Annotated in this window: 99 protein-coding genes and 2 tRNA genes (2 of these 101 only partly in view); 62 read left to right on the top strand and 39 right to left on the bottom strand. The window is 65.0% G+C overall.

Annotation, left to right across the window (positions count from 1 at the left end):
• The 6 genes from FOC84_RS01775 to FOC84_RS01750 form a co-directional block, all read right to left on the bottom strand.
• A protein-coding gene (locus tag FOC84_RS01775) for a retention module-containing protein (RefSeq protein ID WP_173142919.1) crosses the window boundary here: on the bottom strand, positions 1-15223 show its 5' portion. Its footprint begins 1610 nt before the window's first position; the window shows 15223 of its 16833 coding nt (coding positions 1-15223); it begins with the start codon at positions 15221-15223; its stop codon lies off the left edge, out of view.
• Between the two features lie 83 nt (positions 15224-15306).
• Positions 15307-15960 (bottom strand): response regulator transcription factor, encoded by a 654-nt coding sequence (locus FOC84_RS01770; RefSeq protein WP_173142918.1) that lies wholly within the window; start codon positions 15958-15960, stop codon positions 15307-15309.
• A 7-nt stretch (positions 15961-15967) separates the two neighbouring features.
• Positions 15968-17389, bottom strand: a complete 1422-nt coding sequence (locus FOC84_RS01765) for an HlyD family type I secretion periplasmic adaptor subunit (protein ID WP_173142917.1) — start codon at positions 17387-17389, stop codon at positions 15968-15970.
• Positions 17390-17396: 7 nt separating this feature from the next.
• Positions 17397-19562: a type I secretion system permease/ATPase gene (locus FOC84_RS01760; protein WP_438800859.1), complete on the bottom strand. Its 2166-nt coding sequence runs from the start codon at positions 19560-19562 to the stop codon at positions 17397-17399.
• On the bottom strand, positions 19546-19758 hold the full coding sequence (locus tag FOC84_RS01755; protein WP_173142915.1) for a hypothetical protein: 213 nt from the start codon (positions 19756-19758) through the stop codon (positions 19546-19548). Before FOC84_RS01755 ends, FOC84_RS01760 begins: the two co-directional genes overlap by 17 nt.
• 24 nt (positions 19759-19782) lie before the next feature.
• Positions 19783-21273 (bottom strand): TolC family outer membrane protein, encoded by a 1491-nt coding sequence (locus FOC84_RS01750; protein ID WP_173142914.1) that lies wholly within the window; start codon positions 21271-21273, stop codon positions 19783-19785.
• Between the two features lie 527 nt (positions 21274-21800).
• Here FOC84_RS01750 and leuC point away from each other — a divergent pair.
• The 11 genes from leuC (at position 21801) to FOC84_RS01695 (ending at position 34031) form a co-directional block, all read left to right on the top strand.
• A complete protein-coding gene (gene leuC, locus FOC84_RS01745; RefSeq protein ID WP_173142913.1) occupies positions 21801-23204 on the top strand; it encodes a 3-isopropylmalate dehydratase large subunit in 1404 nt (467 codons plus the stop codon).
• A 25-nt stretch (positions 23205-23229) separates the two neighbouring features.
• Positions 23230-23880 (top strand): 3-isopropylmalate dehydratase small subunit, encoded by a 651-nt coding sequence (gene leuD / locus FOC84_RS01740; RefSeq protein WP_173142912.1) that lies wholly within the window; start codon positions 23230-23232, stop codon positions 23878-23880.
• Between the two features lie 35 nt (positions 23881-23915).
• Positions 23916-24992 carry a 3-isopropylmalate dehydrogenase gene (gene leuB / locus FOC84_RS01735; RefSeq protein WP_173142911.1) on the top strand — a complete coding sequence of 359 codons (1077 nt, stop codon included), beginning with the start codon at positions 23916-23918 and terminating at the stop codon, positions 24990-24992.
• 240 nt (positions 24993-25232) lie between these two features.
• Positions 25233-26363 carry an aspartate-semialdehyde dehydrogenase gene (gene asd / locus FOC84_RS01730; protein WP_173142910.1) on the top strand — a complete coding sequence of 377 codons (1131 nt, stop codon included), beginning with the start codon at positions 25233-25235 and terminating at the stop codon, positions 26361-26363.
• Positions 26364-26626: 263 nt separating this feature from the next.
• On the top strand, positions 26627-28492 hold the full coding sequence (locus FOC84_RS01725) for a type IV pilus assembly protein FimV (RefSeq protein ID WP_173142909.1): 1866 nt from the start codon (positions 26627-26629) through the stop codon (positions 28490-28492).
• Positions 28493-28495: 3 nt separating this feature from the next.
• Positions 28496-29305, top strand: coding sequence for a tRNA pseudouridine(38-40) synthase TruA (truA, locus tag FOC84_RS01720; protein WP_173142908.1), 810 nt, complete (start codon positions 28496-28498; stop codon positions 29303-29305).
• A 52-nt stretch (positions 29306-29357) separates the two neighbouring features.
• Complete coding sequence (locus FOC84_RS01715) at positions 29358-30578, top strand: TRAP transporter substrate-binding protein (RefSeq protein ID WP_173142907.1); 1221 nt, start codon at positions 29358-29360, stop codon at positions 30576-30578.
• A 68-nt stretch (positions 30579-30646) separates the two neighbouring features.
• Positions 30647-31312 (top strand): phosphoribosylanthranilate isomerase, encoded by a 666-nt coding sequence (locus FOC84_RS01710; protein WP_173142906.1) that lies wholly within the window; start codon positions 30647-30649, stop codon positions 31310-31312.
• A 224-nt stretch (positions 31313-31536) separates the two neighbouring features.
• Positions 31537-31613: transfer RNA gene (locus FOC84_RS01705), tRNA-Val, on the top strand.
• A 446-nt stretch (positions 31614-32059) separates the two neighbouring features.
• Positions 32060-33679: a sensor domain-containing diguanylate cyclase gene (locus FOC84_RS01700; protein ID WP_173142905.1), complete on the top strand. Its 1620-nt coding sequence runs from the start codon at positions 32060-32062 to the stop codon at positions 33677-33679.
• Positions 33680-33836: 157 nt separating this feature from the next.
• Positions 33837-34031 (top strand): hypothetical protein, encoded by a 195-nt coding sequence (locus tag FOC84_RS01695; RefSeq protein WP_173142904.1) that lies wholly within the window; start codon positions 33837-33839, stop codon positions 34029-34031.
• A 30-nt stretch (positions 34032-34061) separates the two neighbouring features.
• Here the strand turns inward: FOC84_RS01695 and FOC84_RS01690 are convergent, their stop codons facing one another.
• A complete protein-coding gene (locus tag FOC84_RS01690) occupies positions 34062-35558 on the bottom strand; it encodes a methyl-accepting chemotaxis protein (RefSeq protein ID WP_173142903.1) in 1497 nt (498 codons plus the stop codon).
• Between the two features lie 209 nt (positions 35559-35767).
• Between FOC84_RS01690 and FOC84_RS01685 the strand changes: the two genes are divergently transcribed.
• Positions 35768-36151 carry a YbaN family protein gene (locus tag FOC84_RS01685; protein ID WP_173142902.1) on the top strand — a complete coding sequence of 128 codons (384 nt, stop codon included), beginning with the start codon at positions 35768-35770 and terminating at the stop codon, positions 36149-36151.
• Positions 36152-36160: 9 nt separating this feature from the next.
• On the opposite strand, the gene FOC84_RS01680 is transcribed toward FOC84_RS01685, so the two are convergent.
• Genes FOC84_RS01680 through FOC84_RS01665 form a run of 4 tightly spaced genes read right to left on the bottom strand, consistent with a single transcriptional unit; the run spans position 36161 to position 40898 of the window.
• A complete protein-coding gene (locus FOC84_RS01680; RefSeq protein WP_173142901.1) occupies positions 36161-37942 on the bottom strand; it encodes an IlvD/Edd family dehydratase in 1782 nt (593 codons plus the stop codon).
• A gap of 57 nt (positions 37943-37999) precedes the next feature.
• A complete protein-coding gene (locus tag FOC84_RS01675; RefSeq protein WP_173142900.1) occupies positions 38000-39016 on the bottom strand; it encodes a TRAP transporter substrate-binding protein in 1017 nt (338 codons plus the stop codon).
• Positions 39017-39038: 22 nt separating this feature from the next.
• A complete protein-coding gene (locus FOC84_RS01670; protein ID WP_173142899.1) occupies positions 39039-40319 on the bottom strand; it encodes a TRAP transporter large permease in 1281 nt (426 codons plus the stop codon).
• 36 nt (positions 40320-40355) lie between these two features.
• Positions 40356-40898, bottom strand: coding sequence for a TRAP transporter small permease (locus FOC84_RS01665; protein WP_173142898.1), 543 nt, complete (start codon positions 40896-40898; stop codon positions 40356-40358).
• Positions 40899-41030: 132 nt separating this feature from the next.
• On the opposite strand from FOC84_RS01665, the gene FOC84_RS01660 reads away from it, so the two are divergent.
• Positions 41031-42056 carry a LacI family DNA-binding transcriptional regulator gene (locus tag FOC84_RS01660; RefSeq protein WP_173142897.1) on the top strand — a complete coding sequence of 342 codons (1026 nt, stop codon included), beginning with the start codon at positions 41031-41033 and terminating at the stop codon, positions 42054-42056.
• A gap of 9 nt (positions 42057-42065) precedes the next feature.
• Here the strand turns inward: FOC84_RS01660 and FOC84_RS01655 are convergent, their stop codons facing one another.
• From FOC84_RS01655 to FOC84_RS01620, 8 genes are all read right to left on the bottom strand, one after another.
• Positions 42066-42953 carry a DMT family transporter gene (locus FOC84_RS01655; RefSeq protein WP_173142896.1) on the bottom strand — a complete coding sequence of 296 codons (888 nt, stop codon included), beginning with the start codon at positions 42951-42953 and terminating at the stop codon, positions 42066-42068.
• A 14-nt stretch (positions 42954-42967) separates the two neighbouring features.
• The gene (locus tag FOC84_RS01650) at positions 42968-44032 is read right to left on the bottom strand and encodes a histone deacetylase family protein (RefSeq protein WP_173142895.1); all 1065 of its coding nucleotides are present in this window, start codon (positions 44030-44032) and stop codon (positions 42968-42970) included.
• A 17-nt stretch (positions 44033-44049) separates the two neighbouring features.
• The gene (locus FOC84_RS01645) at positions 44050-44340 is read right to left on the bottom strand and encodes a cupin domain-containing protein (protein ID WP_088139700.1); all 291 of its coding nucleotides are present in this window, start codon (positions 44338-44340) and stop codon (positions 44050-44052) included.
• Between the two features lie 38 nt (positions 44341-44378).
• Positions 44379-46010, bottom strand: coding sequence for an ABC transporter ATP-binding protein (locus tag FOC84_RS01640; protein ID WP_173142894.1), 1632 nt, complete (start codon positions 46008-46010; stop codon positions 44379-44381).
• A gap of 9 nt (positions 46011-46019) precedes the next feature.
• On the bottom strand, positions 46020-46859 hold the full coding sequence (locus FOC84_RS01635) for an ABC transporter permease (RefSeq protein WP_173142893.1): 840 nt from the start codon (positions 46857-46859) through the stop codon (positions 46020-46022).
• A complete protein-coding gene (locus FOC84_RS01630; RefSeq protein WP_173142892.1) occupies positions 46856-47863 on the bottom strand; it encodes an ABC transporter permease in 1008 nt (335 codons plus the stop codon). Before FOC84_RS01630 ends, FOC84_RS01635 begins: the two co-directional genes overlap by 4 nt.
• A gap of 102 nt (positions 47864-47965) precedes the next feature.
• On the bottom strand, positions 47966-49540 hold the full coding sequence (locus tag FOC84_RS01625) for an ABC transporter substrate-binding protein (protein ID WP_173142891.1): 1575 nt from the start codon (positions 49538-49540) through the stop codon (positions 47966-47968).
• 140 nt (positions 49541-49680) lie between these two features.
• Positions 49681-50418 (bottom strand): FadR/GntR family transcriptional regulator, encoded by a 738-nt coding sequence (locus FOC84_RS01620; RefSeq protein ID WP_173142890.1) that lies wholly within the window; start codon positions 50416-50418, stop codon positions 49681-49683.
• Between the two features lie 292 nt (positions 50419-50710).
• On the opposite strand from FOC84_RS01620, the gene FOC84_RS01615 reads away from it, so the two are divergent.
• Positions 50711-52198 (top strand): glycosyltransferase family 39 protein, encoded by a 1488-nt coding sequence (locus tag FOC84_RS01615; protein WP_254241879.1) that lies wholly within the window; start codon positions 50711-50713, stop codon positions 52196-52198.
• A 5-nt stretch (positions 52199-52203) separates the two neighbouring features.
• On the opposite strand, the gene FOC84_RS01610 is transcribed toward FOC84_RS01615, so the two are convergent.
• Positions 52204-52470, bottom strand: coding sequence for a hypothetical protein (locus FOC84_RS01610; protein ID WP_088139740.1), 267 nt, complete (start codon positions 52468-52470; stop codon positions 52204-52206).
• Between the two features lie 167 nt (positions 52471-52637).
• Here FOC84_RS01610 and hemN point away from each other — a divergent pair, with 167 nt between their 5' ends.
• Positions 52638-54068 (top strand): oxygen-independent coproporphyrinogen III oxidase, encoded by a 1431-nt coding sequence (hemN, locus tag FOC84_RS01605; RefSeq protein WP_173142889.1) that lies wholly within the window; start codon positions 52638-52640, stop codon positions 54066-54068.
• A gap of 36 nt (positions 54069-54104) precedes the next feature.
• Here hemN and FOC84_RS01600 read toward each other — a convergent pair whose 3' ends face one another.
• Positions 54105-54845 carry a response regulator transcription factor gene (locus FOC84_RS01600; protein ID WP_173142888.1) on the bottom strand — a complete coding sequence of 247 codons (741 nt, stop codon included), beginning with the start codon at positions 54843-54845 and terminating at the stop codon, positions 54105-54107.
• A 599-nt stretch (positions 54846-55444) separates the two neighbouring features.
• Between FOC84_RS01600 and thrS the strand changes: the two genes are divergently transcribed.
• From thrS to ptsP, 6 genes are all read left to right on the top strand, one after another.
• Positions 55445-57397 carry a threonine--tRNA ligase gene (gene thrS, locus FOC84_RS01595; RefSeq protein WP_173142887.1) on the top strand — a complete coding sequence of 651 codons (1953 nt, stop codon included), beginning with the start codon at positions 55445-55447 and terminating at the stop codon, positions 57395-57397.
• Positions 57398-57417: 20 nt separating this feature from the next.
• Positions 57418-57969: a translation initiation factor IF-3 gene (gene infC / locus FOC84_RS01590; protein ID WP_080551054.1), complete on the top strand. Its 552-nt coding sequence runs from the start codon at positions 57418-57420 to the stop codon at positions 57967-57969.
• A 159-nt stretch (positions 57970-58128) separates the two neighbouring features.
• A complete protein-coding gene (gene gshB, locus FOC84_RS01585) occupies positions 58129-59100 on the top strand; it encodes a glutathione synthase (protein ID WP_173142886.1) in 972 nt (323 codons plus the stop codon).
• Between the two features lie 18 nt (positions 59101-59118).
• On the top strand, positions 59119-59520 hold the full coding sequence (locus FOC84_RS01580; protein WP_088139710.1) for a PTS sugar transporter subunit IIA: 402 nt from the start codon (positions 59119-59121) through the stop codon (positions 59518-59520).
• Between the two features lie 109 nt (positions 59521-59629).
• The gene (locus FOC84_RS01575; protein ID WP_173142885.1) at positions 59630-59899 is read left to right on the top strand and encodes an HPr family phosphocarrier protein; all 270 of its coding nucleotides are present in this window, start codon (positions 59630-59632) and stop codon (positions 59897-59899) included.
• Between the two features lie 154 nt (positions 59900-60053).
• Complete coding sequence (ptsP, locus tag FOC84_RS01570) at positions 60054-61712, top strand: phosphoenolpyruvate--protein phosphotransferase (RefSeq protein ID WP_254242064.1); 1659 nt, start codon at positions 60054-60056, stop codon at positions 61710-61712.
• Positions 61713-61813: 101 nt separating this feature from the next.
• Here ptsP and amt read toward each other — a convergent pair whose 3' ends face one another.
• Together amt and FOC84_RS01560 are read right to left on the bottom strand one after the other, a co-directional pair.
• Positions 61814-63052 (bottom strand): ammonium transporter, encoded by a 1239-nt coding sequence (gene amt / locus FOC84_RS01565; RefSeq protein ID WP_173142884.1) that lies wholly within the window; start codon positions 63050-63052, stop codon positions 61814-61816.
• A gap of 28 nt (positions 63053-63080) precedes the next feature.
• Positions 63081-63419 (bottom strand): P-II family nitrogen regulator, encoded by a 339-nt coding sequence (locus FOC84_RS01560; protein ID WP_006218735.1) that lies wholly within the window; start codon positions 63417-63419, stop codon positions 63081-63083.
• Between the two features lie 544 nt (positions 63420-63963).
• Between FOC84_RS01560 and FOC84_RS01555 the strand changes: the two genes are divergently transcribed.
• From FOC84_RS01555 to FOC84_RS01510, 10 genes are all read left to right on the top strand, one after another.
• Positions 63964-64371, top strand: coding sequence for a DUF5339 family protein (locus tag FOC84_RS01555; protein ID WP_173142883.1), 408 nt, complete (start codon positions 63964-63966; stop codon positions 64369-64371).
• A 180-nt stretch (positions 64372-64551) separates the two neighbouring features.
• Positions 64552-64803 (top strand): accessory factor UbiK family protein, encoded by a 252-nt coding sequence (locus FOC84_RS01550; protein ID WP_173142882.1) that lies wholly within the window; start codon positions 64552-64554, stop codon positions 64801-64803.
• 184 nt (positions 64804-64987) lie between these two features.
• Positions 64988-66517: a YifB family Mg chelatase-like AAA ATPase gene (locus FOC84_RS01545; RefSeq protein ID WP_173142881.1), complete on the top strand. Its 1530-nt coding sequence runs from the start codon at positions 64988-64990 to the stop codon at positions 66515-66517.
• Between the two features lie 300 nt (positions 66518-66817).
• On the top strand, positions 66818-67015 hold the full coding sequence (gene rpmI, locus FOC84_RS01540; protein WP_006218740.1) for a 50S ribosomal protein L35: 198 nt from the start codon (positions 66818-66820) through the stop codon (positions 67013-67015).
• Between the two features lie 17 nt (positions 67016-67032).
• Positions 67033-67392: a 50S ribosomal protein L20 gene (gene rplT / locus FOC84_RS01535; protein ID WP_006218741.1), complete on the top strand. Its 360-nt coding sequence runs from the start codon at positions 67033-67035 to the stop codon at positions 67390-67392.
• A gap of 75 nt (positions 67393-67467) precedes the next feature.
• Positions 67468-68490 carry a phenylalanine--tRNA ligase subunit alpha gene (pheS, locus tag FOC84_RS01530; protein WP_173142880.1) on the top strand — a complete coding sequence of 341 codons (1023 nt, stop codon included), beginning with the start codon at positions 67468-67470 and terminating at the stop codon, positions 68488-68490.
• A gap of 13 nt (positions 68491-68503) precedes the next feature.
• Positions 68504-70921 (top strand): phenylalanine--tRNA ligase subunit beta, encoded by a 2418-nt coding sequence (gene pheT / locus FOC84_RS01525; RefSeq protein ID WP_173142879.1) that lies wholly within the window; start codon positions 68504-68506, stop codon positions 70919-70921.
• Positions 70922-70924: 3 nt separating this feature from the next.
• Positions 70925-71266 (top strand): integration host factor subunit alpha, encoded by a 342-nt coding sequence (locus tag FOC84_RS01520; RefSeq protein ID WP_042792972.1) that lies wholly within the window; start codon positions 70925-70927, stop codon positions 71264-71266.
• Positions 71267-71323: 57 nt separating this feature from the next.
• Entirely contained in the window at positions 71324-71755 is a 432-nt protein-coding gene (locus tag FOC84_RS01515) for a MerR family transcriptional regulator (protein WP_173142878.1), read from the top strand.
• A 219-nt stretch (positions 71756-71974) separates the two neighbouring features.
• Positions 71975-72051, top strand: a tRNA-Pro gene (locus tag FOC84_RS01510).
• 187 nt (positions 72052-72238) lie between these two features.
• Here FOC84_RS01510 and FOC84_RS01505 read toward each other — a convergent pair.
• A complete protein-coding gene (locus FOC84_RS01505) occupies positions 72239-72676 on the bottom strand; it encodes an acetyltransferase (protein ID WP_173149907.1) in 438 nt (145 codons plus the stop codon).
• A 131-nt stretch (positions 72677-72807) separates the two neighbouring features.
• Between FOC84_RS01505 and FOC84_RS01500 the strand changes: the two genes are divergently transcribed.
• Together FOC84_RS01500 and FOC84_RS01495 are read left to right on the top strand one after the other, a co-directional pair.
• Entirely contained in the window at positions 72808-73263 is a 456-nt protein-coding gene (locus FOC84_RS01500) for a hypothetical protein (protein WP_173142877.1), read from the top strand.
• A 160-nt stretch (positions 73264-73423) separates the two neighbouring features.
• On the top strand, positions 73424-74635 hold the full coding sequence (locus FOC84_RS01495) for a rhomboid family intramembrane serine protease (protein ID WP_173142876.1): 1212 nt from the start codon (positions 73424-73426) through the stop codon (positions 74633-74635).
• Between the two features lie 13 nt (positions 74636-74648).
• Here the strand turns inward: FOC84_RS01495 and FOC84_RS01490 are convergent, their stop codons facing one another.
• Positions 74649-75557 carry a LysR family transcriptional regulator gene (locus FOC84_RS01490; protein WP_173142875.1) on the bottom strand — a complete coding sequence of 303 codons (909 nt, stop codon included), beginning with the start codon at positions 75555-75557 and terminating at the stop codon, positions 74649-74651.
• Positions 75558-75685: 128 nt separating this feature from the next.
• Between FOC84_RS01490 and FOC84_RS01485 the strand changes: the two genes are divergently transcribed.
• The 3 genes from FOC84_RS01485 to FOC84_RS01475 all read left to right on the top strand — a co-directional run bounded on the left by FOC84_RS01485 (position 75686) and on the right by FOC84_RS01475 (position 79078).
• Complete coding sequence (locus FOC84_RS01485; protein ID WP_173142874.1) at positions 75686-76885, top strand: amidohydrolase; 1200 nt, start codon at positions 75686-75688, stop codon at positions 76883-76885.
• Positions 76886-76909: 24 nt separating this feature from the next.
• Positions 76910-78235, top strand: a complete 1326-nt coding sequence (locus FOC84_RS01480; RefSeq protein ID WP_173142873.1) for an MFS transporter — start codon at positions 76910-76912, stop codon at positions 78233-78235.
• A 90-nt stretch (positions 78236-78325) separates the two neighbouring features.
• A complete protein-coding gene (locus tag FOC84_RS01475; RefSeq protein WP_173149904.1) occupies positions 78326-79078 on the top strand; it encodes an SDR family oxidoreductase in 753 nt (250 codons plus the stop codon).
• Between the two features lie 17 nt (positions 79079-79095).
• Here FOC84_RS01475 and FOC84_RS01470 read toward each other — a convergent pair whose 3' ends face one another.
• The gene (locus FOC84_RS01470) at positions 79096-80088 is read right to left on the bottom strand and encodes a spermidine synthase (protein WP_254241878.1); all 993 of its coding nucleotides are present in this window, start codon (positions 80086-80088) and stop codon (positions 79096-79098) included.
• A gap of 118 nt (positions 80089-80206) precedes the next feature.
• Between FOC84_RS01470 and FOC84_RS01465 the strand changes: the two genes are divergently transcribed.
• The 4 genes from FOC84_RS01465 to FOC84_RS01450 all read left to right on the top strand — a co-directional run bounded on the left by FOC84_RS01465 (position 80207) and on the right by FOC84_RS01450 (position 85944).
• Positions 80207-81145 carry an SMP-30/gluconolactonase/LRE family protein gene (locus FOC84_RS01465; RefSeq protein ID WP_173142872.1) on the top strand — a complete coding sequence of 313 codons (939 nt, stop codon included), beginning with the start codon at positions 80207-80209 and terminating at the stop codon, positions 81143-81145.
• A gap of 36 nt (positions 81146-81181) precedes the next feature.
• Positions 81182-82108 (top strand): 3-hydroxyacyl-CoA dehydrogenase family protein, encoded by a 927-nt coding sequence (locus FOC84_RS01460; RefSeq protein WP_173142871.1) that lies wholly within the window; start codon positions 81182-81184, stop codon positions 82106-82108.
• 1062 nt (positions 82109-83170) lie between these two features.
• Complete coding sequence (locus FOC84_RS01455) at positions 83171-84181, top strand: Bug family tripartite tricarboxylate transporter substrate binding protein (RefSeq protein WP_173142870.1); 1011 nt, start codon at positions 83171-83173, stop codon at positions 84179-84181.
• A 20-nt stretch (positions 84182-84201) separates the two neighbouring features.
• Positions 84202-85944: an IlvD/Edd family dehydratase gene (locus FOC84_RS01450; protein ID WP_173142869.1), complete on the top strand. Its 1743-nt coding sequence runs from the start codon at positions 84202-84204 to the stop codon at positions 85942-85944.
• On the opposite strand, the gene FOC84_RS01445 is transcribed toward FOC84_RS01450, so the two are convergent.
• Positions 85941-86834, bottom strand: a complete 894-nt coding sequence (locus FOC84_RS01445; protein ID WP_173142868.1) for a LysR family transcriptional regulator — start codon at positions 86832-86834, stop codon at positions 85941-85943. The two genes, FOC84_RS01450 and FOC84_RS01445, sit on opposite strands and share 4 nt — an antisense overlap.
• A 212-nt stretch (positions 86835-87046) precedes the next feature.
• Here FOC84_RS01445 and FOC84_RS01440 point away from each other — a divergent pair, with 212 nt between their 5' ends.
• Positions 87047-87958, top strand: coding sequence for a 2-hydroxyacid dehydrogenase (locus FOC84_RS01440; protein ID WP_367949480.1), 912 nt, complete (start codon positions 87047-87049; stop codon positions 87956-87958).
• Positions 87959-88011: 53 nt separating this feature from the next.
• Here FOC84_RS01440 and FOC84_RS01435 read toward each other — a convergent pair whose 3' ends face one another.
• Positions 88012-88779, bottom strand: a complete 768-nt coding sequence (locus FOC84_RS01435) for a pirin family protein (RefSeq protein WP_254241876.1) — start codon at positions 88777-88779, stop codon at positions 88012-88014.
• 150 nt (positions 88780-88929) lie between these two features.
• Positions 88930-89352 carry a DoxX family protein gene (locus FOC84_RS01430; RefSeq protein ID WP_173142865.1) on the bottom strand — a complete coding sequence of 141 codons (423 nt, stop codon included), beginning with the start codon at positions 89350-89352 and terminating at the stop codon, positions 88930-88932.
• Positions 89353-89447: 95 nt separating this feature from the next.
• Between FOC84_RS01430 and FOC84_RS01425 the strand changes: the two genes are divergently transcribed.
• Complete coding sequence (locus FOC84_RS01425; RefSeq protein ID WP_173142864.1) at positions 89448-89855, top strand: winged helix-turn-helix transcriptional regulator; 408 nt, start codon at positions 89448-89450, stop codon at positions 89853-89855.
• Positions 89856-89877: 22 nt separating this feature from the next.
• Here the strand turns inward: FOC84_RS01425 and FOC84_RS01420 are convergent, their stop codons facing one another.
• Both FOC84_RS01420 and FOC84_RS01415 read right to left on the bottom strand, forming a co-directional pair.
• Positions 89878-90516 carry a hypothetical protein gene (locus tag FOC84_RS01420; RefSeq protein WP_173142863.1) on the bottom strand — a complete coding sequence of 213 codons (639 nt, stop codon included), beginning with the start codon at positions 90514-90516 and terminating at the stop codon, positions 89878-89880.
• Between the two features lie 87 nt (positions 90517-90603).
• A complete protein-coding gene (locus tag FOC84_RS01415) occupies positions 90604-90975 on the bottom strand; it encodes a hypothetical protein (protein ID WP_173142862.1) in 372 nt (123 codons plus the stop codon).
• Positions 90976-91179: 204 nt separating this feature from the next.
• Here FOC84_RS01415 and FOC84_RS01410 point away from each other — a divergent pair, with 204 nt between their 5' ends.
• Together FOC84_RS01410 and FOC84_RS01405 are read left to right on the top strand one after the other, a co-directional pair.
• Positions 91180-92094 (top strand): PhzF family phenazine biosynthesis protein, encoded by a 915-nt coding sequence (locus tag FOC84_RS01410; RefSeq protein WP_173142861.1) that lies wholly within the window; start codon positions 91180-91182, stop codon positions 92092-92094.
• A 250-nt stretch (positions 92095-92344) separates the two neighbouring features.
• Positions 92345-92779, top strand: coding sequence for a GNAT family acetyltransferase (locus FOC84_RS01405; RefSeq protein WP_173142860.1), 435 nt, complete (start codon positions 92345-92347; stop codon positions 92777-92779).
• Between the two features lie 30 nt (positions 92780-92809).
• On the opposite strand, the gene FOC84_RS01400 is transcribed toward FOC84_RS01405, so the two are convergent.
• Entirely contained in the window at positions 92810-93763 is a 954-nt protein-coding gene (locus FOC84_RS01400; RefSeq protein ID WP_173142859.1) for a succinylglutamate desuccinylase/aspartoacylase domain-containing protein, read from the bottom strand.
• Positions 93764-93773: 10 nt separating this feature from the next.
• Positions 93774-94772 carry a Bug family tripartite tricarboxylate transporter substrate binding protein gene (locus FOC84_RS01395; protein WP_173142858.1) on the bottom strand — a complete coding sequence of 333 codons (999 nt, stop codon included), beginning with the start codon at positions 94770-94772 and terminating at the stop codon, positions 93774-93776.
• A gap of 117 nt (positions 94773-94889) precedes the next feature.
• Between FOC84_RS01395 and FOC84_RS01390 the strand changes: the two genes are divergently transcribed.
• The 3 genes from FOC84_RS01390 (at position 94890) to FOC84_RS01380 (ending at position 96918) form a co-directional block, all read left to right on the top strand.
• Positions 94890-95753: a MurR/RpiR family transcriptional regulator gene (locus FOC84_RS01390; protein ID WP_173142857.1), complete on the top strand. Its 864-nt coding sequence runs from the start codon at positions 94890-94892 to the stop codon at positions 95751-95753.
• A gap of 266 nt (positions 95754-96019) precedes the next feature.
• Positions 96020-96202, top strand: a complete 183-nt coding sequence (locus tag FOC84_RS01385) for a hypothetical protein (RefSeq protein WP_254241874.1) — start codon at positions 96020-96022, stop codon at positions 96200-96202.
• A gap of 122 nt (positions 96203-96324) precedes the next feature.
• Positions 96325-96918 carry a BPSL1445 family SYLF domain-containing lipoprotein gene (locus FOC84_RS01380; protein WP_173142855.1) on the top strand — a complete coding sequence of 198 codons (594 nt, stop codon included), beginning with the start codon at positions 96325-96327 and terminating at the stop codon, positions 96916-96918.
• A 68-nt stretch (positions 96919-96986) separates the two neighbouring features.
• Here the strand turns inward: FOC84_RS01380 and FOC84_RS01375 are convergent, their stop codons facing one another.
• Both FOC84_RS01375 and FOC84_RS01370 read right to left on the bottom strand, forming a co-directional pair.
• Entirely contained in the window at positions 96987-97220 is a 234-nt protein-coding gene (locus tag FOC84_RS01375; RefSeq protein WP_173142854.1) for a hypothetical protein, read from the bottom strand.
• Between the two features lie 101 nt (positions 97221-97321).
• Complete coding sequence (locus FOC84_RS01370; protein ID WP_006226939.1) at positions 97322-97792, bottom strand: Lrp/AsnC family transcriptional regulator; 471 nt, start codon at positions 97790-97792, stop codon at positions 97322-97324.
• 160 nt (positions 97793-97952) lie between these two features.
• Here FOC84_RS01370 and FOC84_RS01365 point away from each other — a divergent pair, with 160 nt between their 5' ends.
• From FOC84_RS01365 to FOC84_RS33510, 6 genes are all read left to right on the top strand, one after another.
• Positions 97953-98864 carry a DMT family transporter gene (locus FOC84_RS01365; RefSeq protein ID WP_173142853.1) on the top strand — a complete coding sequence of 304 codons (912 nt, stop codon included), beginning with the start codon at positions 97953-97955 and terminating at the stop codon, positions 98862-98864.
• A gap of 100 nt (positions 98865-98964) precedes the next feature.
• Entirely contained in the window at positions 98965-99711 is a 747-nt protein-coding gene (locus tag FOC84_RS01360) for a sulfite exporter TauE/SafE family protein (protein WP_173142852.1), read from the top strand.
• Between the two features lie 50 nt (positions 99712-99761).
• A complete protein-coding gene (locus tag FOC84_RS01355; protein WP_173142851.1) occupies positions 99762-99986 on the top strand; it encodes a hypothetical protein in 225 nt (74 codons plus the stop codon).
• Between the two features lie 330 nt (positions 99987-100316).
• Positions 100317-100529 carry a hypothetical protein gene (locus FOC84_RS01350; protein ID WP_008159938.1) on the top strand — a complete coding sequence of 71 codons (213 nt, stop codon included), beginning with the start codon at positions 100317-100319 and terminating at the stop codon, positions 100527-100529.
• Between the two features lie 148 nt (positions 100530-100677).
• The gene (locus FOC84_RS01345; RefSeq protein WP_173142850.1) at positions 100678-101784 is read left to right on the top strand and encodes an AGE family epimerase/isomerase; all 1107 of its coding nucleotides are present in this window, start codon (positions 100678-100680) and stop codon (positions 101782-101784) included.
• A 103-nt stretch (positions 101785-101887) separates the two neighbouring features.
• Positions 101888-102103: a hypothetical protein gene (locus tag FOC84_RS33510; RefSeq protein WP_013392952.1), complete on the top strand. Its 216-nt coding sequence runs from the start codon at positions 101888-101890 to the stop codon at positions 102101-102103.
• 103 nt (positions 102104-102206) lie between these two features.
• On the opposite strand, the gene FOC84_RS01340 is transcribed toward FOC84_RS33510, so the two are convergent.
• Entirely contained in the window at positions 102207-103139 is a 933-nt protein-coding gene (locus FOC84_RS01340; RefSeq protein WP_173142849.1) for a LysR substrate-binding domain-containing protein, read from the bottom strand.
• A 112-nt stretch (positions 103140-103251) separates the two neighbouring features.
• Here FOC84_RS01340 and FOC84_RS01335 point away from each other — a divergent pair, with 112 nt between their 5' ends.
• The 8 genes from FOC84_RS01335 to FOC84_RS01300 all read left to right on the top strand — a co-directional run bounded on the left by FOC84_RS01335 (position 103252) and on the right by FOC84_RS01300 (position 110229).
• On the top strand, positions 103252-104241 hold the full coding sequence (locus tag FOC84_RS01335; RefSeq protein ID WP_088139787.1) for a Bug family tripartite tricarboxylate transporter substrate binding protein: 990 nt from the start codon (positions 103252-103254) through the stop codon (positions 104239-104241).
• A gap of 2 nt (positions 104242-104243) precedes the next feature.
• On the top strand, positions 104244-105113 hold the full coding sequence (locus tag FOC84_RS01330; protein WP_173142848.1) for an N-formylglutamate amidohydrolase: 870 nt from the start codon (positions 104244-104246) through the stop codon (positions 105111-105113).
• A gap of 72 nt (positions 105114-105185) precedes the next feature.
• The gene (locus FOC84_RS01325; protein ID WP_173142847.1) at positions 105186-105527 is read left to right on the top strand and encodes a hypothetical protein; all 342 of its coding nucleotides are present in this window, start codon (positions 105186-105188) and stop codon (positions 105525-105527) included.
• Between the two features lie 130 nt (positions 105528-105657).
• Positions 105658-106689, top strand: a complete 1032-nt coding sequence (locus FOC84_RS01320) for an ABC transporter substrate-binding protein (protein ID WP_173142846.1) — start codon at positions 105658-105660, stop codon at positions 106687-106689.
• Complete coding sequence (locus FOC84_RS01315; RefSeq protein ID WP_173142845.1) at positions 106676-107692, top strand: ABC transporter permease; 1017 nt, start codon at positions 106676-106678, stop codon at positions 107690-107692. The genes FOC84_RS01320 and FOC84_RS01315 overlap by 14 nt, the downstream gene beginning before the upstream one ends.
• On the top strand, positions 107686-108477 hold the full coding sequence (locus FOC84_RS01310) for an ABC transporter ATP-binding protein (protein WP_173142844.1): 792 nt from the start codon (positions 107686-107688) through the stop codon (positions 108475-108477). The genes FOC84_RS01315 and FOC84_RS01310 overlap by 7 nt, the downstream gene beginning before the upstream one ends.
• The gene (locus FOC84_RS01305) at positions 108474-109646 is read left to right on the top strand and encodes a c-type cytochrome (protein WP_254241872.1); all 1173 of its coding nucleotides are present in this window, start codon (positions 108474-108476) and stop codon (positions 109644-109646) included. Before FOC84_RS01310 ends, FOC84_RS01305 begins: the two co-directional genes overlap by 4 nt.
• A gap of 49 nt (positions 109647-109695) precedes the next feature.
• Entirely contained in the window at positions 109696-110229 is a 534-nt protein-coding gene (locus FOC84_RS01300) for an OsmC family protein (RefSeq protein ID WP_173142843.1), read from the top strand.
• Between the two features lie 9 nt (positions 110230-110238).
• On the opposite strand, the gene FOC84_RS01295 is transcribed toward FOC84_RS01300, so the two are convergent.
• Positions 110239-111081 carry a LysR family transcriptional regulator gene (locus tag FOC84_RS01295; protein WP_173142842.1) on the bottom strand — a complete coding sequence of 281 codons (843 nt, stop codon included), beginning with the start codon at positions 111079-111081 and terminating at the stop codon, positions 110239-110241.
• Positions 111082-111188: 107 nt separating this feature from the next.
• Between FOC84_RS01295 and FOC84_RS01290 the strand changes: the two genes are divergently transcribed.
• A complete protein-coding gene (locus FOC84_RS01290) occupies positions 111189-112172 on the top strand; it encodes a bile acid:sodium symporter family protein (protein WP_173142841.1) in 984 nt (327 codons plus the stop codon).
• Positions 112173-112200: 28 nt separating this feature from the next.
• Here the strand turns inward: FOC84_RS01290 and FOC84_RS01285 are convergent, their stop codons facing one another.
• A complete protein-coding gene (locus FOC84_RS01285) occupies positions 112201-112596 on the bottom strand; it encodes a Rieske (2Fe-2S) protein (protein WP_173142840.1) in 396 nt (131 codons plus the stop codon).
• Positions 112597-112648: 52 nt separating this feature from the next.
• Positions 112649-114052: the 3' portion of an ABCB family ABC transporter ATP-binding protein/permease gene (locus tag FOC84_RS01280; protein WP_173142839.1), read on the bottom strand. Its footprint extends 402 nt past the window's final position; the window shows 1404 of its 1806 coding nt (coding positions 403-1806); its start codon lies beyond the right edge, outside the window — the gene reads right to left on this strand; it ends in the stop codon at positions 112649-112651.

Genomic DNA, 114052 nt, shown 5'->3' with positions numbered 1-114052 from the left:
AGGAGATCGGATCGATGTAGCCGCCGGTCGCGCCAGTACCCAGGCCGATGCCATAAGAGTTGATATGGTTGTCCGTGAGGAATTTTTCCCACGTCGTCTGCTGGGTGGAACTGACGGAACGGTTCGAATCGGGTTCTCCGTCGGTGAAGAAGTAGGAGATGTTCTGGACGTTGCCACCCTCCAGCTTGCCCGTGCCGGAGTTGTTCCAGGCATTCATGGCAGTGTCCAGCGCGGTCTGGTAGTTGGTGCCGCCGCCATAACCAAGGCCGCTCACCAGCGCCTTGGCTTCCGCCAGGGACATCCAACCGCCGCCCTTCTGCGAGGCAGAGGTATTGAATTCGACGATCATCACGCGCACGTCGCCGGCTTCGCCGTACTTGTCGAGCAGGTTGTTGACCGAGGACTTCAGTACCGCCAGGCGCGACAACTGCGTCCAACCGTTGTAGACACCGCTACCGTAATTCATGCTGCCAGACGTATCCAGCGTCAGCATGATGTTGGTGCCGTGCGAAGACAACGCCGAGCTTTCGGCGATCGGCTTGAGGCTGGGAGCCGTGTCGGTGATCAGCACACCCAGGTCGCCCGTCGCCTTGCCGCCGAACTTGTCTTCCACCGTAATCTGGAAGTGATCCTGCACGTTGGTGTCGTCACCGGTGTGCGACTGTTGGCCGCTGCTCTGGTATGTGTAGCTGACCTTGCCGGTCGACGGGTCGTAGCCGGTCAGCGTCAGCGTGCCCTTGCTGGTCGGCAGGGTAAGCGGGTTGTTCGCCAGGTCGGCCAGACGGTCCAGCGTCAGGGTGGCGTCGGCGTTACCCGGGCCATCGAGCGTCAGCGACTTCAGACCAGCGCCCGCCGTGATCGTGAATGTTCCGCCGTTGGATGCCAAGGCTTCCGACACGCTGATCGCGCCCGGCGCATCGAGGTTGTAGTCGTCGATGCTGAGGCTGGGGCCAGGAGGCTCCACGCCCGCCACTTCGAAGTGGCCATTGGTGTAGTCGCCGTCGGCATCCGTCACCTTGTAGGTGAAGTCGAGCTTGCCATCCGCGGTGCCTTGCATGGGCTGGTACTGATAGAACTCCCACTTGCCGGTGGCCGGCGTCAGGCGCATCTCGAAGACGAGGTTGCCCGACGGGTCGCGGCCTTCGATCAGGTTGCCATTGCTCAGCTTGACCGTAATGTTTGCGCCGTCGCGCGTCTTCAGGCCGCCTTCCGCGCCCGTCAGCTCCAGACGGCCTGCACCGTCGGCGCCGTAGCCGTAGTTCAGCGTGCCTTCGCCGTAGGCGATGGCCTGGACCGAATCGCTGCCCAGGAAGGTGATGCCGGTGACGGTGAAGTCGCTGTTGTCGCTGGACGAGTTCTTGTGGTTGTCCGTGGCCGAAATCACAATCGTGTCGAAGCCACCTTCCTCGACGCGGAAGTTTGCCGCATAGTCGCCGCCATTCTGGTCGGAGGTGAAGGTGCGTTCTGCAATCAGCACGCCATTGCGGTAGAACTTCGCAACACCGCTTTCCAGCTCGCCGCCATACATCGCACCGAAGTCGATGGTGGCGCCGTAGGCGACCTTGCCGCCGGTCAGGTGGATGGTCAGTTCTTCGGACGCACCCTTGCCGTCGGACGTCTTGCGATAGTCGATTTCATTGGCGATGTTGTGGTACGGCGCGTCCGTGCTTGCGACGCCCAGGCCAGACTTGCTCTGGTTGACCATGGCATCGATCAGCGTGACGTCGGATTTGGACGTGAAGCCCTTGGCCGTGACTTCAATCGCGCCATTGCCGAAGGTCATCTTCATCTGGCTGTCGCTGGTCTGGGTGCCAGCGAAGCTCACCTTGCCCGTGTAGACATCAGGGATGTTGGTGGTTTGCACCGAGACGGGGGCGTTCGGCTGCACCACCGGCGAGTCGTCCTCGATCGTGATGTTGATGTTGGTAGACACCGTCGGATTGACGCCATCCGACACCTTGACGCCGATCGACAGGCCCAGCGTGTCTTCACGCGAGGTGTCGGGGTGGTCAACCGGAGCCAGCAGCTTCACGTTGTAGGCGCCGTTATCGTCGATCTTGATGACGATGGCGTCCGTGCCGCCCGCGCGGCCCGTCAGCGTGTGGCCATTGTCGGACAGCGTCCAGACTATGGGCGTGCCGTGGGACGTCAGGGCGCCATTGGCGGGCGCAACCAGCGTAATGTTGTAGGCGGCGTTGTTGTCGTCGGTGATCGACAGTTGGCCGTTCGCCTGGGGCGAATCGGTCGTATCCGATGTGCCGTTGCTGTCTTTGATGCCACCAGCCAGGCCTTCTTCGGAGACGGCAGTGTTTCCACCTCCCACGACAGGCGGCTTGTTGATGTCGACGATTGCAGCATTGCCGCTGTCGGTGATGCCCGGGGGCAGCGCGGTGCCGCTGGCGGTGGCGCCGGTCAGCGTCGCCGTCAAGGTCATGCTCTCACGGCCTTCGTAAACGCCATCGGGCGTGGTCGGAACCGTGACGACGATGCCGCCGGTGGTGCCCGCGGGCACCTTGAAGCTGTAGGTGCCGTCGGCGTTGGCAGTGACGGTGACGGACTGGCCGCCGATGCTGACAGTGGGGACGCCATGGTCAGCCGCGGTGATCTCGCCGCCGAGCTTGAAGGTCAGCGTGGTTTCGGCATCAACCGCCTTGTCCAGGCTGACGTTGAAGTTCGCTGCGTTGCCTTCGATGACGTCGCCCGCGTCCTTGACATCCAGCTTGGGTACGTCAGCGCCCGGACCTTGGGTGTCGACGATGGCGGCGTTGCCGGTGTCGGTGATGCCCGGGGGCAGCGCGGTTCCGCTGGCGGTGGTGCCGGTCAGCGTGGCTTGCAGGGTCAGCTTCTCGCTGCCTTCGAAGACGGCGTCATTGTTGGTCGGGACCGTGACGACGATGCCGCCAGTGGTGCCGGCCGGAACGGTGACGCTGAAGGTGCCGTCGGCGTTGGCGGTGACGGTGACAGGATTGCCACCGATGGTGACCTTGACGGTACCGATGTCGTTGGCCTCGATCTCGCCGCCGAGCTTGAAGGTCAGCGTGGTGTTGGCGTCAACCGCCTTGCCCAGCGTGACGTTGAAGACGGCGTCGGAACCTTCGTTGACATTGCCCGGATCAGAGACGTCCAGGGTCGGGACATCGGCGCCCGGACCTTGGGTGTCGACGATGGCGGCATTGCCGGTGTCGGTGATGCCCGGGGGCAGCGCGGTGCCGCTGGCGGTGGTGCCGGTCAGCGTGGCTTCGAGGGTCAGCTTCTCGCTGCCTTCGAAGACGGCGTCGTTGTTGGTCGGAACGGTGACGACGATGCCGCCAGTGGTGCCGGCCGGAACGGTGACGCTGAAGGTGCCGTCGGCGTTGGCGGTGACGGTGACAGGATTGCCACCGATGGTGACCTTGACGGTACCGATGTCGTTGGCCTCGATCTCGCCGCCGAGCTTGAAGGTCAGCGTGGTGTTGGCGTCAACCGCCTTGCCCAGCGTGACGTTGAAGACGGCGTCGGAACCTTCGTTGACATTGCCCGGATCAGAGACGTCCAGGGTCGGGACATCCGCGCCCGGACCTTGGGTGTCGACGATGGCGGCATTGCCGGTGTCGGTGATGCCCGGGGGCAGCGCGGTGCCGCTGGCGGTGGTGCCGGTCAGCGTGGCTTCGAGGGTCAGCTTCTCGCTGCCTTCGAAGACGGCGTCGTTGTTGGTCGGGACCGTGACGACAATGCCGCCAGTGGTGCCAGCCGGAACGGTGACGCTGAAGGTGCCGTCGGCGTTGGCCGTGACGGTTACCGGTTGGCCGCCGATGGTGACCTTGACGGTACCGATGTCGTTGGCTTCGATCTCGCCGCCGAGCTTGAAGGTCAGCGTGGTGTTGGCGTCAACCGCCTTGCCCAGCGTGACATTGAAGACGGCGTCGGAACCTTCGTTGACATTGCCCGGATCAGAGACGTCCAGGGTCGGGACATCGGCGCCCGGACCTTGGGTGTCGACGATGGCGGCATTGCCGGTGTCGGTGATGCCCGGGGGCAGCGCGGTGCCGCTGGCGGTGGTGCCGGTCAGCGTGGCTTCGAGGGTCAGCTTCTCGCTGCCTTCGAAGACGGCGTCGTTGTTGGTCGGAACGGTGACGACGATGCCGCCAGTGGTGCCGGCCGGAACGGTGACGCTGAAGGTGCCGTCGGCGTTGGCGGTGACGGTGACAGGATTGCCACCGATGGTGACCTTGACGGTACCGATGTCGTTGGCCTCGATCTCGCCGCCGAGCTTGAAGGTCAGCGTGGTGTTGGCGTCAACCGCCTTGCCCAGCGTGACGTTGAAGACGGCGTCGGAACCTTCGTTGACATTGCCCGGATCAGAGACGTCCAGGGTCGGGACATCCGCGCCCGGACCTTGGGTGTCGACGATGGCGGCATTGCCGGTGTCGGTGATGCCCGGGGGCAGCGCGGTGCCGCTGGCGGTGGTGCCGGTCAGCGTGGCTTCGAGGGTCAGCTTCTCGCTGCCTTCGAAGACGGCGTCGTTGTTGGTCGGGACCGTGACGACAATGCCGCCAGTGGTGCCAGCCGGAACGGTGACGCTGAAGGTGCCGTCGGCGTTGGCCGTGACGGTTACCGGTTGGCCGCCGATGGTGACCTTGACGGTACCGATGTCGTTGGCTTCGATCTCGCCGCCGAGCTTGAAGGTCAGCGTGGTGTTGGCGTCAACCGCCTTGCCCAGCGTGACATTGAAGACGGCGTCGGAACCTTCGTTGACATTGCCCGGATCAGAGACGTCCAGGGTCGGGACATCCGCGCCCGGACCTTGGGTGTCGACGATGGCGGCATTGCCGGTGTCGGTGATGCCCGGGGGCAGCGCGGTGCCGCTGGCGGTGGTGCCGGTCAGCGTGGCTTGCAGGGTCAGCTTCTCGCTGCCTTCGAAGACGGCGTCGTTGTTGGTCGGGACCGTGACGACAATGCCGCCAGTGGTGCCAGCCGGAACGGTGACGCTGAAGGTGCCGTCGGCGTTGGCCGTGACGGTTACCGGTTGGCCGCCGATGGTGACCTTGACGGTACCGATGTCGTTGGCTTCGATCTCGCCGCCGAGCTTGAAGGTCAGCGTGGTGTTGGCGTCAACCGCCTTGCCCAGCGTGACATTGAAGACGGCGTCGGAACCTTCGTTGACATTGCCCGGATCAGAGACGTCCAGGGTCGGGACATCGGCGCCCGGACCTTGGGTGTCGACGATGGCGGCGTTGCCGGTGTCGGTGATGCCTGCGGGCAGGTCCACGCCACTGGCGGTCTTGCCGGTCAGCGTGGCTTCGAGGGTCAGCTTCTCGCTGCCTTCGAAGACGGCGTCGTTGTTGGTCGGGACCGTGACGACAATGCCGCCAGTGGTGCCAGCCGGGACGGTGACGCTGAAGGTGCCATCGGCGTTGGCGGTGACGGTGACCGGATTGCCGCCGATGGTGACCTTGACGGTACCGATGTCGTTGGCCTCGATCTCGCCGCCGAGCTTGAAGGTCAGCGTGGTGTTGGCGTCAACCGCCTTGCCGAGCGTGACATTGAAGACGGCGTCGGAACCTTCGTTGACATTGCCCGGATCGGAGACGTCCAGGGTCGGGACGTCAGCGCCCGGACCTTGGGTGTCGACGATGGCGGCGTTGCCGGTGTCGGTGATGCCTGCGGGCAGATCAACACCGCTGGCGGTCTTGCCGGTCAGGGTGGCTTCGAGGGTCAGCTTCTCGCTGCCTTCGAAGACGGCGTCGTTGTTGGTCGGGACCGTGACGACGATGCCGCCAGTGGTGCCAGCCGGAACGGTGACGCTGAAGGTGCCATCGGCGTTGGCGGTGACGGTGACCGGATTGCCGCCGATGGTGACCTTGACGGTACCGATGTCGTTGGCCTCGATCTCGCCGCCGAGCTTGAAGGTCAGCGTGGTGTTGGCGTCAACCGCCTTGCCCAGCGTGACATTGAAGACGGCGTCGGAACCTTCGTTGACATTGCCCGGATCGGAGACGTCCAGGGTCGGGACATCGGCGCCCGGACCTTGGGTGTCGACGATGGCGGCGTTGCCGGTGTCGGTGATGCCTGCGGGCAGATCCACGCCACTGGCGGTCTTGCCGGTCAGCGTGGCTTCGAGGGTCAGCTTCTCGCTGCCTTCGAAGACGGCGTCGTTGTTGGTCGGGACCGTGACGACAATGCCGCCAGTGGTGCCAGCCGGAACGGTGACGCTGAAGGTGCCATCGGCGTTGGCGGTGACGGTGACCGGATTGCCGCCGATGGTGACCTTGACGGTACCGATGTCGTTGGCCTCGATCTCGCCGCCGAGCTTGAAGGTCAGCGTGGTGTTGGCGTCAACCGCCTTGCCCAGCGTGACATTGAAGACGGCGTCGGAACCTTCGTTGACATTGCCCGGATCGGAGACGTCCAGGGTCGGGACATCGGCGCCCGGACCTTGGGTGTCGACGATGGCGGCGTTGCCGGTGTCGGTGATGCCTGCGGGCAGATCCACGCCACTGGCGGTCTTGCCGGTCAGGGTGGCTTCGAGGGTCAGCTTCTCGCTGCCTTCGAAGACGGCGTCATTGTTGGTCGGAACCGTGACGACGATGCCGCCAGTGGTGCCAGCCGGGACGGTGACGCTGAAGGTGCCATCGGCGTTGGCCGTGACGGTTACCGGTTGGCCGCCGATGGTGACCTTGACGGTACCGATGTCGTTGGCCTCGATCTCGCCGCCGAGCTTGAAGGTCAGCGTAGTGTTGGCGTCAACGGCCTTGCCCAGCGTGACGTTGAAGACCGCGTCGGAACCTTCGTTGACGTTGCCCGGATCAGAGACGTCCAGCGTCGGGACATCGGCGCCCGGACCTTGGGTGTCGACGATGGCGGCGTTGCCGGTGTCGGTGATGCCTGCGGGCAGATCAACACCGCTGGCGGTCTTGCCGGTCAGGGTGGCTTCGAGGGTCAGCTTCTCGCTGCCTTCGAAGACGGCGTCGTTGTTGGTCGGAACCGTGACCACGATGCCGCCAGTGGTGCCAGCCGGGACGGTGACGCTGAAGGTGCCATCGGCGTTGGCCGTGACGGTTACCGGTTGGCCGCCGATGGTGACCTTGACGGTACCGATGTCGTTGGCCTCGATCTCGCCGCCGAGCTTGAAGGTCAGCGTAGTGTTGGCGTCAACGGCCTTGCCCAGCGTGACGTTGAAGACCGCGTCGGAACCTTCGTTGACGTTGCCCGGATCAGAGACGTCCAGCGTCGGGACATCGGCGCCCGGACCTTGGGTGTCGACGATGGCGGCGTTGCCGGTGTCGGTGATGCCTGCGGGCAGGTCCACGCCACTGGCGGTCTTGCCGGTCAGGGTGGCTTCGAGGGTCAGCTTCTCGCTGCCTTCGAAGACGGCGTCGTTGTTGGTCGGAACCGTGACGACGATGCCGCCGGTGGTGCCAGCCGGGACCTGGAAGCTGTAGGTGCCGTTGCCGTTGTTCACCAGGGTGACCGGGTTGCCACCGATGGTGACCACGGGCGCGCCGATGTCATCGGACTCGATGTCACCACCCAACTTGAAGGTGATGGTGGTTTCCGCGTCGACGGCCTTGCCGAGCGTGACGTTGAAGACCGCGTCGGAACCTTCGTTGACATTGCCCGGATCAGAGACGTCCAGGGTCGGGACATCCGCGCCCGGACCTTGGGTGTCGACGATGGCGGCGTTGCCAGTGTCGGTGATGCCTGCGGGCAGGTCCACACCGCTGGCGGTCTTGCCGGTCAGGGTGGCTTCGAGGGTCAGCTTCTCGCTGCCTTCGAAGACGGCGTCGTTGTTGGTCGGAACCGTGACCACGATGCCGCCGGCGGTGCCAGCCGGGACCTGGAAGCTGTAGGTGCCGTTGCCGTTGTTCACCAGGGTGACCGTGGTGCCACCGATGGTGACCACGGGCGCGCCGATGTCATCGGACTCGATGTCACCACCCAACTTGAAGGTGATGGTGGTTTCCGCGTCGACGGCCTTGCCGAGCGTGACGTTGAAGACGGCGTCGGAACCTTCGTTGACATTGCCCGGATCGGAGACGTCCAGGGTCGGGACATCCGCGCCCGGACCTTGGGTGTCGACGATGGCGGCGTTGCCGGTGTCGGTGATGCCTGCGGGCAGATCAACACCGCTGGCGGTCTTGCCGGTCAGCGTGGCTTCGAGGGTCAGCTTCTCGCTGCCTTCGAAGACGGCGTCGTTGTTGGTCGGAACGGTGACGACAATGCCGCCGGCGGTGCCAGCCGGGACCTGGAAGCTGTAGGTGCCGTTGCCGTTGTTCACCAGGGTGACCGTGGTGCCACCGATGGTGACCACGGGCGCGCCGATGTCATCGGACTCGATGTCACCACCCAACTTGAAGGTGATGGTGGTTTCCGCGTCGACGGCCTTGCCGAGCGTGACGTTGAAGACGGCGTCGGAACCTTCGTTGACATTGCCCGGATCAGAGACGTCCAGGGTCGGGACATCGGCGCCCGGACCTTGGGTGTCGACGATGGCGGCGTTGCCGGTGTCGGTGATGCCTGCGGGCAGGTCCACACCGCTGGCGGTCTTGCCGGTCAGGGTGGCTTCGAGGGTCAGCTTCTCGCTGCCTTCGAAGACGGCGTCGTTGTTGGTCGGAACCGTGACGACGATGCCGCCGGTGGTGCCAGCCGGGACCTGGAAGCTGTAGGTGCCGTTGCCGTTGTTCACCAGGGTGACCGGGTTGCCACCGATGGTGACCACGGGCGCGCCGATGTCATCGGACTCGATGTCACCACCCAACTTGAAGGTGATGGTGGTTTCGGCGTTGACTGGCTTGCCCAGCGTGACGTTGAAGACAGCGTCGGAACCCTCGTTGACGTTGCCTGGATCGGAGACGTCCAACGTCGGAGCGTCGCCGCCCGGGCCCAGGATGTCGACGATGGCGGCGTTGCCGATATCGGTGATGCCGCCAGGCAAGGCGATGCCGCTGGCGGAGGCACCGGTCAGCGTGCCCGTCAAGGTCAACTTCTCGCTGCCTTCGAATACTCCATCCGCGGCGGTCGGGACGGTGACGACGATGCCGCCGGTGGTACCGGCCGGGACGGTGACGCTGAACGAACCGTCGGGGTTGCTGGTAATCGTGGCAGTCTGGCCGCCGATGGTGACCTTGACGGTACCAATGTCGCTGGCCTCGATTTCACCGCCGAGCTTGAAAGTGAGCGTGGTGTCGGCGTCGACCGCCTTGCCCAGGCTGACATTAAAGACGGCATCGGAGCCTTCATTGACGGTACCGGCGTCGTCCACATTCAGCGTTGGGACGTCGGCGCCCGTGCCGTGGTCGTCAACGATGACGGCAGTGCCGGTATCGGTGATGCCTGCGGGCAGGTCAATGCCGCTGGCGCTCTTGCCGCTGAGCGTGGCTTCGAGGGTGAGGTTTTCACGGCCTTCGAAGATGGCGTCATCGTTGGTCGGAACGGTGACCACGATGCCGCCGGTGGTGCCAGCCGGGACCTGGAAGCTGTAGGTGCCGTTGCCGTTGTTCACCAGAGTGACGGTCGTGCCGCCGATGGTGACCACGGGCGCGCCGATGTCGTCGCCCTCGATGTCGCCACCGAACTTGAAGGTGATCGTGGTTTCCGCGTCGACGGCCTTGTCCAGCGTGATGTTGAACGTGGCGTCGGTGCCTTCGTTGACGTCGCCCGGGTTGGACACGTCCAGCTTGGGCACGTCGGCGCCCGTGCCGTGGTCGTCAACGATGACGGCGGTGCCGGTATCGGTGATGCCTGCGGGCAGGTCAATGCCGCTGGCGCTCTTGCCGCTCAGCGTGGCTTCGAGGGTGAGGCTTTCACGGCCTTCGAAGACGGCGTCATCGTTGGTCGGAACCGTGACGACGATGCCGCCGGTGGTGCCGGCCGGAACCTGGAAGCTGTAGGTGCCGTTGCCGTTGTTCACCAGGGTGACGGTGGTGCCGCCGATGGTGACCACCGGTGCGCCGATGTCGTCGCCCTCGATGTCGCCACCGAACTTGAAGGTGATCATGGTTTCAGCGTCGACGGCCTTGTCCAGCGTGATGTTGAACGTGGCGTCGGTGCCTTCGTTGACGTCGCCCGGGTTGGACACGTCCAGCTTGGGCACGTCGGCGCCCGTGCCGTGGTCGTCAACGATGACGGCGGTGCCGGTGTCGGTGATGCCTGCGGGCAGGTCAATGCCGCTGGCGCTCTTGCCGCTCAGCGTGGCTTCGAGGGTGAGGCTTTCGCGGCCTTCGAAGACGGCGTCATCGGTGGTCGGAACGGTGACGACGATGCCGCCAGTGGTGCCGGCCGGAACCTGGAAGCTGTAGGTGCCGTTGCCGTTGTTCACCAGGGTGACGGTGGTGCCGCCGATGGTGACCACCGGTGCGCCGATGTCGTCGCCCTCGATGTCACCGCCGAACTTGAAGGTGATCGTGGTTTCAGCGTCGACGGCCTTGTCCAGCGTGATGTTGAACGTGGCGTCGGTGCCTTCGTTGACGTCGCCCGGATTGGACACGTCCAGCTTGGGCACGTCGGCGCCCGTGCCGTGGTCGTCAACGATGACGGCGGTGCCGGTATCGGTGATGCCTGCGGGCAGGTCAATGCCGCTGGCGCTCTTGCCGCTCAGCGTGGCTTCGAGGGTGAGGCTTTCGCGGCCTTCGAAGACGGCGTCGTCGTTGGTCGGAACGGTGACGACGATGCCGCCAGTGGTGCCGGCCGGAACCTGGAAGCTGTAGGTGCCGTTGCCATTGTTCACCAGGGTGACGGTGGTGCCGCCGATGGTGACCACCGGTGCGCCGATGTCGTCGCCCTCGATGTCACCGCCGAACTTGAAGGTGATCGTGGTTTCAGCGTCGACGGCCTTGTCCAGCGTGATGTTGAACGTGGCGTCGGTGCCTTCGTTGACGTCGCCCGGATTGGACACGTCCAGCTTGGGCACGTCGGCGCCCGTGCCGTGGTCGTCAACGATGACGGCGGTGCCGGTATCGGTGATGCCTGCGGGCAGGTCAATGCCGCTGGCGCTCTTGCCGCTCAGCGTGGCTTCGAGGGTGAGGCTTTCACGGCCTTCGAAGACGGCGTCGTCGTTGGTCGGAACGGTGACCACGATGCCGCCGGTGGTGCCAGCCGGGACCTGGAAGCTGTAGGTGCCGTTGCCGTTGTTCACCAGGGTGACGGTCGTGCCGCCGATGGTGACCACCGGTGCGCCGATGTCGTCGCCCTCGATGTCACCGCCGAACTTGAAGGTGATCGTGGTTTCAGCGTCGACGGCCTTGTCCAGCGTGATGTTGAACGTGGCGTCGGTGCCTTCGTTGACGTCGCCCGGATTGGACACGTCCAGCTTGGGCACGTCGGCGCCCGTGCCGTGGTCATCAACGATGACGGCGGTGCCGGTATCGGTGATGCCTGCGGGCAGGTCAATGCCGCTGGCGCTCTTGCCGCTCAGCGTGGCTTCGAGGGTGAGGCTTTCACGGCCTTCGAAGACGGCGTCATCGTTGGTCGGAACCGTGACGACGATGCCGCCGGTGGTGCCGGCCGGAACCTGGAAGCTGTAGGTGCCGTTGCCGTTGTTCACCAGGGTGACGGTGGTGCCGCCGATGGTGACCACCGGTGCGCCGATGTCGTCGCCCTCGATGTCACCGCCGAACTTGAAGGTGATCGTGGTTTCAGCGTCGACGGCCTTGTCCAGCGTGATGTTGAACGTGGCGTCGGTGCCTTCGTTGACGTCGCCCGGATTGGACACGTCCAGCTTGGGCACGTCGGCGCCCGTGCCGTGGTCGTCAACGATGACGGCGGTGCCGGTATCGGTGATGCCTGCGGGCAGGTCAATGCCGCTGGCGCTCTTGCCGCTCAGCGTGGCTTCGAGGGTGAGGCTTTCGCGGCCTTCGAAGACGGCGTCGTCGTTGGTCGGAACGGTGACCACGATGCCGCCGGTGGTGCCAGCCGGGACCTGGAAGCTGTAGGTGCCGTTGCCGTTGTTCACCAGGGTGACGGTCGTGCCGCCGATGGTGACCACCGGTGCGCCGATGTCGTCGCCCTCGATGTCACCGCCAAACTTGAAGGTGATCGTGGTTTCAGCGTCGACGGCCTTGTCCAGCGTGATGTTGAACGTGGCGTCGGTGCCTTCGTTGACGTCGCCTGGATTGGATACGTCCAGCGTCGGGACGTCGGCGCCCGGATTGGGGTTGCCCGGATCCGTGCTTTCGGTGTCGACGATGACGGCGGTGCCGGTATCGGTGATACCGGAGGGCAGGTCCGCGCCGCTGGCGGTCTTGCCGCTGAGCGTGGCTTCGAGGGTGAGGCTTTCGCGGCCTTCGAAGACGGCGTCGTCGTTGGTCGGAACCGTGACGACGATGCCGCCGGTGGTGCCAGCCGGAACCTGGAAGCTGTAGGTGCCGTTGCCGTTGTTCACCAGGGTGACGGTCGTGCCGCCGATGGTGACTACCGGTGCGCCGATGTCGTCGCCCTCGATGTCACCGCCGAACTTGAAGGTGATGGTGGTTTCCGCGTCGACGGCCTTGTCCAGCGTGATGTTGAACGTGGCGTCGGTGCCTTCGTTGACGTCGCCCGGATTGGATACGTCCAGCGTCGGAACGTCGGCGCCCGGATTGGGGTTGCCCGGATCCGTGCTTTCGGTGTCGACGATGACGGCGGTGCCGGTATCGGTGATGCCGGAGGGCAGATCGACGCCGCTGGCGCTCTTGCCGCTCAGCGTGGCTTCGAGGGTGAGGCTTTCGCGGCCTTCGAAGACGGCGTCGTCGTTGGTCGGAACCGTGACGACGATGCCGCCAGTGGTGCCGGCAGGCACCTGGAAGCTGTAGGTGCCGTTGCCGTTGTTCACCAGGGTGACGGTCGTGCCGCCGATGGTGACCACCGGTGCGCCGATGTCGTCGCCCTCGATCTCGCCGCCGAACTTGAAGGTGATCGTGGTTTCAGCGTCGACGGCCTTGTCCAGCGAGATGTTGAACGTGGCGTCGGTGCCTTCGTTGACGTCGCCCGGGTTGGACACGTCCAGCTTGGGCACGTCGGCGCCCGTGCCGTGGTCATCAACGATGACGGCGTTGCCGGTATCGGTGATGCCTGCGGGCAGGTCAATGCCGCTGGCGCTCTTGCCGCTCAGCGTGGCTTCGAGGGTGAGGCTTTCACGGCCTTCGAAGACGGCGTCATCGGTGGTCGGAACGGTGACCACGATGCCGCCGGTGGTGCCAGCCGGAACCTGGAAGCTGTAGGTGCCGTTGCCGTTGTTCACCAGGTTGACCGTGGTGCCGCCGATGGTGACCACGGGCGCGCCGATGTCGTCGGCCCCGATTTCGCCACCCAGCTTGAAGGTGATGGTGGTTTCGGCGTCGACGGCCTTGCCCAGCGTGATGTTGAACGTGGCATCGGAGCCTTCGTTGACATCGCCCGGGTTGGAAACGTCCAGCGTCGGGACGTCGGCGCCCGGATTGGGGTTGCCCGGATCCGTGCTTTCGGTGTCGACGATGACGGCATTACCCGAATCGGAGATGCCCGACGGCAGCGTGCCGCTAGACGTTTCTCCGGTCAAGGTGGCCGTGAGCGTCATTTGCTCACGGCCTTCGAAGACTGCGTCATCGTTGGTCGGAACCGTGACGACGATGCCTCCCGTGGTGCCGGCGGGAAGCGTGAAGCTGTAGGTGCCGTCGGCATTCGCGGTGACCTGGACGGTCTGGCCGCCGATGGTGACCGTCGGCGCGCCGTGGTCGGCGGTTTCGATCTGGCCGTCCAGCTTGAGCGTGACCGTGGTGTCCTTGTCGAGGTCGACCGTGTTCTGCAGGCTGATGTTGAACGTGGCCGAGGAACCTTCGTTCACGTCGCCAGCGTCGGAGACCGTAATCGTGGGTACGTCGAGGACCGGCGTGACGCCAATATTGATGGTCGAAGTGGCTTTGCCGCCTTTGCCGTCGTCGACGATGACCGTGAACTGGTCAGGACCGTTGTAATTCTCGTTCGGCGTGTAGGTATATTCACCCGTGGTCGGGTTGAACACCAGCGTGCCATTCTCCGGCTGCTTTTCGACCGTGTAGGTCAGGTTGTCGCCATCGACGTCGGTGCCGACGACCTTGCCGCTGACGGGCTGTTCCTCGGGCGTCGTATGCTCATAGTTGGGAACCAGCGGTGCGTCATTGACGGGGGTGACGCCTATCTCGATGACGGAAGTGGTCTTGCCGCCGTGGCCGTCATCGACGATGACCGTGAACTGATCGGGTCCGTTGTAGTTTTCGTTCGGCGTGTAGGTGTACTCGCCGGTGGTCGGATTGAATTCCAGCTTGCCGTGCTCGGGCTGCTTGTCGACCGTGTAGGTCAGCGTGTCGCCATCGGGATCGGTGCCGGTGACCTTGCCGCTGACGGGCTGGTCTTCCGGCGTGGTGTGCTGATAGTTGGGCGCCACGGGCAGATCGTTGGTGCCGGTGATCGTCACGGTGAGCGTGGCGGTCGAGGTGGCACCCGACGGATCGGTAATCGTGTACGAGACCGTGCTGGTGGCCGTTTGACCTTCGCCCAGCGACTTGTATTCACCACGCGGGTCGAACACATAGGAGCCGTCGGGAGCGATCGTGAATACGCCGCCATTGGAGCCCGGCACCGTCAGGCCGCCGCTGCCCATGGGACGGCCGTTGACGGACACAAGCGCCAGCGGGTCGCCATCGGGGTCGCTGTCGTTCGTGAGCATATTGCCGCGGACCAGGGCGTCTTGCAGGCCGCCGGCCGCATCGTCGCGCGCCTGGGGCGGGGTGTTGACGGCGCCAGTGCCAGTGTCTTCGTCCGAACCGGCGCCTGCGCCCGAAAGGCGAGGCAGCACGTCGTTGCCGCGGGCCGGGTTCGGATAGGCCAGGTCCAGGGGCGTGGTGACTTCAAGAATGCGGGCGAGGCGGACGAAACTGCTGCCGCCGTTGTCGCCGCCGCCTGCCACAACGGCAGCGGTCGGATCCAGTTCGTCGAACGGATCGCGACCCGCCTGCAGGGCAGCCAGCAGGCGTTCGGAGTCGGTGCCCGTCGGCGGGGCGACGGAAGCTTCGGACGGATCGGCCAAGGGGCCAGCCGCGTCCCCATTTAGCGCCACTTCACGGTTCTCGCCGATCATCAGCGGCATGCCGTTTTCGACTTGCAGCGCGACCGTTGCTCCGGAGGCGGTGACTACATCGCTGCCGGCGGGGACCTTGCTGCCTTCGTGCAGTTCGGTCAGGGAGCCGTCGCTATTGCGTATCCACGCGCGACCAGTGATTTCAGTGACGATAGCAGGGGAGGAGTTGGCCATTTTGGATCCATGAAAGGAATCATCCGAGATGACCAGATACTAGGCTGCTACGTGCTGGGCCGATATTGTCCTTGAGGACAGGTTCAGGAGGGGATTTTGCTGCGTGTTTCGTCTGGAACGGAAATGCCATGGACGAGCAAGGCCAGCTGCAGGCGGTCCGATACGCTCAGCTTCTCGAAAACGGCCGAGAGGTGGGCCTTGACCGTGCGCTCGGTAATGCCCAGGGCCGAGGCGATCTGTGCGTTCGCCTGGCCGCTCGCCGCGCGTCGCGCCACCACTTCCTCACGTTCTGTCAGGCTCCGGCTCCAGCCGGCGATGGGCTGGCTGCGTTCTTCCACCAGCTTGAGCAGGCGGCTCACCAGCGAACGTCCCATCCAGATTCCGCCGGTCGCCACGACCTCAAGCGCCTGCGACAGGGCCTTGGGCGGGGCATAGGCGTGGCAGTAACCGTGCGCGCCCGCCCCCAGGATCTGGGTGCCTTGTTCGTCATTGGGACTGGGGCTGGCCACCACGACGTCCAGCCCTGCCAGCGTAGCTGCCCAGATAGGGTCCTGCCAGGAGGGCAGGCGAGGCAGATCGCAGTCCAGCACGGCCAGCGTGCGTCCCTGCTCGCGCCAGCGCGTCAGGTCGGCAAGCGAGCGTCCTCGGGCAGGCAGCCACCGCTGCGTGTCCAGGTTGCGCCATTGCTGCCAGAGCAGGTCGTCGTGAGTGATCAGCAGGACGGGGGTGGGTTTCATAACTCCTTCAGCGCTCTGTGAATGCATTTGCCTTGGCGCGCAGCACGGGTTTGAGCAGATACTGCAGTACCGTGCGCTTGCCTGTCAGAATGTGCACCTCGGCCACCATCCCCGGGATGATGGGCAGTTGCTTGTCGCCTACGGTGCTTCGGTTCGTGCGAACTCGCACCACATAATAGGAATTGCCCTTGTCGTCGGTCACCGTGTCGGCGCCGATCTGTTCGATTTCACCTTCCAGCCCGCCATAGATCGAGAAATCGTAGGCGGTGAACTTCACCTCGGCTTTTTGCTTGGCATGCAGGAAACCGATGTCCTTTGGCAGGACACGCACTTCGAGCAGCAGCGTATCGTCGGTGGGGACGATTTCGATGATGTCCTTGCCAGGTTGCACCACGCCGCCGACGGTGTTGTTGAACAGGGTCTTGACCGTGCCACGCACCGGGGCGCGCACTTCGGCCAGTTTCACCCGGTCCACCAGCGCCGCCTTGCCCTCGCGCAGCGTGGCCAGCTTCGTATTGGTCTCGGAAAGCTCGTTGCGCGCCAGGTTGCGGATATTGAGCTCCGACTCCTGGACCTTGCTTTCGGCTTCCTTGATGGACGCCTGGAAACGGTCAATTTGCGCTTCCGCGCCTTTTTGTTCGCCGCAATAGCGCGCCACGTCACGTTGCAGGCGCAGCAGGTCGACTTCGGACACCGCGCCGCTCTTGAGCAGCGGCCGGGTGACCTGCAACTCCCGCGAAGTCAGGCTGCAGCTTGCGGCCGCCTGGTCGCGCTTGGCGATCGTTTCGCGTAAGTCTTCCTGGCGTTGCTTGAGTTGTTCCCTTGCCACATTGATCGTGGCGTTCAATTCCGTCGTCCGGGCTTGCCACGCGTTGCGCTCCATTTCTACCAGGCCCGGGGCCTGCTGCAGCACTTCTTCGGGCGCGACAAAGGGTTCGCCAGTGGCCAGCGCCTTCAGGCGCGCGGATTTTGCGAGCAGCGACAAGTATTCGGCGTTGTTTTCGCCGAGCGACGATGCGAAGCGCGTCGAATCGATCTTAAGCAGGATCTGGCCGGACTCGACTTCCTGGCCCGGGCGCACAAGGATCTCCTGGACGATGCCGCCGTCCAGGCTCTGGATGATTTGGACCTGGCGCGACGGCACGACTTTGCCCTCGCCGCGCACGACTTCGTCGATCGAGCCCGTGGCAGCCCATACCAGCAGCAGGGCAACCGCCAGCAGCGACACCCACAGCAGGATCCGCGAGCCGCGGGCCTGCGATTCATGGATGACCCACTCCGCATTGCCGACGTAGTCGGAACGCTTTTTGGGTTTGCCTTTTTCCGTGCCGTCCAGCAGCTTGTCGAAAAAGAATACGAATATGCCGCGCACCTTGCGCCACAACTTGCCGAACAGCGTGGGCTGGGCTTCGCCAGAAGTCATGTTCATGGTGCTCTCAGCTTCCGCGTCCGACGCGCCCTTGGCGCAGTGCTTCGACAACCTGTTCCTTCGGACCATCGGCCACGATATGGCCGTTGTCGATGACGATCAGGCGATCGACCAGCTCAAGCAGGGCCGTACGGTGCGTGACCAGCAGAATTGTCTTGTTGGCGCTGGCTTCGCCCAGCCGCTTGCGCAGTTGCGCCTCGCTCTGGTGGTCCATATTGCTACTGGGTTCGTCCAGCAGCAGAATCGGCGGATCGTTGATCAGGGCGCGGGCCACGGCGACCGATTGGCGTTGGCCGCCGGACAGCGATTCGCCGCGTTCGCCGATCACCATGTCGAAGCCATCGGGATGCAGATTGGCGAATTCGGTGACGCCAGCCAGGTTGGCGGCCGCCAGGATGCTGGCGTCGTCCGCGTGGGGTGCGCCCATGGCCAGGTTGTGTTTCAGGCTGCCATAGAACAGGGTGGGATCCTGCGGTACGTGCCCGATTGCGCGGCGCACGTCGGTGGGGTCTATCTGGCGCACGTCCACGCCATCCAGCAGCACCGCTCCCTCGGTAGGCTGATAGAGGGCCAGAGCCAGCTTTTCCAGCGTCGTCTTGCCGGAACCGATGCGCCCGATGATGCCGACTTTCTCGCCAGGATTGAGCTTGAATGAAATCTTCTTGAGTACCGGCTGCGACGTGCCGGGATAGGCGAACGTCACGTCGCGAAACTCGATGGCTCCGTGGAAGACGGGGCGGTGGAGAAATTCGGCCTCGGGCGGCCGCTCCACCGGCAGCTTCATATAGTTGTCGATGGAGGCCAGCGAGGTGCGGGCGTTCTGGTATTGCATCAACAGTCCGGCCACCTGACCGAGCGGAGCCAGGCAGCGTCCGGCGATCATGGACGCTGCGATGATGCCGCCCATGGACATCGCGGACTCTTGAACCTGGTAGACCCCGATGATGACCACCGCGATCGACACCAATTGCTGAGCCGTTTGTACAATGCCCACCGCGGACGAGGAAATCAGCTTGAGCTTGCCGCCGGTCTGGGCAATGTATTCGGTCGCGCGCTCCCAGTTGCGCTGGATGGAGCCCTGGGCATTAAGCGTCTTGACGGCTTCCAGACCAGTCAATGCCTCGACCAGTGTGGCGTTGCGCTGCGAGGACGCCTGGTACGACGACATCGTCAGCGATTCCATGCGGGCCTGGGCCGCCAGTGAAACCAGCAGAATGATGACGATGGCCACCAGCGGGGGCAGGATCATCCAGGGAGAAATCCAGACCAGCGCGGCCAGGAACAGCAGAATGAAGGGCAAGTCCACCAGAGTGGTGATGGTGGCCGACGCGATGAAATCGCGGATTGATTCGAAAGAGCGTAGATTCGCGGCGAACGATCCGACCGAGACGGGCCGGCCTTCGAGGCGCAGATCCAGCACGCGTTCCATGATCTGTGCCGACAGTCGCACGTCGACACGCTTGCTGGCGCTGTCCACGACGTGTGAGCGGGCAGTGCTCAATATCATGTTGAAGATGATGACCAGCGCGATGCCTATTGCCAGCACCCACAGCGTTTCGATCGCGTTGTTCGGCACGACGCGGTCGTAGACGTTCATCGTGAACAGCGGCATCGCCATGGCGAAGATGTTGATCAGCAGGGCCGCGATGAGGGCATCCCGGTACATCCGCCGGTTTTCCATGATGGCGGCCCAGAACCAGTGGCGCTCGCGGACCTTGGCCACTTCCGGAGCGCGCGCGTCGAAGCGGAACTGCGGGCGTACGAAGCAGACCAGGCCGGTGTATTGCTCGGCCAGCGCCTCGGCGGTCATTTCGACGGAACTGCCGCCCAGCTCGGGATGGCTGATCAGGTACTTGTCCCCGTCCGTGCTGAGCAGCAGGCAGGCCCGTTCGCCGCGTAGCAGCAGGATGGCTGGCAGCAGATCTTGGGGGATGTCTTCCAGTTTGCGCTTGACGACCCGCGCGGACAATTGGGCGCGGGCAGCTGCCCGTGGCAGCAGCGCGGGAGTCAGGCGGTGTTTTTCCAGCGGCAGTCCGGCAGAGAGAGCCTGGCTGGTCGCCGTTACGCCATGCAGCCGGGTGATTTCGACCAGGCAATCCAGCAGCGGATCGTCGTGCGCCGCGCGCGCGTCAGCGCGCCACTCCCGGGCCGCCGTTTCAGATAACTTGTCCATCTTCGTCATCCAGCAGGTCGAGGTGTTCGGAGAGGCGCGCGCGCTGTTGCTTGCGCTGGCTCAGCTTTTGTTGAGCCTGCACAGGCAGGTCGGTCATACGCAAGGTGCCATTGGCTATCAGCGCGTCGATCAAGTCTTCCAGAACGCGGACGAAGTCCGCGTCCAGTTGTGAGAAATCGTTGCCCTGTTTCTGCATATGGTCTCCTTGCGCTTGCTTCGCCTAGGGTTTGGCCTTGGAGTTTACCGGGATGAACGTGGGCGGCAGGTTGCCCTCGTTGTATTGCACGCGCACGGGCGCCAGGCGGGCCGAGTCAGGGATCGTCGAGTTGCAGAGCTTGATCACTTCGTCGGAGACTTCCAGCTTGCCGTTTTCCTCGGGCATTTCGTTGCGCGCCGGCTGCAGCGAAAGCGCCGGCAGCAGTGCGTGCGACAGTGCCAGCCAGCGGTACTGCGCGAGCTGCAGGTCATACAACGCGTTGGTCAGGGCGCGGCGCGATTCGAACAGTTCGTTTTCAGTGTCCAGCAAGTCCAGTAGCGAACGCTGGCCAATCTGGAACTGCTGGCGATAGGCTTCGCGCACCTTGGTGGTGGCCACTTCGTGGTCGCGCAGGAAGGGCAGCTTCTGGCTCAGGCTGGCGACATTGTTCCAGGCCACGGCCAGGTCTTGCTGCACGTTGCGGCAGGTGTAGTCACGGATGTCGCGCGCGGCGTAGGACTGCGCGGAGGTCTGGCGCACGCGGGCGGAATCGGAGCCGCCGCGATACAGGTTGTAGCTCATGACGACTTGGACGTTCGAGCTCTGGATGTCCCGGTTTTGCGGCGTGGGGTCGTTCTGGTCGCGCCCAGTGGAGGCGACGAATTCGAACTTCGGCGAGAAAGCGCCCTTGGACGACGCAACGCCGGCCTGTGCGGCCTGCAGCCCGGCCTGCTTGGACAGGAAGCTGGGGTTGCGGCGCAGCGACTCGTTGAAGTCGGCCGGCTTGACCGGCAGCTTGCCGGTGATATCGGGAGCCGGTTGCATCCCTTCGGGGGGCAGGGCGCCGGTGACACGCTGGAAGCGCTGTTGTACGTCCAGCAGGTTGGCGGTTTCGGTCATCAGGTTGGTCTGAGCCAGCGCCAGGCGTCCGCCGGCCTGTTCCAGGTCGACGCGGCGGCCCACGCCAGAATCGGCGCGTTCGCCGATCTGCTTGAGCGTTTCTTCATGCAGAGTGTAGTTCTGGCGGGCCAGCAGTTCCATGTCGCGGTAGCGCTGCAGGTCAATGTAGGCCTGCACCGCAGTGAACGCGGTGTTGTCGCTGGTAGCCAGCAGGTCATAGAAGCGCGCCAGCTTGTCGAAGCCGGCCTGCTTGACGTCGTTGCTCGTGCGGAAACCGTCGAAAATCAGCTGGCGCAGTTCCACGGTGTAGCCGGGGCGGCTCCATTGTTGCGACCCGACTCCGGGCACGTTGTTGCGGTACTCGCGACCCACATAGCCTTGCGCATTGATCTGCGGGAAGAACGCGCCGCGAGCAACAGCCTGGCCTTCCAGCGAAGCCTGGAAGTCGTGGTACTTGGCCTGGATTTCCGGGTTGCTGAGCAGGGTCTGTTCGACGACCTGGTTCAGAGTGACCCCAGCTGCCCCGGAACCGGGAGCGGCTGACTGTGCAAATGCCGCAGGAACGAATGCCAGGGCAAGGACCGAAGTCGTGCTTTTGAGCAAAAACGAAGCCATAGTGATTATTCGCGAGTCGAGTTAGGAATTAATGGCCGCCATATTGTGTGGAAATGTCAGATTTGACGAGTCAATATTTGTTAATTCTTGACGAAGTTTTCCGATCGGCAGTTTGAGTTTCTTCGCGCATCATCTCTTAATTAGTTTGAATTTGCACTAATTTCGCTATATCCCGGATTTGTAATCCGGTTTGATGCGGGATAAATGCGGTTTATTGCGCTTTATTTCGCAGTTTAGGTGGCCGCGATGAACAGCGATTATATCGGTTTGATAATTTTGTATCTGTTTTAAATACCCGAATTTGTATCTGTAACTGTTTGGCTGCGGTTCGGTTAGGGCAGGGAAGTAGGACGAATTGACCCCTGCAATTTCCTAGCATGGTAGTGTTGATACTGGTATATAAGGTGCAATTGTACTAGGTTGAGACCCTGTGCATAATTCGTTCATGCCGCAGTGGCTGGCGCCCGGGGATCGATTTTTGGACCGAGCGCGGCACGAGCCGGATTGTCTATTTGCAGAGCGCATCCATGGCCCAAACTCTTTACGACAAACTCTGGGACGCCCACGTCGTCCATCAGGAATCAGACGGCACCTGTCTGCTCTACATCGATCGCCACCTGGTGCATGAAGTCACCAGTCCCCAGGCGTTCGAGGGGCTGGCGATAGCCGGCCGCAAGCCGTGGCGCACAGGCGCCAACCTGGCGGTGGCAGATCACAACGTGCCGACGCTGAACCGCGCCCAGGGCATCGACGATCCGATTTCCCGCCTGCAGGTGGATACGCTGGACGCCAACTGCGACAAGTACGGCATCACCGAATTCCGCATGAATGACCTGCGCCAGGGCATCGTGCACGTGATCGGCCCGGAGCAGGGCGCGACCTTGCCCGGCATGACCGTCGTCTGTGGCGACTCGCACACCAGCACGCACGGCGCGCTGGGCGCGCTGGCCTTCGGCATTGGCACCTCTGAAGTCGAGCACGTGCTGGCGACCCAGACGCTGCTCATGAAGAAAGCCAAGAGCATGCTGATCAAGGTCGAAGGCGAACTGCCCTTCGGCTGTACGGCCAAGGACGTGGTCCTGCATATCATCGGCATCATCGGCACGGCCGGCGGCACGGGCTATGCCATCGAGTTTGCCGGCAGCACGATCCGCGCCCTGTCCGTGGAAGGCCGCATGACGGTCTGCAACATGGCCATTGAAGCCGGCGCCCGCTCGGGCATGGTGGCGGTGGACGACAAGACCATTGAATATTTCCGCGGCCGTCCCTTTGCGCCCACCGGCGTGCTCTGGGAGCAGGCGGCGGGCTACTGGCGCACCCTGCACACCGACGAGGGCGCCAAGTTCGACGCCGTGGTGGAAGTCAACGCCCGCGACATCAAGCCCCAAGTTACCTGGGGTACTTCCCCCGAAATGGTGCTGCCGGTGGATTCCCGCGTGCCGGATCCCGATCGCGAAAAAGACGACGTGCGCCGCAGCGGCATGGAACGCGCCCTGCAATACATGGGCCTGAAGCCCAATACGCCGCTTACCGATATCCGCGTGGACCGCGTGTTCATCGGTTCGTGCACCAATTCGCGCATCGAAGACCTGCGCGCGGCCGCCGCCGTGGCGCGCGGCAAGCATGTGGCGTCGAATGTGCGCCAGGCCATGGTGGTGCCGGGCTCGGGCCTGGTCAAGCAACAGGCCGAGCGCGAAGGGCTGGACAAGATCTTCATCGAGGCGGGCTTTGAATGGCGCGAACCGGGTTGCTCCATGTGCCTGGCCATGAACGCCGACCGCCTGGAGCCCGGCGAGCGTTGCGCGTCCACGTCGAACCGCAATTTCGAAGGCCGCCAAGGGCAGGGCGGGCGCACCCATCTGGTGAGCCCGGCCATGGCCGCCGCCGCCGCTGTCGCCGGCCATTTCGTCGACGTCCGCACTTTCCGTTAAGCGTCAAGCACCGAGTACCGACATCATGCAAGCATTTACCACTCACGAAGGCCTGGTGGCTCCGCTCGATCGCGAAAACGTCGACACGGACCTCATCATCCCCAAGCAGTTCCTCAAGTCCATCAAGCGCACCGGCTTCGGCCCGAACCTGTTCGATGAACTGCGTTATCTGGATCACGGCGAACCCGGCATGGACAACAGCAAGCGTCCGCTGAATCCGGATTTCGTGCTGAACCAGCCGCGTTACCAGGGCGCTTCGGTGCTGCTGGCGCGCAAGAACTTCGGCTGCGGCTCCAGCCGCGAGCACGCGCCCTGGGCGCTGACGCAGTTCGGTTTCCGCGCCATCATTGCGCCGTCCTATGCCGACATCTTCTTCAACAACAGCTTCAAGAACGGCCTCTTGCCGATCGTCCTGTCCGAACTGGAAGTCTCGCGCCTGTTCGACGAAGTGAAGGCCTTCCCCAGCTACAAGCTGCGCGTCGACCTGGAGCGCCAGGTCGTGGTGGCGGCGGACGGTCGCGAGATGGGCTTCGATATCGAACCCTTCCGCAAGTACTGTTTGTTCAACGGCTTTGACGATATTGGCCTGACCCTGCGCCAATCGGACAAGATCCGCGCCTTCGAGGCCGAGCGCCTGGCCCGCCACCCGTGGCTGGAAAGCCGTCCCATCGCTTGATGCCGCCATTATTCTGATTACAGGATCGTTTTCGTATGACTCACAACATCGCAGTCTTGCCGGGTGACGGCATCGGCCCGGAAATCGTCGAGCAGGCCGTGCGCGTCCTGAAGGCGCTGGACGTCTCCTTTGAGATCAAGCAAGCGCCCGTGGGCGGCGCCGCCTTCGATGCGTTCGAACATCCGCTGCCGCCGGCCACGCTGAACCTGGCCAAGGAATCGGATGCCGTGCTGTTCGGCGCCGTGGGCGACTGGAAGTACGACAGCCTGCCGCGCGAGTTCCGCCCCGAGCAGGCCATTCTGGGCCTGCGCAAGGCGCTGGGCCTGTTCGCCAACCTGCGTCCGGCCATTCTGTATCCGGAGCTGGCCAGCGCCTCGTCGCTCAAGCCCGAGATCGTGTCCGGCCTGGACATCCTGATCATCCGCGAATTGACCGGCGACATCTATTTCGGCACGCCGCGCGGCGTGCGTTCGTCGCCCGACGGCGCCTTCACGGGCGAGCGCGAAGGCTACGACACCATGCGCTACGCGGAATCCGAAGTGCGCCGCATCGCGCGCATCGGCTTTGAATCGGCCCGCAAGCGCGGTAAGAAGCTGTGCAGCGTGGACAAGGCCAACGTGCTTGAGACCTCGCAGTTCTGGCGCGACATCGTTATCGAAATCGCGCGCGAGTATCCCGACGTGGAGCTGTCGCACATGTATGTCGACAACGCCGCCATGCAACTGGTGCGCAACCCGCGCCAGTTCGACGTCATCGTGACCGGCAACCTGTTCGGCGACATCCTGTCCGACGAAGCCGCCATGCTGACCGGCTCGATCGGCATGCTGCCCTCGGCGTCGCTGAACGCCGGCGGTCAGGGCCTGTACGAACCCAGCCACGGCTCCGCGCCCGATATCGCCGGCCAGGGCATCGCCAATCCGCTGGCGACCATCCTGTCCGCGGCCATGCTGCTGCGCTATTCGCTGAATCTGGCGCCGCAGGCCGACCGCATCGAGGCCGCCGTGCGCCGCGTGCTGGCCGACGGCCTGCGCACTGCCGACATCTTCGAGCCGGGCACGACCAAGGTCGGCACGGCGCAGATGGGCGACGCGGTGCTGAAGGCGCTGGCCTGATCTTTCGCGGGATCCAGCCGCCGCGTGCGGCGGCTGAGTCGGCACCAGACCAGGGGCGGCCCCGCCGGGCCGCCCCTGGTTTTGCTGTTGTGGCGTCGCCGCGAAAGCGCCCTGTATCTACTGCGGCCCCTATTATTTCTAGCTGCGCCGCAACATCCGGCCGTGCATTCTGATAAATTGTTGAATTGCACGGCTTTTTCCCCTGGACCCTGGTTTCCACACCTTTAAAGAGCGATTGAAATGAATCAAGCAGTAGGCCTTGTCGGCTGGCGCGGTATGGTCGGCTCGGTGCTCATGCAACGCATGCGCGACGAGAACGACTTCGCACTGATCGAACCGGTGTTTTTCTCCACCAGCAACGCTGGCGGCGCCGCGCCCACTTGGGCCACTGGCGCAGGCCCGCTGCAAGATGCCTACAACATTGACGCTCTGAAAAAACTGCCGATCATCGTGACGGCGCAAGGCGGCGACTACACCTCCGAGGTCTACCCGAAGCTGCGCGGCGCCGGCTGGAACGGCATCTGGATCGATGCCGCCAGCACGCTGCGCATGGCTGACGACGCCATCATCGTGCTGGACCCGGTCAACCGTCCGGTCATCGACGCGGCGCTCAAGCGCGGCGTGCGCAACTTCATCGGCGGCAATTGCACCGTCAGCTGCATGCTGATGGGCCTGGCCGGCCTGTTCAACAACGACCTGGTGGAATGGATGACCTCCATGACGTACCAGGCGGCTTCGGGCGGCGGCGCGCAGCACATGCGCGAACTGCTGACCCAGTTCGGCGAGATCAATCAATCGGTCAAGCCGTTGCTGGACGACCCCGCGTCGGCCATCCTGGAAATCGACCGCGGCGTGCTGGCCAAGCAAAAGGATCCGGCGCTGCCCCACGAGCACTTCGGCGTGCCGCTGGGCGGTAACCTGATTCCCTGGATCGACAAGGATCTGGGCAACGGCATGTCCAAGGAAGAGTGGAAGGGCGAGGTCGAGACCAACAAGATCCTGGGTCGCGGCGCCGCCTTCGGCACGCCCGCCACGCCGATCGACGGCCTGTGCGTGCGTATCGGCGCGATGCGCTGCCACAGCCAGGCGCTGACCATCAAGCTCAAGCGCGATGTGCCGCTGGACGAGATCGAAGCGCTGATCGCCGAAGGCACGCAGTGGGCCAAGGTCGTGCCCAACACGAAGGAAGCGACGGTTTCCGCGCTGACCCCGGTCGCCGTCACCGGCACGCTGGATATTCCGGTGGGCCGCCTGCGCAAGCTGTCGATGGGCTCGCAGTACCTGGGCGCCTTCACCGTGGGCGACCAACTGCTGTGGGGCGCCGCCGAGCCGCTGCGCCGCATGCTGCGTATCGCGCTGGCCGAAGCCTGATGCCGTTGCAGGCGGCGTTTGGCGCCGTCTGATCAAGTATGCAAGGCAAGCAAGGGCACCTCAGGGTGCCCTTGTCGTTTGCACGGATTTCCGCGCCATGTGGGCGGACAGGCCCGCCAGCAAACGCGGCCGGGCCTTTCAGGTTTGTGAAATGCGCATGATCCATTACACTTTTCCCGTGAATTGATGCCTGTTCTCAACCATGTATATGGCGTGAGCCGGCCCCAGCCCGCAAGTCGACTACAAGAACGGAATTCCAGCTTATGACCCAGCGTTCGCGCCAAGTGAAGCATGCCCGCCGTTTAAAAGCCCTGCAGTGGGCGATTGCGCTGGCGATTGGCTCAAGCGTGTGCAGTACCGCCATGGCCATGCGCGTGGGGCATTCGCGGGTGGTTTCCGTGCCGGGTGCGCCGCTGCAGGCGGTGGTGGGGCTGCAGGAACTGACGCCCGAAGAGATCGCCTCGCTCAAGGTGTCGGTGGCGGACGAGGCCGCCTGGCAGCGGGCGGGCCTGAAGCCGCCGGTTCCGTTGGCAAGCATGGTGGTCCGTGTCGAAGATGGCCTGGACGCGACGCGCAAGAATCTGCGTGTGCGGGCCTCGCAACCGCCGGTTAGCGGCGCAGTCGATTTGCTGCTGGATATCAGCTCCAGTTCGGGACAGCGCCAGGTGCAGGTCAGTATTCTGGTGCCCTTGCGCGGCACGACTGCGGACGTGACGCCGGCTGCGGTCGGTACGCCGGCCCGTTCGGCCGGGTCGCGTTCGGTCAATGTGAAGTCTGGCGATAATCTTTTCGCCATCGCACAACGCAATGCCGTGCCCAACGCGTCGGTCTACCAGATGCTGGTGGCTTTGTGGCGCGCCAATCCCGAGGCGTTCATCCAGAACAATATGAATCTGGTGAAGGCGGGGCAGAAGCTGACGATTCCGGATGCGGCCACCGTGCGCGCGGTGGACCCTGCCGAGGCGCGCCGCATCTTCAACGAACATGCCGAGGCGTTCGCGAAGTACCGCGCGCGCATCGGCGCGGCCGCGGGCGCGAATCCGTCCGTGGTCCAAGGGCAGGGCGCGGCTTCGGGCAGCGTCGCCCCGCCTGCCGATGCTGGGGTGGCGAGCGCATCGCAGCCGCAGGATCGCGTGCGTCTGTCCTCCGGGCAGGCGCAAGACAACGCGGCCGTGCAAGCCGAGGCGCGGGCCGATGCCCGGACGTCGACTGAGCGTGCCATGGCCGATGTCCAGGGGCGCGTGAGCCAGCTGCAAAGCAACGTCGACGATTTGAATAAGGCGGTGGCACAGCAGGGCGCCGCAGGCGCGGCCTCTGGTGCTGCGGGATCGTCGGGCGCGGCAGGCACTCCGGGCGCGGCAGGTGCGTCGGGCGCGGCAGGTGCGTCGGGCGCGGCAGGCACTCCGGGCGCGGCAGGTGCTTCGGGCGCGGCAGGCACTCCGGGCGCGGTAGGCGCTTCGGGCGCGGCAGGCACTCCGGGCGCGGTAGGCGCTTCGGGCGCGGTAGGCGCTTCGGGCGCGGTAGGCGCTTCGGGCGCGGCAGGTGCGTCGGGCGCGGCAGGTGCTTCGGGCGCAGCTGGCGCTTCGGTTGCGGCAGGCACTCCGGGCGCAGCCGACGCTTCGGGCACGGCAGGCGCTTCGGGCACGGCAGGCGCTTCGGGCACGGCAGGCGCTTCGGGCACGGCAGGCGCTTCGGGCACGGCAGGCGCTTCGGGCACGGCAGGCGCTTCGGGCGCGGCAGGCGCTTCGGGCGCCGCAGGCGCCACTGAGGCAGCAAGCGCTCCAGGCGCCGCAGGCGCATCATCCGCCGCTGCCGCTCCGGACGCGTCCTCGTCGGACCAGGCCGCCGGCAAGCAGGCAGACAAGGGTCTCACCTCGGACATGCCTGCGTGGTTGGCCGATAATCTGCTCGTCATCGTCACGGCGGTGCTCGCGCTGATCGCATTCGCCATCGCATGGCTATTGCGCCGGGCCGGTGCGCGGCGTGGGGACGATGACGAAGAAACCTATGAATTCAACGAGCCAGCGCTGGATACGGCGGCGCTGAACCGCAAGCTCGGCAGCATCAATCTCGACCTGGACGAACCGCCCACGGACGAACCGCACCGTGTCGGCGGGCCACGGGTTTGATACATGTCTAGAGTTGCATTGGGGCTGGCGTATGACGGCTCCGCCTGGCAGGGTTGGCAGACACAGCCGCACCGGCAAACGGTGCAGGACACGCTGGAAGCCGCCCTGGGCAGTTTTTGTGGTGTGAAAGGGCCGGTCGCGACGATCTGCGCCGGCCGCACGGATACCGGGGTGCACGGCGCGATGCAGGTGGTTCATCTGGACACCGAGCTCGACCGCCGGCTGGAATCCTGGGTCCGGGGGGTGAACGCCTTCCTACCGCCCAGCATTTCGGTCCAGTGGGCGCAGCCGGTGTCGGATGAATTCCATGCGCGCTTTTCGGCGCGCGCCCGTACCTACGTCTACTTGTTATGGCGCGGCCGGGTGCGGCCAGCGTTGTGGGCCGGCCGGGCGGGCTGGTGTTTCCAGCCGCTGGACGTCGATGCCATGCGGACCGCGGCGAACGCCTTGTTGGGCGAGCACGACTTTTCCAGCTTCCGTTCTTCGCAGTGCCAGGCCAAGCATCCCGTGCGCAATCTTTACCGGCTGGACATCGATGAACGTGGGCCGTTCCTGGTGTTCACGCTGAAGGCCAATGCCTTCCTTCATCACATGGTGCGCAACATCATGGGCGCGCTGTTGCAGATCGGGCAGGGGCGCGAGCCGGTGGACTGGATGGCGCAGTTGCTGTCCTGGCGCGACCGCAAGCTGGGCGCGCCGACGTTTGCGCCCGATGGGCTGTACCTGTCCGCCATCGATTATCCGGAAGAGTTCGGTTTGCATGAACTCGACGGGGGGTCGCAGTTGCTGTCGCCGTTTACTCAAACCTATTAGGGATGCCGCCGGCAACGGCGATGCCTACCCGTATCCGATGGAGGCTCTTGCCATGCAACGCCGCGCGTTTTTGAAGCAGACTGCCTTGGGCGGCGCCGCCCTGGTCGCTCCGGCGTTCGCGCAGGAAGTTCCGGTGGCGGAGGGAAGCGCCAGTCCAAACCCGCCGGAGACGCCGGCGGGTTCGCAAGAGGCCCCGTCCAACGTGCCGGCAGATCCGGCCGCTCCGGCCGCCGCGCCCGAAGCGCCGGCGGTGGTGGCCGCCCCTTCCAAGGTCGCATGGCGGCTGGCCTCCAGTTTTCCCAACGAGTCTCCCACCTTGTTCGCCGGCGCCGAAGACGTGGCGCGTTACGTGAATGAGGTAACGGACGGACGCTTCAGCATCGAGATCTTTCCCGCAGGAGACCTGGTGCAGCCGGGCCAGGTGCTGGAAGCCGTGCAGCACCGCGTCGTCGATTGCGGCCATACGGCGTCGACCCGCTACTTCGATATCGACCCGGCGCTGTGCTTTGACGCCGGCGTGCCTTTCGGTTTGAACACGCGGCAGATGAATGCGTGGATGACGCAGGGCGAAGGCCTGGCGCTCACGCGTGTGTTGTTCGACAAGTACAACATCCTGAACTTTCCCTGCGGCTATACCGGCGCGCAGATGGGCGGCTGGTTTCGCGGGGAAATCAAGACCGTGGACGATCTGCGCGGGCTCAAGGTGAAGGCCGGCGGATTCGCCCGCCATGTGCTGGCGCGGATGGGCGCCACGCCCGTGGACGTGCCGGTGGCCGAAGCCTATGCCGCGCTGGAGCAGGGCGTCGTGGACGCCGTTGCGTGGATAGGTCCCTACGACGATGAAAACCTGGCGCTCTACAAAGTGGCCAGGAATTACTATTTTCCGGGCTGGTGGGCGGGCACGCTGCAGTTGTCCTTGTATGTGAACCAGGATGCTCACGATGAACTGCCCAAGCCGTATCAGTCCGCCCTGGCGCTGGCATGTCGCATGGCGACTGCCAACATGATCGCCAAGTATGACGCCGGCAATCCGGACGCGCTGCGCCGCCTGGTGTCGCGCGGCGCGCAGTTGAAGGCGTTTCCCAAGCCGGTCCTGCAGGCGAGCTACGAGGCCTCGCTTGCCGCGTACACGGAAATGAGCGCCAAGGACCCCATGTTCAAGAAGCTCTACGACAGCATGACGACGTTCCGAGACAAGGAAACTCCCTGGTTCCGCTTGGCGGAAGGCAGTTTCGACAATCTCGTGGCCACCTTGGGCCAACCTGCCGCGTAGGCGCTGCCTGCACGCCGGATATACTGAATTGACTGGCCGCGCAGGGCGGCCAAGAAGCGAAGAGTTTCATGCGCACACGCATCAAGATCTGTGGATTGACCCGTGAGCAGGATATCGACGCCGCCGTTGCGGCGGGCGTCGATGCGATCGGCTTTGTGTTCTACGCCAAGAGCAAGCGCTGCGTGACGCCAACGCGCGCGGCCCAGTTGCGGCGCATGGTGCCGGCCTTTGTCGACGTGGTGGCCTTGTTCGTGAATCCGGCGCAGGCCGAGGTACAGGCCGTGCTGGACCAGGTCAAGCCGGAGCTGCTGCAGTTCCATGGTGATGAAACGCCGCAGGACTGCGCCCGCTATGGCCATCGCTTTCTGCGGGCATTCCGCGCCGGCGCGCCCGGCCTCGATACCGCCGAAAATCTGGCCTCCACCTGCCGCGCCTACGGCGAGGCCGCGGGCTGGTTGTTCGACAGCTACAGCGCGGGCTACGGCGGCAGCGGCCATGGCTTCGACTACGCCTTGCTTGACGAGGTGAGGGCCGATCCGGTGTCGCGGCCTCTGATCCTGTCGGGTGGTTTGAACGCTGAGAGCGTCGGCCAGGCCGTTGAGTTGGTCCGTCCTTGGGCGGTCGATGTGAGTAGCGGTGTGGAGCTTGAGCAAGGAATTAAAAGTTCTGATAGAATCTCGTTCTTCGTTGCTGCAGCGCAAGCGGCAGACGCGAAGCTGAAGGGAAATGAGTAGTGCGGTGCAGGCGGTTTGAAGTAGTGCGGCAAAGCTGAAAAGCAGCGGTTAAAGTTCTTAAGAACAGGTTCTCAAGAACAGACACTTCAAAACGCGTTGCGCAAGAAGCTTGAAGGCATGCGAAAGCAAACGCCGCAAACTTCAAAGCGCAATAAATAATGCGAAAAATCTTCCAAGACGATTTGCATAGTTTAAAAAAGCACTATATAATTCTTCTTCTTTGCAGGCGGTTAGCTCAGCTGGTTAGAGCGCCACGTTGACATCGTGGAGGTCGTTGGTTCGATTCCAATACCGCCTACCAAATTCCTGCAAAGTGCTGTCAAGCACGGCAAAAAGAAAGCCGCTAGATCCATGATCTGGCGGCTTTTTTGTTTGGATTTCACCTGGTGCTGCCAAGCGCCAAGCGCCATGCACCTGGGCATGGTTTTCGCGGGCATGGTACTCACGGCACGCATTGCCAATAAATTCCTTTTCACGGCAGCAGTAATTCAAGCTCGCCCCCTGGAGAGTCGAACCCGCAGGCAATGGCAAAAGCGCGAAGACTCTTCCGTTACCTGCGTGAGCCGTTGGGCCTGCATTAACACAAACCCGTGCGTTCTGTGCAGTTCGCGGTAAATAACCGAATTATGTTGAAGTAAGCCACGCATAATGGAAATATGGCGGTTCATTATCGCGTGGCGGAATGGTTTGGCCACGTTCCGTTGACCGGCCGGACCTTTCCTTTCAGCACGGCTGGCGGATTGGCCGATGATTGCCAAAGGAAGTCGGTTTGGACCAGGGGACCGTGTGAGCGAAGAATTGCCGCGACAAGGTAGACATGAACGGCAGGGCCGGTCTCTGGTGCGTCGCGTGACGCTCGGTCTGGCTTTGGCGTGGTTGGCGTTGGTGATAGGTATTGCACGATGGATGTCTCAGGGAATGGAGGCATCACGGCTGGACAGCCTCGCTGCCAGCGCTGAATACGAGGCAAGAATTACTGCGCGCGTCATGGACCGGTTATTTACCGAGATGGTGAGCGTGGCGAACATGGTGGCCCGTCAGGGCCAAGTGATCCAGCTTGCCATTCGATACCGCACGGATCCGCCCGGCGTAGCCGATTTGTCTCGAGAGCAGCGAGCCGCCCTGTTTACGCGGGATCCATTGGTGCGCAGGGTGGGCGACTTTATGAATGAGCTGGCCAGCGATCTGCGATACGCCCGCATTTATATGAACAATATGTCGGACGATACTGTGACGGCCAGCAACTGGGCGGAACCCGATAGCATCGTTGGCATGATCTACTCGGGCCGGGCCTATCTCGGAGACGCATTACGCGATGGCTACGGCAGCTATTTCGGCATTGCCCGGCTGAACAAGAGCCCATCGTATTTCGTCGCCAGCCGTATCGAAGACTCGAATGACGTGCCGCAGGGCTCGGTGACTGTAAAGTTCGATGCGCCAGATGTGGCTCTTTACCTGGCCGGGCGACATATTGCGTTGGTTGTGAATCGCCAGGGAAGGGTAACCACGGCCTCGTCCGAGCCATTCATGCTGCGTAATGTTGCAGCGCTTTTACCCGCTGGTTCGGTGCTGCCTTCCGATGGCGATGAAGACCCGGGCGAACCCCTGGATATTCGCGCCATGCCCGGCTCCCTCCAATCCGGCCGTTGGTTCATCGATGGCAGGCCGTATCTGGTGAGATTGCAGCCGCTGACGAATGGGCAATACCACTTGATCACGCTGGCCTCGCTCGAATATCTGGCGCCCACGCGCAAGCGACATATCTGGGTGACGGGATTGGTGGCGATGGTCGGTCTGGTCCTGATCCTTCTTTCCAGCCATGTGGTCGCGCAAATGGTGAGACGCCGCCAAGATGAACGGCACGCCGCTAACCATGATGCGCTTACCGGCTTGCCGAACCGGCGAGCGATCATGGCGGAGTTGGAGCGGTATTTCTCGGAGGCGAATCGGACGCAGCGGTCTGTTCAGGTCGCGTTTATAGATCTGGATGGGTTCAAGACGATTAACGACACCTACGGCCACGACATTGGCGACAAATTCTTGATCGAGGTTGGCCGACGGCTGTCGGCAGGCCTGGATTCAGGGGATGTGCTGGGTCGATGGGGGGGAGACGAGTTCGTCGTCGTAGGCTTGGGCGCAAGGTCAGGGTCAAAGGCCGATGCTGTGGTTGAAGCGATGCGCACGCGGCTAGCCCCCTTGCTCAGCGGCACCTACACCTTGGACGGCTGCAGTTTTCACTACCCTGGCGCGAGCTTTGGCATCGTGAATGCCGATCCGTCGGCCAGCGCTTTGCAAACCGTCCTCAAGGAAGCAGATCAATTGATGTATGCAGACAAGCAGGCGCGGCGCGAGATGCAGATTGCGTAATTGCCTGTCGGGCTGATCCCGGGGATACCTGCATCCACCTACCTCCTCGAAACCCACGACCGTCATGCGGCAGCCCAATATACTGTATAAATATACAGTATATTTGAAGTCGAGAGCAGCGCAATTCGGCCGGGTTTCGGCCGAAAGGGGACGGAGCATGATCGACGTGGAATGGACACAGCGGGACGATTATTACTGGCAGGGGCCTGCGGGTTGGACGATCTCCCGGGTCTTCGTGGACGGGATGTGGCAGTACGAACTGTGGTTCAGCCGCGGCGGTGGAGGCACCATTTACGGAATGCGCGCTTCATTGGAAGGCGCGCAAGAGCTGTATCAGCAAAAGCTACGCTAGTTTCTTGCCTGTTCGCTGGGGGGATTCGGGTCAGCCGCTAGCCCGCGTCAGTGGCGCAGCGAGCCCTCGGGAGGCCGCCCGCGGCATGGCCTCTGTCTGCGGCGGCCGTTCATCCTGCAGGCGGAACACACCTACGGCTTGCAGCAGTTCGGCCGCTTGCGTTTGCAAGGCCGTCGACGCGCCAGCGGCTTGCGCCACCCGGGCCGCATTCTGGCGGGTCAATTCGTCCATCTGGGTCACCGCCTGATTGACCTCGTCGATGTCCGTGGTCTGCGCGCGCCCGGCATCGCCGATCTGGCCGACGATGCCGGCCACTCGCTCGATGCTGGCTACCACTTCGCGGATCACGCCAGCGGCATGGTCGGCCTGGCGAAAGCCGCTGTCCGTTTTTTCCAGCGAACCGTCGATCAGGCCGCGGATCTCGCGCGCGGCGCTGGCGCTGCGTTGCGCCAGCGCGCGGACTTCGGTGGCCACGACCGCGAAACCGCGTCCGCTTTCACCGGCGCGGGCCGCTTCCACTGCCGCGTTCAAGGCGAGTATGTTGGTCTGGAAGGCGATGCTGTCGATCAAGCCGGTGATCTCGGAAATTTTCCTGGCCTCTTGCTGGATTTCTCCCATCACGGCGGCGACGCTCGCCACCGCCACGCTGCCAGTGTCGACAATGCGCCGCGCTGCGTCGGTCTGTTCCTGGGCGTGCTGGGCATTGGTGGCGTTGTCGTGGACGTTCGCCGCCAGGCCGCGCATGGAAGCGACGGTGCGTTCCAGTGAATCGGCCTGGGTCCGGGTGCGTTCTTCCAGCTGTTGATTGTCCTGCATGATGCCGCGCGATGCGGCCGACAGGGCGGTGGCCGTGGTCCGGACCCCGCTCAGGGTCCGGTGCACGGCGTCCATCGTGGCCTTGAAGCTGCGGCCCAGGCTGCTGTCCATGCTCATGCCGCCGAAGCGCAGGTCGAATGCGCCGGCCTCGCGGCCGATGTGCGCGCTGAGCCGGGCCAGTTCCTCGGCCGCCACGGCGGCCCGTTCCATTTTCCAGGCCAGCCAGCCTAGCGCGGCGGCCTGCACGACGACGTAGGCCGCGTGCAACAGCACCATGGGCAGGCTGGGCTCGGTGAAGCAAATCGCGCTGTAACCCCATTGCTGCAGGAAGTTGAAGGACAGGTGATGCAGCGCGATGACCACGGCCGCGCACAGGATGGTGCGCCAGTCGCGATAGGCCAGGAGCAGCGAAAGCAGCACGAAGATGCCGAAATGGATTTCGGCCATGCCGGACATCAGATGGATATGGAGCGCGGCCAGCACCATCAGGCTACAGGCCACCGCCAGGCGGGTGCTCAGCCGGCCGGGCCGCCAGAGTATCAGCAGCGACGGTATGCCTGCGGCGGCCAGGCCGATTCCGAGGGCGGCGCCCCATCGCCCGTACTGAGGGGCCATGCACAGTCCGACCGCAAACAGCAGCCAGAGCAGGGGCAGCATCGCCCGGTCGGTCCGGCGGTACGAGTCTTCCAGCAAATCGCTTGCGTTGCGCATGGCATTTCCTTGCGACGGGAAGCGCGGAGCCCCGCGCACGCTCGATTTTTATTCAATAATTCCAATTTGTGAATATATATTCCAAATTATTCTTTCCTGTTGGCGCGGCGCTACTGGGTGGTCCGTCGGGTGGCTGTAGGCCCGGAAACTGGCACTTTGCACGGCGCGTTTGAAGCGAGCGGAAAACCTGGGATATCCTGCTGCCCATCATGATGAGAGTACTGTGGCTCTGCCTGGGTTGCCTGATGCTGGCGTTGGGTGTGATCGGCGCGTTTCTGCCCGTCATGCCTACGACCATATTCCTGATCCTGGCGGTGGCCTGCTTTTCGCGTTCTTCGCCGCGCTTGGAGAAATGGTTGCTGGATAGCCCGACCTACGGTCCCTCCCTGCGCGCCTGGCGGGACCAGGGCGCCGTGTCGCGCAAGGGCAAGACCTACGCCTGCCTGGGCATGGCCGTCGGCTACGTGCTGTTCTGGTGGGGCGCGCACCCGTCGTGGATGCTGGCCGCCGCCGTTGCCGTATTTTTCCTGGCCAGCGCGGCCTACGTCGTCACGCGGCCGGCGCCGCAGGATCCGCAGTCCGGCGCCCAATAGCCGCCGGCGTCAATGCGAATGCCGGGGATCGCCCCGCGTTTCCACGACCTTCAGATACAAGGTGGCGGGCTCCAGGCAGCCGCCGGTTGAAAGCTGGCCAACCAGTTGCCGGTACAGCTCCTGCCACGGCGTCTGAGGTTCCGGCGCCTGGTAGGGCGGCTCCAGCTTGCGGCGCGCCAGTTCGGTTTCGTCCACCAGGGCGATGACCGAGCGCTGGTTCAGGTCGACGCGGATGCGGTCGCCGGTGCGCAACAGCGCGAGGCCGCCGCCCACCGCGGCTTCCGGCGACATGTTCAGGATCGAAGGGCTGGCCGAGGTGCCGCTCTGGCGGCCGTCGCCCAGGCAGGGCAGCGAGTCTATGCCGCGCTTGAGCAGATGCGAGGGCGGCGCCATGTTGACCACTTCCGCGCTGCCCGGATAGCCCACGGTGCCGGCGCCGCGGATCACCAGGATGCAATGCTCGTCGATGTTCAGGGCGGGGTCCTCGATGCGCGCGTGGTAGTCCTCGGGACCTTCGAACACGATGGCGCGCGCCTCGAAGGCGTTCTCCGAACCCGGCTCCGATAGATAGGCGCGGCGGAAGGCATCGCCCACAACCGACATTTTGATGATCGCGCTGTCGAAGAAATTGCCCGACAGGACGATGAATCCGGCGCGATGCTTGAGCGGCGCGTCGCAACTGCGGATGACGTCGGCATTGTTGGTTCTGGCCGCGGCCGCGATCTCGCCGATGGTCTTGCCGGACACGGTGGCGCAGTCCGTATGCAGGCGGCCGGCCGCCGTCAGCTCATGCAGCACGGCCGGGACGCCGCCCGCGCGGTGGAAGCCTTCGCCCAGATGCTCGCCCGCGGGCACGCAGTTGACCAGCAGCGGCACGTCTTCGCCCAAGCGCTGCCAGTCATCCAGGCTCAGGTCGATGCCGGCGTGGCGGGCCATGGCGATGAGGTGCGGCGGGCAGTTGCTGGAGGCGCCCAGCGCCGAGGCCACGACGATGGCGTTCTCGAAGGCTTGCCGCGTCAGGATGTGGGACGGGCGCAGGTCCTCGCGCACCATGTCGCAAATGCGCAAGCCGGTGGCATACGCCATCTGGCCGCGTTCGCGGTAGGGCGCGGGGATGCTGGCGCAGGTGGGCAGCGACATGCCCAGGGCTTCGGCCAGCGAGTTCATCGACAGCGCCGTGCCCATGGTGTTGCAGTGGCCGATGGACGGCGACGATGCCGTGGCCAGCGTCATGAAGCCTTCGTAGTCCAGCTTGCCCGCGGCCATCAGGTTGCGTGCATGCCAGATGACCGTGCCGGAGCCGACGCGCTGGCCGTCGTGCCAGCCGTCCAGCATCGGGCCGCCGGACAGCACGATGGCGGGAATGTCGACGGTAGCCGCGGCCATGAGGCAGGCGGGCGTGGTCTTGTCGCAGCCGGTGGTCAGCACCACGCCGTCCAGCGGATAGCCGTGCAGAATCTCGACCAGGCCCAGGTAGGCCAGGTTGCGGTCCAGCGCGGCGGTGGGCCGCCGGCCCTGTTCGGCCAGCGGGTGCACGGGAAATTCCATGGGGATGCCGCCCGCGTCGCGGATGCCGGCCTTGATGCGCTCCGCCAGCGCCAGATGATGCCGGTTGCAGGGCGCCAGATCGCTGCCGGTCTGGGCGATGCCGATGATCGGCCGCCCCGATTGCAGTTCCTGGCGCGTCAGACCGTAGTTGAGATAGCGCTCTACGTAGATGGCCGTCATGTCGGCGTGAGCCGGGTCGTCGAACCACTTCTGGCTACGCAGCTTGCGGGGAGTCTGGGACATGGAGTTCTCGTTTACAGCGGTTGCGTGGCGGCCCGGCGCGCGTCCGGGCCGCTGGGACTAATTGCGCGCCTTCTGGATTTCGTCGTTGAGCTGCTTGACCAGCTCGGGGCCGAGTTCCTGCGTGTACTTGTCGACCACCGGCTGCACCTTCTGGCGCATGCGCGCGACCTCTTCGGGCGAGACCGTGTTGATCTTCATGCCGGCTTTCTCCAGCGTGGTCATGGCCTTCTGCGAATCGGCGCGGCTGTCCTGGCGTTCAAAGTCGCGCGAGGATGCGGCCGCCTGGCGGATCAGCTTCTGCTCTTCCGGCGACAGGGTGTCCCACCACTTTTTGGAGGCCAGCACCACCCAGGGCGTGTAGACGTGGCGGGTGATGGTCAGGTAGGGCTGCACCTCGTAGAACTTGCTGCTCTGGATGGTGGTGATGGGATTTTCCTGGCCGTCCACGGTGCGTGTTTCCAGGGCGGTGAACAGTTCGGAGAACGGCATGGGCACGGCATTCGCGCCCAGCGTGTTGAAGACGCCCAGCGCGATCTGGTTCTGCATCACGCGCAGCTTGATGCCCTGCAGGTCTTCCGCGCGCGCGATGGGGCGTTTGGAATTGGTCATGTTGCGAAAGCCGTTTTCCCAGTAGACCAGGCCGACGATGCCCTTGGCCTCCAGCTTCTTCAGCATGTCCTGGCCCAGCGGGCCGTCCAGCACGGCGTCCGCTTCCTTTTCGCTGTTGAAGAGGAAGGGCAGGTCGAACACGCCGAATTCCTTGACCATGCCGGCCAGGGGCGCGGTGGAGCCCACCATCATTTCCTGCACGCCGCCAACCAGGGCGCTCTGCATCTGTTCGTCCGAGCCCAGGTTGGCCGAGCCGAAGGTCTTCATCTTGAGCTTGCCGCCGCTGACTTTCTCCAGCTCCTGCGCCAGGTGGCGCGCGGCGCGTCCCTGGACGCTTTCCTCGTTCAGGCCGTAGCCGAAACGGATCAGGCGCGGTTTGACGTCGGCGGCGGACGCGACGCCGGCGACGGCGCAGGACAGCGCCGTCGCCAGGACAAGAATGCGGGTCTTGAAACGGGTGATCATGGTGCTCCTCCTTGGGGTTTTTCTAATGCATCCAGCGTGCGGGTACGGTGATCAACTCGGGGAAGATCACCAGCAGGACCAGCAGCAGCGTGTAGGCGACGACGTAGCGCCACACGCCCCTGCAGATGGTTTCCATATTGATGCGGGCGACGCCGCAGACCACGTTGAGCACGGTGCCCACCGGCGGCGTCAGCAGGCCCACGCAGCCCACCATGACGAACATCACGCCGAAGTAGACGGGGTCGATCCCGGCCTTGGTCACCACCGGCATCAGCACCGGCGCCAGGATCAGGATGGTGGGCGTCAGGTCCATCACGGTGCCCACCAGCGTCAGCAGGATCAGCAGGGCGAACATCAGCAGCTTGGGCTGGTCCAGGACCGGTTCCAGCAGCGCGATCAGGTCCTGTGGCATGTCGGCCAGGGTGATCATGTAGGACGAGACCATGGCCGCGGCCACCAGGAACATGACGATGGCGGTGGTGCTGGCGGCGTTGATGAAGAGCGGCGCCAGGTCGCGCACGCTGATCTCGCGGTAAACGAACAGGCTGACCAGCAAGGCGTAGACCGCGGCGACGACGGCGGCCTCGGTCGGCGTGAAGATGCCGCCGCGCAAGCCGCCGATGATGATGACGGGCAGCATCAGGGCCCACAAGGATTCGCGCAGCGCCTTCCAGCGCTTGCTCCAGGGCTCGCGCGGCGCGGGCTTGATGCTGCCGTGCTTGCGCGCCACCCAGGTCCAGACCGCGACCAGCGTGAGGCCCATCATCAGGCCCGGCGCGATGCCGGCGAAGAACAGCTTGGTGATCGACACATTGGTGGCGACGCCGAAGATGATGAACGAGATGGACGGCGGGATGATGGGCGCGATGATGCCGCCGGCCGCGATCAACCCGGAGGCCTGGCCCGCGTCGTAGCCCTTCTCGCGCAGCATGGGGATGAGCAGGGAGCCCAGCGCCGCCGCGTCGGCCACGGCCGAGCCGGACAGCGCGGCCAGCAGCACGCTGGCGAAGATGGCTACGTAACCCAGGCCTCCCTGGATGTGGCCCACGAAGGTGCTGGCCAGGTTGACGATGCGGCGCGAAATGCCGCCGGCGTTCATCAGTTCGCCGGCCAGCATGAACAGGGGCACCGCCATGAGGGTAAAGCTGTTGGCGCCCGACAGCATGTTCTGCGCCAGGATCTGGGTATCGAAAAAGTCCAGCTGGAACATCATGGCGATCGCACTGAGCAGCAGCGCGAAAGCGATAGGCATGCCCAGGGCGATCAGCCCCAGCAACACGAGCAGGAAGACGGTCAGGATCATTGCGGACGTCCGGGCGGGGTAGGGGAGGCGGAGCCGTCAGACCAGCGGGTCTTCAGGGTTGGATTCCGCCGGCAAGGGCCCGCCCGCAAGGACGCGCACCAGATCGATCAAGGTCAGGATGGCCATGGCGGCCGCGGCATACAGCGCCGCGGCATTGAACACGGCCAGCGACATGCCGGTCACGGGCAGCACCGTGTCCAGGCCGATGAGGGTCTGCGTCCAGCTGCCTTCGGCCATCAGCCACAGCACCCACAGGACCAGTAACTGGCAGAACACATGCGAGGCGCGGCGGGCGGCGGGGCCGAAGCGTTCGACCAGCATGGTGACGCCGATGTGCTGATGCGAGCGCAGCGCAATCACCGAACCCAGGAAGATCATCCAGACGAACGCCAGCCGGGAGATCTCGTCGGAGACGTTGATGCCGGAATTGAACAGGTAGCGCAGCGCGACGTTGCCGAACAGCAGCACCACCATGACGGCCAGACAGGCCACCATCAGCCAGGTCTGCAGCGCGAAGCACCAATTGGCGGCGCGGACCAGCGGCGTACCGCCGGGCCGCCCCGGTGGGGAAGCTTGCATGCTTGTCTCCTATCCGTTTCCCGGAATTTTTTAGGGTTATGCTGCGACGAATGTTAGCGCTAACATTTTGCGTTTGGCAAGCCCCGGTTTTTTGCGTCAGACTACGCGCTCACCAACCGATGCCGAAGACCGATGTCCATCCGTAAACCCCGCAGTTCACGCGCCGGCCGCGTCACCATGCAGGATGTGGCGCGCCGCGTGGGCGTGAGCGCGATCACGGTATCGCGCGCGCTGCGCACGCCGGACAAGGTGGCGGAAGAATTGCGACTGCGCATCGCGCGGGTGTGCCAGGAACTGGGCTATGTGCCCAACCATGCGGCCAGCGCGCTGGCGTCGGCGCGTTCGCAGACCATCGTGACGCTGATTCCGTCCCTGAGCAACGTGGTGTTCGTCGACATCATCGCGGGGATCAAGGAAGAGCTGGACCGCCATGGCTACCACATGCTGATCGGCGTGACCGGCTATGCGCCAGACGAAGAGGAAGCCCTGCTGCGCAAGTACCTGCAGCACGCGCCCGACGGCCTGATCCTGACCGGCATCGACCACAACCAGGGCGTATGGGACCTGTTGGACACGCAGCGCATTCCCACCGTGCACACGATCGAGACGCTGGACGGCGGCGAGCACATGAGCGTGGGCTTCTCGCAGTTCGATTCCGGCTATGCCGCCGGCCGCCATCTGGTGGAGCGGGGCTATCGCCGTATCGGCATCGTCGGCGCGCAGCTGGATCCGCGCTCGCTGCGCCGCTGCGAAGGCTGCCGCCAAGCGCTGCGGGATGCGGGCCTGTACGACCCGGCCCTGGAAATCATGACGCCGGAGAAATCATCCATCGCCCTGGGGGCCTCCCTGCTGGAAGCACTGCGCGCGCGCCATCCCGACTGCGACGCGCTTTTTTTCTGCAACGACGACCTGGCCCAGGGCGCGGTGTTCCAGTGCGGACGGCTGGGCGTGCCGGTGCCCGAACGCATGGCCATCATCGGTTTCCACGACGTGGCGGGCACGGCCTGGACCACGCCGCCGTTGTCGACCATCGCCACGCCGCGCTACCAGATCGGCGTATCGGCCGCGGGCTTGCTGATGCGGCATCTGGCGGGCGAGCCCGTCGCCGAACGCCATGTGGACCTGGGCTTCAAACTGGTGCAGCGCGAAACCAGCTGAACGCAAGCCTCAGGCCCGGCGCAGCGCCAGGAACACGCCCGAGGCGATGATCAGCGCCATGCCGGCCAAGGCCAGCGCGTCCGGCGGACGCTGGAACCAGAAGGTGCTGAACAGCACCGCCAGCAGCAGCTGGAAGTAGTTCAGCGGGGCCAGTGTCGCCGCGGCCACGCGCTGAAAGGCGGATATCAGGAAGATCTGCGCCAGTCCGCTGCAGGCGCCCAGGCCGACGATGAAGAGCATGTCCGCAAGATCCGGCCACGGTTCCGGCAGGAAGAACGGCGCCGGCAGTCCGGTGACGATGAGGCAGATGAAGGCGGTGTAGGCATACTGGACCGGCCCGGGCACCTTGCCCGAAAGCTTGCGCGTCAGCACCTGGAACACCGCGTAACTGACCGCGGACACCGCCATCAGCAGCGTACCCAGCCAGGGCAGGTCCGAGCCCGGCCGCACGATCAGCAGCATGCCCGCGAAGCCCGCCGCCACCGCCGTCCACTGGGCGGGCCGCACCCGTTCCCCTAGCAGCCAGGGCGACAACGCCACCATGATCAGGGGCGAGGTGAAGTAGATGGCCGTGGCTTCCGACAGCGGCATCCAGATCAGCGCCGTCATGAAACAGGTGCCCACGGTGGCCAGCAGCAGGCCGCGCAGGATCAGCAGCGGCTTCTCAGAGGCATCGCGCAGCCGCGGCCCGCCGCGGTGCCGCCATAGCAGCGCCACCGCCAGCACGGCCACCGCCGAGTAGCGCATGATGTTCAGGAAGGGCGCGGGGTAGCGCGCCAGCATGTGCTTGGACCCCGCGTCGAAGGTGGCGAAGGCCACCAGCGCGGCGAAGAACAGCAGGATGCCGGTCTGGCGCGCGGCCGCCGGCGAGGGCAATGCGATGGGAACGGAGCTCATGTCGGCGGGCGGGTTCAGGCTGCCGCCCGGCCCGCGCCCTGCAGGAACGCGTCCAGCGCGGGGCCGATGGCCTCGACCATGTAGCCGCCTTCCTGCACGATCACGGTGGGCAGTCCCAGGCTGGCGACGCGCGCGCCGATGTCGCGGTAGGCATCGATATCCAGTTTGAGCACGCTGATGGGATCGTCCTTGTAGGTGTCGAAGCCCAGGGCCAGCACCAGCGCCTGCGGCGCGTAGCCCGCCAACGCGGCGAGCGCCGTGTCCAGCGCCCGCAGGAAGGTGTCGTTGCCCGAGCCATGCGGCAGCGGCAGGTTCAGGTTGCAGCCTTCGCCCGCGCCATGCCCGCGCTCATGCGCATAGCCGGTATAGAAGGGGTAGTAGCCGGCGGGGTCGGCGTGCAGGGACAGCGTCATGACGTCGGCGCGCTGGTAGAAGATGTTCTGCGTGCCGTCGCCATGGTGGGCGTCCACGTCCAGCACCGCCACCTTGGACCAGGTCTGCAGCAGCCGGCTGGCAGCGGCCGCGCTGCTGTTCAGGTAGCAGAAGCCGCCCGCGCGGTCGCGGTGGGCATGATGGCCCGACGGCCGGCACAAGGCATAGGCCATGCCCCCGGTGTTGGCGACGTGGTCGGCGGCGGCCACCGCGCTATGGGTGGAGCGCAGCGCCGAACGCCAGGTCTGGGGGCCGATGGGACAGGACAGGTCGCTCAGGTAGTAGCCGGTCTGGGCCACGATGGACGGCGACGGGCAGGGGCCGCGGCCGGCGAGTTCAACCCGGCCGTTGTAGTAGGGCGAAAGATTGGGCAGCACTTCCGGGCCTGGATCCACGGTGGGCGATCGCATGGCCTGCCAACGCGCGTACGCCGTTTCCAGGTAGTCCAGATAGTCGGCGCTGTGGATGCCTTGCAGCGGCTTGCGGCCGTAGTCCGCCGGTGCCTCCACGCCGATGCCGCGCGCGGCCAATGCGCTTTGCAGGCTTTCCGCACGCGCCGACAGGTCGGTCGGGGCGCTGATGCGTCCCAGCCGCATGAATTGCTGCGGCGCATGCTGCAGCTGCTCTTCCGAGAAAAACGCCTTCATGGCTGCCCTCGCTGGCGTTACGCGTGTTTGAGTTCGATTTCGACGAACACGAATTCGGTGTCGCTGGGGTTGATCACGTTGTGCTCCACGCCGACGGGCCGGTAATAGGCCACGCCGGTGGTGAGCTGGCTGGTGATCTCGCCGTTGGGCGTATCCAGCAAGAGCGGGCCGGTGGTCTGCGGGACCACCACGTAGTTCATGCCGTGGCGGTGCCAGCCGGTTTCGCCGCCGGGCGGAAAGCGCCATTCGGTGACGGTGACCATGTCATTGTCGATCTGCACGGTCGGTATGGCGGCGGGGCGTTGCATGAGGTGTTCTCCTTGGGGGTATGGATATTCTTGTGCGTTCAGGCCGCTTGCGCCTTGGTCGGGTCCCAGTGCTGGCCGGGAACCGCGGCAATCAGCTGCCGCGTGTAGGCGTGTTGCGGGTTGTCAAAAATCTGCGCGGGCGAGCCGTACTCGACCACCTTGCCGCGATGCATGACCAGAACGGAATTGCAGATCTGGGCCGCCACGCGCAAATCGTGGGTGATGAAGACCAGCGCAATCTTCAGGCGTTGCTGCAAATCGTGCAATAGCTGCAGCACTTGCGCCTGGACGGAGACATCCAGCGCCGAAACCGATTCGTCCGCCACCAGCACCTTGGGCTCCAGCGCCAGCGCGCGCGCGATGCCGATGCGCTGGCGCTGCCCGCCCGAGAACTGGTTGGGATAGCGGTCGAAGGCGGACGGGTCCAGCCCGACCAGCGCCAGCAGCTCCCGCACGCGCGCTTCGGCCTGGGCGCGCGGCACGCCGTTGGCGACGGGGCCGTCGCTGATGATGCGGCCCACGGTATGGCGCGGGTTGAGCGAGGCGAACGGGTCCTGGAAGATCATCTGGATGTCGTGGCGCAGCGGCCGGAAGCGCGATTCCGGCATGGCGGCGATGTCCTGGCCGTTGAAGATCAGCTGGCCGCCATTGATGCCCACCAGCTTGAGCAGGCACTTGCCGATGGTGGACTTGCCGGAGCCCGATTCGCCCACGATGCCCAGCGTCTCGCCGCGCCGCACGCTGAAGCTGACGCCGTCCACCGCATGAACCTCGCGTTTGCCGCCGAGCCAGCCGCGGCCCACCACGTAGGTCTTCTTCAAGTCCCGCACGTCCAGCACGGGCTGGTCGTGCGCGGTGGACTCGCGCTCGGCGCCGCGGCGGTGCGGTACGGCCGCGATCAGGCGTTGCGTGTAGGGGTGGCGAGGCCGGTTCAGCACTTCGTCGGCCGGCCCCTGTTCGACCAGGATGCCTTTTTCCATGACGGCGACGCGGTGGGCGATCTCGGCCACCACGCCGAAGTCATGGGTGACGAACATCACGCCCATGCCTTTCTCTTTCTGGATGCGGGCGATCAGCGCCAGGATCTGCGCCTGGGTGGTGACGTCCAGCGCGGTGGTGGGTTCGTCGGCGATCAGCAGCGCGGGTTCCAGCGCCAGGGCCATGGCGATCATCACGCGCTGGCGCTGGCCGCCGGACAGGCGAAATGGGTAGACGTGGTAGAGCGTGGCCGGGTCGGGCAGTCCCACGAAGGCTAGCAGTTCCAGCGTGCGGGCCATGCGCTGCGCGCCCGGATACGCGTTGTGCACGCGCATGACTTCGCTGATCTGCTCGCCCACCGTCATCAACGGATTCAGCGCCGACAGGGGCTCCTGGAAGATCATCGCCATGTCCTTGCCGCGCATGGCCTGCAGGGTGGCTTCGTCCTGCCGTAGCAGGTCCTGGCCGCGAAACAGGATGCGGCCCTGCTGCGGCGTCAGGTAATCGGGTAGCAGACCCATGATGGCGTTGGCGCTCATGGATTTGCCCGAGCCCGATTCGCCGACGATGCAGAGGATCTCGCCGGCGCGGATGTCGTAGGACACGTCCTGCACGGCATAGGGGCGGTCGCCGCCCTTGGGCAAGGCGATGCTCAGGTTCTGGATGGACAGCAAGGGAGCGGAAGCGTTCATGCCGTCCTCCTATTCGCCGCGCTTGCGCAGCTGCGGGTTGAGGGCGTCGTTCAGGCCTTCGCCGATCAGGTTGATGGCCAGCACCGTCAGCAGGATCGCCACGCCGGGCCAGACGCTCATCCACCAGGCTTCGCGGATCATGGTGCGCGCCGCGCCGATCATGAAGCCCCAGCTCATCAGGTTGCGGTCGCCCAGACCCAGAAAGGACAGCGACGATTCCGTCAGGATGGCGGTGGCGACCATGAAGGACGCCGACACGATGATGGGCGACATGGCGTTGGGCAGGATCTGGGTGCCGACGATGCGGGCCGGCGTCTGCCCGATGACGATGGCGGCCTGCACGAACTCGCGCTGCTTGAGCGTCATGAACTCCGAGCGCACCAGGCGCGCTGCCGGCGGCCACGATACGACCGCGATGGCGCCCATGATGGAATAGACGGACGGGCTCAGTATCGCCACCAGCACCACGGCCATGGCCAGTTGCGGGATGGTCTGGAAGAACTCGGTGAAGCGCATCAGCGCATCGTCCGCCCGGCCGCCGCAATAGCCCGCCACCGAGCCGACCAGTATGCCGAAGGCCAGCGCCACGGCGGTCGACAGCAGGCCCACCATCAAGGAGACCCTGGCGCCCCAGACCAGTCCGGCGGTGATGTCGCGGCCCAGCATGTCGGTGCCGAAGGGGTAGTCGGCGTTGGTGAATGGAGGAATCAGCGGGTCGGCCACCATCATCCAGGGAGATTCTTCGTACAGCAGCGGCGCGGCCAGGGCCACGGCCACCACGATCACCATGATGGCCAGTCCGGCCACCGCTCCGTAGTTGCGCATGTAGCGCCGGGCAAATGACTTCATGCGGCGGCTCCTTGCTGCGCGCCCGCGCCGATGCGCGGATCGATGAGGCGGTACAGCACGTCGGTCAGCAAGTTGAACACCACCACCATGATGGAGGTGACTAGGAAGATACCCAGCAGCAGCTGGTAGTCGCGTTGCAGCAGCGCGTCGAACATCAACCGGCCTATGCCGGGCCAGGCGAACACGGTTTCGGTCAGCACCGCGCCGCCGGCCATCTGGCCCAGCTGGATGCCGGCGAAGGTAATGACCGGCAGCAGCGCATTGCGCAGCACGTGGGCGCGGATCACGCGGCCGGGGCTCACCCCCTTGGCGCGCGCCGTCTTGACGAAATCCATGCCTATCACTTCCAGCATGGAGGCGCGCGTCAGCCGCACGTATACCGCCATGAAGAAGCAGCCCAACGTCACGGTGGGCAGGATCAGGTGCTGGGCGATGTCGCCCGCGCGCGCCCAGCCGCTCAGGTTCGCACCCACGGTTTGCATGCCGAAGGCGGGCAGCCAGCCCAGCACCACCGAGAACAGCAGGATGCCCATCAGCGACAGCCAGAACAGCGGCGTGGCGTACAGCACCAGCGCGCCCGTCATGACCGAACTGTCGATCCAGCGGCGCTTGTTGCGGTAGCGGGCCTTGGCCGCCACCACGCCCAGGAACACGCCTAGCACGATGGAAAACACGAAGGCGCAGGACATCAGCAGGAAGGTGGCGGGCAGGCGTTCGAGGATCAGGTCCAGCACCGGCACATGGTTGCGGTACGAGAAGCCCAGGTCCAGCTGGACCACGCCCTTCAGGTACAGCATCAGCTGGGTCAGGATGGGCTTGTCCAGGCCGAAGGCCACGCGCAGTTGTTCGACGTAAGCGGCGTCGCCCGCGCCGGCCTGGCCCGCCAGCACGGCGGCGGGGTCGCCGGGGGCCAGGCGGATCAGGAAGAAATTGATGATCACCACGCCCAGCACGACCACCAGGGCCTTGCCGATGCGGGAAACGAGGAAAGACAGGAATTTCATGCTCGGAGTCCTCTCTGGTCGGGCGCGGCCTGCGATGGGCAGCCCTTGCCCGGCCGGGATCCGCCGCCGCGGCAGGCATGCCGCGGCGGCGTCCTGCGGCGCTTACTTCTCGATGTACACGTCGTCGAAGGTCTCGTTCAGGCCGATGGCGGTCTTGACCAGGTTCTTCACGTTGCCGCGGTAGAGCGTGGGGAATTCCATATCCACCAGGAAACCGTTGGCGATGTCATTGACCAGCGTGGTCTGCAGCTTGGTGTAGATTTCCTGGCGCTTGGCGGCATCCACTTCCGAGGCGGCGGCCTCCCATTGCTTGTCGGTCTCGGGGTTGCTGTAGCCCTGCACGTTGGCGAACGGCGAGCCCTTGACGATGTTCGACGAGATATAGAGCCGCTGCACGCCCAGCGCGGGGTCGCCGTACTGGTAGGTGAAGGTGGTCGTCATGTCGAAGTCCCAGTTGCCCGTGCGGCTGGCCCAGCCGCCCGCGTCGGTGGCTTCCAGGTTGACCTTGAAGCCCAGCTGTTCCAGCGCCTGCTTGGTGTATTCGCCCAGGCGGTCCCAGGTGGAGCCGTAGGGGAAGCTCAGCTGGCGGATCGTGTAGTCCTCGGGCTTGATGCCGGACTCCTTGATCAGCGCGCGCGCCTTTTTCATGTCGAACGCCAGGGGCGGCATGTTCTTGTCGTAGAACATCTCGGTGGTGACGAAGGGGCTGGTGGAGACCTTGCCCAGGCCGAAGAAGATGTTGTTGACCACCATGTTGCGGTTGATGGCCGCCATCACCGCCTGGCGCACCTTCAGGTTGTCGAAGGGCGGCTTGCGCATGTTGAAGATCAGGTAGGCCTGGGGCGAGAACATCTCCCAGCCCGCCGTGGTGTACTCGACCTTGGGCAGGGCGCGCAGGCGCTTGATGTCGACGTTGTCCACGTCGCCGCCGCGCAGCACGTCCACGCTGCCGCGCTCGAAGGCCACCGCGCGCGAGGCCGAATCGGGAATGACGTTGAACACCAGCTCATCCAGATAGGGCTTGCCCGGTTTCCAGTAGTCGGGGTTGCGGGTCAGCTTGATGTATTCGCCGCGCTTCCATTCCTTGAACATGAACGGGCCGGTGCCGACCGGCTTCTGGTTGGCCGGGTTGGTCATGTAGTCGGTGCCCGCGTAGAGGTGCTTGGGCATCATGGGCGCAAAGCCCGGCTCGAACATCAGCATGAAGGCGGGGAAGGGCGTCTTCAGCTTGACGACGACCGTCTTGGCGTCCGGCGCCTGCACCGATTCCACGAACTTGTTCAGGATCACGCGGGCGCGCGCATGGGTCTTGGGCAGCATGTCCGCCAGCGAGAACACCACGTCTTCGGACGTGAAGGGCTTGCCGTCATGCCACTTGACGTTGTCCTGCAGGTGGAAGGTATAGGAGAGGCCGTCGGCCGAGGCCTCCCACGACTTGGCCAGGCCGGGCTGGGGCTTCAGGTCGGTGGAGTAGGTCAGCAGGCTCTCGTAGATCTTGCCGGCGACGAATTGCGTGGGGCCTTGCTGGTTGATGGCGGTGACGATCACCGGCGGTTCGGGCTGCACGATCATGTTCAGCGTGCCGCCCTTGGTCTGCGCCAGGGCTTGCGTGGCGGGCAGCGCGGCCGCGAGGACCAGTGCGCCGATGCTTAGAGAGAACCATTTCTTCGATTTCACTGCGAGCCTCCGGGCTGGAAAGGGTCTGACAGGTGTCCGCGTCGCGGATGCCGTGCACTGGCAAGCAAACCTCATGCCACCTGTGTTTTCAGGGGTACTGCGGGTGGAGCCGCTACAACAATGCTTCGTACAGGTGCTCTTCAGCGCGCCGCGCACCATTGCGGAGCGCCGTTGTCTTCGCCAAAGTCCTCCCGCAGGCGCGCCAGGATGCCCAGCAGATGCGCATGCATGGCGTGCCGCGCGCGGATCGGGTCGCGCGCCTGGATGGCCGTCAGGATGCGCTGGTGCTCGGCATGGGCGATCGCCCAGACTTTGGTGTCGACGAAGTAATCCTCCATGCGGCTGTACACGGGGCTGGCCTGCGTCAATTCCCACAGGTGGGCCACCGAGGCCGCTACCGCGGCGTTGCCGCAAGCCGCGGCGATGGCGTTGTGGAACTCGCGGTCGTGGCGGCCGGGCGAGTTGCCCAGCGACATGCCTTCGTGGGCGTCGCGGATGGCGGCGATCTGGGCCGGCGATCCGTGCTGCGCGGCCATGCCGGCGCATTCGGGCTCGATCAGCATGCGCGCTTCCAGCAGGTCGAACGGGCCGATGCCGTCCTGTCCCGGCGCGGCGTGACCGGCGGCGGGGGCGGCGGCTTCCCGGGCGGCGGTGACGAACACCCCGGTGCCGACGCGCACCTCGACATAGCCTTCGATTTCCAGGGCGATCAGGGCTTCGCGGATCGACGCGCGGCTGACCTGCAGCTGTTCGGCCAGCTCCCGTTCGGAAGGCAGGCGTGCGCCGCGGGGAAATTCCCCGGCGCGGATCCGGCCGGCGATCTGGTCGGCGATGACGCGGTACAGGCGGGTGACGGCAGCGGCTTGGAAGGTGTTCATCGGCGGGTGAGGCGGGAACTTGGGGCCAAGTGGTCAGGCCACCAAATATAGGCATCTCATCCTTGAATAAGAAGGGAAATTTTGTATTTCAAGGGAAAACGATCACAGGGATTTCACGTCTTTCTTTAGAGTGGTCAGGCCAGTTAGGAGAGCTTCGAACGCTTTACAGTTTCCAGACAAATCCCGCACAGAATCCCCGCTGTTGCGGGTTGGCTCCATCCCATACTCCGTCCCGCCCGATAACGGGCATGAAGCAAGACAGTGCGCTGCGCCGGCAGGAAGGGAGAGGGAAGTGAAGGAAGTCGCGGAACGGGCGTTGCGGCCCGAGGGCTGGCGGATCGGCCTGGGCATGGCGCTGTTCGGCCTGGCGTGGCTGTGGTTGCTGGACTGGGCGGCCTTGGCGCCGCCCACCGACAACATCGAGCAGCTCACCTGGGTGCGCAGCCTGGAATGGGGCTACTACAAGCATCCGCCGCTGCCGACCTGGCTGCTGTGGCCCGCGGTGCAATTGCTGGGCTGGTCGGCCTGGACGAGCTACATCGCCGGCGCGCTCTGCACCCTGGGCGCTTTTGCGCTGCTATGGCGTTGGCTGCGTGACATGCGCGGCAGCGGCCACGCGCGGATCGCGTTGCTTGCCGGCCTGTGCATCACCTTCTACAACGGCCGATTGCATTTCTACAACCACGAGATCGTGCTGATTCCACTGGCGGTGGGCTGCGCGGCCGCGTGCTGGAAAGCCTGGACCACGCGCCGGATCGGCTGGTGGATCGTGTTGGGCGTCTGTCTGGGCCTGGGCGGTTTGTCCAAATACCAGAGCGTGGTGGCGGGAGCCGCCGTGCTGGCTTTCTGGCTGAGCCAGCGCGGCTGGCGCGACCCCATGCACCGCTTTGGGCTGCAGGTGGCCGCGCTGACCGCGTTGGCGGTCTTTGCGCCGCATCTGTGCTGGCTGGCTTACAACGATTTCGAGCCCCTGAATTACGCGATGGCTTCATCGCTGGCCGCCGGCCTGCCATGGGCCAGCCGCGCGGCGGAGGTGGCGCGGTGGTGGGGCGATCAGTTGCTGAACCGCGCGCTGCCGGCGTGGGTGTTTCTGGGCGTCTTGTGGTGGCTGGTTCGCCGCCGCGCAGCCTCTGCCTCGTCGGAGGCGCAAGCACGGCCGCGCGATGCGGGCCGCGCCATTCTGCTGTCGTTCGGTTTTACGCCGCTGGTCTTCGTCAGCGTCATGACGCTTGCCAGCGGTTCCCACGTGCAACTGCACTGGGGCACGCCTTATCTGCTATTCGTGGCGCCGGCAATGATGGAACTGATGCGTGGCGCCGTCTGGGAGCGCGTGCGGCCGCGCGATGAGGTGCTGGTCTTCGTACTGGTCCAGGCGCTGTTGATGCTGCGGGTCGGGCTGACTTCGCCAGGCGGGGCGGGGCTGGCGCGCAAAGCGTCGGACTGGCGCCATTTCGATTCCCAGGCGCTGGCCGACGCCTTGCACGAACCCGCCAAGGCCGCGCTGGGCGGGCCGGTCAGGCTGATATCGGGACCGCCCGACGAGGCTGGAGCACTGGCGTTGCGCCTGCCGGAGCAGCCCCTGGTGCTGATAGACGGACAACTCCGCTTCAGCCCCTGGGTGTCGAAGGACGTGGCCGAGGCATGCGGCGCATTGGAACTGGCGCTGAAGGCGCGCGGGCCGGGATTCGTCGAGGTCGGACGGGACTTCCCGGGCCTGTACTGGCGCGTGACGCCGTCCTCCGCGCTCTGCGGTACGGCGTCAGCTGCGTCGCGTCCGTAAAACTGCTACTGCGCCTCGCCGTCCGGCTCGGGCGTCTGCGTGAAGGCCCGCACCAGGCGCGCGATGCCGTCCAGTTCGTCGTGCGCGCCGACCACCCATTCCGGCTTCTCGAACGGGCTATCCGAGGGGGCATTGTCCATGTTCGCCTTCAGGTCATTGAGCAGCTCCAGCGCCATGTCGGTGGCCTGGGGACTGCTGCGGGTCGAGAGTGCGATGGCGATCGCCAGCGCCTGGCGCATGGCGAGCAGGCGGCCGTCCAGTTCAGTGCCCATGATGGTTTCCTTGTTGTGCATCTTTGTGACAGGCGCATTTTACGGGGCGTGGCCGCAAGCGCCGCTGGGGGGGGTAGGGCGGGACGGGCGGACTGGGCGGGCGGCAAGACGCTGGCGTTTGCGCAAGATCAAGCCGGACTGGCCGGCACAGGCGAATAATTCCAGGTATGCAAGCCGCCCTACGCCCATCACAGACCGAGTCCCGCGAGCCCTGTGCCGCCAGTCCCTTGTTCCCGCCCCAATTGCTGGCGCGGCTGGACAAGAACGGACCCCGCTACACCTCATATCCCACGGCAGATCGGTATCACGGCGGCTTTGCCGAGCAGGAGTACCGGCAGGCGCTGCAGCAGCGCCGCGTAGCGGCGCCGGCGGAGCCCTTGTCGCTCTACGTGCACATCCCGTTCTGTGAATCGGTCTGTTATTACTGCGCCTGTAACAAGGTGGTGACCCGCCATCACGACCGCGCCGCCCGCTATCTGGATGCCCTGGCTGCCGAGATCGAACTGCATGTGCGCGAGCTGGGCGAGGGGGTGCCCGTATCGCAATTGCATTTTGGCGGCGGCACGCCGACTTTCCTGTCCGACGAGGAATTGTCTCGCCTGATGGTGAACCTGCGCCGCGCCTTCCGCTTCGAGCCCGATGCGGAAATTTCGATCGAGGTGGATCCGCGCACCGCCACGCCCGAGCGCCTGGCCTACATGCGTGGACTGGGCTTTAACCGGCTGAGTTTCGGCGTGCAGGATTTCGATCCTCGGGTGCAGGCGGCGGTGCATCGCATGCAGTCATTCGAGGACGTGCGGGCGCTGATGCTGAGCGCCCGGGCGCTGGACTATGCCTCGGTCAACATGGACCTCATCTATGGTCTGCCGCTGCAGACCACGGAGTCCTTTGCCCGCACGATCGCCCAGGTCATTGCGCTGCGCCCCGACCGCATCGCGCTGTATGCCTATGCCCATCTGCCCGCGCGCTTCAAGCCGCAACGCCGCATCAACGAGGCCGATCTGCCTGACAGGGAGACGCGGGTGGGGCTGCTCAGTGCCGCCATCGACGGCTTCCTGAAGCAGGGCTACGCCTACATCGGCATGGATCATTTCGCGCTGGAAACCGATGCGCTGGCGATCGCCAAGCGGAAGGGAGAGTTGCATCGCAACTTCCAGGGCTACAGCACGCAGCCCGACCGTGATCTGGTCGCCCTGGGGGTGTCCGCGATCGGCCGTATCGGCAGTACCTACAGCCAGAACGCCAAGGTCCTGGACGAGTATTACGCCGCGATCGAGGCAGGGCGATTCGCCGTCGAAAGAGGGCTGGCGTTGAGCGCGGACGACCTGGTGCGGCGCGAGATCATCATGGACATCATGTGCCAGGGCCGCGTGGACTTCAGCCGGATCGAGGCGCGTCACGGCCTGCGGTTTGCCGACAGTTTTGGCCGGGAGCTGCAGCAGATGGCGAATCTGGCCGAGTTGGGCCTGGTCAACCTGCGCCCCGACGAGCTGCAGGTAACCGGCCTGGGCTGGTACTTCGTGCGGGCCGTCGCCATGGCGTTCGACGGCTATCTGCAGGCGCCAGGCACCGCGGCCAGTTACTCCCGCATCATCTGAGTCGCAACTTCGCGTGGGGTGGGCGCCGAGCTGCGTTCATTCGGCGAACTTCTCACGCAAATAGAGCGCCAGCGACAGGTCGTCGGACAACTGCAACTTGCGCATGGCGCGGCGCTTGTGGGTGCTGATGGTCTTCTTGCTGCGCATCAACCGCGCCGAGATCTGCGTGACGGACAGGCCCTGGCTGATGTGGCGCAGTATCTCCACTTCCGAAGTCGTCAAGGCCGAATGAGGGTGTGTCGGCTGCTGGGGGCGGATCTTGCCATCTTGCACCGTGAGGAACTCCTCCTTGCCCGCCAGGACGCCGCGGATCATCTCCGGCAGCAGCACCATGCCGCATTCCTTGGCGAAGTAGCCGTTCGCGCCCGCGCGAAAGGCGGCGTATTGGGTTTCCTGGCGACTACCCGCCGAGAATGTGATGAGCGCCATCGTGGGGTGGTAGCGGCGCAGGCGCCGCAGATAGTTCACGCCGTCCCAGGGTTCCAGGGGCAGGTAGAAATCGACCAGGGCGACTTCGCAGGGCGAGTGGGATAGTTTTTCCAATAGGGAGCGGGCCGAGGTTTCCCGGTGCACCACTCGGAAGCCCGGCCGGCTTTCCAGGTAGGCGCCCACGCCTACGGCCACCACGGGGTGGTCGTCCAGGATCGCCACCTTGATGAGAGGTGGCGGTCGGGACAGGAGCAGGTGCCGGCGCGTGCCCGGACGATCGCCGGCGTCGGCGGGCTCGGGGTTGAGGTGTGGGGGCGCTTTGAGGGTGAGCGCTGAGACAGTTTTCATCGATGCTCCACATGCAGGATGGGGGAACGCCGGCGGTCGATTGCGCAGGTCGCGGGTGTCCTGAATTTGCGAAGGCAGATTACGTTTTCGCATGGCCCGCGGGAGATGAATCGCGCCAAAATAAGACTGTTGCACCGTCGACCTGTCATATATGCGAGAAGCACGCGCGGAACAGCCGGGATTTATTCCGCGACGGCAGACGAGGTTTTGAGTTATGGCGCAGCGGCGCACAGCCCGGCGCAGCCGGCGTGCTCTTCCTCACGAGCTGTGGCGCTTTTGCCACGGAAAAGGCGCAAATAGTGATACAATCGTGGACGATAAGCACAGCTTCTGGCGCGCAGTGCATTGTTTGCTGTTTTTGATCCATGCCGCTGCGGCGAGCCCCAATAGGTCCAGACACCATGTTTTTCCCGCTGGCACGAACTACGACCCGGAACTTTCGCCCTATGTCGCGTTAAGTTTTCGTGCGTCGGGTTTCACCGTGTCAGGTCAGCGGTAGGACTCAGCAAGACAATCCAAGAAACGCGGCTCTCATGCCGCGTTTTTCGTTTCCGTATTTTGTTTTTTTAGTTCCCAGAACTCCCCAGGAAGCACTCCCGATGGTACAGATCACATTGCCCGATGGTTCGCAGCGCCAATATCCGGGGCCGGTAACGGTTGCCGAAGTGGCGCAATCGATCGGTACGGGCCTGGCCAAGGCCGCCTTGGGCGGCCGCGTGACGTTTGAGGGCTCGGATTCCAGGCTGGTCGACACCAGCTTCCGCATCGAGGGCGATGCCCGCCTGGCCATCGTGACCGCCAAGGATGCCGACGGCCTGGACCTGATCCGACACTCCACGGCGCACTTGCTGGCCTATGCCGTCAAAGAGCTGTTTCCGGATGCCCAGGTCACCATCGGCCCGGTGATCGACAACGGCTTCTATTACGACTTCTCGTACAAGCGCCCGTTCACGCCGGAAGACCTGGCCGCCATCGAGAAGAAGATGGCCGAACTCGCCAAGAAGGACGAAGTCGTCACGCGCGAGGAATGGTCGCGCGACGATGCCGTCGAATTCTTCAAGGGCATCGGCGAAAAGTACAAGGCCGAGATCATCGCCTCGATTCCGTCGAACGAGCCGCTCAGCCTGTACCGCGAAGGCGACTTCATCGACTTGTGCCGCGGCCCCCACGTGCCGTCCACGGGCAAGCTGAAGGTCTTCAAGCTCATGAAGGTGGCCGGCGCCTACTGGCGCGGCGACAGCAAGAACGAGATGCTCCAGCGCATCTACGGCACGGCCTGGGCCACCAAGGAAGAACAGGAAGCCTATCTGCACATGCTGGAAGAGGCAGAACGCCGCGACCACCGCAAGATCGGCCGCGAGCTGGGCCTGTTCCACTTCCAGGACGAGGCCCCGGGCCTGATCTTCTGGCACCCCAAGGGCTGGACGCTGTGGCAGCAGGTGGAGCAGTACATGCGCTCGGTCTACCGCGACAACGGCTACCAGGAAGTGAAGGCGCCGCAGATCCTCGACATTTCGCTCTGGAAGAAGACGGGCCACTGGGACAACTACCGTGAAAACATGTTTACGACGGAGTCCGAGAACCGCGTCTACGGCTTGAAACCGATGAACTGCCCGGGCCATGTGCAGATCTTCAACGCCGGCCTGCATTCCTATCGCGAACTGCCCCTGCGCTACGGCGAATTCGGCCAGTGCCACCGCAACGAGCCCTCGGGTTCGCTGCACGGCATGATGCGCGTGCGCGGTTTCACGCAGGACGACGGCCACATTTTCTGTACCGAAGAACAGCTGCAGGACGAGTGCGCCGATTTCACGGCGCTGCTGCAGAGGGTCTACCGCGACTTCGGCTTCACCGAGGTGCTGTACAAGGTCGCCACGCGCCCCGAAAAGCGCATTGGCTCGGATGAAGTCTGGGATACGGCCGAAGCCGCCCTGATGGAAAGTCTGCGCCGCACCGGCTGCGAATTCGAGGTTTCGCCGGGCGAGGGCGCCTTTTACGGTCCCAAGGTGGAATACACCCTGAAGGACGCCATCGGCCGCCATTGGCAGTGCGGCACGATTCAGGTCGACTTCTCCATGCCCGTGCGCCTGGGCGCCGAGTACGTGGACCAGAATGACCAGCGCCGCCCGCCGGTCATGCTGCACCGCGCGATCCTCGGTTCGCTGGAGCGTTTTATCGGCATGCTGATCGAAAACCACGCCGGCGCGATGCCTCCCTGGCTGGCTCCGGTGCAGGCGGTTGTATGCTGCATTTCCGAACCTTCGGCCGATTATGCGGCTGAAATCACGCAAAGCCTGAAAAAACAAGGCTTTAGAGTAGAGTCCGATTTGCGCGGTGAAAAAATCACTCGTAAAATTCGGGAGCACAGCCTGCAAAAGGTGCCGTACATCCTGGTCGTCGGCGACAAGGAAAAGCAAAATGGCACCGTAGCCGTACGCGGACTGGGCGGATTGGACCTCGGGGCCATCGCATACGACGAATTCGTCGCGCGCTTGTCCGAGGACGTTTCCACCCGTCGCGACGTCAACCAACCTGGTAGCAGCGCTGCTTAACATTTCTAGGAGCTTTCAACATCGCCACTGAAAAAGCCAATCGCATCAACGGTGAAATCCGCGTCCCCGAGGTGCGCCTGATAGGTCTGGACGGAGAACAGCTGGGCATCGTCAAGATCGCCGACGCCTTCCGTCTTTCCGAGCAAAGCGACGTGGATCTGGTGGAAATCGCGCCGAACGCCGAGCCGCCGGTCTGCCGTTTGATGGACTACGGCAAATTCAAGTACCAAGAGCAGAAGCGCCAAGCCGAAGCTCGTTCCAAGCAGAAGGTCATCCAGGTCAAGGAAGTGAAATTCCGTCCTGCCACCGACGAGGGCGACTACCAGGTCAAGCTGCGCAATCTGCGCCGCTTCCTCGAAGAAGGCGACAAGGCCAAGGTGACGCTGCGTTTCCGTGGCCGCGAAATGGCCCACCAGGAACTCGGTATGCGGGTGCTTGAACGTGTGCGCGACGATCTGCTGGAACTTGCCCAGGTCGAAGCCATGCCGAAGCTCGAAGGCCGTCAGATGGTCATGGTGCTGGCGCCGAAGAAGAAGGCCGTGCCCGCGGGCAAGCCTGAATCCGCGGCCTGAGCTCCAAGCCTGAACCTCTCCAGGGAGGTTCGGCCGCTCTTCCGACCCGCCGCCTGTCGTGTGCCGGCGGGTTCGCTTATTGGGCGGCTCTGCGCTACGATGTCATAAAAGAAAGCCGCCTTCCCGCGAGGGAAGGCGGCGTCCGTTCAGGGTGTCGCGATGCATGTTTTGTTCGTTTTGGATCCCTTGCCGCTGCTCAAGGCGTACAAGGACAGCTCTGTCGCCATGATGCGCGCCCTGGTGGCGCGCGGCCATACGCTCAGCGTGGCCATGCAGGGCGATCTCTATATCGAGGCAGGCACGGTCAAGACCGCGGCCACCCCCATCGAACTGGTCGCGGACGCCGATCTGCACGGCCACGACTGGTGGCGCGAGTCCGCCGCCCGGGATCTGCCGCTGGCGGAGTTCGGCGCGGTGGTCATGCGCAAGGACCCGCCGTTCGACATGGAATACGTGTATTCCACGCATCTACTTGAATATGCCGAGGCGCAGGGCGCCCGCGTGTTCAACACTGGAGCGGCGATCCGCAACCATCCCGAAAAGCTGGCCATCACCGAAATCAGCGAGTTCACCGCGCCCACGCTGGTGACCCGCAGCATGGCCCGCCTGAAGGCGTTCCACGACGAGCATCACGACGTCATTGTCAAACCCCTGGACGGCATGGGCGGCACCGGTGTGTTCCGTCTGCAGCCCAAGGATCCCAACCTCAACGCCATCCTGGAAACGCTGACGGACAATGGCGCGCGCACCATCATGGCGCAGCGCTACATTCCCGACATCGTCAAGGGTGACAAGCGCATCCTGCTGATCGGCGGCGTGCCGGTGCCGTACTCCCTGGCCCGCATTCCGCTGGCTGGCGAAACCCGCGGCAACCTGGCGGCCGGCGGCCGCGGCGTGGCGCAGGAGCTCTCCGCGCGCGATCGCGAGATCGCCGAAGCCGTGGCCCCCAAGCTCGCCGCCCGCGGCCTGCTGCTGGTCGGCCTGGATGTCATTGGCGATTACGTCACTGAAGTCAACGTCACTAGCCCCACCTGTTTCGTGGAAATCGCGGAGCAAACCGGTTTCGATGTCGCGGGCATGTTCGTCCAGGCCCTGGAAAAGGCCGTGGCGACCCCTGCCGCCGCAGCTTGACCTGCCAGGATGCCCGTCATGACCACCGGTATAGTCATCGTCGTGCACGCGCCCCTGGGCGCGGCGATACGCGATTGCGCCAGCCACGTCATGGGCAACCTGGACGGCATGCTGGCCATCCACGACATCCTGCCTGCAGACCGCCCGGACGACTTGGCGCCGCAAGTCCTCAAGGACATCCTCGAGCAGGAGCACGGCGCGGGCGTGTTGGTGCTGACCGACCTGATCGGCGCCACGCCTGCCAATATCGCCAAGCGCGCCGTCGCCGACGCCCAGGCCCAGGGCATACAGTGCTGTGTGCTGGCCGGATTGAACACCCCGATGCTGCTGCGGGCCCTGACCTATCGCAATCTGCCCTTGGCCGAAACCCGCGAGAAGGCGCTGGCAGGGGGGCTTCAGGGTGTCTTACGTGTAGACTGACGGGCGGAAGTTTGCCCTATTATGTCGGCTATCGATTCAAGCCGATTGGCGGTTCGACGTTTTGCTGCGATCAACACTGCGGCGTCAGGCCGCAGCCACAATATTTCCTATGCCTAATACAGACATCGTCATCAGCAATAAACTGGGCTTGCACGCCCGGGCGGCTGCCAAGCTGACGCAGCTGGCCAGCAAGTTTTCCAGCGAGATCTTCATCTCGCGCGGCGCGCAGCGCGTGAACGCCAAGAGCATCATGGGCGTCATGATGTTGGCTGCCGGGCTGGGCGTGACGGTAAAGCTGGAGGCCTCCGGCAATGATGCCGAGCAGGCCCTTTCTGAAATTGAAACATTGTTCGATAGCAAATTCGGTGAGCAGGAATAGAATTTCTTCCGAATCCGCCGGCCTGAGCGCTGCTCGGGCCGGCTCGTCTACGACCCTCGATGACACACACAACGGGGCTGGCTTTGCCAGCCCCGTTGTGTGTCTGTATGGCAAAGGCGTCGCCAAGGGATACGCCATCGGCCGCGCGGTCGTCATGGGCGCGGCGGCGCTGGAAGTTGCGCACTACCGCATCTCGCCCGAGGACGTGCCCGCCGAAAGCAGCCGGCTTACCGATGCGCTGGCGTCGGCGCAGCAGGAACTGCTGCTACTGGCCGATACCTTGCCGGCCGACGCGCCGCGCGAACTCGGCGCCATGCTCAACGTGCACAGCCTGCTGCTGGGCGACCCGTTGCTCGCCGAACAGACTCTGGCGCTGATCGCCGAACGTCATTACAACGCCGAATGGGCCTTGACGACGCAGGGGCAGATCCTGGGCCAGCAGTTCGATGCCATGGAAGACGAGTACCTGCGCGAGCGCGGGGCCGACGTGCGTCAGGTCATCGAACGGGTGCTGCATGTGCTGGCCGGTACCTCGGCGATCCTGCCCGACATGTCCCATATGGGGGGCGATGACGCGCTGGTGGTCGTGGCGCATGACATCTCGCCCGCCGACATGCTGCGTCTGCGTGGCGGCCGGTTCGCCGCCTTCGTGACGGACCTGGGCGGCCCGACCTCGCATACCGCCATCGTGGCGCGCAGCATGGCCGTGCCCGCGGTGGTGGCCATGGGCAACGTGCGCGAACTGGTTCGCGACGGCGACATGCTGATCATCGACGGCGCGGCCGGCGCGGTGATCGTCAATCCGTCCAATCGCATCCTCGATGAATACCGTCGCCGCCAGTCGGCCTATGCCGACGAGCGCGCCGAGCTGAGCTTGCTGCGCGACGAACCCTCGGTCACCCTGGACGGCATCGATATCGTCCTGCACGCCAATATCGAATTGCCGGATGAGGCCGCCCTGGCGCTGGCCTCGGGCGCGCACGGCATCGGCTTGTTCCGCAGCGAATTCCTTTTCATGGGGCGTCCGGACTTGCCGGGCGAAGAAGAGCAGTACGAGGCCTATTCTTCGGTGGTCAAGGTGATGGCCGGCCGGCCCGTCACGATCCGCACGCTGGACATCGGTTCGGACAAGACGCTGGACGGCGAGGCCACCGTGGCCACCAATCCCGCGCTCGGTCAGCGCGCCATCCGCTATTGCCTGGCGCGCCCGGAGATGTTCGCGACGCAGTTGCGCGCCATCCTGCGGGCATCGGCCCATGGGCCCGTGCGCCTGCTGATTCCGATGATCGCGCACATGCACGAGGTGGTGGCGACCAAGGCGGCCATCGAATCCGCGCGCCGCGAACTCGATGCGCGCGGCCAGGCCTATGCGCCCCAGATGGAAGTGGGCGCCATGGTCGAGGTGCCCGCCATCGCCATCGCCATCGAACCCTTCGCGCAGGCGCTGGATTTCCTGTCCATCGGCACCAACGACCTGATCCAGTACACGCTGGCGATCGATCGCGGCGACCACGACGTGGCGTCCCTGTACGATCCGCTGCATCCGGCGGTGCTGCGCCTGGTCGCGCACACCATCAATGCGGGTGAGCGGGCCGGGAAGCCGGTCGCCGTGTGCGGCGAGATGGCGGGGGACTCGCGCATGACCCGGCTGCTGCTGGGCCTGGGCCTGACCGAATTCTCCATGCATCCGCAGCAACTGCTGGACGTCAAGCGCGAGGTCCGGCGCGCGCACTCCAACGCCTTGCGCGTGAAGGTGGCGAGCGCCCTGAACCGTGCTCTGCCGGTGGACCTGGACACGCTGGACCTGGCCTGAGACGGTTCGCCGAGCCATGAAAAAAGGCGCCGGGGCGGTATGCCCCGGCGCCTTTTTGTCCATGCCCGCCGATGCCTTCCGGCGGGCTGGAGATTCCGCGTTCAGCTGTGGTAAGCCGATTCGCCGTGGCTGGTGACGTCCAGGCCTTCGCGCTCCTGATCTTCCGGCACGCGCATGCCGCACAGGGCGTTGGCGATCTTGTAGGCGATCCATGCCACCACGCCGGACCAGACGATGGTCAGCAGAACGCCTTCCAGCTGAACCCACAACTGATGGCCGATCATGCCGGGCTCGGCCAGGCCGGGGCCGCCGAGGATCTGCGCATTGAACACGCCGGTCAGCAGGGCGCCTACGATGCCGCCCACGCCGTGCACGCCGAACACGTCCAACGCGTCATCGGCGCGCAGCAGGCGCTTCAGGCCGTTGACGCCCCAGACGCAGACGATGCCGGCAATGACGCCGATGACCAGCGCGCCCACCGGGCCCACCAGGCCGGCGGCCGGGGTGATGCCGACCAGGCCGGCGACGGCGCCCGAGGCGGCGCCCAGCATCGAGGGCTTGCCCTTGACGGCCCATTCGGTGAACAGCCAAGCCAGTACGGCGCCTGCGGTCGCGATCATCGTGTTGAAGAAGGCCAGAGTGGCGTTTTCATTGGCGGCCAAGGCGGAACCGGCATTGAACCCGAACCAGCCCACCCACAGCAGCGCCGCGCCCACGAAGGTCATCGGTAGGTTGTGCGGCTGCATGGCTTCGCGGCCGTAGCCCACGCGCTTGCCCACAACATAAGCGCCCACCAGGCCGGCCACGCCGGCGTTGATGTGCACCACGGTGCCGCCGGCGAAGTCCAGCGCGCCCTTGGCGTTGAGCAGGCCCGGCGCCGTTTCGGACGCGAACCAGACCATGTGGGCGATCGGCACATAGGCGAAGGTGAACCAGATCACCGTGAACACCAGCACCGCCGAGAAGCGGGCGCGTTCGGCGAAGCTGCCGACGATCAGCGCGCAGGTGATGCCGGCGAACGTGGCCTGGAACGAGGCGAACAGCAGTTCGGTTAGCGAGTTCGACATGGCGTATTTGCCGTCGGACGGGGTGAACATGCCAGAGAAGAAGGCGCGCGACAGGCCGCCAAAGAAGGCGTTGCCCTCGGTGAACGCGAGGGAGTAGCCGTAGATGAACCAGAGCACCAGGCCCAGCACGAACGTGCACAGCACTTGCAGCAATACGGACAACACGTTCTTGCTGCGTACCAGGCCGCCATAGAACATCGCCAGACCGGGTACGGCCATCATCAATACAAGCAGGGTAGAGACGAGCAACCAGGAGATATCTGCTTTATCCATTTTCAGGCTCCATTGAGTCTTTATTTATTTACAGCGCAGCCTCGCCGGCCTCACCTGTTCTGATGCGAATCACTTGTTCCAGCGGCGCGGCGAAGATCTTGCCGTCGCCAATCTTGCCGGTGCGGGCTGCCTGTTCGATGGCTTCGATGACCTGATCGACCAGGTGGTCTGGCACGGCGGCTTCCACCCGCAGCTTGGGCAGGAAATCAACGGCGTATTCGGCGCCGCGATACAGCTCGGTATGGCCCTTCTGGCGGCCAAATCCCTTTACTTCGGTGACAGTCAGGCCCTGGACGCCGATCCCGGATAGAGCCACCCGCACTTCGTCGAGCTTGAAGGGCTTGATGATGGCGATGATGAGTTTCATGGCATTTCCTCTCATGGTTGCACGTTCGCTTCGACTATCAAGCAAATTCCATGCCATGTCAGGAATGGCTCAGTGGAGCAGTTTGGGGCGCTCAAGTTGTGCCTGATCGCACCAATTTGGTGCTTGATGCACCGCCGGACGGCTTCAAATTGGTGCGAAACGCGACCCCGTGGGGCAAGCAACAAAATATGTTTGCTGTTCGAGATTTGTAGCAAATTGATGCCGGTTTTATTGCGTTTTATGTTGGCATATGAGCCGTTTTCACTGACGGTCAACGAGGCGGCCGATCCTCGCTGAGCCTTGCTGGGCGGGCCTTTGGCGCAAATCGGCGAGTCTCCGGGGAGGCGCTGGCAACTGCTGGAATTGGCGGGATCGGCGCGGGCGCGTGATACGAGGGTTTACACCCGCCGGCTTGTTGTCCAGGAGCCGCTGCAGAAGAATCGATATCAGTTCAAGCCTGTCCCCGATGAGACGGGGCCGCAGGTGGAGTACTTCCGTTGTTGAAGTAACTCTCAAAAGAAAGCAGGAACGGGAAGGGGTAGCCATGAAGATCCACCGCAAGGCTTTCTGCATTCTGACCCTGGCCGCGTCGCTTGCCGCGCTGGCCGGCTGCGACAAGGCAGATAAGGCCGCCACGCCAGCCGCTCCTGCGTCTTCTTCCACTCCAGCTCCAGCGACACCGCCGCCTTCCTCGGCCGCGCCTCCCGCGGCTGCTGCGGCGCCAGCCGCCACAGCGTCCGTTCCGGCCGAATGCGAAGCCTACGTGGCCAAAATCAACGCCTGCATGGACAAGCTGGGCAGCGGCAATCCGGCTGCCGCTGCGATCAAGGAGCAGCTTGACGCTGCCAGGACGCAATGGGCGGCCGTCAGCGACAAGACGCAGCTGGCGGCGCAATGCAAGCAGTCGTCGGATACGTTCACGCAGTCGGCAAGCCAGATGGGTTGCCCGTAACGATGTTGGTAGGGGGTTGCCGCCATGGCAGCCCGGTTTTCTCCTGTGCTTTGAAGGGCGGTCACCGCATGCGGCCCGCCCTCTTTTTTTGGATCGAGGCGGCCCTTTTTTTCGCCGCTGGTCCAGAAACCGCGTTCCGACGCACTACACTTGAGTCATCAAGAACACAGTGAGGCCGCCATGAACAATCGCACCCAGTGGATGGAAGACATCCAGAAGAACATCTCCGACCTGATCGCCCGCAGTCCGGCCGCGGATGTGGAGCGCAATGTGCGCGCGATGATGACGCAGGCATTCTCCAAGCTGGATCTCGTCACGCGCGAGGAATTCGACATCCAGGCCGATCTGCTGGCGCGCACCCGCGCCCGGGTCGACCAGTTGGCCGCGCAGGTGCAGCAGCTGGAGTCGCGCTTGTCCGCGCTGGACAAGTAAGCCCACCGCCGGCCGCACCGCGGCCGGCATGGAATGTTTTCCGGAAACGGCCGCGATCAGCGGCCGTTTTGCATCTGACGCGCGGATCCGCGCCAGACAGGCGGGATGCTTTTGTCACGGCCGCCGCCGCGGCGGCCTCGCGTTTGCGGATACTGGCGGGCCCAGCTCTTACTAGGAGACCGCCTTGACGCTAGCCGTACTTGCCAGTCGCGCCCTGTGCGGCCTGGACGCCCATGCGGTGCGCGTCGAAACGCATCTGGGTCCGGGCCTGCCCAGCTTCAATGTGGTCGGCCTGCCCGACACCGAAGTGCGCGAAAGCCGGGAGCGCGTGCGTGCGGCCATCCTGAACAGCGGCTTCGAGTTCCCGCCCGGCAGGATCACCGTCAATCTTTCACCCGCTGACATCCCCAAGGAGTCCGGGCGTTTCGACTTGCCCATCGCCCTGGGCCTGCTGCTGGCCTCGGGCCAGTTGGCCGCGCCAGCGGACGTGCGCGATCCGGAGTCCCCCGTCCGGGATCCGGCGCTCGCCGGCCTGGTGCTGGCCGGCGAGCTGTCCCTGACCGGCGCCTTGGTGCCTGTCGCGGCGCCGCTCGTCATCGCGCTGAGCGTCGCCCGGGAGGCGCCCGGCGCTACGCTCATCCTGCCCGCAGGCAGCGCCGAGCAGGCCGCCTGGGTGCCGGAGCTGCGTGTATTGTCGGCGCGCACCCTGGCCGACGTGGCTGCGCACGCCGCCGGCGCCTGCCAACTGCCCGACGCTGTCCCCAGGCCCTGGCCGGCCGCTGCGGCCGGGCCATGCCTGTCGGATGTGCGGGGGCAGCCGGGCGCCCGGCGGGCCTTGGAGGTTGCCGCGGCGGGCGGCCATAGCCTTTTGATGATAGGGCCGCCGGGAGCAGGCAAGAGCATGCTGGCGGCACGCTTGCCGGGCCTGTTGCCGCCCCTGGCGCGCAGCGAGGCGCTGGAAGTGGCCGCCGTGGCCGCGCTGGCAGGCATGTCCGACGCGCCGGCAGGCCAGCCGCCGTTCCGGGCTCCCCACCACTCCGCCACGGCGGCGGCGCTGGTGGGCGGTGGCAGCCGTCCCCGTCCGGGCGAAATCAGCCTCGCGCACCATGGGGTGCTGTTCCTGGATGAGCTGCCTGAATTCAGCCGACGCACGCTGGAAGCGCTGCGCGAGCCGCTGGAGACGGGCAGGGTGGTCATCGCGCGCGCCCTGCGGGCGGCGCAGTTTCCCGCCCGTTTCCAGTTGGTGGCGGCGATGAATCCGTGTCCTTGCGGCTGGCGGGGGCATCCGGGGCGCCCCTGCGCCTGCACGCCGGACCAGGTAGCGCGCTACGCAGGCAAGATATCGGGTCCTTTGCTGGACCGCATCGACCTGCATGTGGCCTTGCCGCCATCCGACCCTGAATGGATGGGCAAGCCGCCGGGGGAGGCTTCCGGCCCGGTCCGCGAGCGCGTGGCGCGGTGCCGAGCGCGCCAGTTGGCCCGCCAGGGCAAGCCGAACGCCGCGCTCGCGGGGACAGAGCTGGACGAGCATTGCCGGTTGGATGACGAAGGCCAGGCCTTGCTGCTGCAGGCCATGCGCCGCCTGGCCGGTTCGGCCCGGGCCATGCACCGGGCGCTGCGGGTGGCGCGCACGATAGCCGACCTGGAAGGGGAGGACGCCCTGGGCGCCCGCCACATCGCCCAGGCGGTGCAGTACCGGCGGCCAGGCGTATGATGGGGCGGCCTCCCGGCTTGTGGGCCGTGCGCACGCCAAGCCGGGCGACTCGACAAAATACGGGAAATCACCATATAATCAAAGGCTTTCCCGGATCTGGGTCAGATTTGATCCGTTCGGGGAGAGTCCGCCTGGCAGCAATGCTGGCGGGGGATACCTAAGAAGTACCCCAAGAAGTACCCCAAGAAGTGGCAACAGGTCTCCAAGTTTTGCCGCCATGGAAGGTTTCATCGGCCGTCCATGCGTCAAGCACCTGGCGTCATGCATATCAACAATGAGTGTTTAGTTTAGGGAATCAACATGCCCAAGATGAAAACCAAGAAAAGCGCCTCCAAGCGCTTTAAGGTTCGCGGCAGCGGCTCCATCAAGCGTGGTCAGGCGTTCAAGCGTCACATCCTGACCAAGAAGACCACCAAGGCCAAGCGTCAACTGCGCGGCTCGACGGCGGTTCATGAATCCAACGTGGCCTCCGTCAAGGCCATGATGCCTTTCGCTTGATCTAAGGGAGATCTACTATGCCTCGCGTCAAACGCGGCGTAACTGCCCGCGCACGTCACAAGAAAGTCATTGCCGCCGCCAAGGGTTACCGTGGCCGCCGCGGTAATGTGTTCCGTATTGCCAAGCAAGCAGTCATGCGCGCTGGCCAATACGCCTACCGCGACCGTCGTAACAAGAAGCGCACGTTCCGTGCTCTGTGGATCACGCGTATCAACGCCGCCGTCCGCGAACATGGCGTCAGCTACAGCGTGTTCATCGCCGGCCTGAAGAAGGCTTCGATCGAACTCGACCGCAAGGTCCTGGCCGACCTGGCCGTGCGCGACAAGGCCGGCTTTGCCGCCATCGTGCAGCAAGCCAAGGCTGCCTTGGCTGCCTGATCGCGCTTTAACTCATCGCGCATCGCTGCAAACGGGGCTGTAATGGCCCCGTTTGCGTTTTGAAGGCTGGATTTCATGACTCTAATGGTTGACGACCTGGTCTCCCAGGCGCAAGAACGTTTCGCCGCGGCCACGGATGCCGCCGCGCTGGAAAATGCAAAGGCTCGGTTCCTGGGCAAGGAAGGCGCGCTGACGGTGCTGCTCAAAGCCCTCGGCAAGCTCGATCCCGAGCAGAAGCGCGAGATGGGCGCCCGGATCAATCAGGCCAAGCAGAAGGTCGAAGAGCTTCTGAACCTGCGCCGCGCCGCGCTGGTTCAGGCCGAGCTGGACGCCCGCCTGGCATCCGAAACCATAGACGTCACCCTCCCGGGCCGCGGTCGCGCGCCGGGTGGTATCCATCCGGTGATCCGGACCTGGGAGCGCGTGGAAGAGATCTTCCGCTCCATAGGCTTCGACGTGGCCGATGGCCCCGAAGTGGAAAACGACTGGACCAATTTCACCGCATTGAACAGCCCGCTGGACCATCCCGCGCGTTCCATGCACGACACGTTCTACGTCGACATGCAGGACGCGGAAGGTCAGCCGCTGTTGCTGCGCACGCACACCAGCCCCATGCAGGTGCGCTACGCGCGCATGCACAAGCCGCCCATCAAGGTCATCGCGCCGGGACGTACCTACCGCGTCGACAGCGACGCCACGCACTCGCCCATGTTCCACCAGGTGGAAGGGCTCTGGATCGCCGAGGACATCTCGTTTGCCGACCTGAAGGGCGTGTACACCGATTTCCTGCGCTGCTTCTTCGAAACCGACGATCTGGCCGTGCGTTTCCGCCCGTCGTTCTTCCCGTTCACGGAGCCGTCCGCCGAAATCGACATGATGTTCACCTCGGGCCCGAACCGCGGCCGCTGGCTGGAGATTTCCGGCTCGGGCCAGGTGCATCCGCAAGTGGTACGCAACTTCGGCCTCGACCCTGAACGCTACATCGGCTTTGCCTTCGGTTCGGGGCTCGAGCGCCTGACCATGTTGCGCTACGGCGTCAACGATCTGCGCCAGTTCTACGAAGGCGATTTGCGCTTCCTGCGCCAGTTCAACGAATAACAGACGGCTGATCATGCAATTTCCCGAATCCTGGCTGCGTACGCTGGTCAACCCCGCGATCGCCACCGAAGAACTCGCGCACCGGCTCACCATGGCCGGCCTGGAAGTCGAAGACACCGTGCCCGCCGCGCCCGCCTTCAGCGGCGTGGTGGTGGGCCATATCGTCGAAATCGCGCCGCATCCGGACGCCGACAAGCTGCGCGTCTGCAAGGTCGACGACGGCTCCGGCGAACTGCTGCAAATCGTGTGCGGCGCGCCCAACGCCGCCGCCGGCCTGAAGGTGCCGCTCGCCCGCGTTGGCGCCGAACTGCCTGGCGGCATGAAGATCGGCGTGGCCAAGATGCGCGGTGTGCAGTCCTCGGGCATGTTGTGCTCGGCCCGCGAACTGGGCCTGTCGCAAGATCATGCAGGCCTCCTGGAACTGCCCGTCGATATGACGCCGGGCCAGTCGATCCGCGAGGCGCTGGACCTGGACGACACGCTCTTCACCTTGAAGATGACGCCTAACCGCGCCGACTGCCTGTCCATCCTGGGCGTAGCGCGCGAAGTCGCCGCCCTGACTGGCGCGCCGCTGTCCGTGCCCACCGCCGTCGCCGTGCCCGTCACGCTGGACGAGCGCCTGCCCGTCAAGGTCGAAGCGCCTGAGCTGTGCGGCCGTTTCGGCGGCCGCGTGATCCGTGGCGTCAACGCCCGCGCTGCGACGCCCGGCTGGATGAAGACGCGCCTGGAACGCGCCGGTCAACGCTCGCTATCGGCGTTGGTGGACATCTCCAACTACGTCATGCTCGAACTGGGCCGTCCGTCGCACGTGTTCGACCTGGACAAGATCCGCGGCGACCTCAGCGTACGCTGGGCCCGCGAAGGCGAGACGCTTGAACTCTTGAACGGCCAGACCGTCACGCTGGATTCGACGGTCGGCGTGGTGGTTGCTGGCGATCAGGTGGAAAGCCTGGCCGGCATCATGGGCGGCGAAGCCACCTCGGTCACGCTCGACACCCGCAACATCTATCTGGAAGCCGCGTTCTGGTGGCCGCAGTCGCTTGCCGGCCGCGCGCGCCGCTACAAGTTCAGCTCGGAAGCCAGCCACCGCGGCGAGCGCGGCGTGGACTTTGCCACCATCCCCGAGCACATCGAATTCATCACGCGCCTGATCATCGACATCTGCGGCGGCGAAGCCGGCCCGCTGGACGACCAGATCGTCAACCTGCCCAAGCGCGAGCCCGTGCGCATGCGCCTGGCGCGTTGCCACCGCGTGCTGGGCGTGCCCGTCACTCAGGCCGAAGTCGCCAAGATCTTCGGTAGCCTGGGCCTGGACTTCAAGGTCGAGGGCGATGACTTCATCGTTACGCCGCCGTCCTACCGCTTCGACCTGGAGCTTGAAGAAGACCTGATCGAAGAAGTGGCCCGCATCTACGGTTTCGAGAACATTCCCGTGGAGCCGCCCATGGCGCGCGCCAAGATGTTCTCGCAGCCGGAGATCCGCCGCGGCGCTCACGCGCTGCGCCGCCTGGCCGCCGCGCAGGACTACCAGGAAGTCGTGAACTACAGCTTCGTCGAAGCCGACTGGGAACGCGACTACGCCGGCAACGAAACGCCGGTGCGTTTGGTCAATCCCATCGCCAGCCATCTGTCCGTCATGCGCTCCAGCCTGATCGGCAGCCTGGTCGCCAACATCCGCCACAATGCCAATCGCAAGCAGTCGCGCGTGCGCCTGTTCGAATTGGGCCGCGTGTTCACGCGTGATGCGTCCGTTCAGGATGGTCCGCTGGAAGTGGCGGGCGTGCGCCAGCCGATGAGGCTTGCGGGCGCAGCTTGGGGCCCGGCCCTGGAAGAGCAGTGGGGCGTGGCGACGCGCCAAGTGGACTTCTACGACGTGAAGATGGATGTCGAGGCGCTATTCGGCGCGCGCGGCAGCCGTCTGCGTTTCGAACCCGCGGCGCATCCCGCATTGCATCCGGGCCGCAGCGCCCGCATCGAACTCGACGGCAAGCACGTTGGCTGGATCGGCGAACTGCATCCGCGCTGGGCCCAGCAAGCCGACCTGGCGCACGCGCCGGTCGTGTTCGAACTGGACGCCGCAGCCTTGTCCGAAGGTGAATTGCCGCAGGTGCGCGAGCTGTCGCGCCAGCCCGTGGTGGTGCGCGACCTGGCGCTGTGGGTCGACGCCGACGTGTCCGCGCAGTCCATGCTCGACACCGTCTTCGCGGCCGTCAAGGCTGATCCGCAGCTGGCTGTGGTGCAGGATGCGCGCCTGTTCGACGTGTGGCGCGAGAAGTCCCAAGGCAGCGAGCCCGTCACCGAGAAAAGCCTTGCTTTCCGTTTCTGGCTACAGGACACTGAGGTCACACTGGACGAAGCCCGCGTGGCGGATTGCCTGGCACGCATCAAGGAAGCCTTGGTGGCTGCGCATGGCGCGCGCCAACGTGCTTGAACCATGGGGAACAGTATGCTTGCTGCCGAGCCGCGCACTCTGACCAAGGCTGAGCTGGCCGAACTGCTCTTCGAGCGGGTCGGCCTGAACAAGCGCGAAGCCAAGGATATCGTCGATACCTTCTTCGAGGAAATCCGCGATGCCCTGGCGCGCGGAGATTCCGTCAAGCTCTCCGGCTTTGGCAATTTCCAGGTGCGCGACAAGCCGCCGCGCCCTGGCCGCAATCCCAAGACCGGCGAGACCATCCCCATCGCCGCGCGCCGCGTGGTCACCTTCCACGCGAGCCAGAAGCTCAAGAGCGTGGTGGAGCAGGCCGCGCCCGCAGCATCCGACGCCGAGGAGTGATACGCTTTGTCGGCAATTGTTATCGGCACCTGACGCATCGCGGCATAAAATCCCCTTATGACACGTACCGAATCCACCGTTACCTTACCGCCCATTCCCGCCAAGCGTTACTTCACTATCGGTGAAGTCAGCGACCTGTGTGGCGTCAAGCCCCATGTCTTGCGGTATTGGGAACAGGAATTCACGCAGCTCAAGCCGGTGAAGCGGCGCGGCAACCGCCGCTACTACCAGCATCACGAAGTGCTGCTGATCCGCCGCATCCGTTCCCTGCTGTATGAGCAAGGCTTCACGATCAGCGGCGCGCGCAATCGCCTGGGCGACGCGCGCGACGTGCCGCACGATCAGGACGCGGCAGTGCGCCTGTCGGGCGCGGAGATGCAAGCCCTGCGCAACGAGCTGGGCAACGTCTCGACGATGCTGGCCGAAGCCTTGGGCACGGCGGCAAACGTTGCTGGCGCAAGCGCCAGCAACGCCAGCCCTGCGGCCTGAACATCGGCGCATCGTCTTCCCCATATTGTTTGAATGCAGTACCTGCAACGCGCGGCGCAAGCCGCGCTTTGCATTGAGCAGTGCTTCGCGCTGCGTTCATCGATGCGCATGCGATTGATGCAATCGATGAACGCAGCGCGAAAATTTTTTGAGTATTCAGCACTTTTTTTGCACGAATGCGTGCAAACAATTTTTTGTTCTGCTATACTCTTTTTCTTTCGGGGCGTAGCGCAGCCTGGTAGCGCACTTGCATGGGGTGCAAGGGGTCGCGAGTTCGAATCCCGCCGTCCCGACCAGTAGTTCCAAAGGCCGTCAGTGAGAAATCACTGACGGCCTTTTCATTTGTTGGCGCTGATTTCAGCACGCGTTGCGCGAATGGCTGATAACAAAAGCCACCGTAAAAAAACGGCGCCCGAGTACAGCGCCAACCACGGAAAAACAGTATTGAAAAAGCCACCCGCAGGTGGCTTTGTTTTCTTCCGATCAGTGCCGATACTCCAGATGGATCAGCGGGTAGGGCCTGCCCTGATCATCAAGCGGCGAACGGCCCGTGCGCTTGAAGCCCATCCTTTCATAGAAGCCCACCGCCTGGCCGTTCTGTTCATTGACGTCCGTCGTCATGTTGGGATGGAGCGAGAGGCCGTGCCGCACCAGCGCGGCGCCTATGCCGGTTCCGCGGCAGGCGGGATCGACGAACAGCGCCTGCATGTGGCCGTTGTCGATCAGCATGAATGCCTGCGGATGGTCGCGGGCGTCGACCGCTAGCCAGAGCGGGACTTGGGGGAGAAAACCGCACACCATCTCGTCGATCGCCTGGCGATCCTCGGGTGATAGAAAGTCGTGCGTGGCGTCGACCGCGTTGCGCCAGATTTCGACGGCGCGTGCGCCTTCGTCGGGGCGGGAGGTTCTTATCGTAATCATCGGCGCAGCGTATTTGATTTCCTTTTGCAGCGTCAAATTGACGACGATCGGTTCCGTACCTGAATGGTATAAGTGCACGGCAGCGCAATTGAGGTGCGCTTGAGGGTCATTGATAACCAGGCGGTCTGCGGATGAAAGTCATGAGAAGTCTTGCGGTACTCCTTTTGCTGACGCTACAGGCGGCCTGCGCCGTTGCCGAAACGCAGGCGGACGCGTCGACCACGCGCGTGGTACAGGGCGGCCGCTGGACCGATGGCGCGGCCACGGGCGCGTACCGGATCGTGGTGGAAGAGGTCGGGTTCGAGCATGTCAGCTGCCGCGTACGGATTCAATGGGTCGCGTCCGCGGCCTCTGGACGTCCCGCCAAGCTCGTTGCGGAACAGACCTTCGTGGAACTCTCGACCACGTTCTGGAGTTGCGGGCAGGGCAAGCAGAGCGTGGTTGTCGCCGGCCATGTGCTGCAAGTGCAGGCCACGCACGCGTATTCCGGCGAGCCATGCACGTTCACGGCAAAGCTTGGCAAGCCGGGCCGATATCAATACGCAGGGTGCGGCAACGAGGAGCCGGCGCCGAAGACCGGTGGTTGAAACGCTCGCTGCGCCGATGCGTCGCGCGCGCACGTCGGGGTTTCGCAGGCTGGCGCGCGGCTTGGGTAAGATAAAGCCCACTCTTTGACATGCTTACCTGATGCCTCCATTCCAACGCACGTCCCTGCTCAAAAGAATATGCGCCAGCAAGATCACGCTCTTGCTGATCGCCTGCAATATCGCGGTGTACGGCGTGGCGGGCTTCGTGGACACGCGCGCGTTCGAGAGCCTGAGCCAAACCTCGTTCCTGATCGACTGGGGCGGCAACGTGCCGGCGTTGACGTTGTCGGGCGAGTATTGGCGCTTGTTCACCAGCATGTTCCTGCACATCGGTTTTCTGCATCTGGCAATCAACATGCTGGCGCTGTGGTCGCTGGGGATCATTCTGGAAGCGCGCATGCGTTCCTGGGTGTTCCTGGGCGTGTATCTGCTATCGGGCCTGTGCGGCAGCCTGGTCACCGCGCTATGGCATCGCGACGATTTTTTCCTGAGCTGCGGGGCGTCCGGCGCGATCCTGGGAATTTTCGGGGCGGCCATCGTTTATGGCCTGCATGACCGGCGCATGGGCCGGCCGCACATCCCGCCTGGCAATCTGTTGTTGAGTCTGGTGCTGACCTTTGGCGCGGGCTTCGCGTTTGACGTCGACAATGCGGCGCACCTGGGCGGCTTGCTCGCGGGCGCGCTGCTCGCGGGCATCGCGCTGTATGCCGAGTGCTTGCGGCCTAGGACGGCGACAGTGGTCCTGGTCGCCACCGGCGCGCTCAGCGCCGCAGCGCTGGCTGCGGTGACTCTAAGCAATCATGACCGCGGCATGCAGGAGCAGCTTGCCGCCGCGCAGTTTGGGCGCACGCTGGGAAAAATGGGATTGCTGGGCCCGGGCCAGGCGCTGTGGAAAGCGCCGTCATTGGATGAGTGCATCGCCGGTGCGTTGTCAGCCGCCGCGCGCGACGGATCACAAACGCCGGATCTGCGTAGCTGTGCGAAACCGGGCGACAGGGACCAGGCTCTGTTGGCAAGGTTCATGCCGCTGCAGTACCAAAGCTGCCATGCGCAGATCGCAGGGTTGCGCAAACTCTACACGGATGCCGCCATGCAAGAGGCATTGACCGCCGCGGACCAGTACTGCGGAATGCAAACACGGATCTATGGCGCGGTCTTTCAAGCAGACGGCGGCGAACTCGATCCGGAAAAGGCGCGCGAGGCGCGTTTGAAGATGAACTTCCTGCTCGACGAGAGGGGAATGTACCGGACGGATTCAGCACAACTGCAGGCGCAGGCAAACGCCCTGAAGCGCATGCTCCGCCGGCCGGGCGAGCTGGCCTTGGCGATCATCGGGCGCTCGGGTTGCCCGTACTGGAGTTGCGCGAGGTAGCGCGTGCCGCGCTTCACACAAGGCGGCGGCTAGGGTCCGCGACATGGGTCGTGACGATGTCGATAAACCGCTCGAGCGGCGCCGACTGGTTGTCGGCCCGCCAGACCAGCTCCCAATGCTGGACCACGTCCAGATCGGGCAGTTCCTTGAAGGCAACGGTGGGCGGCGCGGCGCGCGTGGCCGAGTCGGGCAGAACGGTGCAGCCCAAACCCGCGGCGACCAGGGTGAGCATTGATCCGACATCCACGCCCTGTATCGATGAGCGGGGCACGAATCCAGCCTTGAAAAAGCAATGAATCAGTCTGTCGTGCCAGACGGGCGCCGCATTGCGCGGCAGCCAGATGAAGTCCCGGCCGGCAAGTTCTCGCAAGGACGTCGGGCCGCCATTGTCCCATTGCCAGTCCGCGGGATAGGCGACCAGCATCTTTTCGGAATAGATGGGGATGCCTTTGAACGCGGGATCGTCGAGCGGCCTGAATAGCGTGAATCCCGCATCCAGCCTGCCCGTGGGCAGAAGTTCGATCTGCGCATCCGAAAGCAGATGACTGAGCGTCAACGAGACCCCCGGGGCCTCGCGGCGGAATAGCCGCAGCGCATCGGCGAGCAAGGAATGCAACGTCAGCATGACGGGCAGGGCGATGGTCAGGTGCCCGATCTCGCCGCGTCCCGCGCGCTGCGCGCGCTCCATTGCCGCGGTCGCATCGCCCAGCAGGCGGTTCGCGTCCAGGAGTAACTGCTTGCCCGCTTCGGTCAGATGGACGCCGCGGGTGGTCCGTTCAAAAACAGCGGTGCCCAGCTCTTCTTCCAATGCCTGGATCTGCCGAGTCAATGCCGGTTGGGCGATATGCACCAACTGAGCCGCGAGGCTGATGCTGCCGCGTTCGGCGACGGCAACGAAGTAACGCAATTGCCGCAGATCCATGGCTATACCTTATTAGTATGACGGGCATCGTTAAATAGCATTTTACGGCATGGTTGGGGTGTCTCTACCATTCGGGCGGTAGTGAACCTGTGTAGACAAAAAAACTTCAATAACGAAGATTCAAGCCCATGCCACAGAAAATCCTTGATCAGTTGTCCGCGGACGCCGCCAGGTACAGGCAAATCCGGCACGACCTGCACGCGCATCCAGAATTAGGCTTTGAGGAACACCGGACGGCGGAGGTCGTTTGCGAGGAACTGCGCCGGCTCTCCATCGGATTCCACACCCACATCGGACGCACCGGCGTGGTCGGATTCATTCCCGGCCGGGAAACGAGCAGCGGGCGGGCGATAGGCCTGAGAGCCGACATGGACGCACTCCCCATCCGCGAATGCACGGGGCTGGGGTACGCGTCAGCCGATGACGGAAAGATGCACGCCTGTGGCCACGACGGCCACGTCGCCATGCTGTTGGCCGCCGCCGCTTATCTGCAGCGCACCCGGAATTTCAATGGCGTGGTCTATCTGGTTTTCCAACCCGGAGAGGAGGGGCACAACGGTGGGTTGGAAATGGTCAAGGATGGACTGTTCGAGCGGTTTCCCATTGAAGAGATATATGCGCTTCACAACTGGCCGGCGTTGCCCCTGGGGACGGTATCGATTCCGGTCGGGCCTGTCATGGCGGCGTCCGACCGCATCACGATCCGGATCCGGGGCAAGGGCGGCCACGGGGGGATTGCGCCTCAACGAACGGTAGACCCGGTTCTGATCGCCGGCCATGTCATCGTTGCGGCGCACTCCATCGTGAGCCGCAACCTGGACCCGCTGGATGCCGGCGTGCTCAGCCTATGCGCCGTGGCGGGTGGCAATCTGGCCGGCTTCAACGTCATTCCGGACGAGGTGGTGCTTACGGGCACCGCCAGATCGTTGCGGCCGGAAGTTCAGCATGTCCTGCAGGCCCGCCTGCGGGAAACCGTGGAAAGCGTCGCGAGAGGGCTGGGCGGATCGGCGACCCTGGACTATGAGCCGAACGTGCCGGCCACGGTCAATACGGAACCGCAGACCCGCTTGGCCAGGCTGGCGGCGCAGGACGTGGTGGGCGAACAGCATGTTGTCCGGCATCCGGTGCCCAGCCTGGGCGGGGAGGATTTCGCCTATATGCTGCGCGAGCGGCCCGGGGCGTATCTGCACCTGGGCACGGGCGATCCGGATCATGCGCATGGGCTGCACACCTCGCACTTCGATTTCAACGACGCCGCCATTCCCATTGGAAGCGCGGTGCTTTCCCGGATAGCCGAAAGAGCGCTGCCGCTGGACAACAACAACTAGGTAGCAGTTGGGAGGAGACTAGACATGAAAAATGCAAAAAAGAAGAGCGCCCCGCGATGGCTGCAATTGACGGCGGCGATATTTGGCAATGCGCTCGAATGGTATGACTTCGGCGTGTTCGCGGCGATGGCGTTCATCATTGCCAAGGTGTTCTTTCCGGAAGCGGGCGAACATACCGCGCTGCTGCTGACGCTGGCGACCTTCGGAGTCGGTTTCGTCACGCGCCCGATAGGCGGCATTGCTATTGGCATGTACGCGGACCGCAAAGGCAGGAAGTCGGCGCTGCAACTGATCATTGCATTGATGACGGTGTCCTTGCTCATCATGGTCTTTACGCCTTCGTATGCGACCATAGGCGTCGCCGCGCCCATCCTGATCGTGCTGGCCCGCCTGATGCAGGGGATTGCGACCGGCGGCGAGTTTGCATCGTCCACCGCCTATCTGGTGGAAGCCGCGCCCAGGAACAAGAAGGGACTCTATGGCGCGTGGCAGATGTTCGGCCAGAATCTCGCCAATCTGGGAGGCGCCGCCACGGGGTTTCTGCTGACATCGATTTTCACCGAGCAGCAGTTGCTCGATGGCATGTGGCGCATTCCGTTTGTCGTGGGACTGCTGATCGCGCCGCTGGGATGGTGGATCCGGCGCTATCTGGACGAGCCCGAAGAGTCCGCGGCGTCGCTGCGCAAGGGGGAGACGGTCAGCCTGGCAGCCATGCTGGGCCGTTATCCGCGGTCCATCGCAGCCACGCTGTGCCTGACCACGTGCGCCACGGCCTCCGTCTATACATTCATCATCTATCTGCCGACTTTCGTGACCCGGCAGTTCGGCTTCGCGCTGCATGACGCCTTCACCGCGCAGGCCATCGGGCTGCTGGCGCTGATCGTCATCATTCCAATTTCCGGCGCGATTTCGGATCGCCGTGGAAGAAAGCCGGTGATGCTGTCGTTTCTGCTGCCCTACGCGATATTGATGTATCCACTGTTCTCGTGGGTGCAGTCGACGCCGACCTTGCCGAATCTGATCGTCGCATTCACCGTGCTGAGCATACTGCTGGGCGGCTTTCTCGGACCGTTCGCGACGGCGCTCGGAGAACAGTTTCCGACTAACGTGCGCTCGGCCGGGTTGGCGGTTTGCTACAACATCGCCGTCATGATTTTTGGCGGATTCGCCCAGTTCATCGTCACCTGGCTGATCCAGGTCACGGGGATATCGCTGGCGCCCGTGTTCTACAGCCTTGCAGGGGGCGTGCTCGGTGTACTGGGCTGTTTGTTGATACGGCCTGCCGATGATGCCAGGCAGGCGGCTCAGGAGTTGCCTGGACGGATGGCGCAGCGCGGATCAGTGGCGTGATATGCCGCGCGCAGACAGCAAGAAACGGGACGACAAGGCGCGCTCGCCTTTATAGGATGCAGGCATTGTTCATGCTTGGAGCTGACGCCGATGTCTTTATCTCTTGCTGGAAAGGTCGCTTTGGTGACAGGCGCGTCATCGGGTATCGGACGCGCGATAGCGTTGCTGCTAGCGGCCCAGGGCGCGGCGCTGGTGCTGACCGCGAGACGCCGTGAACTTCTGGAGCAAGTGGCGGGCGAGATCAGAAGCGCCGGTGGGCGGGCTTGCGTTTCGGCCGGCGATGCCGCCAGGCCGGAAACGCACAGGCAAGCGGTGCAGGATGCGCAACGCGAATTCGGCGGCTTGGATATCGCGGTAAACAATGCCGGCACCATCGGACCGGTCAAGCCGCTGGCGGAAGTCGCCCTGGACGAGTGGGAGCGCACGCTGAGCGTCAATCTCACTGCGGCGTTTCTGGGCGCGCGCCAACAGATTCCGGCCATGTTGGAGCGGGGCGGCGGGGCGCTGGTCTTCGTGTCCAGCTTTGTGGGGACGAGCGTGGGCTTGCCGGGGATGGCGGCATACGGCACGTCGAAAGCCGCGCTGATGGGCTTGGTCAAGGGCATTACGGCAGACTATGGCGCGCAAGGCATCCGGGCCAATGCGCTCCTGCCTGGCGGGGTGGACACCGAGATGGCCGGGAGCCAGGAGCAGAAGGATTGGGCAGCCAGCCTGCACGCCATGAAGCGGATTGCGCGCACCGATGAAATCGCCTCGGCGGCGCTGTTCCTGGCGAGTCCGATGGCAAGCTTCGTGACGGGGTCCGCGCTTTACGCAGATGGAGGCAACTCTGCGGTGAAGTGAGCGCGCGTCGGGCGCGCTCAATCGCGCAAGACTGGCGCTTCGCTGGCGGCGGCTTGTCGGCGCGAGTACAGGTCCAGGGCTTCCTTGGTATTGACGCCCAAAGGCCCGAGGACAGCATCCAGCGCCTCGGCATTGCGGGCGAGTTCATCGCGGCCGGGCAGTTCGCCATTGACCGCCACAATGACGCGATTGCCCGTTTGCAGATTGAAGAATTCCCCGAACACCGTCGCATAGGTCGCTGACTCGCGCTCATACAGCTGGCTGTTGGTGAACGTATTCGCCACCGCCACGCCGCCCGGCGCGAGAATGCCGCGCACGTGCTGCAGGAACTCCAGCGTCATCAGGTGTTCGGGGATGTAGTCGACGTCGAACGCATCCAGCATCACCATGTCGTATTGGAGGCCGTCGCGATGGGCGCGTTCGATGTAGGCGCGGCCGTCTTCCAGGAAGAGGCGCTGCCTGGGGCCTTGCTGGTAGCCGAAGTAGCGCGCCGCGACATTGCCCACCGCGGGATCGATCTCCACGGTATCGATGACCGTATCAGGCAGCAGCGCGGCCAAGGTCTTCTGCAGCGTGGCGCCGCCCAGCCCGACGATCAGGATGTTGCGCGGCTTGGGATTGATGTAGAGCGCGGTCATCATCATGCGCGTGTACGAAAACACCAGTTGCCCGGGGTGCTCCAGACTCATGCAGGTCTGACGGCCGACGTCGTGCATGGAGTTGAAGTTCATGCAGCGTTCGCCGTTTTCCTCGAATACCAGCAGTTTGCCGAACTGCGAGTCTTCGCTGTGGATCAGCTCCGGGCCGCCATTGCCCCGCAGCAGCAGCAATGCCGCGCCGGCGATGATGAGTGCGAGTACGGTACGGCTGACAATACGGAACATAGGGTGACAGGCGATAAGCAAGGGACGCATCATCGTATCCTGCTCCGACAGCGGCCGCGCGGCGCCTTGGGGGCAGCGGCTGGACTGGCGAGGCACGCTGTCCTTGAAACCTGAAAAATCAGCCATCGGTTTTTTTGAAAGATTCGTTCTATATATTTCATTTCCTTAAATACTCGGCTCTCCTTAGAATTTTGCTCGAAACGGGACGCATAGATTCCCGTTCAGAAAAACAGAGGAGACCCGCATGTTCTACGATCCCGTCCCCAGGATTCAGGCCAGCGTCCACGCCCGGCTGCCCGACGAGCTGAAGTGGCAAGGCCAGGACCTGAACGAGTGGGTCGCCAGCCAGCCGCAGGGCAATCCGCCGCGCTCGCTACTGGAAGGGCCGTCCTTCGGGCCGGACGGCCTGCTGTATTGCGTGGACGTCATCAACGGCCGCATCCTGCGTGTCGATGCGCAAGGCGAATTCGAGCCGCTTGCGCAGTACGACGGCTGGCCCAACGGCCTGAAGTTCCATCGCGACGGCCGCATCTTCATCGCCGACTACAAGCACGGCATCATGCAGTTCGATCTGGAGCGCCGCGAGGTGCGCCCGGTGCTCGAGCGCTACAACATCGAGCGCTTCAAGGGCGTGAACGACCTGTTCTTCTCGCAGGCGGGGGACCTCTATTTCACCGACCAGGGCATGACCGGCTGGCAGGACCCGACCGGACGCCTGTTCCGCTTGCGGCCCGACGGCAAGCTCGATTGCCTGCTCGACTGCATACCCAGCCCCAACGGCCTGGTGATGGACCTGGACGAGCATGCGTTATATGTCGCGGCGACGCGGGCCAACGCCATCTGGAAGGTGCCGCTATTGCGCAACGGCCAGGTCGGCAAGGTCGGCACCTTCATCCAGATGTCGGGCGGCGGCGGACCGGACGGCCTGGCGCTGGACGCCCGGGGCGGGCTGTGCATCGCCCACGTGGGCCTGGGCACGGTGTGGTGCATGGACCCGCTGGGCCAGCCGGCCCTGCGCATCCAGTCGCCGGAGGGACTGCATACCACCAACGTGGCTTTTGGCGGGCCGGGCGGGCGCACGCTCTACATCACCGAGTCCAGTTCGGCCAGCATTCTGCGCGTCGATCTGGACGTGGCGGGCAAGCCCATGTACCTGCCGGCGCCGGCCGCGCAGGCGCTCTGAGTACGACATATCCCAACTACCAAAAGGACAGAACAGATGGATCAGGCAATTGTGCTGGGCGCGGGCACCATGGGGGCCGACGTCGCCGCCGGTTTTCATGCGGCGGGCTGGCGCGTGTGGCTGGTGGAGCCCGATGCGGCCGCGCGCAAGGCGGCGACGCGGCGCGTGAATGCGTCCAGCGAAATGATAGGCGGCCAGGCGGACGCGGATCGTATCGTCACCAGCGCCACCCTGGAGGAAATCGACTGGAGCGATACGCGCATCGTGGTCGAGTGCGTGCCGGAATTGCTGGAGACCAAGCGCGCGGTCTTCGCCCGGCTGGAACAGCTGGCGCCCGCCGCCATCCCCCTGACCAGCAATTCGTCCAGCTTTCCGATCAGCGCCATCGGCGAGGGCTTGCAGACCCGTGCGCGCATGGTGGGCCTGCATTACTTCATGCCCGCCCATCTGGTGCCCGCCGTGGAGGTGATACGCGGCGAGGCGACCGATGAAGCCATGGCCCAGGAAGTCAGCCGCATCATGCGCGATACGGGCAAGAAGCCGGTGCAGGTCAAGCGCGACGTGCCGGGGTTCCTGGCCAACCGCATCCAGCATGCGCTGATGCGCGAGGCGATCGCGCTGGTCGAGGAAGGCTTCGCCTCCGCCGAGGACGTGGATACCGCCGTGCGCTATGGGTTCGGGTTCCGCTACATCGCGGCGGGCCCGCTGCTGCAGAAGGACCTGGCCGGCATCGACATCCATTGCGCGGCGGCCGCGACCATGTATCCGCACCTACGCACGGACGACAGGCCCAGCGCGCTCATGCGCGAGCTGGTCGAGCAGGGCAACATAGGCGTCAAGTCGCCGTCCCTGAAGGGCTTCTACCAATGGACGCCGGACCGCGTCGCCCAGGAGCAGCGGCGCTACCAGGTCGCCCTGGGCAAGGCCATGCAGATCCTGAAGGATGAGGAAGCGTTGGCCTGACGCAGACTGTCGCGGGACTGAACTGCCCCCCGAAAGTTGGACGTAAATCCAACTTTCGGGGGGACGGAGCGGCAAGGCTTCGAGCTTGCGGATGTCAGGGTTCTTTAGCCGCCGAGGCTGCCCTGCGCCATTCCGATGCTCGCCCCGGTGGGGCTGCGCTTCGGATGGCTCCGGGGTCCTCGGCTGGCAGTCGCCCAATGCACTGGTTTTGGACCCCGTTCATGGGCAGATGCCGTGAGCCGGTGGCCGGGCGGAGGGATCCGAAGCGCAGCCCCACTGGGGCGAGCATCGGAATCCCGCAGTCCGGACGCCGGCGGCTCAAGAACGCTGCCTCACAAGACCGAAGTACGGGGCAGCAGGGCTTCCAGCTTGCGGGTGTCAGGGTTCTTTAGCCGCCGAGGCTGCCCTGCGCCATTCCGATGCTCGCCCCGGTGGGGCTGTGCTTCGGATGGCTCCGGGGTCCTCGGCTGCCAGTCGCCTAATGCGGGTGGTTTCGGACCCCGTTCATGGGCAGATGCCGTGAGCCGGTGGCCGGACGGAGGGATCCGAAGCGCAGCCCTGCCGGGGCGAACATCGGAATCCCGCAGTCCGGACGCTGGCGACTCAAGAACCCTGCCTCCCAAAACCGAAGTGCGGGGCGGTAGGGCTTCGAGCTTGCGGATGTCAGGGTTCTTTAGCCGCCGAGGCTGCCCTGCGCCATTCCGATGCTCGCCCCGGTGGGGCTGCGCTTCGGATGGCTCCGGGGTCCTCGGCTGGCAGTCGCCTAATGCATTGGTTTCGGACCCCGTTCAGGGGCAGATACCGTGAGCCGGTGGCCGGGCGGAGGGATCCGAAGCGCAGCCCCATCGGGGCGAGCATCGGAATCCCGCAGTCCGGACGCCGGCGGCTCAAGAACCCTACCTCACAAAACCGAAGTGCGGTCCGGATTTTCCTCATCCGGATGTCCTAAGACACGCAGGTATTTTTTTGACAGAACATAAATTTTTTTCTCTTTTCGCAGGCGGGAGTTTGCGAACATGCGTCTAGAGCCTTCAAGCCATAAGAACGCATCGGGAGACAAAAATGTTCTGTAGAAACGCCGCGCGCAAGCGCGTTCACATCGTCACGGCCGCCTTCGTCGCGGCCGCCGCCTTCGCCGTTCCTGGCCATGCATCCGCGCAGGCTGCCGACAGCTATCCCAGCAAGCCCATCCGCCTGATCATCCCGTATCCGCCCGGCGGCGCGACCGACGTGATCGGGCGCATCGTGGGCCAGCGTCTGAGCGAGCAGATCGGCGGCCAGGTCGTGATCGAGAACCGGGGCGGAGCAGGCGGCAATATCGGCGCGGCCGAAGTGGCGCGCGCACAGCCCGACGGCTATACCTTGCTGATGGGGGCGCTGACCTCGCACTCAGTCATGGCGACCCTGGAAAAGGACACCATCCCGTACGACTTGCGCAAGGACTTCGCGCCCGCTGGCGTCGTCGGCTTCGTGCCGCTGGTGGCCGTGGTCAATCCCAAGCTGCCGATCAAATCGCTGGCCGATCTCGTGAGCTACGCGAAGGCGAATCCCGGAAAACTCAACTTCGCCTCATCGGGCGCCGGCGCTCCCCAGCGCATGGCGATGGAACTCTTCAAGCAGATCGCGGGCGTCAACATCGTGCACGTGGCCTATCGCGGCAGCGGCCCGGCCATGACCGACCTGGTCGGCGGCCAGGTGGAGACAATGACGGAGACGGTTCCGGCCGCGATCTCCTTCATCAAGTCCGGCCAGCTGCGTCCCTTGGCCGTCCTGACGCCCCAACGCGTCTCGATGCTGCCGGACATACCGACCGCCGAGGAGCAGGGCTTCAGCGGCTTCAACGTCAGTTCACTCTTTGGCGTGATGGCGCCGGCCGGCACGCCGGCTCCCATCGTCGCCAAGATCAACAAGGCGCTGACCACGGCGCTGGCCAAGGACGACGCCAAGGCCCAGCTGCTGCAGCAAGGCGTTTATGCCGACGCGCTCGACGTCGAGGCCTCCAAGGCGCGGCTGAACGCCGAAATCGAACAGTGGGCCAAGGTCATCCGCGACGGCGGCATCACCGCAAATTAACTGGAAGCAGCTTGAACAAGATGAGCAAGAAAAACACCGGAGCATCGCAGGACGAGGCCAGCGGCCTGCGCAAGGGCCTCACCAGCTACGGCGACAGCGGCTTCTCGCTGTTCCTGCGCAAGGCCTTCATCAAGGGCGCGGGCTACACGGATGGCGCGCTGGACCGGCCGGTGATCGGCATCGCCAACACGGGTAGCGCCTACAACCCCTGTCACGGCAACGCGCCGCAGCTGCTGGAAGCCGTCAAGCGCGGCATCATGTTCGCGGGCGGGCTGCCGATGGACTTCCCGACCATCTCCATCCACGAGAGCTTCTCCTATCCCACCAGCATGTACCTGCGCAACCTCATGTCCATGGACACCGAGGAGCTGATACGCGCGCAGCCCATGGATGCGGTGGTGCTGATAGGCGGATGCGACAAGACCGTGCCCGCCCAGCTCATGGGCGCCGCATCCGCGGACATTCCGGCGATCCAGCTGGTGACGGGGTCGATGCTGACGGGTTCGCACCGGTCCGAGCGGGTGGGCGCATGCACGGATTGCCGCAGGTACTGGGGCAAGTACCGCGCCGACGAGATCGACGACCAGGAGATCGCCGACGTCAACAACCAGCTCGTGGCCAGCGTGGGCACTTGCTCGGTCATGGGCACGGCAAGCACCATGGCCTGTATCGCCGAAGCGCTGGGCATGACGGTGCCCGGCGGCGCCACGCCGCCGGCGGTCACGGCGGACCGCATGCGCATCGCCGAACTCACGGGCGCGCAGGCCGTCGAGATCGCCAGGCAGCGCCTGTCCGTCTCGAAGATCCTGACCGCGGATGCCTTCGAGAACGCCATGCGCGTGCTGCTGGCCATCGGCGGATCCACCAACGGCATCATCCACCTGACCGCCATCGCCGGCCGGCTGGGCCTGGACCTGGATCTGCAGGCGCTGGACCGCATGGGGCGCGAGACGCCCGTGCTGGTGGACCTGAAACCGTCGGGCCAGCATTACATGGAAGACTTCCACAAGGCCGGCGGCATGGCCACGCTGTTGCGCGAACTCAAGCCGTTGTTGAAGCTTGACGCGCTGACCGTGACCGGCAGGACGCTGGGCGAGGAGATCGAACGCGCGGGGCCGGGCTTCGCGCAAAGCGTGGTCAAGACCCGCCAGAACCCGATCTACCCGCAGGGCGGCATCGCCGTGCTGTCCGGCAACCTGGCCCCCGAAGGCGCCATCATCAAGCAGTCGTCCGCCGATGCCGGCCTGATGGAGCACGAAGGCCGGGCCGTGGTGTTCGAGAATGCCGAGGACCTGGCGGGCCGCATCGATGCCGTGGACCTGGATGTCACGCCGCAGGACATACTGGTGCTGAAGAACATCGGACCCAAGGGCGCGCCCGGCATGCCGGAGGCGGGCTATATCCCGATCCCCAAGAAGCTGGCGTCGCAAGGGGTGAAGGACATCATCAGGATCTCGGACGGCCGCATGAGCGGCACCGCTTTCGGCACCATCGTGCTGCACGTCACGCCGGAAGCGGCCATAGGCGGGCCGCTGGCCTATGTCAGGAACGGCGACCGCATACGCCTGAGCGTGAGCCGGCGCGAGATATCCCTGCTGGTATCGGACGAAGAACTCGAACGCCGCCGCCGCGAGCAGCCCGTCACGCCGCCCACCGCCGAACGCGGCTACAAGAAGCTCTTTCTGGACACCGTGACGCAGGCCGACAAGGGCGTGGATTTCGATTTCCTGCGCGGCGTGCCGGGCAAATCGAAGCAGGGCTAGGGCTTTGCCCCACGTCCTTCCAAACCGCCGAAGATGGCCCGGGCATCTTGGGAAATCGACGCGGCCATCTTGGCATGATGGCCGCGGGTGTTCCAGATCAAGCCGTTGCGGCGCACGGGCGCGCGGTTGGGCAATGGGATGCGCGCCACGTCGAGCGACTTCCACATGGACGACCAGTCCGGAATCAGCGCGACACCCAGGCCTTCGTGCACCAGGGCGACGATGGCTAGCAGGCCGTCGATCTCCAGGCGCTGCTTGGGCCAGATCTGGTGGTCGCGCAGATAGCGGTCGGCCAACTGGCCGCCGTATATGTTGCGGTCGTAGCGTATGAAGGGTTGGGTCGACAGCAGGGTGTGGGCGTCCTGGTCCGCAAGATGCGACGGGGCCACCACGACCAGCGGCTCTTCCATGAACGGCTGCCAGAGACAGCTCTTGGGCACGGCGAACTGCGGCTCCACCACGATGGCGGCGTCGAGTTCGCCGTTGACCACCTTGCCGCACAGGTCGATGGAGCCGCCCGGGGTGACGAACACCGAGGCGTCGGGATGGCGGCGGTAGAGGGACTTGAGTATGGGAGGCAGCACGTTGGTGAGCGCGGACACGAAACAGCCGATGCGGAATTCGCCTGGCTGGTCGCCGTCGATGGCCATGGCGCGCAGATCGCGGAGGTTGCGGATGGCCGCCTTGGTGCCTTCGAGTATGCGCATGCCGCTTTCGGTCGGCCTGACCGATCGCCCCGAGCGCTTGACCAGCGCCACGCCCAGGTCCATCTCCAGCGCCTTGATGCGTGCGGCGATGGCGGCCGAGGTCAGATCGAGCTTGCGCGCCGCTTCAGCGAAAGAACCGGCTTCGACGACCGCGACGAAGCTCTGCATGCACTTGATGTCCATGATGCGATGGGCTATTGCCCTGAAAGGAGAAACTTCAGGTTGGAGATCGCAGGAACCGCTACGAACCCGGCTGCGAGGGTTACAGGCTTATCGCGCCAATTTTCCATATGTTAATAGCGTCGAGGTTGAAATCCATGATGGAGCATGAACTGGCTGCAGCGCGCCAGGCAGCAGAAGCAAGCCCTGGGCATGGGGACGGCAGGTTTCCTCCTTTGCTCAAGGTAGGGGTTTTTCCCGATTCGGTGGAAGCGCAGTTCCGTTCGATGTTCACCTTGATCGAGGAAGAGGCGCTTCAGAGCGACCCCGCGCAGGCCGCCGCGATCGGCGGCATTGTCACGCGTTCGAACTACCGGATTCCCGCCGAGCTGATGGACCGGCTGCCGGGCCTGCGCATCATCGCCACCAACGGCGTCGGCTACGACGGGATCGCGCTGGACCACGCGCGCCGGAAGAACATCGTCGTGACCAACACGCCGGACGTGCTGAACAAGGCCGTGGCCGAATTGGCGGTGGGGCTGTTGCTGGCTTTGTTGCGCAAGCTGCCCGCGGCCGACGGCTTCGTGCGCACCGGGGCATGGGAGGATGCGCCTTTTCCGCTGGGCGGGAGCCTGGCGGGCAAGAAGGTCGGCATCGTCGGCCTGGGGCGCATAGGCAAGGAGATCGCCCAGCGGCTCGTGCCGTTTGAAGTGGACCTCAGCTACTTCGGCCGCGCGCGCCAGGAGGTTCCCTGGCGGCACTTCGATTCCCTGCAGGCCATGGCCCGCCATGTGGACGTGCTGATCCTGTCGTGCCCCGGAGGCGCGGCAACGCGCCATATCGTCGATGCCGCCGTGCTGCGGGCGCTGGGTCCGCTGGGCCTGGTCGTCAACGTCGCCCGCGGCTCGGTGGTCCACGAGGCCGACCTGTGCCATGCGCTGGCCAATGGCATCATCCAGGGCGCCGCGCTCGATGTGTTCGAAAGCGAGCCGCTGGGCGAGAGCCCGCTGCGGCACATGTCGAACGTGATCCTGGCGCCCCATATCGGCAGCGCCACGCACGAGACGCGCCGCCAGATGGCGGAGCTGGCGATACGGAACCTGGTGTCGTTTTTTACGACGGGGCGGGCGGTGACGCCCGTGGCGTAGCTGAACTGCCGCAACCATCAATTTGAAAAAGCGCAGACGGATCCGCGGCGACCTTACCGGAACACGGGAATGCTCCCCGATTCAGTGCGCCGGTCTCCCGCCGCTCGCAGCTTTTTTTCTAATTCCAGGATGCGGCGTTGGCCTGCCGCGAGCGCTTGCGCCGACGTATGTATCGAGTGATGGCCCAAGTGCAGCGGGTACGGATGAGGCTCAGCCGAACCCAAGATAAAAACTGCGTTCTCCTTGCCTGACGAGGTGAGCGTGATGGGCGTTTCGCCGTGTTCGAAAACCGCCATTTCTCCAGTGGCCAGAGGGGTGCCCGCGTCCAGTGATCCTCGCGCGATGGCCAGCCATCCGACAGAATGGCCTGTCGGCGGCTGGTAGGTCCAGGATTCGCCCGGCTTCAGGGTGACGAGCAAGTAGTTGATGCCTTCCGGCGCGGGCACGGGGCTTTGAGCGTCGCCATGGCGTCCCAGGATGACGTGCGCCGGACCGGTCCGAGGAATGTCGTGGGCCTCGATGTAGCGGCTGACTGGCGCGCTGTTTTCCTGGTCGGGGCGCAGGGCGAGCCAGAGCTGGAACGCCTGGATCCGCGGCGCTTTGCCGGGCGACAGTTCCTTGCCGTGCCAGACGCCGCCGCCGGCCCGCATCCATTCGACCCCGCCATAGCCGAGCGTCCCGGATGCCTTGCCCGGATCCTCGTATCGGACATGGCCTTCGGTGATGAGGGTGACCGTGGCGATGCCCGAATGGGGATGCAAGGGCCTGTCGGCGATGGCTTGCATCGTTGCCGGGCTGACATCGATGAGATCCAGCAACACGAAGGGCTTCAGGGACTGTCCCAGATCGGCAGGGCTCGTGAGGCGGGTGATGGGCCCGTGCTTGTGGCCGGACGTGCGGTACGCGATGGGCCGCGTAGCCGCTGCCGGGCTGCTTGTGGATAGGGCGTTCATGGCGTCGCGTCCGCCGTGTCAGGCACGGGCCGCACGCGCGGCGGCGGCCAGCCCGTTGGGACGATGCTGCCAGGTGATCGCAGCCGTGATGAGCAGGAGCACCAGGGCCGGAACCGGACTGCCCTCGATGACGAACGAATGGGCCAGCAGGGCGCCGATCATGGTGGCGCTCAGCAGTAGTCCGCCGAGGAAGGCTGTCGCGGGGATGAGGACGGCTACCCCGCCGATCACCTCGACGATGCCAGTGAGGATGCGGAACCATTGTCCGATGCCGAGTTGATCGAAGGGCTGGACCATGGCGGGAACGCCCGCCAGTTTGGCTGCGCCTGCAGCAAGGAATACGACCGCGGCGAGGATGCGCAGTCCTCGGGAAACGTACTTGGAGATTCGGACTTGGGGCTGCGCTGGCGGTATCTCGGCGCTGCTGTGGGGGAGCTTCATTGCGGGTAGCCTCGGTATAAAATTGTGACTGAGGCTAGCAATGTAACTACGGTCTCGATCGTGCACAATACGGCACATCAGGAGAACTCGGTATTATGAATGTGACTGAAAAGCTCCACGCTTTGCACGAGCAGGACTGCCAAAAAATCAGTCAAGTGCTGGCGCGCATCGGTGAAAAATGGAGCGTCCTCATCATCATGATTCTGTCCGATGGCCCGCGTCGTTTCACCGAAATCAAACGCACCATCAACGGCATTTCGCAACGGATGCTGACGCTTTGCCTGCGCGGGCTGGAGCGCGACGGACTCATCAAGCGCACGGTTTTTTCAGTGATGCCGCCGCATGTGGAGTATGAGCTGACACCGCTGGGACGCTCGCTCACCGAGCCCGTCATCGCGCTGGGATGCTGGGCCAGCCAGCACATTGCCGATATCGACGCGGCCAGGGAATCCTTCGATGCACAGGCACAGGCGGCGAGCGAGAAGCCGGCCCGACACCGCTAGCGGCCGCCGGCTTGGTTGCCCGCTAGAACCACACCGTGGCAATCAGCAGCGCACAGCCCGCCGTGGCGGTGGCGGCCATGGCGGCGGCCAGGCGCAGGGCGATCTTGCGTTCCTTGCGGCCGACATTGGGGTTGCCGTCATTGGCTGAGCGCAGCTGTTCCCAGGTCGATGCCGCGCCCGCCTCGCGGCTCTGCAAAGCCGAGGCGGCGTTCGCCGTGGAGCGGGAAATGCGGGTGAGCCGCAGCGCCGGATAGGCCAGCAGCAGCCCGCCCAGGAACAAGGCGCAGGCGCTGATCGCCCCTGCAGTGAAAGCCGAGCTGTCGCGCGCCGCAAACAGGATGAAGGCCGCCGCCAGGCCGATGAGGTTCAAGCCGGCCAAGGCTTTCAGCGCCTGGACTCCCCAGGGGCCGGTGGCTTCCTCGGTGAAGTCTCCGACCGAGCGCCAGTAAGCGGCGTCGCTGGAAGCGGCTTGGAAAAAGAAGGCGAGATCCCTAAGCAGTACATCGCCTTGCCTGTCGTCGGGGCTGGTGTCCCGATGCCACTGGGCCGCGAATTTCCGGCTTCGTTCGGCATCCGCGTGATGTGCGTGCGCCCAGTTCTCCGCCAGACGTACCGCCGCTTCGACGGTAAGAGCCCCCGCGGGCCTTGCACTGTCTTTCATTTTTTTCATCCCCATATATGGGACATTGTACTGGGCCTGCGTGGCGGCTAGGTTGATGCAAGACAGGAGGGCGGCGCGCGGCGGAGATCAAGGCAGGGCGGCGCCTGGACGTGGGGCAGGCCGGGAAAAACACACTTCGAGCAGGCTGTTGCTGCGCAGTTTGATGGTGACGTCCGTTCGTCGCCTGCCCAGGGTGGTGGCGGCAAACAGGCCAAGCGCCAGGGCGCCGATCCAGGCGGGAAGAAAGCTGGCCAGATCCCAACCCGTGATGCCGCGGTTGTAGGGTTGCTTGAGCACCTGCGCGGTCAGCCTGTGTTCATGGCAGAACGACTGCATCGCCGCCGCGGTTTGATCGATGTCGACGATGTTCTCAAGAAAGAACGGCTCCTGCGCCAGCATCAGTCGGGCAAGTTCGCCGGCAGGCAGGCGGTTCTCGAAGTAGGTGCGTACCGTGGACATATGGCGGGTTCCGGGCGTGCGCAAATCGTCATGTGCCGGCGGCTGGAAAGCGGCAAGAGCCGCCGGGCTTGTGGGGCATAGTCTATGCCAAATCCACCCGCTGTTACGGTCTCGATTCGCCGTCTCTGTGTCTGGCGGGCAGGGCGCCGGCCGCGCACACTTCCCAGGTCGCCACGCAGTCCGCGCGGCCTGAGAGGACGTCCCATGCGCTACCGTTATGTCACCGCCGATGTGTTCACCAGCCAAGCGTACGGCGGCAATCCGCTGGCAGTCGTATTCGACGCCCAAGGGCTGAGCGCGGCGCAGATGCAGCGCATCGCGCGCGAATTCAACTATTCCGAAACCAGCTTTGTGCTGCCGCCGCGCAATCCTGCCCATACGGCCTGGGTGCGCATCTTCACGCCCGACCGCGAGGTGCCGTTCGCGGGACATCCGAATGTGGGCACGGCCGTGGTGCTGGCGCGGGAAATGGCGGCTTCGGGCGTGACCGTGCCGGATGCCTTCGTGTTCGAAGAGGAAGCGGGACTGGTGCGCATTGCGCTGCGGACGGGCGCAAGGGGAGTGGACGCTGCGGAACTGCTCGCGCCACAACCCTTGTCGCGCGCCAGCGAGGCGCCGGCCGCCGCCGTGGCGCGGGCCTTGAGCCTGGATCCCGCGGACATCGATACCTCCGCGCATGCGCCGCAGGTGGCGTCGGTCGGCCTGATCTTCCTGGTGGTGCAGTTGGCCAGCCGCGACGCCTTGCGCCGGGCCGTGCCCGACCCGGCGGGCTACGCGGCCCTGCTGCCGCTGGACGGCGCGAAGTCCATCTATGCCTATACCACCGACACCCGCTCGGGCGGGGCGGGTGGACAGCCGGATGTGCAGGCCCGCATGTTTACCGGGCGCATGACGGAAGACCCCGCGACCGGCAGCGCGACGGCGGCCATGACGGCCTTGCGCGCGGCCTTGCGCGGGGATGGCGCGCTGCGCCTGCGGGTGGAGCAGGGCGTGGACATGGGGCGCGCCAGCGTGCTGCTGGCCCACGCCGAACCGCGCGCCGACGGCGTGTGGGCGGGCGTGGCGGGCGAGGCCGTGGTGGTCATGGAAGGCACGCTGGCGGCGCCTGATGTGTCTTGAGCTTGGCGGCGCCGCGGGGGCTCGTGTATGCTTGCCCGCATGACCGCACCGCATTTCGCGCCGATCTCCGGCGCCGCTTGCCGACGAATCACTCGACGTCTACGTTGAGTGGCCAGTCACGTCCAGGCGCCGAACCCTCGGCGACTATCCCTGAAAGCCACGATACCCCTCGTGGCTTTTTTGTTTCTGGCTGGTCCCGCTGTCGAGGCGTATCGCAAGGCTTTCGTTGCCATCCTTGAAGGAACGAAGCATGAGTGCGCAAGACCTCGCCATCCGGCCCTACCATTCGACCGACGAAGCCGCGATCATCCAGCTGTGGCATGACTGCGGCCTGACCCGCCCATGGAACGATCCGCGCAAGGACATTGCGCGCAAGCTCGCGGTGCAAGCGGATCTGTTCCTGGTGGGGGAGGCGGACGGCGCGATCGTCGCGACGCTGATGGGCGGCTATGACGGCCACCGCGCCTGGATCAACTACCTGGCGGTATCGCCCGCGCATCAGCGCCGTGGCCATGCGACCGCGCTGATGCAGGCGGTCGAGCGCAAGCTGCTGGCCATGGGCTGCCCCAAGATCAATCTGCTGATACGCTCGGGCAACGTTGCCGTGAAGGACTTCTATGCGGCCCTGGGCTTTCAGCAGGACGAGGTCATCAGCCTGGGCAAGCGCCTGATTCCGGATCTTTGACGACCCATATCAGGCGCCGGCGGGCGGCGATCAGATCGCCACGGTCAGGTACACCGCTTCGCGGCCCACGATGGGCATGCGGGTGGGCATGAAGATGGTGCAGTCGTCGCAGGGCGAACGGATTTCCTCGGTGCCGTTCATGGCGATGAGTTCACCCTTGGCGTAGGTTTCGAAGCCGATGACCGGACGGGTGAAGGTGAAGTCCTCGGACTTCACCATGTGCACTTCGAGCAGGCGGTAGCGCTGCGGCGCGGGCGGAGGCGGCGTGCCGGCGGGCATGTCGATCAGGCCCGTGTGCGCCAGGAAGCGCAGCGTGACGTCCGTGGCCAGGTCGGCGGCGGATTGCGCGAAATGCTGGCCGCATTCGACCACCAGCGAGCCATTGCTGTCGGAGTGCGGATCACCATGGCGGCCGTAGCCCATGACGCCGGTGCCCGGAAAGAGGTCGGGCGGCATCACCAGATGCACCTGCGGGATGCCGACGGCGCTGGCCAGCGCCGTGTTGCGGTCCATTTCCGTGTAGACCCAGAAGGGTTGCACCGGCGCGCGGGTGGAATGAATGTCCAGCACGAAGTCGGCGGCGTCGAGCACCGGACGCAGCTCGCGGGCGCGGCGCAGTTCGGGGCTGTCTTCCGGGCCGTCCAGCATGGCCGCCGACCAGATGCGGTTCAGGTTGTGGACCAGCTGGCGGTTCTCGTAGGGGTTCTCGATATCGAAGGCTTCATAGGCTTCGACGTGCGCGAAGCTGACCGTGAGCGTGCCGATCTTGGGGCGCACGCCGCTGTCCAGCAGATGGGTCGCAGCCACCATGCCGCAGATTTCATTGCCGTGCGTGATGGCGTTGATCAGCACGTGCGGGCCGGGACGGCCCGACTCGAAACGGTGCACGTAGGGGATGCCGACATTGCCCTCGCGGTAGGCCGAGAGATTGCGCGGCAGGACTTCGAGCGGAGCAGTGTCGGGTTCGAATGCGGGATTTTTCATGGAGTGTGGCCTATTCAGGACGGATGCCGGCGCGGTCGATCAGGTCTTTGTACAACGCCAGGCGCTCGGACATCATGGCGGTGAACTGCTGCGGCGTCTGGTTCTCGGGCGGCAGCGCGCCGGCCTTTTCCAGGGATTGCGGCATGCCGTCCTCGGTGGCGGCGGTGCGCACGGCGGCCAGCAGCTTCTGCACGATGGCGGGCGGCGTGCCGGCGGGCGCGGCCAGGCCGATCCACGACATGGAGTTGAGCACGGGGTAACCCAGTTCCTCGAAGGTAGGCACGTCGGGCAGGGAGTCCAGGCGCTTGGGGGCGGCCACCGCCAGCGCGCGCATCTTGCCGACCTGGATGTGCGGCAGGAAGGGCGCGAGGTTGTCCAGCGCGAACTGCGCCTGATCGGAGAGCAGGGCGTTGATCAGCGGTGCGCCGCCACGATAGGGCACGTGCACGGCCTGTAGCTGCAAGGTGTTCTTGAGCAGCTCGGCGTTGAGTTGGCCCATGCTGCCGATGCCCGCGGTGGCATAGTGCAGTTGATCGGGGCGCGCCTTCAACAGCGCGACGAATTCGGCCAGGTTGCGCGCGGGCACGGCGGCGTTGGTCACCAGCACATTGGGCGTGCGCGACAGCTGCGAAATCGAGACGAAGTCCTTGATCGGGTCGTAGCCCAGGTCATTGCGCATCAGCGGGTTGGCCAGGTGCGAGCTTTGCGAGGACGCGACCAGCGTGTAGCCGTCCGGCGCTGCGCGCGCGACGCGCTTGCTGCCGATGGCGCCGCCCGCGCCGTCGCGGTTCTCGATGATGATGCTGGTACCCAGCGCCTTGCCCAGGGCGTCCGCGTACAGCCGGCCGATCAGGTCGACGGAGCCGCCCGCAGGAAAGGGGACGACCAGCGTGACGGGGCGCGAAGGATAGGCGTCGGCGCGCGCGGCCAATGGCAGCAAGGCGGCGCCCAGGCCGGCCAGGACCAGGCTGCGGCGGGCCAAGGACGGCCCCTGGGGGTGATGCTTCATGGAATTCTCTTGTGGTGACTGCGGGTTTGGTCTAATTTGCAATGAATATTGCAGGCAGCAATATAAGATGCAATGAGTGTTGTGAAATTTGGGGTTATCACCTAGGGCCATGCAAGGATGAACCTGCACCAACGTATTGCCGGCTATGGCCGCAAGCTCAGCAAGAGCGAACAAGTGCTGGTCGAGGAGATGCAGGCGCGCTATCCGCAAAGCCTGCTGGAATCGGCGACGGCGCTGGCCAGGCAGGTCGGCACCAGCGCGTCCACCGTGGTGCGCCTGCTGGCCAAGCTCGGCTACGACAGCTATGCGCAGGCGCAGATGGAGGCGCGCGCGGAAGTGACGGCGCGCCTGGCCTCGCCCGGCGAGCGCGCGGACGTGGTCGGCGCCGACAAGCCCTCGCCGCGAGCCTGCTTGCATAACGCCTTGCTGCACGACCAGCACAACCTGAAGGAGACCTACGCATCGATCGACGTGGCGGCCTTCGAGGCCGCCGTGCGGCTGCTGACGCAACGCAAGGGGCGGGTGCATGTGCTGGGCCTGCGCCAGGCCGCGCCCCTGGCCAGCCACGTGGCGCTTTATCTGAACCTGTGCCTGCCTTCGGTCAAGCCCATGGTCGCCGCCGGCCCGCTGTTCCTGGAAGACCAGCTGCTGTGGATCGACGAGGCCGACGTGTTGCTGGCGTTTACCTTCAGGCGCTACTCGGTTGCCGCGGCCAAGGCGGTGCAGTACTTCCGGCAACGGGGCGGCAAGGTGATCCTGATCACCGATTCGGCATCGGCGCCCGCCGCGGCGTCGGCCCATCACGTGCTGATCGCGCGCAGTTCCAGCGCATCGCCTTTCGATTCCTACACCGCGGCCTTTTCCGTTTGCAATGCCTTGCTCGCGGCGGTGGCGCAGCGCAGCAAGCAGGCATTGGGCGCGGCGCTCGAACGCGGCGAAGGCTTGTGGGACGCGCAATGGATCCGTCCGCCGGGCGGCTGAAAGCGACTGCGCGACGTTGCGCAGTCGCGGCGCAAAAGAGCAGGAAACGGGCTGATTCGCGGCCATTTCAGTGGGCTGCAAGATGCGTTCGCACTAGCTGCGCTAGTACGCCATAACTCCTTGAAAACATTGCTTTTCAAGCCAAAAGTTTTTTGGCATATTGCGGCCGGGTAAAGCAGTTTCAGGAGCAAGAAATGGGCGCATGGCCACAGCGTCATATCGATGGATTCGAGGTGGAATGTCAGGTCATCCGGTTGGATACTGGCATGTTGGCTATCGAGATTGCGGTATGCCGCAGGGCGGAGGGCGAACTCGAGCGGCGCTGGTCGCTGCCGCGTTTCGTGACCTTCGACGATCCCGGTATTGCGCGGCGCCATGCCGAACTGGTGCTGTCCGGCATCGTGTCGGTCGACGGATCCACGGGCGAACCGCGTTACGGCATCCTGTAGCGGCAAACCGCAACCCCGACAGCAGGCAGTTTTTTTTGTTTCTTTTCACACAATCGTGTGCTTTGCGCTGGCGGATTTGCCCGGTACATTGGTAAAGGGTGACAACAAAAAAGGAGAGTTCCATGTTTGATACTTTTCCTGTCTTGCGTCGCGCAGGCTTGGCCGCCGCGGCGATCGGCGTGGCCGGCCTGATGTTTACCGGCTGCACCACCACCAGTCCCAAATCCTCGGCAACCGCCACTGAACAGCGCCAGTCGTTGAACAGCGCGGCCGATGCCACCTTGGGCAAGCTCTATCAAGCGTCGCCGCAGTCCAAGGAACTGGTCGCGCGCGCCCGGGGCGTGCTGATCTTTCCTGATGTGTTGAGCGGCAGCTTCATCATCGGCGCCGAGCATGGCAAGGGCGTGCTGCGCGTGGGCAGCTCCACTGCCGGCTACTACAGCACCACGGCGGGTTCCGTCGGCTTCCAGGCCGGCGCGCAGTCCAAGGCCATGGTGCTGCTGTTCATGACGGACGAGGCGCTGACCAAGTTCCGCAACAGCAGCGGCTGGACGGTGGGCGCGGACGCCACGGTCGCGGTCGTCAATGTCGGCGCCAATGGCCGCATTGACACGAACACGGCGCAGCAGCCCATCGTCGGTTTCGTGATGAACAACGGTGGCCTGATGGCGGGCGTGTCCTTGGCCGGCACCAAGATCTCCAAGCTGGATCTTTGAACTGCCTGCCAAGCAAAACGCCGCGGATATCCTCCGCGGCGTTTTTGTTTGGCGCCTCAGCCGGCGCCTCAGCCCATGAGGGCGTCGCCGTTGTTGCGCACCGCGCTCTCGCGTTGCATTTCGGCGGCTTCGATGGCCGGGTCGAGGCCGCGCCAGCGCTTGATGGGGCCGCGGTCCTGCTCGGGCTCCCAGCCGAGCATGCCGTAGCGTGTGATTTCGGTTTCACCCGTTTCGAATTCCACTTCGAAGTAGCCCTGACGATCGGGTAGCGTGCCGCCGGGGAACCAGTCGGTTTCAGGCATGGTGTTCTCCTTGCTAGGCGATGGGAGGGATGCCGGCGCGGGCGCTCGGCGCTTTCATTGTGGAGGGGCTCACGCGATCCCGCAAGTCGGCGCCGCGGGCTTCACGCGAGCGGGACGGCGGTGGTGTACAGCACCTGTTTCAACGCGAAGCTGGAACGGATGCTGGCCACGCCCGGGATGCGGGTGATGTGCTCGACGATCAACCGCTCCAGCGCGTCGACGTCCGGCACCAGGGCGCGGATCAGGTAGTCGGCGTCGCCCGACATCAGGTAGCACTCCATGATTTCCGGCAGGACCGCGATCTCGCGTTCGAACACGTCCAGCGCCGCCTTGCGCTGTTTGTCCAGCGAGATCTGGATGAACACGTTGACCTTCAGGCCCAGCTTGCGGGCGTTGAGCAGCGTGACGCGGCGGTCGATCAGGCCTTCGGTTTCGAGCCGGCGCACGCGCGCCAGACAGGGCGAGGCGGACAGGTTCACGCGCGCGGCAAGCTCGACATTGGTCAGCCGCGCATCGCGCTGCAGTTCATTGAGGATGCGGATGTCGGTGGCATCCAGGTTGATTTCCGGCATAAGTCACCCAGTTACGGTCATTCGGCAATTCATCCGTGCCGAGTATGACGGGTAATGCGCTTCAATGCAGTCAAATATGCTGGGGTTTACCCTATAAACTATTCCTTCATTTGGCAATCAGGCCAAAGCACGGAATATTCAAGCGGTAGATCGGGCAGTAATGAGTCAGCAGAGCACGTTGGGCAGGTTTTTGCCGCTGGTCGGCGCGGTAGCCATCTGGGGCGGCAATTGGCCGGTCATGAAGCTGGGGCTGGCGCACATGAGCCCGCTCTGGCTGGCCGCCAGCCGCTTCGGCTCGGCCGCGCTGATCAGCGCGCTGGTGCTGGGCATGCTGGGCCGCCTGCGCCTGCCCACGCGGCAGGAAATGCCGCTGGTGGCGGGGGTCGCGCTGCTGCAGATGGGCGCGTTCACCGCGCTGGCGCTGTGGGCCTTGCAGTACGTGGCGCCGGGGCGCGCGTCCGTGATCGCCTACGCCACTTCCATCTGGGTCATTCCGCTGTCCTCGCTGATCCTCAAAGAACGCCTGTCGCTGGCGCAATGGCTGGCGACGGCGTTGAGCTATGCCGGCATCGTCGTCATCGTCGCGCCCGCGTTCAGTCCCTGGCAGGCGCACTCCGTCATAGGCCTGGCGATGCTGCTGGGCGCGTCCTTCGCCTGGGCCTGCAACATCATCCAGTTGCGCGGCAACCGGCATATCCGCCTGGGCGCGGACATGATTCCGTGGCAGACGGCCATCGCGGCGCTGCCGCTGGCCGCGCTGGCGTGGATGCGCGATGGCGCGCCTGTCTTCCTGGCCGAGCCTGAGGCATGGCCGGTAATCCTGTACACCGGCCCGCTGGCCACGGCGCTGACCTTCATCGTGGTGCTGGGCATGACGCAGAAGATGCCGCCGGTGGCGACCTCGATCGCCATGCTGTGCGTGCCCGTGATCGGGCTGATCGTGTCGTCGCTGGTGTTCCAGGAGCACATCTCCGCCGACCTGGCGCTGGGCCTGGCGCTGATCGGCGCCAGCGTGGCGGCGTCGGCCGCGGCCACGCGCTTGAAGCGGCCGCTGGCGCTGCGTCCTTCGTAACCCGCAGAGACGCGCGCAGCGCAGGGACGAGAGATCCGCGCGGTCTAGAATGTCGTGCGCCGGGACCGGTTCCGGCTTCTTATGCGGGCGTGCGGCGGATATGGATTCCTTATATGTGCTGGTCGCGGCGGGCGCCATGGCCGCCGGTTTCGTGCAGGGCCTGTCGGGCTTCGGCTTTGGCATGGTGGCCATGTCCTTCTGGGCCTGGACGGTAGATCCGAAGCTCGCGGCCGCCATGGTGGTGTTCGGCTCGTTGACCGGCCAATTGCTGGCCGCGTTTACCGTGCGCCGGGGTTTCGGGATGGCGCATCTGCTGCCGTTCGTGGCGGGCGGATTGCTGGGCATTCCGCTGGGCGTCAAGTTGCTGCCCTACCTGGATCCGCTGATGTTCAAGGCGCTGGTCGGCGGACTGCTGGCGGTCTGGTGTCCCGTCATGCTGTTTGCGACGCGCTTGCCGCCCATTACCGCGGGCGGAAGATTGGCCGACGGCGTGGTGGGCGCGATGGGCGGCGTCATGGGCGGCATCGGCGGGTTCACCGGCGTCATTCCGACCCTGTGGTGCACCCTGCGCCGCTTCGACCGCGACGTGCAGCGCGCGGTGATCCAGAACTTCAATCTGTCGATGCTGGTGGTGACGATGGCGAGCTATGTCTACACCGGCGTGGTCACGCGCGACATGCTGCCGCTGTTCGCGGTGATCCTGCCGGCGATGCTGGTGCCTACCCTGTGGGGCACGCGCGTGTACGTGGGCATCAGCGACGTGGCGTTCCGCCGCATCGTGCTGGGCCTGCTCACCGTGTCGGGTGTGGCGCTGCTCGCGTCGTCGTTGCCGAAGCTGCTGTCCTAGGACGGGTACGGCGGCATGCTATCGTTGGGTATTCAAGAGAGAATCACCGCATGGCATTGCACCGTTTCGAGAAAGGCGAGCTGGGACATTGGCTGCGCATCGTGGCCGACAATGGCGAGCCCGGCGCCGCCCAGACTGAAGTGCCCGCGCACGTGGCGCAGGCGCTGCAGACGCTGCGTTGCATCGAGGCCGGCGCCGATGGCCGCTGGCTCATCACCGAGAAGGGCAAGCTCTCCCTGCGCATGGAAGAGCCCGGCGCGATCCATTTGCGATAGTCCGCCAAATCCGATTATGTCGACAACAGGAACGGCTTGAAACCGCATTCCGCGTTTCGCCGCGTCTTGATCGTTTGGTGCCGGTATTTCCCACACAATTTGCGAATGTTTTCGCAGTATTTCGCAGATTCGCGACTATTCGGGCCGCGCTACGGGAATTTCCTGACAGGGATTGCGCGATTTGGCTGCTTTTCGACGTATCGCGGGCGCCGAGTCGCCAGTAAGATGAACTTGCGTGACGTTTGCAGGTCTATTCATTTGCGCGGGAATTCTGCTCCCGCAACGTCACGCGTGGTTCACGCGTTTAGGTAACCGACTGGGAGGTAGCACATGCAGCATCGTGACCAGGAAGTTCTGATCGACGTTTCCACAGCGGCCATGGATACCGGCGGATATGGCGTACTGCTGACGGTTACGGCTGAGGGCGGCACCGAAGTGGATGCCGCGTTTTCCCACTTGGGCAACTGCGCTTCGTTGGACGAAGCACGCGATCGCGCGGAAGTATTCGCGCAGAACTGGGTAGAGGAAAACATCTTCCGATAGGGCGCTGCGCCCTGGACGGAGCTGATAGGCGGGACCGGTCTGTGTGAGCATGACGCTTCGGAGAATACTCAAAGGTTTGCGACGAAGATTTCGGTTATCGTTGCTGCTCCAAAATCTGGGGCCCTCATTGGGTATGCGCCGTTCCAAGATGACTGCCGCACAGACCAACTCTTCACTTGCGGAACACCTCCGCGCATTCCGAGACCACTTTGATTCCGTTGTCCTGCCCCTCTGGATGGGGCCGGGTTTCAATGGCGCGCTCGGCCTGCCCTTTGAATCGCTGGACGCGGCCACTGGCGCCGCGCTGCCGGCCGAGCGCTACCGCGCCATGGCTTGCGCGCGCCAGCTCTATGTTTTTTCGGAAGCGCCCGGCGCTGCCGCGGGCGCGCATGCCGGCCTGCTGTTCGAGTCGCTGCGGCGCGTGTTCCGCGACGAGGTCCACGGCGGCTGGCGCTACAGCGTGGACGGCCAGGCGCGCGCGCTGGACGAAACGCAGGATCTGTATACCCATGCCTTCATCGTGCTGGCTTGCGCTGCCTATTTCCGCCGCAGCCGCAACGCGGATGCGCGCAAGCTCATGCTGGCCACGTCCTCGACCATCGAGGCGCGCTTCAAGACCGCCGATGGGCTGTACCACGCGGCGCTCAGCCCGGACCTGAGCCAGCCGCTGCGCGCGCCCGCGCAGAATCCCATGATGCATCTGACCGAGGCGTATCTGGCTGCGGCCCAGGTCGCGGAGCCCGCGCTGTACGCGCAGCGTCTGCGCGGCCTGGCGCAAGGCATCAGCCATTTCTTCGTGCACGCGCCCTCGCAGTGCATTTCTGAGGAGCGGCAAGGCACTGCCGGCAACCGCCTGGAGCCCGGGCACCAGTTCGAATGGCTGTCGCTGGTGCACGGCTCGGCCGAGGTGTTCGACGGCCTGGACCTGGCGGAATCGCTGCCGCGCGCGGTGCGCTGGTCGCGCCGCCATGGCGTGGACGCGGGCGGGGTGGCGGCCTCGTTGAACGAGTCCGGCGCCGTCATCGACGGCACGCGCCGGATCTGGGCGCAGACCGAGTATCTGCGGGTGCTCGGCGTGCTGGGCGATCTGCCCGCGCTGGAGGCGGGCCTGGCCATGTTCCGCGCGCGTTTCCTGCACGCCGGCGGCTGGTACGAATGCCTGGACGCGGACGGGGCGGTGGTGCGCGCGGACATGCCTTCGACCTCGCCGTACCACCTGGCTACCTGCCTGTCCGCCATGCCGACCGTTGTTTAATTGTGGCGTTAACAATTATTTTTGGATTTAGCGTCATATATTGATAGAAAAGTATTGGTGGAATCCCTTACAATTTAGTTACTATGTTTGTAGGGAAGCATCAATGAGCGTTATGTGCCTGGCTTGCCAACGCATTAACCCTGGGCTTGCTGGCGTTGCGCCGCATGCCCATCTGGGGCATCAGGGATTCACCAACCCGACGCAGAAAGGTCGGGAAGAAAGCCGTGAAGACCACTTCCGCTGCCTGAGCTGCGGAGCGAAATGGCTGCGTGAAACCGACAAATGGGGCGTGGACCTGGGCTTCAAGCTCGCACCCTGAGCATTGCGCCGCGTCATCTGAACGGGCTCCTCACAGGAGCCCGTTTTCATTCCGTAGCATTTGCCACGGTGACGCGAAACCACATGTTTCGCCGGATCGGCTTTCAGCCGGGACCGGCGGCCAGCACGTCGGGGTCTTGCCCGGCCGTCTCGAGCAGCCACTGGCGGAAACAGGCCAGCGCGTAATGGTCGCGCCGCTGCGCCGGCGCGCACAGGTGGTAGCCGCGGGCGATGCGTATCGGCAAGTCGGGAAAGGGGGCCGCCACGCGCCCCGCCTGCAGGTCGTCGCGGACCAGGCAGCGCTGCAGCACGGCGATGCCCATGTCGGCCATGACGGCGCGGACCAGGATGGACACTTGGTCAAAGCCATTGGACAGCTGGACCGAGGCGCGCGGCACGCCGGCGGCGGCCAGCCATTGCACCCAGTTGTCCATGCCGTTCGAGTGATACAGCAGCGGCTCTCCGAGAAGGCCGGCCGGCGTGTCCCAGAGTCCCTGCGCGCGCCGCGCCGCCAGCCGGGCGGGGTGGCAGATCACGACCAATTCACGCCCGATCACGTAGTCCACCTGCCAGCCCGGCCATTGCTCCGGCATGCCGGACAGGATGCTGGCGTCGGGCGTCGCGCCCGAAAAGTCCTCGTTGCGGCGATAGGCCGCGAAGCCGAGCTGGATGTCGGGATGGCGTGCGTGAAAGTCGGACAGGCGGGGCAGCAGCCAGGCGCTCGCCAGCGTCGGCACCGTCGACAGCGTCAGGCGCTGGCGGCGGTCGTCGGCGCGCAAGCCGGCGCTGAGCGACTCGATCTCCCGCAAGGGGCCTTGCGTGCCCTCGTACAGGCGGCGCCCGGTGTCGGTCAGGGTCAGGCCATGGGCGTTGCGATGCATCAGCGGTTGGCCGAAATGCGCTTCCAGGCGGGAAATGGCCCGGCTGACGGCGCCCTGGGTGACGCACAGCACGTCCGCGGCGCGCGTGAAGCTGCCCAGGCGCGCCGCCGTCACGAAGGCGTGCAGTTCGGACATGGAGGGCGAGTGCAGCCGCATCTAGCATGACCAATGGTAATGAAGCCGTGCAATATAGTCGTTTGAAAGGGGACCGTAAAGTTCGGACACTGGCGGCCTTGTCGATTGACCTTCAACTTTCGGAGTCATCCCCATGTCTCGCCGCCTTCTGGGCCGGTCCGCGCGCTTCGCGTTCGCCGGCATGTTCGCCACGCTGACCTTCGCCGGCATCGCCCAAGCCGCCGACTATCCCGCCCGCCCCATCAAGCTGGTGGTACCGTTTGCCGCGGGCGGTTCGACCGACATCGTGGCGCGCCTGGTGGCCGAGTACGCCGGCCGCGACCTGAAGCAGACCATCGTGGTCGAGAACAAGGCCGGCGCCGGCGGTTCGATGGGCATGGAGCAGGTGGCGCGCGCCACGCCCGACGGCTACACCATCGGCATGGCCACGATGAGCACGCACGGCTCGAACCCGGCCGTGTTCCGCAAGATGAACTACGACCCGGTGAAGGACTTCGTGCCGGTGGCCAACGTGGTCGCCGTGCCCAGCATCTTCGCGATCAATCCGGGCCTGCCGGCCAAGAACATGGCCGAGTTCGTGGCCCTGGCCAAGAAGCAGCCGGAGCGCTACAGCTTCGCCTCGCCGGGCGTGGGTTCGCTGGGCCACGTGAACATCGAGAACTTCATGATGCTGTCCGGCATCAAGCTGCTGCATGTGCCGTACCGCGGCGCCGGTCCCGCGCTCAACGACGTGATGGGCGGCCAGGTGGACGCGATCACTGACAACCTGTCTTCGACCCTGCCGCAGGTGCAGGGCGGCAAGCTGCGCGCGCTGGCCGTGCTGGGCGCCGAGCGCTCGCCGCTGTTGCCCGACGTGCCGACCTACATCGAGTTGGGCTACCCCGACATGGGCACGGGCGGCTGGTTCGGCCTGGTGGCGCCCGCCGGCACCCCGCCGGCCGTGATCGAACGCTTGAACAAGGCGGTGCGCGCGGCCCAGGACGATCCGGAATTCCGCAAGAAGGCCGAGGAGGTCGGTGGTACGCTGGTGCGCACCACGCCCCAGGAATTCGAGGCGCAGATCCAGCAGGCCCTGGCCCGTTACGCCAAGGTCGCCAAGACTGCCAACATTCAGGCTGATTGACGATGACCCACGCCGATTTCGACGCTGTTTCCGTGCACGAGCCCACGGGCTCGGCCTTGCCGCTGGTCTGCGATTCGCCGCATAGCGGCGAGCGCTATCCCGACGACTTCGGCGCCGCGGCTACCCTGGCGCAGCTGCGCCAGGGCGAGGACACGCACGTGGACGCGTTGTGGTCGGCGGCGCCGGCGCTTGGCGCGACGCTGATCGCGGCGAACTTTCCGCGCGTCTACATCGATCCCAACCGCACGCTGCAGGACCTGGACCCCGAGCTGCTGGCGCAGCCCTGGCCCGAAGCGCTGGACCCGGGCGAGAAGACCCGCCTGGGCAAGGGCTTGATCTGGCGCAGGATGGACAAGTCCACGCCGATCTACGATCGCAAGCTGACGCTGGCTGAAGTGCGCCACCGCATCCAGGCGTACTACGAGCCCTACCACGCGGCGCTGTCGCAGGCGATCCAGCAGGTGCGGCAGCGCTTTGGCGCGGTCTGGCATCTGAACCTGCATTCCATGCCCAACGATGCCTACGAGCGCCTGGGCCGCCACAGCGAGCATCCGCTGGCGGACTTCGTGCTGGGCGACCGCGACGGCACGACCTGCGAGCCCGAGTTCATCGCCCTGATCGAGGCAGCCTTGCGCGACAAGGGCTATACCGTGGCGCGCAACGATCCCTACAAGGGCGTGCAGCTGATCGCGCAGATCGGCCAGCCTGCCTTGAACCGCCACAGCCTGCAGGTGGAAATCCGCCGTCCCTTGTACATGGACGAGGTCACGCGCGAGCGCAATTCTGGGTTCGCGCCGTTGCAGGCCGACCTGTCCGACGTGCTGGCGCAGGTGGCGGCGTATGTGCGTACGCGCCAGGCGGCGCAGGCTTAAGTTTCCCTGTGGATGGCCGTAGTCGGTAACAAGGAATCGCGCCCTTTTCGGGTGCGGCTTCACGGAACCGCAATGGCTGAGAAGATCATCAACGGATTTTCGGTGCTCGCGTACGCGACCCAACCCGAGGGGCGCGTGCCGCCGCGCGCTTTCATCGAAACGCGGCGGCTGCCAAAGAAAAAGAGCCAGGCCGAACTGGACGCGCAGGCCGCGGCCCAGGCGGACGCGCAAGAACAAGCGGGTGCAGCCGCACAGCAAGCCGCGACGGACGCGGAGCCTGACACCCAGACTTTCGAGATCTTCATCAGCCGGCGCTTCCGCAGCACGGTGGAGGCCATGTCGGCCGCGCGCAACGCGCTCGACCGCGTCAAGCAGGTCGACGAGGACGGCGTTCCGGACCATCTGCCCGAATAGTCCGGCCCCCGGGCGGCCATGCGCCGCCCATATTGTTATCCCGACTTTGTATTTGTCCAACCCCTGAGCGCAGGCCGATGATGCCGCATGGCAATCATCGCCATTCACAGTCTGCTCAAAAGGAAGGTTGATGAATACGAACGTCCATTCCCGCGCCATCTCCACGCAGGGAATCTCGCGCCGCGCGCTGTTGCGCGCGGCAGGCGCCGCGGGTCTTGCCGCGCCGCTGGGCATGTTGGGTTCGCGCGTGCTGGCCGCCAATGCCGCGCCGCGCACTTTCAAGATCGCATGGAGCCAGACCGCGGTCTGCCAGTCGCCCGTGTCCGTGGCGCTGGAGCGCGGCTTCTTCGACAAATACAACCTCAAGGTCGAACGCATCAACTTCAGCGGCTCCACCGACCAGCTGCTGGAGGCGATCGCCACCGGCCACGCCGATGGCGGCATCGGCATGGCGCTGCGTTGGTTGAAGCCGCTGGAACAGGGCTTCGACGTGAAGCTGGCGGTGGGCACGCATGGCGGTTGCATGCGCTTGCTGACGGCGCAGGATTCACCCATCAAGAGCGTCAACGATCTGAAGGGCCGCCGCGTGGCCGTGTCGGACCAGGCCAGCCCGGTGAAGAATTTCTTCGCGATCCGCGTGGCGCAGTTGGGCATCGATCCTGAATCGGTGGACTGGCGCCAGTATCCCCAGGACCTGTTCGGCGAGGTCCTGCGCAAGGGCGAGGTCGACGCCATCGCGGGCGACGATCCGCTGATCTACACGCTGCGCGAAGACAACAAGCTGCGCGAGATCGCCACCAACATCGAGGGCGACTACGAGAACCGCACCTGCTGCGTGCTGGGCCTGCGCGGCGACCTGGTGCGCAAGGATCCCGAGGCCGCGGCAGCCATTGCGCGCGCGGTGATCGACGCGCAGCGCTGGACGGCTTCCAATCCGGATGAGACGGCGCGTATCTTCGCGCCCTATGTGCCCGGCAAGGTGCCCGCCGAACGCGTCGCCGCGATCCTGCGCAGCCATAGCCATGGCCATGCCTCGACGGGCGCCGCGTTGCGCGAAGAGATCGTGGGCTACGCCCGGGATCTGAAGACGATCAAGGTGCTGAGCGCGGGCCTGGACGTCAACAAATACGCGCAAGTGGTGGTGCCCAATGTCCTCGGCTGACGTATTGCATGCTCCGGCCGCGGGCGCGAATCCGCCCGCGCGCGACTGGCGCTTGTGGAAGACCGGCATCGCGGCCGCCGCGCTGTGGGCGGGCGTGGGCGGCGTGACGCTGGCGTGGCCGAACGTCGAGGTGGGCTTCTCGTCCTGGGGCTATACGCGCGAATTCGGCGCGGGGGCATTGACGCTGGCGGTGCTGCTGCTGTTGGTTGCGGCGCCGGGGGCAGGCCAGTTGCGTGCGGTGCGTGCCTTGCATCGCGCGGGTCCCTGGCTGGTGGTGTTGGCCCTGGCGGTGGGCGCCTGGGAAATCGTGACGGCCAAGCTGGCGCTTCTGCCCAGTCCGTTCTTCGCGCCGCCGCAATCGCTGATCGAGGTTTACGCCTCCGACTACAAGCGGCTGGCCGACAGCCTGGTGAATTCGCTGTGGCTGCTGGCCAATGGCTTTCTGCTGGGCGCGGCGGCCGGATTCCTGACCGGGGTCGCCATCGGCTGGTCGCGCGGCCTGGGCTACTGGGTGCATCCGGTGCTGCGTTTCCTGGGGCCGGTGCCGTCCACGGCCTTGCTGCCGATGGCGTTCTTCTTCTTTCCGTCGAGCTGGTCGGCAGCGGTCTTCCTGATCGCGCTGGCCACCTGGTTCCCGGTCACGGTGCTGACCTGGTCGGGCGTGGCGGGCGTGAACCGGGCCTACTACGACGTGGCGCGCACCATGGGCGCCAACGAGTGGTTCCTGGTGCTGCGCGTGGCGATCCCGGCGGCCTTGCCGCAGGTTTTCGTGGGCCTGTTCATGGGCCTGGGCGCATCGTTCTCGGTGCTGGTGGCGGCCGAGATGATGGGGGTGAAGTCCGGGCTGGGCTGGTATCTGTCATGGGCCCAGGGCTGGGCGTCCTACGCCAATATGTACGGCGCGCTGTTCGTGATGGCGCTGGTTTTCTCGGGCCTCATCACCTTGTTGTTCCTGGGGCGCGACCGCCTCCTGGCCTGGCAGAAGGGAGTCGTGAAATGGTAGCGGCAGCGGTGCCTGAAAAGCGGGATGCGGCCGGCGCCGCGCTGGCCGTGCGCGGCGTGAACCATCACTTCGACCTGGACGGCGCCCAGCTGCCGGTGCTGGACGGCATAGACCTGGACGTGAAGCCGGGCGAGTTCGTGGCCCTGCTGGGGCCCAGCGGATGCGGCAAGTCGACGCTGCTGCGCCTGGTGGCGGGCCTGGAGCCGCCGGCTGAAGGCGGCTTGCTGGCGGACGGCGAGCCGATCACGGGGCCTTCGCCTTCGCGCATCGTGGTGTTTCAGGACCCCACGCTGTATCCCTGGCGCACGGTCTGGGACAACGTGGCCCTGGGGCTGCAGGCGCGCGGCCTGTTGAAGACGCAGCGCAGCCGGGTGGACGAGGCCTTGCAGCGCGTGGGCCTGAAGGCGTTTGGCCACGCCTATCCGCATCAGCTGTCCGGCGGCATGGCGCAGCGCGCCGCGCTGGCGCGGGCGCTGGTCAATGATCCGCGCATCTTGATCCTGGACGAGCCGCTGGGCAAGCTGGACTCGCTGACCCGCATCGCCATGCAGTCCGAACTGGTGGACCTGTGGCAACGCGAAGGCTACACGGCCTTGCTGGTCACGCACGACGTGGAAGAGGCGCTGTTCATGGCCACGCGCATCGTGGTGCTGAGCGAGCGGCCTGCGCGGATCAAGGACGAGATCGTCAACGATCTGCCGTACCCCAGGCATCGCGGCGATCCGCGCCTGGCGGCGTTGCGCCATCGCGCGCTGGCCTTGCTGGGGCTGGACGCAACGTGGTGAGCATCGCGCAACGCCGGCCGGCGGATGCCGCTGGCGCGGTGCGGTGGGCCTGGCGGCGCGTGGCGGCGCTGCTGACGCTCGGGTTCGCCGTGTTGGCGCTGACCCTGGCTGTCGCGGTCTGGCGGTCGCTGGGCCAGGCGCCGGTGTTGTCGTACTGGCCGTTCGCGTGGCGCTACGACCCGGACTTGCCCGTCAGTCCGCACACCTGGCGCCAGCTGTGGCTGGCGTTGGCGCAGTCGGCGGCGGCACTGGCGCTGCTGTGCGGCGCGCTGTTCGCCAAACGCTGGCGGCTGGCATGGCTCAGCGCCGCCGCCGCGCTGGCGCTGCTGACCGACTGGCCGAGTCCGCGGATGTTGCTGACCGAGGCGCACAGCTCCTCGTATCAGCGCTCACCCCTGCCGTTTTCCGACGCCAATCTGCTGCAAGGCGGGCGGCTGTACCAGGCGCATTGCGCCGCATGCCATGGCGCCGCGGCCGATGGGCGGGGCGCGCTTGCGGCCAGCCTGCCGGTGTGGCCCAGCGTGCTGGGACCGGCCCTGTTCCAGAACAGGCTCGAAGGCGAGCTGCACTGGCGCATCGCGCATGGCGGCCAGGAGCCGGCGGCCAAACCCGCGATGCCGGCGTTCGGCGCAATGCTGAATGCGGAAGAGATCTGGCAGGTGCTGGACTATCTGCGCCTGCGGGCCTATGGCGTCAGCGGCGGCGGCATGCCGGCGGTCGCCGCGCCCGTCGTGGAACTCGTTTGCCGCGACGGCCGGGCGACACGGATCAGCGGCTTGCGCGGACTGCCCTTGCGGGTGATGGCGCATGCGCCGGACGCGCCCGAGGAACCGCAGGATCCGCGTCTGCTGACCGTGGCGCTGACGCGTGGCGAGAGCCAGGACGTGGCCGCGGATTGCGTGGCCGCGGGCGTGGACGCGTGGAACGCCTACGCGCTGGCGGCAGGCGTGCCGCCGGACCAGCTGGCCGGCGCGCAGTTCATGGTCGACCGCCAGGGCTGGCTGCGCGCCCGCCGTTTGCCGGGCGCGGCGCCGGCCTGGACCAGCGCGGATGATGTTTGCGGCCCGGGAGGGCGGATGGAGGGCACGACGGCGCGCGGCCTGGGCCAACTATTGCAGGCGATGGATCGTGCGCCCATCGCTATTCCGGATACGCGCCGCGAACACTAGCCGCGGCGCTTGCCCCAAGCACATACCCACCCCAAGCGAGGTCTGCAACATGAGTACGCTGAACGAATATCTGGGCCAGAAACGCCAAGCCGTGCTGACGCGCAACGCGCGCGATCCGCACGCCCTGACACCGGTGAAATTACGCGCGCAGGTCAGCGCCGAAGGCCGCAGCGGCGTGCGCCGCATCCGGATCCGCGATCACCAGGTGGTCAGCGACAGTCCCGCCGATTTCGCGGGCTACGATCTGGGGCCGAGTTCGCCCGAGCTGCTGCTGGGATCGCTGGGCAGTTGCCTGACGCACATCTTCCTGATCAAGGCGGCCGAACTCGAATTGCCGCTGGAGTCGTTGCAGGTGGAGATCGAAGGCGATCTGGACCCGCGCGGCGGCAAGCCGGGCTATGAGCAGGTGCCGTTCTTTCCGCACAACATCCGCTATACCGTGCACATCGTGTCGCCAGCCGACGAGAGCGCGGTGCGCGCCGTGCATGAGGCGGTGGAGCAATGGTGCCCGATCCTGAACCTGCTCAAGCAGCCGCAGCCGCTGGAAGGCCGCGTACAGCACACCCGCTCGGCGGCGCAGTAAGAAAAGGCCTCAGGTCAGCGTGCTGCGCATCAAGATCTCGGTCAGCGCCCGCGTGGGCTTGTTGGGCGCGGGCGCCGAGATCACGATGAATTCCACCTGCGGCAAGGCGGGCAGCAGCGCGGCGCCTGCCGGCGCGGCGAGGCCCAGCGTGGACAGGTGCGAAGGCTGCACCGTGATGCCCAGGCCGGCGCGGGCGGCCGCCTGGCAGCCCGCGTAGCTGGTGCTGGTGCACACGATCTGCCAGCTGCGTCCGGCGCGCGCCAGCGCGTCCAGCGTCAGGCTGCGCGTCACGCTGGGTTCGCGCAGCAGGATCAGCGGCAGCGGTTCGCCGGGCGCCACGCGCAGGCCTTCCTTGGCCCGCCACAGCAGGGCTTCCTTGTGCAGGGTCTGGCCGCGGCGGTCGCCCTTGCGGCGCTTGCCTATCATCACGTCCAGGCCATTGTCGTCCAGCAGCTTGTAGAGCTCGCTGGTGACGCCGATGGTCAGGTCCAGTTCCACCTCGGGATGGGCCAGCCGGAAGGCGGCCAGCACGTCGGGCAGGGGACCCATCGCCAGGTCGTCCGAGGTGCCCAGGCGCACGCGGCCGCGCAGGCGGGGCGCGTCGAACAGGCGCTCGGCCCGCTCGTGCGCGTCCAGGATGATCTGCGCATGCACCAGCAGGCTGCGGCCATCGCTGGTGAGCGCCAGCGAATGCGTGTCGCGCTGGAACAGGCGCCGGTTCAGGGCTTGCTCCAGCTGGCGGATGTGTTCGCTCACCGTGGGCTGGGTCAGGCCCAGGCGCCGGGCGGTTTCGGTGAAGCTGGGCGCGGCGGCGGCCGCGGCGAAGGTCTTGAGCCACAGGGGATTGAGCATGGTGGTATGGTCATAGGAAAGTCCGATGACAGTTAAAGTACCTAGTGGGCTTCACGATGGCAAGCGCCGTGCCTATAGTTTCCGCAATCCCCACGGAAATCTTTGCCATGCGCCGCTTCCTGCCCGACCAATTCACGCTCATCCTGATCGCCACGGTGGTCTTCGCCAGCTTTTTCCCGGCCGTGGGCAAGGGCGCGGCGTTCATGACCGTGGCCAGCAACATCGCCATTTCGCTGCTGTTCTTCCTGCACGGCGCCCGGCTGTCCACCGACGCCATCGTGGCGGGCGTGAAGGACGTGCGCCTGCACGCGCTGATCCTGGCCTGTACCTTCCTGCTGTTTCCCGCGCTGGGGTTGGGCTTGCGGGCGCTGTTTCCCAACCTGTTGACGCCGTCGCTGTGGCTGGGCGTGCTGTTTGTCTGCACCCTGTCTTCCACCGTGCAGTCTTCGATCGCCTTCACCTCCATGGCGCGCGGCAATGTGCCGGGCGCGATCTGCGCGGCGACCGCGTCGAACCTGCTGGGTACGGTGCTGACGCCGCTGCTGGTGGCGGTGCTGCTGCATCGCCAGGGCGGCGGGCATGGGCTGGCCGACGCCGGCCGCATCCTGCTGCAGCTGCTGCTGCCGTTCGCGGTGGGCAGCCTGCTGCGGCCCTGGATCGGCGCCTGGGCGCAGCGCAACAGCCGGACGCTGTCGAAAGTGGACCGCAGCTCCATCCTGCTGGCCGTCTATACGGCGTTCAGCGAGGCGGTGGCGCAGGGCATCTGGCACGCGTTCCCGCCCATCGGCCTGGCCTCCATGGTGCTGGTCAACGCCTTGTTGCTGGGAACGGTGCTGCTGGTGACGACCTGGGGCAGCCGCAAGCTGGGGCTGTCCAAGGAAAACGAGATCACGCTGGTCTTCTGCGGCTCGAAGAAGTCGCTGGCCTCGGGCATTCCGCTGGCCACGGTGCTGTTCGGCACCTCGCAGATGGGCGTGGTGGTGCTGCCGCTGATGATCTTCCACCAGATGCAGCTGATGGTCTGCGCGGTGCTGGCGCGCCGCTACGCGGAACGGCAGGCACCGGCTGAAGCCGCGGTGGCGCAAGCCTGAAGTCCGCGCAAGGTTCTGGCCTGAGCGGTCAGCCCTGGGCGGCCGCGTCTTCCCAAGGACGGATCTTGCCGGCCGGCTGCCAGTAGACCGCGCCGTCGCGTTCCTCGACGGCGAGCACGGTCAGGCGGCCATTCTTACAGGGGCCGCCCACGCACAGCCCGGTGTCCGGCTGGTAGGTGGCGCCGTGGCGCGCGCACATGATCAGGTCGCCGGCGCGGGTGAAAAAGCTGCCTTCCCAATCCAGTTCCACGCCTACGTGAGCGCAGCGGTTCAGATAGCCGTGGACGCGGTCCTGGTAGCGCACGAAGAAGGCCGTGGTGCGGCCCGCGGCATCCGACACGGGGATCTTCACGCCCAGGCCGCCGTTGGCGAGGTCGGAGGAGGCGCAGACGCGGACGGCGGGGGAAGGAGCTGAATCCTGCATGATGAGCCTGGAAATCAAAAGGGTGCGATATTCGGACAGGGCGGAAAGCTTGTCAATCCGTGGCAGCAGTCTGGGCGCTGTCCTGCTGGCGCGCCCACATGCTGGCGTAGAGGCCGCCCTGCGCCAGCAGCTGCGCATGGCGGCCGCGCTCGACGATGCGGCCCTCGGCCAGCACGATGATCTCGTCCGCGTCCGCCACGGTGGACAGGCGGTGGGCGATGATCAGCGTGCTGCGGCCCTGGCTGACTTCGCGCAGATTGGCCTGGATTTCGCGTTCCGTGTGCGTGTCCAGCGCGCTGGTGGCTTCGTCGAACAGGAAGATGGGCGGGTTCTTCAGGATGGTCCGGGCGATCGCCACGCGCTGTTTTTCGCCACCGGACAGTTTCAGTCCGCGTTCGCCCACCATGGTCTGGTAGCCGTCCGGCATGGCCATGATCAGGTCGTGGATATGCGCCAGGCGCGCCGCCGCCTGGATCTCGTCCTCGCTGGCGCCGGGGCGGCCGTAGCCGATGTTGTAGAGGATGGTGTCGTTGAACAGCACCGTGTCCTGCGGCACGACCCCGATCGCGGCCCGCAGGCTGGCTTGCGTCACGTTGCGCACGTCCTGGCCGTCGATCAGGATCGCGCCGCCGTCCGCGTCATAGAAGCGGAACAGCAGGCGCGCGATGGTCGACTTCCCCGCGCCCGACGTGCCGACCACGGCCACGGTCTTGCCGGCCTCAATGGTGAAGCTGACGCCTTTCAGGATGGAGCGGCGCGCGTCGTAGCCGAAATGCACGTCGCGGAACTCCACCGCGCCGCCCGCCACGCGCAAGGGCTGGGCATCGGGGCTGTCGGCCACTTCGCGGTCCTGTCCCAGCAGCTCGAACATGCGCTCCATGTCGATGATGGCCTGCTTGATTTCGCGGTAGACGAAGCCGAAGAAGCTCAGCGGCTGGTACAGCTGCAGCAGGTAGGTGTTGACCAGCACGAAATCGCCCAGCGTGTAGCGGCCCTCGGCAATGCCGGTGGCGGCCATCCACATGACCAGGGTCAGGCCCACCGAGATGATGGCGGCCTGGCCGATGTTGAGGATGGACAGGCTGACCTGGCTGCGCACGGCGGCGCGCTCATAGCGGGTGAGCGACGCGTCGTAGCGGCGCGCTTCGTGCGCCTCATTGCCGAAGTACTTGACCGTCTCGTAGTTCAGCAGGCTTTCGATGGCCTTGGTGTTGGCCTCGGAATCGGTTTCGTTCATCTGGCGCCGGAACTTGGCGCGCCATTCCGTGACGAGCAGCGTGTACGCCATGTACAGCGTGACGGTGGCGCCGGTGGCCAGCGCCAGCCAGATGTCGAACATCTTCCACAGCACCACGCAGACCAGCCCGATCTCGAAGAAGGTCGGCAGGATGCTGAAGAGCAGGAACGACAGCAGGGTCTGGATGCCCTTGGTGCCGCGTTCGATGGCGCGGTTCAG

The sequence above is a fragment of the Achromobacter pestifer genome, assembly GCF_013267355.1.
GTDB lineage: Bacteria > Pseudomonadota > Gammaproteobacteria > Burkholderiales > Burkholderiaceae_B > Achromobacter > Achromobacter pestifer_A.
The sequence above is the reverse complement of the archived record's forward strand: the minus strand, read 5'-3'. Positions and strand labels throughout refer to the sequence as shown.

What these genes read in the sequence shown, in the direction of transcription:
- FOC84_RS01710 (WP_173142906.1), top strand. Translation starts at nt 30,647, where the DNA reads ATGCGCACACGCATCAAGATCTGTGGATTGACCCGTGAGCAGGATATC.
- truA (WP_173142908.1), top strand. Translation starts at nt 28,496, where the DNA reads ATGTCTAGAGTTGCATTGGGGCTGGCGTATGACGGCTCCGCCTGGCAG.
- rplT (WP_006218741.1), top strand. Translation starts at nt 67,033, where the DNA reads ATGCCTCGCGTCAAACGCGGCGTAACTGCCCGCGCACGTCACAAGAAA.
- FOC84_RS01610 (WP_088139740.1), bottom strand. Translation starts at nt 52,470, where the DNA reads ATGGGCACTGAACTGGACGGCCGCCTGCTCGCCATGCGCCAGGCGCTG.
- FOC84_RS01335 (WP_088139787.1), top strand. Translation starts at nt 103,252, where the DNA reads ATGTCTCGCCGCCTTCTGGGCCGGTCCGCGCGCTTCGCGTTCGCCGGC.
- FOC84_RS01310 (WP_173142844.1), top strand. Translation starts at nt 107,686, where the DNA reads ATGGTAGCGGCAGCGGTGCCTGAAAAGCGGGATGCGGCCGGCGCCGCG.
- FOC84_RS01300 (WP_173142843.1), top strand. Translation starts at nt 109,696, where the DNA reads ATGAGTACGCTGAACGAATATCTGGGCCAGAAACGCCAAGCCGTGCTG.
- FOC84_RS01660 (WP_173142897.1), top strand. Translation starts at nt 41,031, where the DNA reads ATGTCCATCCGTAAACCCCGCAGTTCACGCGCCGGCCGCGTCACCATG.
- FOC84_RS01290 (WP_173142841.1), top strand. Translation starts at nt 111,189, where the DNA reads ATGCGCCGCTTCCTGCCCGACCAATTCACGCTCATCCTGATCGCCACG.
- FOC84_RS01670 (WP_173142899.1), bottom strand. Translation starts at nt 40,319, where the DNA reads ATGATCCTGACCGTCTTCCTGCTCGTGTTGCTGGGGCTGATCGCCCTG.
- FOC84_RS01460 (WP_173142871.1), top strand. Translation starts at nt 81,182, where the DNA reads ATGGATCAGGCAATTGTGCTGGGCGCGGGCACCATGGGGGCCGACGTC.
- FOC84_RS01375 (WP_173142854.1), bottom strand. Translation starts at nt 97,220, where the DNA reads ATGCCTGAAACCGACTGGTTCCCCGGCGGCACGCTACCCGATCGTCAG.
- FOC84_RS01400 (WP_173142859.1), bottom strand. Translation starts at nt 93,763, where the DNA reads ATGAAAAATCCCGCATTCGAACCCGACACTGCTCCGCTCGAAGTCCTG.
- FOC84_RS01680 (WP_173142901.1), bottom strand. Translation starts at nt 37,942, where the DNA reads ATGTCCCAGACTCCCCGCAAGCTGCGTAGCCAGAAGTGGTTCGACGAC.
- FOC84_RS01395 (WP_173142858.1), bottom strand. Translation starts at nt 94,772, where the DNA reads ATGAAGCATCACCCCCAGGGGCCGTCCTTGGCCCGCCGCAGCCTGGTC.
- FOC84_RS01700 (WP_173142905.1), top strand. Translation starts at nt 32,060, where the DNA reads ATGATTGCCAAAGGAAGTCGGTTTGGACCAGGGGACCGTGTGAGCGAA.
- FOC84_RS01315 (WP_173142845.1), top strand. Translation starts at nt 106,676, where the DNA reads ATGTCCTCGGCTGACGTATTGCATGCTCCGGCCGCGGGCGCGAATCCG.
- FOC84_RS01420 (WP_173142863.1), bottom strand. Translation starts at nt 90,516, where the DNA reads ATGAAAGACAGTGCAAGGCCCGCGGGGGCTCTTACCGTCGAAGCGGCG.
- FOC84_RS01695 (WP_173142904.1), top strand. Translation starts at nt 33,837, where the DNA reads ATGATCGACGTGGAATGGACACAGCGGGACGATTATTACTGGCAGGGG.
- FOC84_RS01370 (WP_006226939.1), bottom strand. Translation starts at nt 97,792, where the DNA reads ATGCCGGAAATCAACCTGGATGCCACCGACATCCGCATCCTCAATGAA.
- FOC84_RS01450 (WP_173142869.1), top strand. Translation starts at nt 84,202, where the DNA reads ATGAGCAAGAAAAACACCGGAGCATCGCAGGACGAGGCCAGCGGCCTG.
- FOC84_RS01515 (WP_173142878.1), top strand. Translation starts at nt 71,324, where the DNA reads ATGACACGTACCGAATCCACCGTTACCTTACCGCCCATTCCCGCCAAG.
- FOC84_RS01390 (WP_173142857.1), top strand. Translation starts at nt 94,890, where the DNA reads ATGAACCTGCACCAACGTATTGCCGGCTATGGCCGCAAGCTCAGCAAG.
- pheT (WP_173142879.1), top strand. Translation starts at nt 68,504, where the DNA reads ATGCAATTTCCCGAATCCTGGCTGCGTACGCTGGTCAACCCCGCGATC.
- gshB (WP_173142886.1), top strand. Translation starts at nt 58,129, where the DNA reads ATGCATGTTTTGTTCGTTTTGGATCCCTTGCCGCTGCTCAAGGCGTAC.
- thrS (WP_173142887.1), top strand. Translation starts at nt 55,445, where the DNA reads ATGGTACAGATCACATTGCCCGATGGTTCGCAGCGCCAATATCCGGGG.
- asd (WP_173142910.1), top strand. Translation starts at nt 25,233, where the DNA reads ATGAATCAAGCAGTAGGCCTTGTCGGCTGGCGCGGTATGGTCGGCTCG.
- FOC84_RS01325 (WP_173142847.1), top strand. Translation starts at nt 105,186, where the DNA reads ATGGCTGAGAAGATCATCAACGGATTTTCGGTGCTCGCGTACGCGACC.
- FOC84_RS01320 (WP_173142846.1), top strand. Translation starts at nt 105,658, where the DNA reads ATGAATACGAACGTCCATTCCCGCGCCATCTCCACGCAGGGAATCTCG.
- FOC84_RS01425 (WP_173142864.1), top strand. Translation starts at nt 89,448, where the DNA reads ATGAATGTGACTGAAAAGCTCCACGCTTTGCACGAGCAGGACTGCCAA.
- FOC84_RS01725 (WP_173142909.1), top strand. Translation starts at nt 26,627, where the DNA reads ATGACCCAGCGTTCGCGCCAAGTGAAGCATGCCCGCCGTTTAAAAGCC.
- FOC84_RS01665 (WP_173142898.1), bottom strand. Translation starts at nt 40,898, where the DNA reads ATGCAAGCTTCCCCACCGGGGCGGCCCGGCGGTACGCCGCTGGTCCGC.
- FOC84_RS01475 (WP_173149904.1), top strand. Translation starts at nt 78,326, where the DNA reads ATGTCTTTATCTCTTGCTGGAAAGGTCGCTTTGGTGACAGGCGCGTCA.
- FOC84_RS01765 (WP_173142917.1), bottom strand. Translation starts at nt 17,389, where the DNA reads ATGAACATGACTTCTGGCGAAGCCCAGCCCACGCTGTTCGGCAAGTTG.
- FOC84_RS01415 (WP_173142862.1), bottom strand. Translation starts at nt 90,975, where the DNA reads ATGTCCACGGTACGCACCTACTTCGAGAACCGCCTGCCTGCCGGCGAA.
- FOC84_RS01365 (WP_173142853.1), top strand. Translation starts at nt 97,953, where the DNA reads ATGAGTCAGCAGAGCACGTTGGGCAGGTTTTTGCCGCTGGTCGGCGCG.
- FOC84_RS01430 (WP_173142865.1), bottom strand. Translation starts at nt 89,352, where the DNA reads ATGAAGCTCCCCCACAGCAGCGCCGAGATACCGCCAGCGCAGCCCCAA.
- FOC84_RS01560 (WP_006218735.1), bottom strand. Translation starts at nt 63,419, where the DNA reads ATGAAACTCATCATCGCCATCATCAAGCCCTTCAAGCTCGACGAAGTG.
- amt (WP_173142884.1), bottom strand. Translation starts at nt 63,052, where the DNA reads ATGGATAAAGCAGATATCTCCTGGTTGCTCGTCTCTACCCTGCTTGTA.
- FOC84_RS01470 (WP_254241878.1), bottom strand. Translation starts at nt 80,088, where the DNA reads ATGGCTGATTTTTCAGGTTTCAAGGACAGCGTGCCTCGCCAGTCCAGC.
- leuB (WP_173142911.1), top strand. Translation starts at nt 23,916, where the DNA reads ATGACTCACAACATCGCAGTCTTGCCGGGTGACGGCATCGGCCCGGAA.
- FOC84_RS01550 (WP_173142882.1), top strand. Translation starts at nt 64,552, where the DNA reads ATGAACAATCGCACCCAGTGGATGGAAGACATCCAGAAGAACATCTCC.
- FOC84_RS01635 (WP_173142893.1), bottom strand. Translation starts at nt 46,859, where the DNA reads ATGAAGTCATTTGCCCGGCGCTACATGCGCAACTACGGAGCGGTGGCC.
- FOC84_RS01655 (WP_173142896.1), bottom strand. Translation starts at nt 42,953, where the DNA reads ATGAGCTCCGTTCCCATCGCATTGCCCTCGCCGGCGGCCGCGCGCCAG.
- FOC84_RS01465 (WP_173142872.1), top strand. Translation starts at nt 80,207, where the DNA reads ATGTTCTACGATCCCGTCCCCAGGATTCAGGCCAGCGTCCACGCCCGG.
- FOC84_RS01650 (WP_173142895.1), bottom strand. Translation starts at nt 44,032, where the DNA reads ATGAAGGCGTTTTTCTCGGAAGAGCAGCTGCAGCATGCGCCGCAGCAA.
- FOC84_RS01620 (WP_173142890.1), bottom strand. Translation starts at nt 50,418, where the DNA reads ATGAACACCTTCCAAGCCGCTGCCGTCACCCGCCTGTACCGCGTCATC.
- FOC84_RS01480 (WP_173142873.1), top strand. Translation starts at nt 76,910, where the DNA reads ATGAAAAATGCAAAAAAGAAGAGCGCCCCGCGATGGCTGCAATTGACG.
- FOC84_RS01770 (WP_173142918.1), bottom strand. Translation starts at nt 15,960, where the DNA reads ATGAAACCCACCCCCGTCCTGCTGATCACTCACGACGACCTGCTCTGG.
- FOC84_RS01350 (WP_008159938.1), top strand. Translation starts at nt 100,317, where the DNA reads ATGCAGCATCGTGACCAGGAAGTTCTGATCGACGTTTCCACAGCGGCC.
- FOC84_RS01520 (WP_042792972.1), top strand. Translation starts at nt 70,925, where the DNA reads ATGGGGAACAGTATGCTTGCTGCCGAGCCGCGCACTCTGACCAAGGCT.
- FOC84_RS01760 (WP_438800859.1), bottom strand. Translation starts at nt 19,562, where the DNA reads ATGGACAAGTTATCTGAAACGGCGGCCCGGGAGTGGCGCGCTGACGCG.
- FOC84_RS01285 (WP_173142840.1), bottom strand. Translation starts at nt 112,596, where the DNA reads ATGCAGGATTCAGCTCCTTCCCCCGCCGTCCGCGTCTGCGCCTCCTCC.
- FOC84_RS01385 (WP_254241874.1), top strand. Translation starts at nt 96,020, where the DNA reads ATGTTGGCTATCGAGATTGCGGTATGCCGCAGGGCGGAGGGCGAACTC.
- FOC84_RS01500 (WP_173142877.1), top strand. Translation starts at nt 72,808, where the DNA reads ATGAAAGTCATGAGAAGTCTTGCGGTACTCCTTTTGCTGACGCTACAG.
- FOC84_RS01410 (WP_173142861.1), top strand. Translation starts at nt 91,180, where the DNA reads ATGCGCTACCGTTATGTCACCGCCGATGTGTTCACCAGCCAAGCGTAC.
- FOC84_RS01755 (WP_173142915.1), bottom strand. Translation starts at nt 19,758, where the DNA reads ATGCAGAAACAGGGCAACGATTTCTCACAACTGGACGCGGACTTCGTC.
- FOC84_RS01580 (WP_088139710.1), top strand. Translation starts at nt 59,119, where the DNA reads ATGACCACCGGTATAGTCATCGTCGTGCACGCGCCCCTGGGCGCGGCG.
- FOC84_RS01485 (WP_173142874.1), top strand. Translation starts at nt 75,686, where the DNA reads ATGCCACAGAAAATCCTTGATCAGTTGTCCGCGGACGCCGCCAGGTAC.
- FOC84_RS01690 (WP_173142903.1), bottom strand. Translation starts at nt 35,558, where the DNA reads ATGCGCAACGCAAGCGATTTGCTGGAAGACTCGTACCGCCGGACCGAC.
- hemN (WP_173142889.1), top strand. Translation starts at nt 52,638, where the DNA reads ATGCAAGCCGCCCTACGCCCATCACAGACCGAGTCCCGCGAGCCCTGT.
- ptsP (WP_254242064.1), top strand. Translation starts at nt 60,054, where the DNA reads ATGGGCGCGGCGGCGCTGGAAGTTGCGCACTACCGCATCTCGCCCGAG.
- FOC84_RS01685 (WP_173142902.1), top strand. Translation starts at nt 35,768, where the DNA reads ATGATGAGAGTACTGTGGCTCTGCCTGGGTTGCCTGATGCTGGCGTTG.
- rpmI (WP_006218740.1), top strand. Translation starts at nt 66,818, where the DNA reads ATGCCCAAGATGAAAACCAAGAAAAGCGCCTCCAAGCGCTTTAAGGTT.
- FOC84_RS01330 (WP_173142848.1), top strand. Translation starts at nt 104,244, where the DNA reads ATGACCCACGCCGATTTCGACGCTGTTTCCGTGCACGAGCCCACGGGC.
- FOC84_RS01490 (WP_173142875.1), bottom strand. Translation starts at nt 75,557, where the DNA reads ATGGATCTGCGGCAATTGCGTTACTTCGTTGCCGTCGCCGAACGCGGC.
- FOC84_RS01355 (WP_173142851.1), top strand. Translation starts at nt 99,762, where the DNA reads ATGGCATTGCACCGTTTCGAGAAAGGCGAGCTGGGACATTGGCTGCGC.
- FOC84_RS01295 (WP_173142842.1), bottom strand. Translation starts at nt 111,081, where the DNA reads ATGCTCAATCCCCTGTGGCTCAAGACCTTCGCCGCGGCCGCCGCCGCG.
- FOC84_RS01600 (WP_173142888.1), bottom strand. Translation starts at nt 54,845, where the DNA reads ATGAAAACTGTCTCAGCGCTCACCCTCAAAGCGCCCCCACACCTCAAC.
- FOC84_RS01360 (WP_173142852.1), top strand. Translation starts at nt 98,965, where the DNA reads ATGGATTCCTTATATGTGCTGGTCGCGGCGGGCGCCATGGCCGCCGGT.
- FOC84_RS01675 (WP_173142900.1), bottom strand. Translation starts at nt 39,016, where the DNA reads ATGATCACCCGTTTCAAGACCCGCATTCTTGTCCTGGCGACGGCGCTG.
- FOC84_RS01340 (WP_173142849.1), bottom strand. Translation starts at nt 103,139, where the DNA reads ATGCGGCTGCACTCGCCCTCCATGTCCGAACTGCACGCCTTCGTGACG.
- FOC84_RS01380 (WP_173142855.1), top strand. Translation starts at nt 96,325, where the DNA reads ATGTTTGATACTTTTCCTGTCTTGCGTCGCGCAGGCTTGGCCGCCGCG.
- FOC84_RS01345 (WP_173142850.1), top strand. Translation starts at nt 100,678, where the DNA reads ATGACTGCCGCACAGACCAACTCTTCACTTGCGGAACACCTCCGCGCA.
- FOC84_RS01455 (WP_173142870.1), top strand. Translation starts at nt 83,171, where the DNA reads ATGTTCTGTAGAAACGCCGCGCGCAAGCGCGTTCACATCGTCACGGCC.
- leuD (WP_173142912.1), top strand. Translation starts at nt 23,230, where the DNA reads ATGCAAGCATTTACCACTCACGAAGGCCTGGTGGCTCCGCTCGATCGC.
- FOC84_RS01555 (WP_173142883.1), top strand. Translation starts at nt 63,964, where the DNA reads ATGAAGATCCACCGCAAGGCTTTCTGCATTCTGACCCTGGCCGCGTCG.
- FOC84_RS01715 (WP_173142907.1), top strand. Translation starts at nt 29,358, where the DNA reads ATGCAACGCCGCGCGTTTTTGAAGCAGACTGCCTTGGGCGGCGCCGCC.
- FOC84_RS01640 (WP_173142894.1), bottom strand. Translation starts at nt 46,010, where the DNA reads ATGAACGCTTCCGCTCCCTTGCTGTCCATCCAGAACCTGAGCATCGCC.
- FOC84_RS01575 (WP_173142885.1), top strand. Translation starts at nt 59,630, where the DNA reads ATGCCTAATACAGACATCGTCATCAGCAATAAACTGGGCTTGCACGCC.
- leuC (WP_173142913.1), top strand. Translation starts at nt 21,801, where the DNA reads ATGGCCCAAACTCTTTACGACAAACTCTGGGACGCCCACGTCGTCCAT.
- FOC84_RS01750 (WP_173142914.1), bottom strand. Translation starts at nt 21,273, where the DNA reads ATGGCTTCGTTTTTGCTCAAAAGCACGACTTCGGTCCTTGCCCTGGCA.
- FOC84_RS33510 (WP_013392952.1), top strand. Translation starts at nt 101,888, where the DNA reads ATGAGCGTTATGTGCCTGGCTTGCCAACGCATTAACCCTGGGCTTGCT.
- FOC84_RS01505 (WP_173149907.1), bottom strand. Translation starts at nt 72,676, where the DNA reads ATGATTACGATAAGAACCTCCCGCCCCGACGAAGGCGCACGCGCCGTC.
- pheS (WP_173142880.1), top strand. Translation starts at nt 67,468, where the DNA reads ATGACTCTAATGGTTGACGACCTGGTCTCCCAGGCGCAAGAACGTTTC.
- FOC84_RS01645 (WP_088139700.1), bottom strand. Translation starts at nt 44,340, where the DNA reads ATGCAACGCCCCGCCGCCATACCGACCGTGCAGATCGACAATGACATG.
- FOC84_RS01405 (WP_173142860.1), top strand. Translation starts at nt 92,345, where the DNA reads ATGAGTGCGCAAGACCTCGCCATCCGGCCCTACCATTCGACCGACGAA.
- FOC84_RS01445 (WP_173142868.1), bottom strand. Translation starts at nt 86,834, where the DNA reads ATGGACATCAAGTGCATGCAGAGCTTCGTCGCGGTCGTCGAAGCCGGT.
- FOC84_RS01630 (WP_173142892.1), bottom strand. Translation starts at nt 47,863, where the DNA reads ATGAAATTCCTGTCTTTCCTCGTTTCCCGCATCGGCAAGGCCCTGGTG.